Source organism: Dyella sp. 333MFSha, assembly GCF_900102405.1.
GTDB classification, from domain to species: domain Bacteria; phylum Pseudomonadota; class Gammaproteobacteria; order Xanthomonadales; family Rhodanobacteraceae; genus Luteibacter; species Luteibacter mycovicinus.
Map to the genome: position 1 here is coordinate 227059 of NZ_FNBR01000003.1, position 113687 is coordinate 340745.

Sequence of the window (113687 nt, forward strand, 5' to 3'; positions counted from 1 at the left end):
GACGAGGACACGGCGGTGGTGGGCAGCATGAACCTGGATAACCGCAGTTTCCGGCTGAACTTCGAAATTGCGGCGCTGAATGTCGACGAGGCGTTCGCGGGTGAGGTCGAAGCCATGCTGGAAGCGGATTTCGCGAAGTCCGACGAGGTCAACGCCAATGACTACCGGCGGCTGTCGTACCTGCGGCGGGTGGCCCTGCATGTCGCCCGGCTGTTCGATCCGGTGCTCTAACGGGCACGCATGCCACCGACGGCCCTGTGTCCCTTCGTCTGTAGGAGCGCGCCTTGCGCGCGACACCTTTTCGCGAGAGCCTTGAGAGACAACGCAAGAACATGTCGCGCGCTGGGCGCGCTCCTACATTGGTACCCGACGGGATTCAGTCCATGCTCCGCACCCTCGCCTTCCTCACCGCCATGACCGCCGTCGGCGCCTCCGCCGCGCCCGCGCAGTTCGTCGAGCGCAGCGTCGACGTCGCCGGCAAGACCTACCGCTATCAGGTCTTCGTCCCCGCCGACATCAAGCCCCACCCGGCCGTCGTGCTGTTCCTGCATGGCAGCGGCGAGCGCGGCAGCGACAACCAGAAGCAGATGTCGCAAGGCCTGCCGCCGTGGCTGAAACAGCACATGGATTTTCCGGCGGTGGTCGTGATGCCCCAGGCCCCGGACGATACTGCGTGGACCGACAAGGCCGATGCCGACATGGCGATGGCGGCGCTGGAAAAGAGCATCAGCGAGTTTCAGGGCGACCGTAAGCACCTCTACCTGACCGGCCTTTCGATGGGCGGCTTCGGCTCATGGCAGCTGGCGGTGGATCATCCCGGGACGTTCGCCGCGGCGGCAATCATCTGTGGCGGCGTCACGCCGCTGGAAGGCGAAGACCAGCGCCTTTACGTGCACGGCGTACCGGCGGGCACCGATCCGTCAGCGTGGGTCGCACAGAAGATCGGCAAGCTGCCGGTGTGGATTTTTCACGGTGGCGACGATAACGTCGTGCCGACCGAGCAGTCGCGCAAGATGAATGCGGCGCTGCTCGCGCGGAAGGCCGAGGTGAAGTACAGCGAATTCCCGGGGGTGAATCATGGCTCGTGGGAAAAGGCGTATGCGACGCCGGAGCTGTGGGACTGGATGTTTTCTCATGCGCGCTAGCTGAACTCGCGCGCACGGCCGGATTGAATCGCGCGCGGGGCGCGCTCCTACATCGACGGTCAGCTGTTGCTCATGCCGTGCATCAGCTGTTTGAAGCCGCCGGAGAAAATCGCCCAACCGAGGCAGACGCCGATCAGCGCCCCCATCAGTTCGAACGACACGCGCAGGCCGATGCTGTCGGGATCGTGCACCGCGGCCAGCTTCAGGCGGATCAGGGTCGGCGACTGGATGGGGACGAAGTTGAAGTAGAACAGGTCCCACAGGTCCTGCCCGGCGGCGAGCAACACCGACAGGGCGAACGCGACGCTCAGATCCTTGCCATGGCTCCAGCCGTTGCTCTTGCCGAACGCCCGGACCAGCGCATAGAGGATGAAGCCGACCAGCAGCGCGATACCGCCGGTTTCGAGGGCACCGATGATGCCGAAGCCGGTCCAGCTGCGATCGTAGGGCATGGAAGGAACTCGTGAGGGGTCAGGCCCTCATTATGCCCTTGCGTCGGCCGGTTTCCCGCGTGCGTTCCCATCGCGGCCAAAACGCAGATAAAGCGAGCCGGAGAGGATCACCGCCGCGATCGAGGCGAAACCCGCCAGCAGGAAGATGGCCGGGTAATCGTAGATGCCTGCGACCCAACCACCGACCGGACCGGTCAGGCCCAGGGCGACGTCGAGGAAGACGGAATACGCACCGAGCGCCGCGCCCCGGTTGTGCGTGCTGACGCGGCTGACCGCCTCCACGCCCAGCGCCGGGAACAGCAGGGCGAAGCCCGAGCCGGTCAATGCCGCACCGATCATGGCCGCGTGCGGGGTCACGCCCAGCCACAGCACCATCAGGCCCAGCGCCTCCACCGCCAGCGAGACCATCGCCACGCGGTAGCCGCCGAAGCGATCCACCGCATTGCCGAACACCAGGCGCACGCCGATGAAGCAGCTGCCGAAGACCGACAGCGACACTGCGGCGCCCTCCCAGCCCCGGCTGGCGTAGTAAAGCGCCACGAAGGTCGACAGCGAGCCGAAGCCGATCGACCCCAGCGCCAGACCAGCGCCATAAGGCATGACCCGCGAGAGCACGCTCCGGAAAGGCAGGCGCTCGCCGTGGCTGGGTGCCACCGCCGCCTTGGCCAGCGCGATGGGGAGAGCCACCAGACCGAGCGCGAAGGAGATGACGCCCAGCGCGATGAAGCCGTAGTCACGGGCCAGGACCACGCCAAGCGGCGCGCCCAGGGCGATCCCGCCGTAGGTAGCGATGCCGTTCCACGAGATCACGCGCGCGGTGTGCTCGCCGCCGATGCCGCCGATACCCCAGGTAATGGAACCCGTGCCGACCCAGCTTTCGGCGAACCCCAGGCCCAGACGACTGAGCAAGATCAGCACCAGCGACAGCGCGGGAATCTTCGGCACCAGCGCGGCCAGAGCGAGGAACAGGCCCGCGAGCGCAAGCACCACCAGACCGGCGAGCACCGTGCGCTTCGGCCCCATCGCATCCGCCATCCGTCCCGCATGCGGCCGGCTCAGCAGCGTCGCAAGGTACTGCGCGCTGACCGCCAGACCGGCGAGAACCGTGGAGTACCCCAGCGTCAGGTGTGCAAAACCCGGCAGCACGGCCAGCGGAATGCCGATGCAGAGGTAGCAGATGAAGGTGAAGACGACGGCGGAAAGAATCCGCGCCGTCACGGCGAAACGCCGCCCGCGTTGGGGAACCAGGGATGGGAGAGACATGATGGGCCGATTATAGCGCCTCGATGCTGCACTGCGGCACGGCGCCGGGTGAAGCGTTTTTCATGGTCACGCCCGCGGCCGGCGGTCGCCGGTCACAGGAGGACCGGCTGCCCGCTTTGCAGCGACTCACGCAACGCGACGGCGATCCGTGTCGCCTCTACCGCGTCGTCCATCGTCAGGTCGAACGGCGTGTCGTCGAGCACCGCATCGACGAAGTGCTTCGCCTGAGTCACGAACGCCGGCGCGAAACGCTCATAGAACGACGGGACCACGGTATTGCGCACGCCATTGGCATCCGCAATCTCCACCCGGTCCGCCCGCGGGTTACGCCCGACGCTGACCCGTCCGGCCGTCCCCGTCACGTCGGTGTGCGTGTCATGCCCATGGGCCTGCGTACGCGACGCATAGAACATGGCCATCCGGCCGCCTTCGAACTCGACGATGGCGATGCCGTTGTCCACGTCGCCGATGTCCTCCAGCGGCGGATACATCGCCACCGTACCGGTCGAATAGACCTTGGTCGCCTTCGGCCGGCCCAGCAGCCAGCGAGCCAGATCGACATCGTGCACGCTGCAATCCAGAAAGATGCCGCCGCTGGTCGGGGCGAACTTCAGGAAGGCGCCGCTTGGATCGGCGAGATCCGTCGTCTGCGAGTACACCAGGAACGGTCGACCGATGCCGCCGCCTTCGATGTGCATGAAGGCGTGGCGGTAGCTTTCGTCGAAGCGGCGGACGAAGCCGACCATCGCCCGCTTACCGGCCTTCGCCGCGTGGGCGGCGGCCCGGCGGCAGTCTTCCAGTTCAAGGGACAGCGGCTTCTCGCAGAACACGTGCTTGCCGGCGTCCAGCGCCTGCTCGATCTGCGTTGCGTGCAGCGAGGTGGGCGTGACGAGGAAGACGGCGTCCAGCGAAGGGTCGGCCAACATCTCCTCATACGAGGTGTGGATGGTCCCGACGCCCAGCGTGTCACGCGCCCACGCGCGCTCCGCCTCGACCGGGCTGCACACCGCCGCGAGCTCGGCGCGAGGCACGGCGCGCGCGAGGTTTTCTGCATAGCGCTGACCCAGGCGACCGAGGCCGGCCAGACCGATACGGAGGTTGGCCATCGTCAGATGCTCACCTCGACGACCTTGCCTTCGCGCCATGAGCGCGCGGCGGCTTCCGCCAGTTCCAGCGACTTGATGCCATCGGCAATGGTGGTACGAACGGGCGTGCCCGCGGCCAGCGCGTCGAAGAAGTGCGCAATCTCGGCGGCGTAGGCTTCGCGATAGCGCTCGAGGAAAAAGTGCTCCGGCAGGTCGTGCGCGATGCTGGTCGACGTATGCGAGACGACCTGGGTGGGCGCGACATTGCCCGCCTGCAACATGCCTTTGCTGCCGAGCACTTCGAAACGCTGATCGTAGCCGTACGCGGCGCGGCGCGACGTGTTGATCTGGCAGAGCTTGCCGCTCTTCGTCCGGATGGTGACGGCGGTGGTGTCGATATCGCCGGCTTCCTCGATCGCCGGGTCGGTCAGACAGCTGCCCATCGCGTGCACGCTCACGGCCTCGTCGGCCAGGATCCAGCGGAAGATGTCGAAATCGTGGATCAGCATGTCCTTGAAGATGCCACCGGAGCTCTTGATGTAGCTGACCGGCGGCGCGCCCGGATCGCGGCTGGTGACGATCAGCAGTTCCGGCGTACCCACTTCACCGGCATCGAGGCGCTTCTTCAGCGACGCAAACGTGGGATCGAAGCGGCGCTGGAACGCGATCATGCAGGTGACGCCCGCTTTCTCGACGGCGGCCTGGCACGAACGCGCACGCTCCACGTCGAGGTCCACCGGCTTCTCGCAGAAGATCGCCTTGCCCGCGGCGGCCGCGCGATGAATCAGGTCCGAGTGCGTGTCCGTGCTGGAGCCGATGACCACGGCACCGACCGCCGGATCGTTCAGCGCTTCGTCGACGCTGGCGACCTTCGCACCGTGCTTGTCGGCGAGTTCCTGAGCGGAGGGCGCGTGCACGTCGACCACATAGCGCAGGTGCGCTTCGGGATGGCGGGCGACGTTGCCCGCGTGGATCTTGCCGATGCGACCGGCACCGAAAACGGCAACTTCAATCATCGTATTCTCCTCGGGGAAGTGTTTCTTCGACAGTCAGTTCGAGCTTGTAGGCCAGCGCGACGAACAGCGCCTGACACAGACACATGGTGCTGGTGAGACCGCGGAAAGCAAATGCGCTGCCCTCCTTCACCTTCAGCAGGACATCCGAGTGACGCGCCAGCGGACCGAGATCGCTCTCGGTGATACCGAGCACGCCGGCCTTGTGCTGTTGCGCCACACGCATGGCGTAAAGGGTTTCCTTGCCGAACGGTGGAAAGCTGATCGCGATCAGTGCATCACCCTTTCCGATGCTGCGCAACTGCTCGCGGAACATGCCACCCAGCCCGTTGACCAGGTGCACGCGCTTCTGCGTGTGCTGAAGTGCGTAGGCAATGTATGTGGCGATCGCGAACGAGCGGCGCACGCCGATCACGTAGATATTCTCCGCGGCGGCAAGCATGTCCACCGCTTTCTGGAAACGCACCTCGTCGATTCCGGCGGCGAGTTCGTCGAGACCGGCGCGGCTGGCGTCGATGAAGCGCGAGGCGATCTCCGCCGCCGGCATGCTGCCGGTGCCGCCCTTGATGACGCTGCGGATGCGCTGCTTGTAGCTGCGCTGCGGCGCCGTCTGCGCGGTGAACGCGTTGCGGAACACCGCCTGCATCTCGGTGAAGCCCGAGTAGCCGAAGCGCTGGGCGAAACGGACTACCGCCGAGGCGTGCACGCCACAGCCTTCGGCGATCTCACCGACGCGCTGGACCATGATGGAACTGCGATGTTCCTCAAGGTAACGGGCGACACCCTGCAGCTGTCGCGGCAGGGCTTCGAATTCATCGGCGATGCGCTGCATGAGGGCATCGGCTTCGCTGCGTTTGGCCATCAGGCGCTCCACGGGGGACCGGCGGCATTCAACCACGATATGGAACAGATTTTCCATTTATTTTTTTGCTGCAATGCAAATTGCAACCGTGGAAAAGCAGGTCCATGCTCGGTCCGCTTTCGGCAAAAACAGCGGCCGCCCGGCCGTCGTCGCAGTTCGATATCCATCACCCGACCGCACGGCGGTCATCTGTGGAGGCCATATGCGTTCCAAACTGATCCACGCCTCGTTGGCGGCAGCTCTTGCCCTCGGTCTCGGCCTCGCCGCCCCCGCCTCCCAGGCGGCGCCCGGCGACCGGTATGTTCTCGTCACCCACGCCGCCGACTCGGATTCGTGGTGGAACACCATCAAGAACTCCATCAAGCAGGCGGGTGAGGATTTCGGCGTCGAGGTCGACTACCGCGGCTCGGGCAATGGCGATCTGGCCGAAATGGCCCGCCAGCTCGAGTCCGCCGCCGCCCGCAACTACAAGGGCGTCTCCTTCGATATCGCCAGCTTCGCCGTGCTGAAGGCACCGGCGGCCAAAGTCTCCGCGAAGGGCATTCCCATCGTCACGATCAACTCGGGCACCCCGGACGAGAGCAAGAAGCTGGGCGCCATCATGCACGTGGGCCAGGGCGAATACGACGCGGGCAAAGCCGCCGGCGAACGGGCCAAGGCCAAGGGCGTCACCAGCTTCGTCTGCGTCAACCATTACGCCACCAACAATGCCTCGTTCCAGCGTTGTCAGGGCTTTGCCGAGGCCATCGGCGTGAAGGACTGGCGCAAGACCTCGATGATCGACAGCGGCATGGACCCGACCGTGGTCGCCAGCAAGGTCAGTGCCTACCTGCGCAGCAACCCGAAGACCCAGGCGATCCTGGCCCTCGGCCCCAACGCGGCGGAGCCAACCATCAAGGTCGTCAACGACATGCACCTGGCCGGCAAGATCGACTTCGGCACGTTCGACCTGTCGCCCGCCATCATCAACGGCATCAAGTCCGGCACGATCCAGTACGCGATCGACCAGCAGCCCTACCTGCAGGGCTATATGGGCATCGCCGCGCTGGTGATCGCGCACGACCAGAACACGAAGGACCCGGCCAAGATCATCGAGGCGCTGAAGGCCAACCCGAAGTTCCAGGCCCGCCTGAAGCAGTACGACCTCAAGCCCGTCTACACCGCCACGGGCGTCAGTTCAGGTCCGGCCTTCGTCACGAAGGACAACGTGTCCACCGTCGAGAAGTACGCCGGCCAGTACCGCTGACCGTCGGGGAGTGAACCATGAGCGCCATCAATGAGAGCGTTTCCAACATGATCCAGGAAAACCGCGCGACAGCGCCGGAAGCACCGACCTCCACGGACGAACGCGTACGGCGGATCTCGCCGTGGCGCATCCTGCTCGACCGGCCCGAACTGGGCTCGATCGCGGGTACCGTGCTCGTCTTCGTCTTCTTCGGCATCTTCGCCGGCGGATCGGGCATGTTCGCGCTCGATGGCGTGATCAACTGGGCCCAGGTGGCGGGCTACCTCGGCATCCTGGCCGTAGGTGCCTGCCTGCTGATGATCGCCGGCGAATTCGATCTGTCGATGGGTTCGATGATCGGCTTCGCCGGCGTTCTCGTCGCCATCCCACCCATGTACATGGGCTGGCCACTGTGGGCGTCGGTACTGTTCGCCTTCGCCGGATGCATGGCGCTCGGCGCCCTCAACGGCTACCTCGTGGTCCGCACGAAGCTGCCGTCCTTCATCGTCACCCTGGCTTTCATGTTCATCCTTCGCGGCCTGACCCTGGTGCTGTCGACCGGCTTCGCCAACAGCACCATCGTCAGCGGCGTGGGCGACAAGTTCGCCGAAGACCCGGTCATCAACGCGCTGTTTTCGGGCACCACCCTGCACTGGTTGTTCACCGGTCTGGCCGGCATGAACCTCATCGAGAAGCTGCCCAGCGGCGACCCGGTCGTCGGCGGCATTCCCAAGGTGCTGGTGTGGTGGCTCGTCATGGGTGTCGCAGCGGGTTTCGTCCTGGCCCGCACGCGCTTCGGCAACTGGATCTACACCGTCGGAGGCGACTCCAACGCCGCCAAGAACGTCGGTGTGCCGGTGCGTCGCGTGAAGATCTCCCTGTTCGTGCTCACCGCGTTCTGCGCCTGCCTGTTCGGCGTGCTGCAGGTGGCCGACGTGGGCTCCGCCGCGGCCGATCGCGGCCTGCAGAAAGAGTTCGAAGCCATCATCGCGGTCGTCATCGGCGGCACCTTGCTCACCGGCGGCTTCGGCTCGGTGATCGGCGCCTGCTTCGGCGCGCTGATCTTCGGTGTCGTGCAGATCGGCATCTCGTATACCAACATCGATTCGGACTGGTACCGCGTGTTCCTTGGCGGCATGTTGCTGCTGGCGGTGCTGTTCAACCACTACATCCGCAGCCGCGCTGCGAGCACGAAGTGAGGAGCGCCACCATGGCCGACGATTACATTCTCGAACTCGACGACGTCAGCAAGTTCTTCGGTACCGTCATCGCGCTACAGGGCGTGACCCTTCGCCTGAAACGCGGCGAGGTGCATTGCCTGCTCGGCGATAACGGTGCCGGCAAGTCCACCCTGATCAAGACACTCGCCGGCGTGCACCAGCCCAGCAGTGGCGAATATCGCGTCGAAGGCAAGGCGGTGAGGTACAACTCGCCGCGCGAGGCGCTCGACGACGGCATCGCCACGGTCTACCAGGACCTGGCTCTCGTTCCGCTGATGAGTGTGGCACGCAATTTCTTCGCCGGACGTGAGCCGCGCAAGAAGATGTTCGGCGTGATTCCCGTCATCGACATGCAGTACGCCAACGAAACCGCACGCGACAAACTCGCGGAGATGGGCATCCGTGTACGCGACGCCGGCCAGCCGGTCGGCACGATGTCCGGCGGCGAACGGCAGTGTCTTGCCATCGCCCGCGCCATCCACTTCGGTGCGAAGGTACTTATCCTCGACGAGCCCACGGCGGCGCTGGGCGTCAAGCAGTCGTGCAACGTGCTCAAGCTCATCCACAAAGCCCGCGAGCGCGGCATCTCGGTGATCTTCATCACCCACAACGTGCACCATGCCTACCCCATCGCGGACAGCTTCACGCTGCTCAACCGCGGCCAGTCCATGGGCACCTTCGCCAAAACCGACGTAACGAAGGAAGCGGTGCTCGACATGATGGCCGGCGGTACCGAGATCCAGAGCCTGGTCGACGAACTGGAAGGCCGCGCGGCCTGAACACGGATAACCCCCATGCGTAGTCTCCTTCCCCGCTCCCCCTCCCGTCCCATCGACGTCGCCTGCCTCGGCCGGCTCGCGGTGGATCTTTACGCCCAGCAGATCGGCGCGCGCCTCGAAGACGTCACCAGCTTCGCCAAGTATCTGGGTGGGTCGTCGGCCAACGTCGCTTTCGGAACGGCCCGGCTCGGGCTGCGCTCGGCGATGCTAGCCCGTGTCGGCGACGATCACATGGGGCGCTTCCTCACCGAGACCCTGGAAGCCGAAGGCTGCGACATCAGCCAGGTGAAGACCGATCACGAGCGGCTTACCGCGCTGGCGATTCTCGGCATCAAGGATCGCGAGACGTTCCCGCTGCTGTTCTATCGCGAGAACTGCGCGGACATGGCGCTGACGCCCGACGATATCGACGAGTCGTTCATCGCGCGCTGCCGCGCGCTGGCCATCACCGGCACACACCTGTCGCAACCGGGCGTGCATGCCGCCGCCACCCGCGCGATCGAACTGGCGCACAAGCACGACGTGCGCACGGTGCTCGATATCGACTACCGGCCGGTCCTCTGGGGCCTGACAGGACGCGGCGAAGGCGAGCGCCGGTTCGTCGCCGCCGAGCATGTCACCGCTCATCTGCAGGCCAGCCTGCCCGGGTTCGACCTGATCGTCGGCACCGAGGAAGAGTTCCATATCGCCGGTGGCAGCGAGGACCTGCTCTCGGCACTCCGCGCGGTGCGCGGCATCAGCGCCGCGACGCTGGTCGTGAAGCGCGGTGCCGTCGGCTGCAGCGTCATCGAGGGGGTCATCCCTTCGGACATCGACGACGCGCCGACGTACAAGGGCTCGCGGGTGGAGGTCCTCAACGTGCTCGGCGCCGGCGATGCCTTCCTCTCCGGCTTCCTTACCGGGTGGCTGGATGGTGAATCCATCGAGCGCTCGTGCGCCTACGCCAACGCCTGCGGCGCCATCGTGGTGTCGCGCCACGCCTGCGCGCCGGCGATGCCCGGTCGCGCTGAACTCGATGCCTTCCTGTCGCGCGACGGTGGCATCCGTCGCCCGGACCTGGATGCCGAGCTCTCGCATCTGCATCGCACGGCCGTACCGCGCAAGGCGTGGAACGAGCTGTATGTATTCGCTTTCGACCATCGCACGCCCTTCTTCGAGCTGACGCGTGCCGCCGGCGGTGACGAAGCACGCCTGCCACGGCTGAAAGAGCTGCTGGTCGAGGCGGTGGCGGCGACCGAGCGCGCCGGACAGCTGCACGGACACATCGGCCTGCTCGCCGACGACCGCTACGGTCAGGATGCGTTGAACGCCGCGACCGGGCGTGGCTGGTGGATCGGCCGCCCCGTGGAAGTGCCGGGGTCCAACCCGCTGGAACTGGAGCGTGGCCGGTCCATCGGCAGTCAGCTGATCTCGTGGCCGGCGGAGCACGTCATCAAGTGTCTGGTCGCCTTCGATCCGGATGCCACGCCGATGGATCGCGTGGAGCAGGAAACGCAGATCCGCTCGCTCTACGACGCGGCGAAGATCAGTGGCCATGAGTTGCTCCTGGAAATCATTCCTCCGGGCTGCAAGGACCCTTCGCAGCGCGACGAGCTGGTGCTGCGCTCCATGAAGCGTATCTACAACCTCGGCATCCGTCCGGACTGGTGGAAGCTTTGCCCGCCGCAGCGGGGGGCGTGGGCGGCGATCGACGCCCTGATCGCCGAACGCGATCCGCACTGCCGCGGCGTCTTGCTGCTGGGCCTGAATGCGCCGGTGGAACAGCTGGCCGCCGGATTCGCCGACGCGCTGGGGAGTGTGACCTGCCGCGGCTTCGCCGTGGGGCGCACGCTGTTCAGTGAGCCGGCCAAAGCGTGGCTGTCCGGGACGATCGACGATGAGGCGCTGGTGAGCCAGGCGCGCGCGGCGTTCGAACGGATGATCGCGTTGTGGCGCGAGGGACGGCGGGTGCCGCAGGAGCGAGTCACTGAAGGTGCGGCGGCATGAACAGGCTGGAATCGTCAACCGGGCTGGCTCCCACCACCGCCGGTGCGACCGTGCGGCTCACGACGGCGCAGGCACTCGTACGGTATCTCGCGGCGTTGCACGGGCGCGATGCGGACAGCGATGAGTCGGCGCCGTTGTTCGGCGGCGTGTTCGCCATCTTCGGGCATGGCAACGTGGCGGGACTGGGCGAAGCGCTGTATGGCATCCGCGATGAACTGCCGACGTACCGTGCGCATAATGAGCAGGCCATGGCGCATGCCGCGATCGCGTATGCCAAAACGCATATGCGTCGACGCATGATGGCGGTGACGACATCGATCGGCCCGGGCGCGACCAATCTGGTGACCGCGGCGGCGCTGGCCCATGTGAATCGTCTGCCGGTGCTTCTGCTGCCGGGCGACATTTTCGTGTCGCGTGCGCCGGATCCCGTGCTTCAGCAGCTCGAGGACTTCTCCGACGGCACGGTGTCGGTCAACGATTGTTTTCGTCCCGTCTCCCGCTACTTCGATCGCATCATGCGTCCGGAGCAGCTGCTGACGGCCCTGCCCCGGGCTATCCGTGCGCTGACCGACGCCGCGCTGTGCGGCCCGGTGACGCTGGCGTTACCTCAGGACGTCCAGGCCGAGGCATATGACTGGCCGCTTGCCTTCTTCGAACCGCGCGAGATCGTGTTCCGCGCCCCGCAGCCGACCGACGATGAGCTGATGCACGCGCTGGACGCCATCGAGGCGGCCGAGCGCCCGGTCATCGTCGCTGGCGGCGGCGCGTTGTACGCGAAAGCCACGCCGGAACTGCTCGCCTTCGCCGATAAGCACGGTGTGCCCATCTGTGAAACGCAGGCGGGCAAGGGCGCCCTGCCCTGGAATCATCCCCTGCATCTCGGCCCCGCGGGCGTCTGCGGGTCCACCGCCGCGAATGCCCTGCTCCGCGAGGCGGACCTGATCATCGCCGTGGGTACGCGACTGCAGGACTTCACCACCGGCTCCAACGCCCTGTTCGCTCATGTGCCGATCCTCTCGGTCAACGTCAACACCTTCGACGCGCTCAAGGGCAACGGCCTGGAGGTGATCGGCGACGCGGCGCGCGTGCTCGACGACCTCAGCTTCGGCCTGGAGGACTGGGCCGCTCCCGAAGCGTGGACGCTGCGCGCCCGGGACGTCGCGCGTGAGTGGGTCGACATCGTTTCCCGCATCACCGATGCGCGCCAGCCACCGGAAGGCCGTCTGCCCTACGACGGCGAAGTGATCGGCGCGGTGCAGCGTTCGTCGCCGCTTTCCGCACGTAGCGACATCGTCGTCTGCGCCGCCGGGACGCTGCCCGCCGAGCTCGAGAAACTGTGGCGCACGGAGACGCCCGGCGGCTACCACATGGAATACGGGTTCTCGTGCATGGGCTACGAGATTGCCGGCGGTCTTGGCGTCAAGATGGCCAGGCCGGATCGCGAAGTCATCGTCATGGTCGGCGACGGCAGCTACCTGATGATGAACTCGGAGATCGCCACCTCGGTGATGCTGGACGCCAAGCTCATCATCGTGCTGCTGGACAATCGCGGCTACGGCTGCATCAACCGCCTGCAGCAGGCCACCGGCGGCGCGCCGTTCAACAACATGTTCGACAACTGCGTCCAGGGAAAGCACGGTGCACCGACGGTCGATTTCGCCGCCCACGCCCGCTCGCTGGGCGCCATCGCGGAACACGTCGCCGATATCGCCGGCCTCGAAGCCGCCATGGAGCGAGCCCGCGCCGCCGACCGCACCTACCTGATCAGCATCGACACCGACCACACGCGTACGACCGACGAGGGCGGCGTATGGTGGGACGTGGCGATCCCCGAAGTTTCCACGCGGGAGGCCGTGCGCGAGGCGCGCAGCGGCTACGAATCCGCCATCGTGGGCCGCAAGGCCAGGAACACGCCCGTATGAAGAACGATCCCATCCGTATCGGCATCAACCCGATTTCGTGGAGCAACGACGACCTTCCCTCGCTCGGCGGCGAGATCCCCTTGTCGACCGCTCTGACCGAAGGCAAGGCGATCGGTTACGAAGGCTTCGAGCTGGGCAATAAATTTCCCAGGGATCCCGTCGAGCTGCGTGACCTGATGGCCGGCTACGGACTCGACGTGGTGTCCGGCTGGTACTCCGGGCGTGTCGCCGAGCGCTCCGCGAAAGAAGAAATCGTTGCCGTCGAGAAGCATCTGCGCCTCCTGGCCGAGAACGGCTGCCAGGTCATGGTGTACGGTGAAGTCGCTCATGCCATCCAGGGTGAGCCGGTGCCCCTGTACAAGCGGCCGCGCTTCCGCACCGCCGACGACTGGAAGCGCTATGGCGAGAACATCACCGAGTTCGCGAAATTCACGCTGTCCCATGGCGTTCGTCTGGCCTATCACCATCACATGGGCGCCTATGTCGAATCCCCGGATGATGTCGACCAGCTGATGGCGCATACCGGCGATGAAGTCGGTCTGCTGTTCGACAGCGGGCACACGTATTTCGGCGGAGGCGATCCGGTGGCCGTACTCGACCGCCATATCTCCCGCATCTGCCACGTGCACTGCAAGGACGTGCGCCCCGGCGTGGTTCGCCTGGCGCGCAATCGTCACTGGACGTTCCTGGAGTCCGTGCTCAACGGCGCGTTCACCGTGCCGGGCGATGGCGTGATCGATTTCGCGGCCATCATCGATCGCCTGAAAACCCACGGTTACCGTGGCTGGCTGGTGGTCGAGGCGGAGCAGGATCCGACGGTGGCGCCCAGCTACCGTTACGCGAAGAAGGGTTACGACACGCTTCGCTCGTTGCTCGACCGCGAGATGGTCGGGGAGGTCGCATGAGTCTGCTCGTCAAGGCGATGCCCACCGGCGAAGCCATCGTCAAAGTCACGCCGGAAACCGCCCAGTGGCATCACGTGGGTTTCGAGGCGAGGCGTATCGAAGCGGGCTCGACCGTCGAGATCGCGCTGCCCGCCGACCGCGAGGGGTGTCTCGTGGTGCTCGTCGGGCGCGTCGATATCGCGGTGGCCGGCCACACGTGGGAAGACCTCGGTGGCCGCGACAGCGTCTTCGACGATCGCTCGCCGCATGCCGTGTATGCACCGCCGTCATCCGTGTACACGATCACCGCGCGGACCGATGCCGAGCTGGCACTCGCTTCCGCACCGGCCACCGGCAAGTTCGCCGCGCGCCTGATCGAGCCATCGTCGATGAAGCGTTCGGCGCGCGGTACGGGCGCGAACACCCGCTACGTCTGCGACATTCTTCCGGAAACCGAAGACGCCGAGTCGCTGCTCGTGGTCGAGGTGCTGACGCCCGCCGGTCACTCGTCGAGCTATCCGCCGCACAAGCACGACACGGACGCACTGCCTGAAGAAAGCGTGCTGGAGGAAACCTACTACCACCGTGTCGATCCGCCGCAAGGCTTCGCGTTTCAGCGCGTCTACACCGACGAGCGCGACATCGACGAGTCGATGGCCGTCGGCAACCACGATGTGGTGATGGTGCCGCGTGGCTACCACCCCGTGGTGATGCCGCACGGTTACCGCGGCTACTACCTCAACGTCATGGCCGGTCCGCGCCGTGAATGGCATTTCCGCAACGATCCCGCCCACGAATGGATGATCGCGCGCTGACCGCGCCGCCATCGGAGTAAACAGAGCATGTCCGCCCAGCCGTCCACCCAGTCCCTCCCCCGCATCGGCCACTTCATCGCCGGCAAGCCGTACAGTGGTTCGCCCGCGGGCACCGCCCCGGTGTACGACCCCGCGCGTGGCGTGCCCGCCGCCGAGGTCGAGCTCGCGTCCGTCGACGATATCGACGTCGCGGTGCGCGCGGCGCACGCCGCGTTCCCCGCCTGGTCGGAAACACCGCCACTCAAGCGCGCGCGCGTGATGTTCCGCTTCAAGGACCTGATCGAGCGCGACATGGATCGCCTGGCGCGCGTGATCGTCGCGGAGCACGGGAAGGTGCTGTCCGACGCGAAGGGCGAGATCGTGCGCGGCCTCGAGGTCGTCGAATACGCCTGCGGCATTCCCGAATTGCTCAAGGGCGAGTACACCGAGCAGATCGCCAACGGCATCGACGCCTGGACCATGCGCCAGGCACTGGGCGTCTGCGCGGGCATCACGCCGTTCAACTTCCCCGCGATGGTGCCCATGTGGATGTTCCCCATGGCCATCGCCTGCGGCAATACCTTCGTGCTGAAGCCCTCGGAGCGCGATCCGTCGCTCGGCGTCGAGCTGGCCAGGCTGCTCAAGGAGGCAGGACTCCCCGACGGCGTCTTCAATGTCGTCCATGGCGACAAGACCGCCGTGGACGCGTTGCTCGATCACCCGCTGGTTCGCGCGGTCAGCTTCGTCGGCTCGACGCCGATCGCCGAATACATCTACGCGCAAGGTTCGGCGAAGGGCAAGCGCGTGCAGGCTCTGGGCGGCGCCAAGAACCACATGATCGTCATGCCCGACGCGGATCTTGAAAAGACCGCCGACGCCTTGATGGGTGCCGGCTACGGCGCCGCCGGTGAGCGCTGCATGGCGATCTCGGTCGCCGTCGCTGTCGGCGAAGCGACCGCCGACGCACTGGTGGCAAAGCTCGCCCCCCGCGTGAAGGCCCTGCGCATCGGCAATGGTCTGGACGAGACCATCGAGATGGGACCTGTCGTGACCGGCGTGCATCGCGATCGCATCACCAGCTACATCGACGACGGCGAAGCGGCTGGTGCGGAGCTCGTGGTCGACGGACGTGGTTATCAGGTGGCGGGCTGCGAGCAGGGTTTCTTCGTCGGCGGCACGCTGTTCGACCGCGTGACGCCGGCCATGCGCATTTATAAGGAAGAAATTTTCGGGCCGGTGCTATGCGTGGTTCGCGTGCCGGATTTCGCCAGTGCGCTGAAACTGGTCGACGATCACGAATTCGGAAACGGAACGGCGATTTTCACACGGGATGGACAGGTGGCGCGCGAATTTGCCCATCGCGTTCAGGTCGGCATGATCGGAATTAATGTACCGATCCCCGTACCGATGGCTTTTCACAGCTTCGGGGGCTGGAAAAAGAGCCTCATGGGCGATCATCACGCGCATGGCCCCGAGTCGGTGCGGTTCTACACGAGGCAGAAAGCCGTTACACAGCGTTGGCTGAACCACGATGAAAGCGCGGGAGCCGAATTCGCGATGCCCACACATTAGTCTGACAAAAACATTATTATGCGGCGGTTGAATGCGCGGGGAGCATTGTGCATTGCAACCAAGATAATCAAAAGCCATAAACGTAAAAGCATAATTTTTTCAGGGAGAAGGGTACATGCTCAACAAACTCGCAAAGGGTCCCATCGCGGGCGTGCTTCTCGCATGCCTCGGTCTGGGCGCTACGGCGGCGCATGCCGACGACCTCTCGACCAGCAAATATCTGTTCGGCGACTGGAACGGTGAGCGCACGCGTCTCGAAGACGCCGGCGTCAAGTTCGACCTCGGGTACGGTGGCGAAGCCGCGCACAACTACTCCGGCGGCACCAAGAACATCACGCGCTATACCGACCAGTGGAAGCTGGGCGCTTCGTTCGATCTGCAGAAACTCTGGGGCTGGAACGGCGCCGCGTTCAACATCGTCGTTACCGACCGTAACGGTCGCAACATCGGTGCCGACGCCAACATCGGCAACAACCAGCTGATCCAGGAAGTCTACGGTCGTGGCCAGACCTGGCACCTGACGGTCTTCTCGCTGGTGCAGAAGTTCTTCGACGACCGCCTGACCTGGAAGATCGGCCGTCTGCCGGTCGGTGAAGACATCAACCAGTTCTCGTGCGACTTCCAGAACCTGACGTTCTGCGGCGCGCAGCCGGGTAACATCGTCGGCGATTACTGGGTCAACTGGCCGACCAGCCAGTGGGCGACGGTCATCAAGTTCGACACCACGAAGGAAACCTTCGTGCAGATCGCCGCGTATCAGGTCAACCCGAAATATGTCGACGACTCCTACGCGTCGCACAACGGTCTGAAGCCGAACTTCCCGAGCGGCACCACCGGCGCGCTGATTCCTCTGGAATTCGGCTGGAAGCCGTCGGTCAACGGCCTGCCGGGTTCGTACCGCGCCGGCGTCTGGTACAACACCTCCAAGGGTGACGACCTGTACCTCAACACCGATCATCAGCCGCTCGCCGAGTTCGGTGGCCGCGCGCTGCAGCACGACTCCCGCAAGGGCGCGTGGATCACCTTCCAGCAGCAGGTCAACGGCGAAGCCGGCGGCAAGGGCACCACGGTGTTCCTGAACATCGCTTCGGCCGACCACGCCACCTCGGCGACGAACAACCAGATCTCGCTCGGCATGGAGTACAAGGGCATCTTCGATCGCCCGAACGACTTCATCGGCGCGGCCATCGGTGGTTCGCACGCCAGCGGCTACGCTGCCAAGAACCAGCGTCTGATCAACTCGATCACCGGCTCCGACACCGTCGTCAACGACGGTTACGAGAAGGTTGCCGAAGTGTTCTACAGCTACTCGCCGATTCCCTCGATCGCACTGCGTCCCAACCTGCAGTACATCAAGGATCCGGGCGGCAGCAAGCAGAACGATGACGCGTTCATCCTCGGCCTGAAGATGTCGGTCGCGTTCTAAGCGATCTCATCGGTGGTTGATCGAAAAGGCCTGGGGAAACCCGGGCCTTTTCGTATCCGGGCTATCGCCAGCAGGGTCAGCTCCCGACGGAACGACCTCACCCATCGTTTTCCGCCGAAGCGGTCAGGTCGAAAGTGTCATCCCCTTCGTCGACCGCCAGCCGCATCACGATCGGCCGGCAGCACACCTGGCAATCCTCGATATACGTCTGGCTGCCGCCCGACGTATCGACGGCGATCTCAATGGTTTCCCCGCAATAGGGACAGGCAATATCGGTGAATTCGTACATATAGGGACCCTGTAGGAGCGCGCCTTGCGCGCGAACCGCTTTCGCGCCAACCTTGTAGATTCCGCTTTACGGTTATCGCGCGCAAGGCGCGCTCCTACAGGATCTGTGGTCATGATCGATCTGGTCGGCTTCGACGGCGACGACACGCTCTGGCGCAGCCAGGAGTTCTACGACGACGCACAGGCGGCCTTCGAAGGCATCCTCGGTCGTTACGTGGATCTGACGGCCGATGGCCTGCGCGCGTCGCTCCTGGCCACCGAGCGCGGCAACATCGCGCTGTTCGGCTACGGCGCCAAGGGCATGGCCCTCTCGATGATCGAGTCGGCTATCGAACTGACCGATGGCCGGATCGAGGCGCGGGATATCCACCGTATCGTGCGGCTGGCCAAGGACGTGCTGAGCCATCCTGTCGATCTGCTGCCGGGTATCCGTGAGGCCGTGGAGGCCGTGGCCGCCCACCATCGCGTGGTGCTGATCACCAAGGGCGACCTTTTCCACCAGGAGGCCAAGGTGGCCCGCTGCGGGCTGGCCGACATCTTCCACCGGATCGAGATCGTCTCGGAGAAGGACACGGCAACCTACGCGCGCCTGTTCCGGGAGTTCGGCCTCACGCCGGACCGCTTCGCCATGGTCGGCAACTCGCTGAAATCCGACATCGCCCCGGTGGTCGCACTGGGCGGCTGGGGCGTCTACATGCCGTATCACAGCACCTGGGCCCACGAGCTGGTGGCCGATTTCGCCATGGGCGACCGGGTGATCGAGGTCGCCGGCGCTGAAGCCATCCCCGCAGCCATTGCAACCATGCACACCCGCGCGCCGTAGGAGCGCGCCCCGCGCGCGAAAAGCCAACGAAGCGGTGACGTCGCACCCCTCATCGCCCACAGCATTCCCACATTCCACGCCAATTTCGCGCGATTGCCGCGAAGCTGCCCGATGAAACAAACGGGAGGCAGGCACGTGGATTCGAGGTTGAAGATGGGATGGCGGGTGGTCCGAACCACCATAAAGGGGTTCAGTGACGATGAGCTGATGACGCGGGCCGCCGCCCTCGCCTTCTACTCCGCGTTGTCCTTCGCGCCGCTGCTCGTGCTGTTGCTCTGGGTGGTCGCCTCACTGCGCCCCGAGTGGCAGGCGCAGCTGATCGACAGCCTGACCGGTCTGGTGGGCTCCCGCGCCTCGGATGCCGTGAAGCTCGTCATCGAGAACGCCAAGCAGAGGCCCAATGTCGGCAGCATGGCGGGGGTGATCGGCCTTGGCGTGACGCTTGTCGGCGCTTCGGCCGTATTTGCCCAGTTGCAGGGTGCGCTCAACCGGGTCTGGAGCCTGCAGCCGCGCCCCGGCAAAGCCTCGCATGCGATTCTGACGTGGTTGCGGGCCCGGCTGCACGCGCTCGGCCTGCTGCTGTCGCTCGCCTTCCTGCTGGTGATCTCATTCTCGGCCAGCGCGATGATCGCGGTCTTCGTCCGTGGCGGCACCACGGGGTGGCATGTGCTGGAGACGGCGATCTCGCTGGCCGTCTTCGTCGTCATCTTTGGCGCCATCTATAAGGTGCTGCCGGACGCGATCATCGAGTGGCGCGACGCGGTCATCGGCGCCAGCCTGACCGCCCTGCTTTTCGTCGTCGGCAAGTTCGCGATCGGTATCTACCTGGAGCGCAGCAATGTGGGCGGCCCGTACGGGCCCGCCGGCAGCGTCGTCGTGTTGCTGGTCTGGGTCTATTACTCGGCGCTGATCCTGTTGCTCGGGGCCGAACTGACCGAAGCGGTCGCGGAGGCCCGGGGCACGCCGATTAAACCGCGGCCATACGCAATGTCCACCAGAACGGCTCCGGAGGGCGGGATTGACCCCCCCATCACGAGGCCGGAGGTATCCCTGTCGCAGCCCCAGAGAGAGGACAGATCATGAAGACCCATTTACTCGCCGCCGCCCTGTTCGCCGTCGCTACCGGCGCCGTCGTTTCCGCCCCGCCGGCCGATGCCCAGACGCGCCGCAGCCAGCATCAGGTCTGCCGCGACGTCCAGACCAAGGAGATCCAGTCCAAGGATGACAATCGCCTGATCGGCACCGGCGTTGGCGCCGTGGCTGGCGGCCTGCTCGGCCATCAGGTCGGTGGCGGTAAGGGCAAGACCCTTGCGACCGTCGGTGGTGCTGTCGCCGGCGGCTACGTCGGCAATCAGGTTCAGAAGAACCACCAGAACAAGAACGCCCAGTACGAAACCCACCGCGAGTGCCATTGGGTCAACGACTGATCGTGTAAGCCAGACCCGCAAGGGCCGGTCTTATAGGGAGGGCGCCACCGAGCGCCCTCCCTGCTTTCCGGAGGCTCCATGCGCAACGCCGATCCTGCCCGCCGCCGCTTCCTGGGCGTCTTCGCCGCCACCGTCGCGGCATCCGCTTCCCTGCCCTTCCTCTTCCGCGCCACGCGCCCTGCGATGGCTGCCGACGCCCCGCCGTCCCCGGGTGGCACGGTGACGATCGACGAATTCGCCGCCGACAAGAAGCCGCTGGGAGCGAAGGTCGAGGCGCGCGTGGTGCTGACCGACGACCAGTGGAAAGCCAAGCTCAGCAGCAAGTCGTATTACATCACCCGGCACGAGGGTACCGAGCCGGCCTACACCGGTGAGAACTGGGACCGGCATGACAACGGCATCTACCGTTGCATCGGCTGCGACACGGCGCTCTACGACTCGGCGACGAAGTTCGAGTCGGGCACGGGCTGGCCGAGTTTCTGGCAGCCGATTTCGAAGCGGAACATCGTTCAGAAAACCGACCGCAGCCTGATCGAGGAGCGGATCGAAGTGAAGTGCGCGCGGTGCGATGCCCACATGGGCCACGTGTTCGACGATGGCCCGGACCCGACGGGGCTGCGGTACTGCATGAATGCCGGGGCGATGCGCTTCGCTGCCGTGACTGCCTGAGTGCGTACGTCGGGCATACCGGCTTTGCCGGGAGCCGGCCCGCTGGCGAATACAACGAAAAGGGCCGCCTTCCGGCGGCCCTCTTTTTAATCAGCCACCCCGAGGCGGCATCGGTGTCAGCTGGAATTCCTTCGGCGGCGTTTCCCCCTTGAGGTAACGCACGAAGTAATCCCAACGGCGACGTGTCATGTACGTCGTCGCGTCACCGTAACCATGATGCGCGTTCGGGATCATGACGAGGTCGAAATCCTTGTTCGCCTTGATCAACGCATCGACCACCAGCAGCGACTCGTACGGCGGGACGTTATCGTCGAACGTACCGTGCGCGATCATCAGGTGACCCTTCAGACCCGAGACCCACTTCTGGTTGGCCTGGTCGTCGTAGTTGCTCTTGCCGTCCTTGTCGGTGACCAGAAGACCCTGCCACTTCTCGGCCCAGTCGTCTTCGTAGTTGCGGTTGTCGTGATTGCCCGACTCCGAGATACCGACCTTGAACACGTCGCCATAGCGGAACATCGCGGTCGCCGTGGCGTTTCCGCCGCCGGAGTGACCCCAGATACCCACGCGGTCGCCGTCCAGCCACGAGTACTTCTGCACCAGCTGCTTTACCGCCAGCACCTGATCCGGCAGCGTGTTGTCGCCGATGTTCTGGAAATAAGCGTCATGGAAGGCCTTCGAGCGCCACGGCGTACCCATGCCATCGACGGCCACCACGACAAAGCCCAGTTCAGCCAGCGCCTGGTTGTCGCCGTGTGCGGGAGCGAAGCTGCGCGTGCGCACCGATCCGGTCTGCGGACCCGGGTAGATGTAGACGATCAGCGGATATTTCTTCGACGGATCGAACTTCGATGGCTTGAACATCTGGCCGTAGAGATCGGTCTTGCCGTCACGTGCCTTCACCGTGAACGCGGTGGGTGGCACCCAGCCGATCGCCTTGAGACGCGAGATGTCCGCGCGTGCCACTTCCTTCACCGTGGCACCCGTGTCGGCACGACGCACCACCGCTACCGGCGGCGTGTCGATCGTCGAATACGAGTCGAAGAAGTACGTGCCGTCCTTCGACAGCGAGACGCTGTGATCGGCGTTTTCCGGCGTCAGCAGAGTAAGGCCCTTGCCGTCGAAGCCCACCTTGTAGAACTGCTGGTAGTACGGATCGACGCCCTTCTCGCGGCCGACGCCACGGAACCAGATCGTCTTCGTTTTCGGATCGATGCGCAGCACTTCGGTGACGTTCCAGTCGCCCTTCGTGATCTGCGACTCGAGCTTGCCCGTCTTCAGGCTGTACATGTAGAGGTGACCCCAGTTGCTCCGCTCGGAGAACCAGATCACCTGGTCGGTCTCGGGCACGTACTGCCAGTTGGCCATGCCGTTGCCGCTTTCGTAATACGTCTTGGCCTTTTCCTCGAACACCGTGCGCACGTCGCCGGTCTCCGGGTTGGCGACACGGAACCACTCATGCGTGTGGTCGCGCGAGGTGGAGACAAACGCGATGCTCCTGCCGTCGGCGGACCAGCGCACGTCGTCCCACACGCCCGGGCTGCACGACACGTCGTCGCACAGGGTCGAGCGATGCTGATCGGCGGGCATTTTGAAACGGACGACCTTCTTCGTCGGCACGTCGATCACGACGCGCTCGATCATGGTCACGTCCTTGTCGCCCGGCAGCGGGTATTTCCAGGTATCGACCTTCGGATGTCCGACATTGGTGCTGACCAGGGTCATCTCACCGGTTTTGCGCTGGTCCTGCTGGAACGTGGCGATCTTCTTCGAGTCCGGCGACCAGACGAGGATCGCCTCGTCGGTGTGCTTCCAGCCGGCATTGTCGGTGGCGTAACCGAAGTCCTTGATCCCGTCGGTGGTCAGCTGGGTCTCGGCACCGCTGGCCAGATCGCGCGTCCACAGGTTCCAGTCGCGGATGAAGGCTTCGGACTTGCCGTCCGGCGACTTCAGGCCCGGCTCTTCGCCGTAGGCCTTGCCGTTGGCGTCTTTCCTGACCGCCGCCAGCTCGCATTTGCCGATGGCCTTGTCGCAGCTGTAGTTCTTGCCGCGCGAGGTAATGTCGAGGCCGTCGTCCGGGCGCACCGTGAAGGCGCTGACCGGGAGCTTGCCCGCATCGACCTTCTTGCCGGTGCTGGTGGTCAGCGCCGCCGCCACCTTGTCGCGATCGAACGCGCGTGAGGCCTGACCCGTGGCCGCATCCACCGTAATGAACTGATCGCCGTCCTTGTCGTGGTCGCGATACCAGAAGTGGCCGTCATCGATCCAGGTGACGCGCTGGACCGAGTGGTCCAACAGGGTTGCTGCGTTGCCGAGGAAGGAATCGGCGCGCTTGTAATCGTCCGTGGTAACGGTCTGAGCCGAGGCGGAAGCCCCGATCAGTCCGAGGAGGACGGCGCCGGAAAGCGCCGCGTTGCGTTTGGTCGACATGTGGGGTCCCCATGACAGCGACAACGGCGCAGGGCGCGCCGCGAACCGGACGAGGCTAGCCGCCGCCGGGGCGCCCGGCGTATGCCATAGGTCATGGGCCTGGGCCGCCGCGGGCCCTCAGTGGCCGCGGGGACCGGCCCGGAAGCGCCTGCCCTGCCGCTCCACCATGGCGAGGGCCACGCCGTCGGGCAGCAGTTTGAAAAGGGTCTTGATGACGCGATTGACCCAGCCATTCACGTAAACCGCCGTGCCCGAGTCAACGGCATCCAGCCCCTGGCGGGCCACGGTCGCCGCATCCATCCACAGATACGACGGTATTTTCGACACCAGCTCGCGGGAACCGGTGACGTCGTGGAACTCCGAATACGTGAAGCCGGGACAGACGGCCGTGGTGTGCACGCCGGTGCCCTTGCCCTCCAGCGCCAGCGACTGGGAGAACTTGATCATGTAGGCCTTGGAGGCCGCATAAAGGGTATGCCCCGCCGAACCGGGCACATGACCGGCCAATGAGGCGACATTCACGATGCGGCCATAGCCACGCGCTTTCATGCCCGGCAGGAGGCGCCAGGCAAGCTCCGTGGGTGCGGTCATCAGCACCTGGATAAACGCGGCATGCGCGGCCCAGGGCTGCTCTTCGAAATAGCCGGTGACGCCATAGCCCGCGTTGTTGATCAGCACATCGATCGTTAGGCCTTGCGCCTCGAGCGCGGCGACCAGTGCCTCGGGGCCGTCCGTCCGCGCGAGGTCGAGCGGCGCGACGATCGCCTCGACGCCGTAGCTGTCACGCAGCTCGGTAGCGAGTTTTTCCAGCCGGTCGGCACGACGCGCCGTCAGGACCAGATCGTGTCCGCGTTTCGCGAGTTCGCGGGCAAAGGCCTCACCGATGCCAGCGGAAGCGCCGGTGACCAGCGCGCGACGTTTGGATGCCATGGAAAGTATTTCCTTGATGCATTACAGCGCTGAAGTATGCGCCACGCTTAGATGAACGGAGCCCACGTGTGTTGATGCATGCGACGCGACTTTCACGACTCCGTGCACCCCCGGAACGCGAAGCTTGGGCTCCCGAAACGACTCGACCCGAGTCACCCCAAGGAGCCCACACGATGACCAGCACCGACCACGATATCAAGGTTCTCAACAACCTCATCGAAACCACCATCGATAGCGCCGAGGGCTACGGCGAAGCCGCGAAGGATGCCGAGAATACGCGCTACGCCGCGACCTTCCAGGCCCGCGCTTCCGAGCGCCGCCAGGTGACGCAGCGTCTGCAGCAGCAGGTCCGTTCGCTCGGCGGCACGCCGGAAGACGACGGCACCGTGCTGGCCAAGGCGCATCGCATGTTCGTTGAACTGCGCGCCAAGATGAGCTCGAAGGACGACACCGCGATCGTCGACGAAGTCGAGCGTGGCGAAGACCACATCAAGGCGAAGTACGAAGACGCCCTGAAGGACACCGAAATCACGGCGGGCACGCGTTCGCTGATCAACGAGGCTTATGTCTCGGTGAAGAGCGGCCATGACCAGATGCGCGATCTGAAGCACGCGCTGCACGGCACGAACTGATTTAGCTGAAACTTGAATGATGAAGGGCGGAGCTTTGGCTCCGCCCTTTTTTTTGGGAGCGAGGCCGTTGAGGCAGGGGCGCCGTCGGCTGCCCTGCTCTTCGCTAAGTCCTCCTTCGGCCTTCGCCTACGTGCGGAATCGCTCTGAGCACGACAGCCGACGGCACCCACCCACTCATGAGGTTTCGTGGATGCAAAGCACAAGCGCAAACCAGAGGACCTCGTGTAGCAGCGCAATGCATTGACGACTTCACAAGATTTGCAGGTGATGCCGCAGCGCCCACGCCGCAGTGCTCTGCTCTACCCGCTCTGCTCGGCCGGCAAATTACTGTCGCGCTGCGAGGGAGTCGTCGGCTGCCATTCTTGGAGCGCTTCCGCACGGAGGCGAAGGCCGGAGGAGGACCTAGCGACAAGAATGGCAGCCGACGGCTCCCTTGCCTCGGTCCCTTGCCTCGGTCCCTTGCCTCGGTCCCTTGCCTCGGTCCCTTGCCTCGGTCCCTTGCCTCGGAGCGGCGTTGCAGCCCCGAGGCCGAAGCCAACCGTTACTGCGAAGAACCGGCGTCGTCTTCGTTCATCAGCGCGTTGATCTGGCTCTTGTGCGCTTCGTAGAAAGCCACGTTCTTCTGGTTGACCTTCTTCTGGTCGACATACGCGGACATCTGCGGGTTGCTCTTGGCTTCGGAGGCGATGGCCGCATTGGTGACGGCGAGGTTCGCCAGCAGGAACTCACGCGGGGTGAAACCGTATTTCTTGATCAGCGGCGCGATCCGCGGATCCGCATTGGTCACCTGGGCGGCCAGATCGTCGAGCGAATGGATCTTCGAGAAATCCGTCTTCGCGTCCTTTGGCTTGATGCCCTGCGCCTTGGCTTCCTGCGAGACCTTGACGATGCGGTTGAACACGTCGTCGTTGAGGTCGTAGTTCTGGATGGCCTGCTTGTCGGCAGCCGGGATCTGTGAAGCCGGGTTGGCCGCGGGCGCCGGAGCGGCTTCCTGGGCGAACGTGGAAACGGGGACCACCGAGGCGGTCGCCAGCAGCGCGGCAAGGATATAGCGAGACTTCACGGGCAACTCCTTCAGGTACGGGTTCGTGCTGGACGGTAAAACAGCTTAAGGCGCCGGATGTTACGTATGCGTCGGCGGCGTTGCGTTTTCTTCAGGAATCTTCGGCGCGTTCCAGCCCATGACGTTGTAGAGGCTATAACGCCAGACCCCGACGTATTCGTGGATCGCAAAGTCGGCGAACGACAGATTTTCCGACGTCGGCAGCCAGTCGTAGCGGGCGGTCACGTAATCGCCACGGACCGGTTCGCCGTGAATGGCGAAATGGGAAAAATAGAGCATCGCCCGACGCAGGTGCACCGCCGACGAGACGAGCACCACCTTGTCCGCGCCGTAGGACACCAGCAGGGGCTTACTGAACTGGGCGTTCTGGAATGTGTTCATGCTCTGCGCTTCGAGCATGAGATCCGCACGCGGAACGCCGAGGCGATCCAGGCTGATCGCATAAACGTCGGCTTCCGCCTGTTTCAGGTGCATCGCATCGCCGCCGCTGACCTCGACCTTGCAGTCCGCACCCGTCGCCTTGCACGCGCGATACAACTCGGCGGCGCGCAGGATGCGTCCGTTGGCGTAGAGGCTCGGCTCGATCGCCCCTGCCCCGCTACGGACGGTCCCGGCACCGAGCAGGATGATGACGTTGCGCTGGCCCCACTGGGTGACATCGGGGGCATAACCGGACTGCAGGTTGCTCAACAGCATGCCGGTCAAAGGCCCGCAGCCGGCGAAGAACAGCCACACGATCGCCAGCAGCATGAAGACGCGGCCGCTAAGGCGCCGGCGAAAACGCATCAGCACGAGGGCGATGACGAGGAGGAGCAGGAAGAGGGTCAGGGTCATGGGGCCGAGCGTAGCAAAGGCCGGTAACAATTGTGACCGCAAGTACCTCGCGCGCGGGGCGCGCTCCTACGGCACGCCCAGAGCTTTTTCGAGACAGGTGACGAGGGTGTCGCCGACGAAGGGTTTGCCGAGGTAGCAGAAGGCGCCGGCGGCCATGACGCTGTCGCGTACGTGGTCGTCCTGAAAGCCGGATACGAAGACGATGGGGTAGGTCCTGCCCCGCTCCAGGAGACGACGCTGCAACACGGTGCCGTCGATGCCGGGCATGTGGACATCGGTCACGAGACAGTCGACCCCGTCGTCGCCGCCGGGCCGGAGAAAATCCTCCGCCGAGGCGAACCCACGCGCTTCGTGCCCCAGCGCGCGGACCAGACTCACGGTGGCGAGACGCACCGCGTCGTCGTCATCCACGATCGCGACGATCCTGTTTCCGGCCAAGCTGGAACCCTCCGGGGCGCTGAGTGACGCTGGCTACAGTGCGCCCGCGCGCAGCCAGTGGGAATCATACGGAGGTGTGTGCACCCAGCGCTTCGGACATCTTGACCAGTTCCGCCAGCGATCGTGCCGCCATCTTGCGCATCACGTTGCCGCGGTGAATCTTCACCGTAATCTCGGACAGACCCAGCAAGGCACCCACCTGCTTGTTCATCAGGCCCGTGGTCACGTGCCCCATGACCTCACGCTCGCGCGGCGTCAGCGACGCGTACGCCTGACGCAGCGTCTGCAGGGCATCGGCATCGCGCCGGCCGGCGGCGTCCCGCTTGATCGCGTTGGTCACGGCGTCCAGCATGTCCTGATCGCGGAACGGCTTGGCCAGGAAGTCGAGCGCGCCGGCTTTCATCGCACGCACCGACATCGGGATATCGCCGTAGCCGGTCATGAAGACGATCGGCAGCGGATTTTCCATCGCCAGCAGCTGGGTCTGGAAGTCCAGTCCGCTGACGCCGGGCAGACGCACGTCGAGCACCAGGCAGCCCGGCGCATCCGCGTTCTCGCGGGTCAGGAAATCGGCGGCGCTGCCGAACGCGGCGACGGTGAGGCCGACGGAACGGAACAGGGACGACAAGGCCTCGCGGATCGAGGCATCGTCGTCGACGATGCAGACGATAGGGGTCCGCGCGGCGTTGGCCACGGGCAAGCGGGTCATGCGCGAACCTCCTCGGCTACCGCGACGGGCAACGTGAAATGGAAAATCGCTCCCCCCTCGGAGCGGTTGGTCGCCCACAGGCGCCCGCCATGAGACTCGACGGTCGTGCGGCAAATGGCAAGCCCCATGCCCATGCCGCCACCGCGCGTGGTCACGAAGGCGTCGAACAGGTGGGGGGCGATGTGCTCGGGAATACCCGTGCCGGTGTCCTCGACCTCCACCAGCAGGCCCTCGGCGGACGCCCGCCCGCGGATCAGCAGGACGCGTGGCCGGTACACGGCGGACATGGCGCGGATGGCGTTGCCCATCAGGTTCACCACAACCTGCTGCAGCTGCACGCGATCGCCGCGCGGCATGGGCGCGTCGCGCGCGATGTCCACCTCGAGCACGATGTGGTGCTGGGTCAGTTCACCCTCGAGCAGCCGCGCGCTCTCATTAATCAGCGCGCCGAGATCGAAGTGCACGTGCTGTCGCGGTTCCTTGCTGGCCAGACTGCGGACGCGGTGCACCACTTCACCGGCGCGTCGTGCGTCATGCACCACGCGCTCGATGGCGTCGCAGGCTTCGGTGAGGTCGGGCTCGGGACGCCGCAGCCAGCGGAGGGCGGCTTCGCCGAGTGTGACGATGGCAGCGAGCGGCTGGTTCACCTCGTGGGCGATCGACGCACTCATCTCACCCAGCGCCGTCACTCGCGCGGCCTGCGCCAGCTCGGCCTGCATCGAGATCAGCGCCCGCTCCGCGCGCTTGCGGTCGCTGATATCCACGACGCTGACCAGGACACGGTCATAGCGCGATGTACCCAGCGGCATGCTCAGGGCAAAGAGCACCGTCAGGCGCTCGCCCTTGAGGTTGACCATGTGCGTTTCACCCTCGGCCAGGCCATTGCCCTCCAGGACGGTGAGCAGGACCTGGCCGAACGTGCGATCGGTGGCGGGCAGAAACCGGTCGAGCGGCCCGATCAGCTGGTCGCGGCTATGCGCACCCAGCATGCGCAGCGTCGCCTCGTTGATATCGGTGACGCGCACCAGACCGGCGGCTTCGCGGATGAATTCCGGATGGGCCTCCAGGTAGGAAGCCAGCTCGACGACGCCCTGCTCGCGCAGTTCCGCGAGACGCTCCACCACCAGCGTGTAATCCTCCTCCCAGAGCGAAAAGCGGGCGGTGTCGAAGATGCCCCGGTAGCGACGTTCACTGTCCACCAGCGCCGCATCCGCGGCCCGGCGTGCGGTCACGTCGGTGCCCGCCTCGAGGATCATGCGCGGCGCACCGCGCTCGTCGCGCAGCAGGGCGCAGCGCACGGAGACGATGACCACGCGGCCCTCGCGATGCTCCTGGATCAGTTCGCCCTCCCAGCGGCCGTCCCGGAACAGCGCGGCGTCGGCCTTGACTCGATCGCCGGCGAACGCGGTGGCCAGCAGTTCGCTCGCCCGGCGGCCCAGCGCCTCATTCGCGGTCCAGCCGTAGAGCTGTTCCGCGCCCGCGTTCCAGAGCACGATCACGTCGTCCATGTCGCGAACGAAGATGGAGTCGTGGGTCAGCTCGATCAGCCGCGCCTGTCCCGCGATCGTCACCATGCGTTCGCGGTTCCGCAGGGCCAGCACGGCCGTGGTCGCAATGGCGGCGAGGCTGACGGCGCAGCGCATGGCCGGTTCCAGCGTCGGCACCCCATGCACACGCAGGAAAGCCAGCGTGGTCAGCAGCATGCAGGCCACCGCCGAGCCGATGATGGCGCGACGACTGCCCGTGGCGGCCATGATCAGCACCACCACGAGGTAAACGACTGCGACGGCCCCCTGCAGCGAAGTGAAGCTGTCGACCAGGAAGACGCACAGGGCCAGCGCCGCACCCGCGACCACAAGCAGCGCGGCCGCGCCCCTGCGCGGGTGCGCGACGGTGGCGTAGGCACGACTGTGCAAAGGCCTGTTCAGGGACATGGGCTCGGGTTCTGGCGTGGCGACGTAGACAGATTCGGCCGCGATCGTGTCCGAACGGGGTCAGGACGTCTTGCACGCCGGTGATGGTTTTTGACCGTTACGGCACAACCGCTACAAGAAAGCGCACGGGTCGATCGGTTAACCCTTTGGTATGGGACCGTACGACCGAATGTAGAATTCTGTCGACCCCCACTTCGCGCCTAGGCTGTCAGGGTGGGCGAATGGCCCATGCCACGTTCGACATGGAGCCTACGATGCGATTTGAGACCGAAGCCTTCGCCGGGACCGCCAGCCTCCGCGCCGTCGATCCGTCCGTCGCCCACCTGCTCGAGCAGGCCCTGACCGCTGTCGAAACCGATCTGGCCACGACCCGTGCCTGCGTCGCCCAGGTGGCCGCCCTCCTGGAACGTGAGGAGAAGGCCCGCCCGGCCGCTCAGACCGTGCCGCCGGACCCGGTGGTTCGTCGCCGCGTCGGTGCGGGTCTCGCACCGTGGCAGGCAAGGCGCGTCTCCGCCCATGTGAACGACAACCTTGGCTTTCCGATCACCATCGATCAGCTCGCAGGCATCGCCGGTCTGTCGAGCAGTTATTTCTGTCGCGCCTTCAAGGACACCTTTGGCGATCCGCCGCATGCGTACATCATGCGTCGCCGCGTCGAACGGGCGCAGAGCCTGATGCTGCAGACCCGCGAGCCGCTCAGCCAGATCGCGCTGGCCTGCGGTCTCTCCGACCAGGCGCATCTGTGCAACCTGTTCCGCCGCCTGGTCGGGCAGAGCCCGAGCCACTGGCGGCGGTCGCGCTGGCAGGAAGCCTGACCCTCAGCCGAAGAGTTTTGCGGCCACTTCGGCGATGTGCTTGCCCTGGAAACGTGCGCCGGCCAGTTCGTTTTCGCTCGGCTGACGGGAACCGTCGCTTGCGGCGAGGGTCGTAGCACCGTAGGGACTGCCGCCGGTCACCTCGTCCAGCTTCAGCTGGCCCTGGAAACTGTAAGGAAGGCCCACGGGAATCATGCCCAGGTGCAACAGATTCGTAATGATCGAGAACAAGGTCGTTTCCTGACCGCCGTGCTGGGACGCCGTGGACGCGAACGCGCCGCCGACTTTGCCGTTGAGCGCGCCACGTGCCCAGAGCGGGCCGGTCTGGTCGAGGAACGCGGCCATCTGCGAGGTGATCCGGCCGTACCGGGTACCCGTGCCGATGATGATGGCGTCGTACGACTCGAGCTCATCCACGCGGGCGATGGGCGCGGGTTGGTCGAGCTTGAAATGGGCGTTGCGCGCCACGTCTTCGGGCACGGTTTCCGGCACGCGCTTGATGTCGACATGGGCACCGGCTTCACGGGCGCCTTCGGCCACGGCATTGGCCATTTTTTCGACATGACCGTACGTGGAGTAATAAAGAACGAGGACTTTCGCCACGGTGGATCTCCTCTTTTGAAAGCATCGGGAATGAAAAGGTAGGCACGCTGGCGTTTACGCCGCGTATCGGCGACGTCCCGCCAACGCATCGAGGTTAGTCGCATGTCGTACGCACGCATTGTCGATATCCGCTCCGCGCCGGGCCCCGCGCGCAAGTCCCACGCGTGGCAGGTGCTGCGTGAAGCGGCCCGGCTCGAGCCCGACGAAGATGCCCGCATCGCGTGGTATCGCGAGGATCCGATCGGTGTGCTGGGTCGGGAGACCGCCGAAGCATTGGTCGCTTCCGGAAGGTATGAGGAGGTGCTCGCGTTTCTGCGAGGTGTGCGGCGGGATCTCGGCTTTGAAGTACCGCACGGGTTCGGGGCGTTTTAGGAGGCTGGCGGAACCACCTCGCGGTAAAGTGGGCCCAACCAGGGACGCCGGACCACGACCGTGTCGATCGAAGAAGCGACCACCCCCAGCCGCCACGAGCCACTGACCGCCGAGCGCGCCTACGAGCTCTACTGGGCCGACCTGCTCGGCGACGCGCCCACCTTTTTCTGCGTGGGCCACGCCTGCACCGCCCAGCTGATCTGCGCCTGCCTCGACAAAGCCGAACAGAACCTGCGCATTCGCCCCTATTTCCGCTCACGTCGCATCGAAGATCACGCGGCGACCTGCGAAGTCGCCCACCCGGCGAACGAGACGAAAAAAGAAAAACGCCCCGACATCTTCGAGGCCGAACGCCCCGCCGATCATTTCCGCCGCCTCCCTGCCGTCACCGCCCCATACGCGGAAAGCGCCGCGACCCGTGCAGGAGCCAGCGCCGCCAGCGATGCTCCGGCGGGCGCCAGCCCCGCCGGCGATCCCGCGGCAGCGGGCGCGACGCCCCGTGGCCCACGCCCCGGCGTCACCCCCCGCCCCAGCCACTACTATCGCCTCTCCTCGCTCGTCCAGAAATTCCTCGAGCACCGTCGCGACAAAGACCTCGCCGAGGCCGAAGTGGAGATCGGTGGAGAGACCACCACCTACGAAGCGCTGTTCCGCAACGTCTTTCGCCAGAAAGCCGCCGATCTGACCGGAACCCGTGCGGTCTGGTGGGGCACGGCATCGCTGCGGGCCACCCGGGGAGGCGGGTACTACCTCCGCTTCTCGCGCCCCTTCCGGCACGACGACCAGGAACTGCGCCCGACCATCACGCTCACCGCGAAGGACATCGACGCCTATCCCGTGCGCAAGCTGCTCCGGGCGCGCCTCGACAAGCTGATCGCCGAAGCCGATGGCTATTGCGTGGTCTTCGTCTGGGCGAAGCCCTGGATGCCGAAGGATGCCGAAAAACCGTTCGTCCGCTTCTACGTCAATAATCTCGACCATATCGACGTGCGCGGCCCGGAGATTCTCGAGGAGCTGAAGAACACCTCACGGGTCGGTAACGGCTAAGATGCCGCATGGCCCGAAAACGACGCTTCCGCCTCCCCTTCGTGCGACACCCGCACGACGCATCGCATGAATTCGACGACGCCAGTTACGACGGCGGCGTGTCGGGCGGCGCGTACCTGCGACATGTGGTCGTGGTCGCCGCTCTGATAGGCATCGTCGCGGCGATCCTTCGCTGGGTGATGTGACGCGCGCTGCCCGTACGGGCGGCGGCGTCCCTTCGGTCACGAGAGGTAGATACGCCCCTCCGAGGGACGCAACGGACCTTGCCGGATATCGCCATGGGTCGACAGCACGGCGCGGCCGACGGGCTCGCCGACCGGAAGAACGGCTGGGACCTCCGTGAAGTTCAGGCACACCACGATGCGCTCGTCGCCATCGACTCGCTCATAAGCAAGAACCTGATCGCTGACACCGAGAATGCGGACACTGCCGATACTCAGTGCGCGTGAGGCGCGTCGCATCCACAGCAGCGATCGATACAGCGACCAGATCGACGAGGGATCGGCCGCCTCGGTTTCCACATTGCGGCTTGCGACGTCGTCGCCCAGTCGAAGCCATGGCGTGCCGTCGGTAAATCCGGCCCCGGGTGCCGGCGTCCAGCGCATCGGGGTTCGCTGCGGGTCCCGGCCAAGCCCCTTGTCCGGCTCATTGATCTCGAACGGATCACGGACTTCGGCGCGCGGAATGGCAACGTCACGCATGCCGATCTCGTCGCCGTAATAGAGCGTCGGCGTGCCGCGCAGCGTCAGAAGGAGCATCGCCGCGACACGCGCCTGCGCGTCGCCGACGCGCGAAGCGATCCGCGGTTTGTCGTGGTTGCCTAGCACCCAGTTCGGCCAGCCACCGGGAGGCAGCGCCGCTTCGTAGCGCTCCACCAGCGATCCGATGGTGCGCGCGTCCCACGCGGCGCCGATCAGCAGAAAATTGAAGGGCAGATTCGCGCCCTGCAACCGGTCGCCGTAGTAGGCGACGATACGTTCCAGCGGAAGGTACAACTCGCCGATCAGTACGCGGTCGGGAAACTCATCGACAACGGCGCGCATCGCCGCGACCACGTCCATCGTCTCGGGCAGGTCCGCGATATGGGTCGGCAGAAAACGGTTGGCTTCGGAATCGATACCGTCGCGGTAGGCCGGATTGAGCGGATTGTCGCGGAATTCGGCATCCTTCATCACGTGGTAAAGCACGTCGACCCGGAAGCCGTCGACACCACGCCGCAGCCAGAACCGCATCGACTCGAACATGGCCTCGCGCAGCGCGGGGTGTCGCCAGTTGAGATCGGGCTGCTTGTCGAGGAACAGATGCAGGTAGTACTGGCCCGTGCCTTCATCGAAGGTCCACGCACTGCCACCGAAGTTCGACAGCCAGTTGTTCGGTGGACCGCCATCGGGCGCGGGGTCGCGCCAGAGATACCAGTCACGGAACGCGCTGTCGCGCGAGCGCCGGCTTTCGCGGAACCAGGGATGCTCGTCCGAACTGTGATTGGGCACGAAGTCGAGGATGATCTTCAGGCCCAGCGCATGGGCGTCGGCGATGACCGCATCCATCCGTTCGATATCGCCGAACAGCGGATCCACGCCGCGGTAATCGCTCACGTCATAGCCAAAATCGGCCATGGGCGAGGGGTACATCGGCGAGATCCAGAGGGCATCGATACCGAGGTCGGCAAGATAAGGGAGTTTGCCGCGCAGACCGTCGAGATCGCCGATGCCGTCGCCGTTGGCATCGGCGAACGAGCGGGGGTAGACCTGGTAGATGACGCCGTTGCGCCACCATGAACGATCGGGCATGCGGTTTCCTCGGAGCTCGCCAACAGGGTGGACTCCCACCGGAGGCGGGAGCATCGCCAGCAGGCGGGCTGTCGGCGATGGCTGAGCCTCGCCAATCCGTTGTGTAGGAAACGCCTTCACACGTCCCCTCGTACGCTCTCGCGAACCTGAAGCCGCGAGTGCCGTCATGATCAACGACCTCTGGTACAAAAACGCTGTGATCTACTGCCTGTCCGTGGGCAGTTTCCAGGACTCCAACGGCGACGGCATCGGCGACTTTCAGGGTCTGAGCCGGCGCCTGGATTACCTGCAGGGGCTGGGCGTCACCGCCGTCTGGCTGATGCCCTTCCAGACCTCGCCGTTGCGCGACGGCGGTTACGACATCGCCGACTATTACAACGTGGATCCGCGCTACGGCACGCTGGGCGACTTCGTCGAATTCACCCATGCGGCGCGGCAACGCGGCATGCGCGTGCTGATCGATCTCGTGGTCAACCACACCTCGGACAAACACCCGTGGTTTCGCGAGGCCTGCCGCGATCCCTCGTCGAAGTACCGCGACTGGTATGTCTGGTCGAAGACGAAGCCGGCCACCGCGGATGAGGGCATGGTCTTCCCGGGTGTGCAGAAGAGCACCTGGACCTATGACAAGCGCGCGAAGGCGTGGTACTTCCACCGCTTCTACGATTTCCAGCCCGACCTCAACACCGCCAATCCGTATGTGCAGGCCGAGATCCTCAAGATCATGGGCTTCTGGACGCAGCTGGGTGTGTCGGGCTTCCGGATGGACGCGGTGCCCTTCGTCATCGCCACCAAAGGCGCCGACGTCAAGAAGCCGAAGGAGCAGTTCGACATGCTGCGTTCCTTCCGCGAACTGCTGCAGTGGCGGCAGGGCGACGCCATCATCCTTGCCGAAGCCAACGTGCTGCCCAAGGACGACCTGGAGTATTTCGGCGACGACGGCGACCGTCTGCAGATGATGTTCAACTTCCAGGTCAACCAGAATCTGTTTTACGCGCTGGCGGCGGCGGATGTGCGCCCCCTGGTCAAGGCGCTGGAAAAAACCAAACCGCGGCCGTCGACCGCGCAGTGGGCGCTGTTTCTGCGCAATCACGACGAGCTCGATCTGGGCCGGTTGACGAAGGCGCAGCAGGCGCGGGTCTTCGCCGAGTTCGGTCCCGACAAGGACATGCAGCTTTACGACCGCGGCATCCGCCGGCGCCTGGCGCCGATGTTGCGCAACGACCGTCGCCGGCTTGAGCTCGCTTACTCGCTGATGCTCACGCTGCCCGGCACGCCGGTCATCCGCTACGGCGACGAGATCGGCATGGGCGACGATCTTTCGTTGCCCGAGCGCGAGTGCGCGCGCACGCCGATGCAATGGTCGACGGAACGGTTTGCCGGGTTTACCGACGCGAAGCGTGCCGTCGGCAAGGTCATCAGCGACGGGCCCTTCGGCTACCCGCACGTCAATGTCGCCGAGCAGCGCCGTGACCCCGGCTCCCTGCTCAACTGGATGGAACGCGTCATCCGCATGCGCAAGGAGGTGCTGGAGGTGTCGTGGGGTGACTTCGAGGTCATGCCGCTGGATGACGACGCGATCCTGATGATCCGTTACACATGGCGGGGCAACAGCGTGATGTTCCTGCACAACCTGTCGGACGCGCCGTGCGAAGCGGTGTTCCCGCTGGACGATCGCCTGACCAACCTGCTGTCGGACGATCACAGCGAGCAGGACCCGAACGGCCGCCATCGCATCCTGCTCGAGCCATACGGTTACCGGTGGTTCCGCGAGGGCGGACTGGGCTACATCCTCAAGCGCAAGGAAGTCGACGGCGTCTGAAAATCACCGGCGCGCTTATGAAAAATGAAGGGCTACCTCTAATGGGGGTAGGGAGGCGGTCCTTGCGTGCGCAATCCTTGGGTGGCCATCCGATATTGAAGGGGATCGGCCATGTATCGCGCCGAATCTGTCACCGCCAGCTGTCGTCCACGTACCGCCACGATCATCGTGGATCCGGTGCGCCGTTCGGCTGCCCTCGAACATCGTGGCGCGTCGGCGGCACACGGACGCGTCGACGATCTGCGCAACCGCGACCAGCTGACCGAGATCCATATCGACGCCGTCGACGGGCAGGATGACGATCTGCTGCTCATCTACCGCCCCGCCCGCCCCGCCGATACCGAGAGCGGTGGAGCGATCCTGTTCCGCCGCCAGACCGATGGAGCGATACCCCACGGTCACCCGCCCGCGGTGAGCACGCTCGCGCAGGTACTGTTCGACGGGCTCCGTGCCGAGGCGCCGAACGCTCCTCTGCTGGCGCATGTCGCGCTGGCGTTGCGCGCCATTCTGCCCTGCGCCGGCCCGCGAGCCGAAGCCGGCGCCCCGCGCGGCGGCCTGGCCGGCTGGCAGGAACGACGCGCCACCGCCTTCATGGAAGAACGCCTCGACCAGTCGTTCCCGGTGTCCGCCGTCGCCGACGCCTGCGGGCTTTCGGTCAATCATTTTTCGCGCGCCTTCCGCCGGAGCCTGGGCAAGCCGCCCCATCGCTGGCTGCTGGACCGCCGGATCGACCGCGCGCGGGAGTTGCTCCGGGCGACCGCCATGTCGCTGGCCGACATCGCTCTGGCCTGTGGCTTCGCCGAGCAGAGCCACTTCACCCGGGTGTTCACCCGGACGGTAGGCATGCCACCGGGCGCGTGGCGCCGGAACGTCGACTGACTCCGCGCCGCCGCCGGACGGAATCGACAAACACATGCGGTTTCAGTCAATCCATGGCGTCATTCCATGAGTATCCTTGCGCCGGGCAGAAGGCAGGACACTTCATCATGACCGTGCGATCCATCCGCCCATGAGCGGCCGCAACGACACGCCCACCGCCGTGGATCTGGGGCGGCACCTGATGCTGGCCGGCTCCCGCCTTCGCGACGCCGTGGGCCGGCGCGCCCAGCGCGAGTTCGGCATCACGGCATTACAGAGCGACATGCTGCTGTTGATGGCCACGCGCGGCAGCATGATCTCCACCGAACTGGCGGGCGCCTGCGGGGTCAACGCCAGTACCGTCACCCATGCCGTGGACGCCTGCATCGAGCGCGGCCTGCTGCGGCGCGACCGCAACGAGGCCGACCGTCGGCTGGTCAACATCGTGCTGACCGTGGCGGGCAAGCGCATGGCGGAGCGGGTTCGTGCCCTGATCGCCGACCTCGCCCGCACGGCGCTGGAGGGCGTCGGTCATCCGGATCTGGCAGTCCTGGCCGAAAGCCTGGCTCAGGTGACCAAAAACCTGGAACGTCCGTCCTGAGTCGTCAGCGCCTGACGCCCGCCCAGACCAGGTGCAGGCCGAAGGCGGTGAAGATCGCGCCCGCACCGCCGTCGATCCAGCGGCCGGCCCGCACGTAGGCCCGGCGCATGGCTGGCATCGCGAAGATCGCCGCCACCAGCCCGAACCACAGCACGGTCTCGGCCGTCACCATCGCCCATAGGCCCCACCGCGCCGCGCCACTCATGCCATCGCCCACGAAGGCGGAGAAGATCGACGCGAAGTACACGGCCGCCTTGGGGTTGGCCAGATTGGTCGCCAGGCCGCGCATCAGGGCCCGCCCGGGGCTGGAGCCGCGGACATCGACCACGGGCACGGCGGCGTCGGGGGCCGCCTTCCACGACGCGCGCAGCATCTGCAGACCCATCCAGCACAGATAAGCGCCGCCGAGAATGGCGATTCCCCGTTCCAGCCACGCCAGCCGGTGCAGGAGCAGCTGCAGGCCGAGCAAGGCCAGAGCGGCCCATACCCCCACCCCGAGGGCGATGCCGATCACACCGGCAAAGGCCTCACGCCGCGAACGACTGGCGGCGAGCTGGGAGACGAAGAAAAAATCGGGCCCCGGCGTGATCAGGGCGACGATCTGCACGATCGCGATGGTGAGAAACAGATTCATGCCTCCGAGATTACCCGTCTTCACCCCAATTTCGCACTGTACCTTGCCCCACGAGACCACCTCCCGTAACCTCGCGTTTTTACAAGCGGTCACGGGGCTACCCCCGGCCTTCATAGGGGTAAGTCGCGATGCTGGGTCTGTTCGGCCACGTTTTGTTTGGCCTGTTCGGGTTGGCGGTGCTCATCGGCATCGCTTTCTGCTTTTCGAATAACAAGCGTGTGGTCGACTGGAAGCTGGTCGCCACCGGCGTCGCCCTGCAGATCGCCTTCGCCGCCATCGTGCTCAAGGTGCCGCTGGGTCGCGACGTGTTCGACGCGATCGCCACGGGCTTCGTGCATCTGCTGGATTACGTCGACGTCGGCTCGCGCTTCATCTTCGGCAGCCTGCTGGACAGCTCGAAGTTCGGCGTGATCTTCGCCGTCAAGGTGCTGCCCACCATCGTCTTCTTTGCCGCCCTCACCGGCATCCTGTACCACATCGGCGTGATGCAGCAGATCGTCAAGGGCATGGCCTGGGTGATCACCAAGGTGATGCGCGTGTCCGGCGCCGAGACCACCAGCGTCTGCGCCAGCGTCTTCATCGGCCAGACCGAAGCCCCGCTGACCATCAAGCCGTACATCGAGCGGATGACCCAGGCGGAGCTGATGACCGTCATGATCGGCGGCATGGCGCACATCGCCGGCTCCGTCATGGCCGCCTACGTGGCGATGCTCGGCGGCGACGATCCGGCGCAGCGCATGTTCTATGCGAAGCATCTGCTGACCGCCAGCGTAATGGCCGCCCCGGCCACCATGGTGCTGGCCAAGATCCTGGTCCCCGAGACCCAGGAGCCGCTCACCCGCGGCACGGTCAAGATCGACGTCGAGAAAACCACCGCGAACGTCATCGACGCGGCGGCCACCGGCGCGGGCGACGGCCTCAAGCTGGCCATGAACGTCGGCGCCATGCTGCTCGCCTTCATCGCCCTGATCGCCCTGGTCAACGGCCCGGTGCAGTGGCTCGGTACGGTCGGCGGCGACCACAGCCTCAACGCCTGGCTCACCGTTCACAGCGGCCACGAGATCAAGCTCAGCCTCGAGACCATCTTCGGCTGGGTGCTCTCCCCAGTCGCCTGGCTGATCGGCGTGCCCTGGCAGGACGCGACGCTGGTCGGCAGCTTCATCGGTCAGAAGGTGGTCATCAACGAATTCGTGGCCTATGCGGATCTGGCGAAGCACCTGCCGGACCTGCTGCCGGAGAGCCGCCTCATCGCGACGTACGCGCTCTGCGGTTTCGCGAACTTCTCGTCCATCGCCATCCAGATCGGCGGCATCGGTGGCCTCGCCCCGAACCGTCGCGGCGACCTCGCGCGTCTCGGCCTGCGCGCCGTGCTGGGTGGTTCCATCGCCACGTTCATGACGGCGACCATCGCCGGCGTGCTCGAGCGATTCTGAGGCGTGTCGTCGGTACGCTTGCTCGTTGTCGGCGGTTACAGCGAGGAAGAGCGCTGGCAGACGCCAGCCCTTCCCCGCGCTGGCGAGCCTGCCTATGCCGACAGCTTCGAGCGCAGGCCGGGCGGTAAGGCCTTTCACCAGGCGGTCGCCGCTTCGCAGGCCGGTGTGTCGACGGGACTGATCGCCGCCATTGGTGACGACGTCATCGATCCCTCAGGGCTTCCGCCGCTGGTCGATGCGCGCTGGCAGTCGACGACCGGTGTGCGCACCGGGCGTACGGCGCTCATTGTCGATGCGAAAGGCCAGACCTTGTCCGCGCTGTCGTCGGGCGCCAATGACCATCTGTCGATGGCCTTCGTCGCGGCGCAGAAGGATCTGTTCGAAGGCGCGAAGATCCTCCTGGCTTCGACCGAAGCCAATATCGACACCATTGCCGCGACGCTGGACCTCGCGGGCGAGCACCGGCTCATCCGTATTCTCGATCCGGGCCCGCTGCCGCCGGGTCTGTCGGTACGCGAGTTCGCCAGCACCGATATCCTTCTGCTGAGCCTGCATGAATTCGCGCGGTGCTGCGGACGGTTCCTGTCGATCGACATCACCGCGAGTGCGGTGACCGGCATGGACGACACGACGATCAACGCCCTCGCCCGGCGCCTTTGCGCGGGCACCGTGGTGGTGTCGCTGGACAAGAGCTGCCTGGTGTCGCACGGCAGCGATCGTTATGGCGATCAGGCGGATCTTTACCGCGTGCCGACCTGTGGCACCGGGGATGCGTTCAAGGGAACGCTGGCGGCACGGCTGGTGGATGCGCCGTGTTTTCGGGATGCGTTGATGGCCGCCTGCGCGGCCTGATTTCCCTGCGTTTGCTAGCGGCCGCTCGCTGCTTGTGAAGCCCATTAAGCCGCAATAGCACGCTCTCGGCATTCGGATCGAATCCGCAGGGCCTATCGTCACAGCCGCGATCACAAGTGCAGAAGCCAAATCCTGTTCCCTTATGCCAGGAAACAGTCTCGCTGACTTCTTCTTTCTCAATGTCGAGAAACCACTAGCACACGCAGCCGTGACGAAGCTGGTAATGCATGCAGGGAAGGCGACAGACACATCTACGCCGCCTGCGTGAGCCGTTCCGCGCAAAAAATCCGCACAGTGTTCCGGAGCCCGCCGTATCTGTCAGCGATCTTGGTTACGCTAGATTGTGGGACTAATTACTCTACAAAAGTGTGGGTGGTCCATTTCTGCGTCGGTACCAGAGCCGTTTCGCCCGAAAGAAGCCCCATATCCCTGCGAAGAAGATCAGTAACGCGGTCCCGAAGGTGACGACAGCTATCGCAGCTACGTTACCTAATGACCCCGAAGACTTTATCAGCCCCGAAAGCGCACACAGGCACGCCAAGGCAGCCAAGGCGATCAAAATCGATGAAGGGAATTTCCCCGTCCGCTTCGACCTGAAAAACTTGGCAGTCCCGAAGGAAATGGCATAAGCAATGAAGCTAAATAGGGAGCCGTTAATCAAGACCAAGAGCTCGCCGTACCTGATTGCGATGGTCTCGAGTGGAACATTCAGGACGCCGGCGACATTAACAATCGGAAACCCTGCCACGAGTCGAACCACATCGAACCAACTTGATCGACCATGAAAACATGATAGGCAGCTCATCTGCACACTCAGCACATAGATCTGGATGGTTACATGAAGTAAGCACAACAAAGCGAAGAACGAAGCCGCCCTTAAATAGATCAATCTTTTCACCATAAACGACTTGTACTCAATCTCTCGACAGGGACGACTTATCGCACAGCTCCCCGCCAAATGTGCACATCAGATGTTCGACTATTTGGTCAGAAGCTTGGGATTCGAATAGCGGCCGGGATACCACGCAGGATTCAGAGGCCTAGACAAGACCTCGCCATCTTTGAAATCGATACGATCCCGAATTCCGTTCGGCGTATCGATACCGAGCCAAGGACTCGATACGTCCAGGCCGCCCGCATGCAACGTTCCACGCACGAAGTCGGCGCAGTTATTCCATGCTCCGCTGTATGCGTCACCGATGTGGCGATCTGCCCACCTCTTCGCATCAAAGTCCTGAATAGCGTTAGCCGAGATAACAAATCCCTCTCGATATCGGGAGCCATTGGTCGTCAAGAAATCAGCCATGGTCGGGTAGTCTTGGCGAACATTCAGGGATACCCCGGCGCCGTCGACGCCATCCTTAGAATAATAAGTCCATCCCTTAGCGTCCGTACCAACGAGAGTGGCAGAGTGACCCGCGCTCCCGAAAAACGTGGGTACAGCGTCCCGATCAATTGCGACTGCAATATCGAGCCCATTGATGTCTGTTGCGCCAAACGGGTTGTTAGCTACATACCCATACGTCAAAATTCCGCCGCCCAATCCGATCGGATCACTCTGCACGTAACGACCGCTCGTAGGATCGTAGTCGCGCCAACCATTCTGGAAGAGACCCGTTACGGCGTCATAGCGCTGACCGGGAAAGCGCATATCGAAAACGTACTTCGCGCCGTCTTTATCAGGATCCTCATTGGGCGCATCGCTCCCGAAGGCCTCACCAAGAATGGACCAGGTCCAGACAGCCTTGTCCGTCGCGCGGTCGATCACGACCCGAGGCGTTCCCAGGTGATCGGTCTGGATATCCCGAATCGCACCTCCATCGAGCACGGCGACCGGAAGATTATCCAGCCATACGATCTGCCGAATGGCGCGACCGGAACCGTCGTAATCTCCTATCCAATGCCCTGCTTCGTCATGAAGTGACACAGTCATCTCGCCCGCCACATAACGACCGACCTGTTGACCGAACGGGTTATAGGCATAGTTCATTTCCGGTACGCCATTGACAAGCGCCTGGCTCATTCGCCCGGATGCGTCATAGATAAACTGTCGATCACCGATCTTTGTGGTATTTCCGACAGCGTCGTAGCTACGCGCAATCTTGTTCCCGGTGATGAGTCGGTGACTATCGGGCGCGTATACAAAGCTGCGATTCGTGAACGGAATGGTCCACCACTTAGTACGATTCCCCGTCTTTTCGTAGACGTACTGGTGCATGACGCCCTCTGGATGCTCGGGGGTAAGAAAGGCCCCACCGGCGGACGAGAGACGTAATGCGTCGTCCATCTCGATGTACACCACTGCGTTCCCCACGGTGACCTGGTCAACGTCGCCATTCGTGTAGTCGACTGCCACATCAATCCCGCCGGGCTTCGAATCGCGAGCCAGAGTCACTGCGCCGAGTCCGTTATACGTGCGAGTAAGCGTGCGCGACCCGGCTGTCCATGCGGTTAGCCTCCCAAGCGAATCGTGGCGCACAGTGCTGGCGACCGATTGCTGGACCGAATCGATACCGCGCGTGTCCACGCCGGTGACGTTTCCCGCCTTATCGCGAGCATAGGTAACCATTCGACCATCCGGGTAGATGATTGAAGCCAGACGCGACATGACTTCCCCGACGTGATGGCGAGGGCGCACGGTAGAGGCGGCGTGCCTCCGGGGGATATGGAAGGATTCTGAAAAATTCGAGTTTCTTTCGGATTTTGGGCGTGGCTCACATTCGCGCGCGCGTTCGGATTACATGGACGATGCGTGTCAGGCTAAATCTCGACACATGCGAGCTTGACTAAAAACGGTCGGTAGGCTTGTCCAGGAGGCTGGCACCGCCGGTGCGACTTGTGTTGCGCTCTTTTGCCAACAGGGTCGCCTTCTACCAGAGCAGGCTGAAGCAACCGAAAACGTGTCGGATACGAAACACAAAAAAACCCGCCGGTCTCGCGACCGGCGGGTCCGCCCCTCAGCTGAGGATCAACCGTTTTTCTTGAGCCACGCTTCCACGGCAGGGATGCGCTGCGTCAGGACCTGATTGCGGTAACGAACACTGGCGATCGCCGTGTCGGTGTCGCGGCGCGAGCTGGCGGCGATGCTCTTGTCCGCGAACGCCTTGATCCTGTCGGCCAAAGCGAGGTCGGACGAGCCAGCGGTCAGCATCGGGTAGAAACGCGTCGCCGACGTGGAATCGACGAACTTGTCCACGGCATCCTTGTGTGCCACGGCGAAGTCGAACGCGAGTTCCGGATGCCGACGCGAGACGCCGGAGATGAGTGCCGCGCTGTTGGTCTGACCGGCTTCGCCGGTGAGGGCGAGGTCGAGCGCGCGCTGCGCCAGCGCGTCGTCGACGGGGTCGGCCAGCAGGCCGTACAGGCGATCTTTGACCAGGGGGGATTTCTCCGCCTTCGCCTGTTCGTGCAGCTTGTCCCACGTCGCGGCGTCCGCGTTGGTCGCGACCACGGCAAGGATGGTCTTACGCAACTCGGGCGGGATCTCGTTCGTCTCGTAGCGACGGCGCGCCTCGGCGATCACCTTCGCATCGCCCAGGTTGCCCAGGCTGCCGATCAGGTGAGCGCGGAGGTTGGCGACGGGCGCCTCTTCACCGGCCTTCGCCTCCCAGCCCACCTGGGCCAGCTTGGGCGAGAGCCGCGCGCTGGCGAACTTGCGCAGGGCGGCGCGGCCCCTGGCGTTGTTCTTGAAGTAGCTGTCCAGCGAGGTGAAGTCGGTGGCGATGTCGTCCCAGAGGAAGGGCGAGGCATCCAGCGGCGTCGCCTTGATCAGGTCGAGCACGTCGGACGCCGGCTGGAGGCCAGCCATGCCGAGCGCCCACACATCGGAGGTGATGCCCAGCTGGTCGATGGGATCCAGCTTCGTAAACGCGTCCTTCAGGGCCGTGAACTGCGCCGGTGCATACAAGGTACGGAAGTAAGCGGTCTGACCCGCATTGACCAGCACCGGACCGCAGCCGGCGACCGTGACGGAGCCCGAGCCGTTCTCGAGCAAGGTCGTGGACGGTGCGCCGCCGACGGTCTTCGCGATCACAGGCACATGCCAGAGCAGCGGCTTCTTGTCGGGCCGGTCACGGGTGAACTCGCCCTGCGAGAGTTTGAGCGTGGTCGAACCCGCGGCGCACGATACGGACTCGACACGCACGAGCGGAATACCCGGCTGCAGCGTGAAGTCATGCGCGATCGTGCTGACCGGCTTGCCGGCCGCGGCGTCGATCTCTTTCCAGAGGTCATCCGACACCGTGTTCTGGTACGCATGTGCCTTGATATAGGACTGCACGCCCTTCTGCCACGTGTCGGCACCGACATAGGCTTCGAGCATGCGAATCACGGATTCGCCCTTGGAATACGTGATCGAATCGAAGGCCTGGCTGGCCTGTTCGACCGTGTCGATCTTCTGCACGACCGGATGCGTGGTGGCGATCGCATCGCGACCCATCGCCTGTTCGCGGATCGAAATGGCGTCGAGGCTCGTGTGCCACTCCGGGTGCAGACGCTCCGTGGTACGCGACGCCATCCACGACGCGAAGCCTTCGTTGAGCCACAGGTCGTCCCACCAGTTCATCGTGACGAGATCGCCGAACCACTGGTGAGCCATCTCGTGAGCGGCGGTGTTGAACACTTCTTCCTTGTCGGCCTGCGTGGAGATCGACGGGTCGAGCAGCAGCGCGTATTCGAACGTGTAGATCGCACCCCAGTTCTCCATCGCCCCGAAGAACTGGCTCTGGCCGGGCGACGCGATATTGTCGAGCTTCGGCAGCGGATACGGCACGCCGAAATACCCGTTGTATTCGTGCAGAACGGCCTTGGCCGAGTCGAGCGTGAACTGCGCCTGCGAGGTCAGGCCTTTCTGCGTGATCACACCGATCTCGACACCGTCGCTCATCGTGGTGGCGCGATCGAACTCGCCCACTCCGAAGAACAGCAGGTACGTCGACATTTTCGGCGTCTGCGCGAAGGTCACCGTCTTCAGGCCGTTGCCGACGTCTTTGCTCGTGGCGACCGGCATGTTGTTGACCGCCATGTCGACCGACGGCACCGTGGCCGTGAGCGTGAAGGTGGCCTTGTACGCCGGCTCATCCCACGAAGGAATGAAGCGACGGGCATCGGAGTTTTCGAACTGCGTGTAGAGCGCGCGCTTCTTGCCCGACGTCCGGGTGTCGTAATCGATCGCGAAGAGACCGTTGGGCTGCGTACCGATCTTTCCCGTGTAATCCATCGACAGCGTATAGCTGCCGGCCGGTACGGCGTGATCGAAGGTAAAGGTCGCGGTCTGCGCATCGGCATTGACGGCGACCTTCGGCGCGGCGAACGTCACCTTGCCCTTGACCGGCGCCAGGGTGACGTTGGCGAACGCCATGTCCACCGCGTTGAGCGTGATCGACGTGGTGGGCTCGAGCACGTCGACCGTGATGGCGACCTTGCCGTCGAAGGCGAGCTTGTCGGCATGCGGCACCACAGCCACATCGTAGTGCGACGGGCGCACGCTGCGGGGCAGCTGGGTGGTGGCGAGATGACTGGTGTCGGCGGCTGGGGCGGCCGCGACGACGGCGGAGAGACCGGCGAGCGCGAAGGCGATCGCGCTGACGAGGGGAGTGCGCATGCGGGGGAGACCCTGGATTCGGTCCGCCGATGGTGGGCGCGTGTCGGTGCGGGGAGAAGCGCCGGAAGTCATGGACGCGAAAAATAGACGCCCAGGCCTCTCACCCGACGCCGGTCACCAGAACTGCCACCACTGCCGTTTTTCCAGTTTACGCAGCGCCTTGAGGTGACCGCGGGCCGCCGCCTTGCGATACCACGCCCGGGCGATGGCCAGGTTGGCGGGCACGCCGTCGCCGTGCTCGTGAAGTACCCCGAGCTCGAACTGGGCATCCGCGTGGCCCGCGTTCGCCGCCGACCGGTACAACCGTACCATCTCGTCCGGATTGCGCTCGACGCCGCGCCCTCCCTCGACCATGCGGGCCAACGCGAACTGCGCGCTCGTGTGACCGCGCTCCGCCGCGAGCGTCAGCCAGCGCACCGCTTCCGTATCGTTGCGTGCCACACCGTCGCCCGCCGCCAGTCGCTGGCCGAGCAGGAACTGCGACGCCGCATCGTGGGAACCTGCGGACGCCAGGCGCGCGCCGCCCGTGTCCTGCGCGCTCGTACGGCGATCGTCGGAGGCGATCAGCTCATCGAGCAGACGCTTTGCCTCACCGTCGCCCTGCTCCGCCGCCTTACCCAGCCACAGACGCGCCTGTTCACGATCGCTGTCCAGATCGCTGGTCTCGAGGTAGATCTTGCCGAGCTCGAACTGCGCATTGGCGCTGCCCAGTTCGGCCGCACGGCGGTACTGGCGTGCACCCATGACCGGGTCGCGCGCCACGCCGATGCCGTCGCGGAGCATGTGGGCGACGCTGCACAGCGCATCCGCGTAGCCGACCGCGCCGGGCTGGCCGCGTTCGACCGCCTTGCTGTAGTACGTAAAGGCGAGTTCGGCGTCGCGCGGTACGCCGCGGCCAAAGTAATGGGACACGCCAAGATTCACACAGGCCTGGACATGGCCCTGGTCGGCGGCAAGCCCCCACCAGCGGAGGGATTCCGCCCGGTCGACGTTCACACCCTGCCCGCGCGCATACAGGGACCCCAGCGCGCACTGGGCGTCGGCGAAACCGGCCTCGGCCGCGCGGCGGTACCAGCCGGCCGCTTCGAACGGATCACGCGATACCCCCAGGCCGTCGGCGTAATGCGCGGCAAGCCGGCACTGGCTCTCCTGGTGCCCCTGCTCGGCGGCACGCCGGAACCAGTGCGCCGCGCGCTTCGCGTCCGGCGTCACATGCGCCGTTCCCTCAACGTAAGCGTTGGCCACACGAAATTGCGCCTGCGCATCGCCAAGCTGGGCGTCTTTTTCCATCCGGCCGAATCGCTGCAGCGCGTCCATCTCGGCGGCATAACGCCGGTCGCCGAGCAGCGAGCCACCTTTTGCTTCCGACATCCCGTTTCCCCTGCAAACGCCTGTCGATCGTGGGCGCATGATAGGGGAACGGAAGGTCCGGGGGTATCCGCGTTTTTGGCAGTTGCCTTATGGATTGCCCGCACCGCCGGAGGCACCCACGATCTGCCCGGTTTCGTAGCTCGCTTCGGACGATGCGAGCTGCACGTAGATGGGCGCGATTTCGGCAGGCTGGCCGGGACGACCCATGGGCGTATCCGCACCGAATTTCTTCAGATTCTCTTCGGTCTGGCCACCGGACACCTGCAGCGGCGTCCAGAACGGGCCCGGCGCGACGCCGTTCACACGGATGCCCTTCTTGATCAGCTGCTTCGCCAGCGCCTTCGTGAAAATCATGATTCCGCCCTTGGTGGTGGCGTAATCGAGCAGGTTGGCCGAAGGGCTGTACGCATTGACCGAGGTCGTATTGACGATGGCGGCACCCGGCGGCAGATGCGGCACGGCGGCCTTGGTGATCCAGAACAACGCGTAGAGATTGGTCTTCATCGTCCAGTCGAAATACTCGGTGGAGATGTCGAGGATGGAGTCGAAGCTGTGCTGGCGCCCCGCGTTATTCACCAGGATATCCAGGCCACCGAGGCCATCGACGGCTTTCTGCACGAGCTGCTGGCACCAGTTTTCATCACGGATGTCGCCGGGAAGGGCTACGCCTTTGCGTCCCGCCTTGCGGATCAGGTCGATGACTTCCTTCGCATCCGCCTCTTCATCCGGCAGGTAACTGATGGCGACGTCGGCGCCTTCACGAGCGTACGCGATCGCGACGGCACGGCCGATGCCGGAATCGCCGCCTGTGATCAGCGCCTTACGGCCGGCAAGCCGACCGCTGCCCTTATAGCTGGTTTCGCCGTGATCGGGCCGGGGATTCATTTTGCCGGCAAGGCCGGGCCACGGCTGATTCTGTGCCGCGAAGGGTGGTTTCGGAAAACCCTCGCGGGGGTCCACCAGCCCGCGCGTGCCACCCACCCCCGTAGCCGTCGCACCGACGGCGGCAAAGGTGGGGCCGGCAAAAGCGGCGGCGGCCGCACCGAGTGACGCGGTCTGGACGATGCGACGCCGTGACGCGGAAAAGTCGTCGGTCATGGAAGGTCTCCTGAAGAAAAGATGCTGAATAAGTCAGCATCCGCATCTCCGGTCGACGAACCGTCGTCGTCGCGCGAACGCGGGGCAACGAACCCCGCTTCAGCCAAGCATGTGTCGCACACGCTCGAGCAGGCCGTCGATCTCGAACGGCTTGGTGATCATGTCCATGCCGGGACCGAGAAAACCCGTGCGCTCGGCGGCGCTTTCCGCATAGCCCGTCATGAACAGCACCGGCAGCGTCGGCCGCCAAGCCCGGCCGACATCGGCGAGCTCCCGCCCGTCCATGCCGGGCATGCCGATGTCGGTCAGCAGAAGGTCGATATCGTCGTCTCCGCGGAGGATGCGCAGTGCCTCGCCCGTATCTTCCGTAGCGACACAGACGTAGCCGGCCTCGGTAAGGATCTCCAGGGCCATCATGCGCACCGACTCGGTGTCCTCGACGATCAGGACGCGCTCGCCGTTGCCGCCCGCCAGGGGACCGCGGTGCGGCGTCGGCGTGACGACCTCGCCCTCGCCGACCGGCAGGAGCAGGAACACGTCCGTGCCTTCCCCGACGACGCTGCTGATCCGCGCATGGCCGCCGGACTGGCGCGCGAAGCCGTAAATCATCGACAGCCCCAGGCCCGTACCCTGCCCCACCGGCTTGGTGGTGAAGAACGGTTCGAAGACCTTATCCAGGATGGACGGCTCGATACCCGACCCGTTGTCCGAGACCGTCAGCATCACGTAGTCGCCGCTGGGCAGCTCGGCGTCGCCGCTCACATGAGTGAGTCGCGTCGACACACGGACCGTGCCTCCGCCGGGCATGGCATCGCGCGCGTTGATCACCAGATTGATCACCGCGTTCTCGAGCTGGTTGGCATCCACGCTGGCGATCACCGGCGTGGATGAGAGGAACAGGTCCAGCGTCACGTGCTCACCGATGGTCCGGCGCAACATGTCTTCGAGCGACAGGATGCGCTCGTTGACGTCCGTGGAGCGCGTGTTGAGTGGCTGCTGACGCGCGAAGGCAAGCAGACGATGCGTCAGTGCGGCCGCACGACGGGCGGAGCCCAGTGCGGCGTCGGCGAATCGTTGCACGCCTTCCGGCTTGCCGGATTCGACCTGGCGGTTGATCAGGTCGATACCCGTGATGATGCTGGTCAGCAGATTGTTGAAGTCATGCGCGATGCCGCCGGTGAGCTTGCCCAGCGCGTCCATTTTCTGCGCCTGCACCAGCTGTGACTCGGTACGTTCGCGCTCGGCGATCTCCAGCGCCAGCTGCATCGTCGCGGTGTCGATCTGTTCGAGCTGCTCGCGCTCGCGCCGGCGCTGTTCGGTGACGTCGTCGACGAAGACCAGACCGGTGTCGTCGCGGTGCGGGGTCATCCGCCACTCGGTTTCGCGGATGCCCGTGCGGGATTTCATGCACAGCACGCCGCGCCAGCGATGCTTGTCGGCGACGTGCAGGCGCATCTGCGCCAGCAGCTCATCCTGGCCCACGTCGAAGCAGCCATCGAGCTGGTCCGTTCCGCCGGCCTCACCGACGAGGCGACGGAACGCCTCGTTGGACTCGACGACGGACAGGCTGGCATCCACGACGGCGATGGGCGCGGCGATGCTGGTGAATATCTCGCGGAAGCGGGCCTCGGACTCGCGCAGCGCCAGTTCGGTGTCGCGCACGCGTACGAGCGTGCGGATCGTCGCCAGCAGGACATCGGGGTCGACCGGATGCACGAGATACGCATCCGCGCCGTTTTCCAGGCCGGTGATCATGTCGCCCGTTTCGATCGACGCCGCGGACACGTGCACGACGGGAAGCAACAGCGTTTCGGGTGTATCGCGCAGCTTGCGCACGATATCGAAACCGCTCATGTCGGGCAGGTTCACGTCAAGCACGAGGCAGGCGATGTCGTTGCCCGCGATCATCGCGAGACCTTCGGTCCCCGTCCCTGCCTCGAGCACGGTGTAGCCGTGCCGTTCGACGGTGCGCCGCATCGCGTAGCGCGTGGCGGCGTTATCGTCGACGATCAGGATACGGTTATTGCGCGGCATCGATCGCCTCCGCCGGCAGCTTCAGCGGCAACACGACGTGGAACACGGAACCGACACCGGGCGTGCTCTCCAGACCGACTTCCCCGCCGAGCAGGTGGGCGAACTGACGACACAGCGACAGGCCGAGACCGGAGCCGCGAACGCGCTTCTGCAGCGGCGAGTCGATCTGGGTGAAGTCCTCGAACAGGATCCCTTGCAGGTCTTCGGGGATACCGATGCCGGTATCGCTGACGGCGAAGCGAACGAAGTTACCCTCTTCCATTTTCGCCGTGACGCGCACTTCCCCGCGCGGCGTGAACTTGAGTGCGTTGGAGACGAAATTGCGCAGAATCTGAGCCAGCTTCTTGTCGTCGGTATAGAGCTTCGGCATGCCCTCGGGCGCATCGAAGATGAGGTCGGCATCCGTCGCATCGACGATAGGACGGAACATGCCACGCAACGCGGTGAACAGGTCCATCAGTTCGAACCATGCCGGCGAGATGGTGATCCGGCCAGCCTCGATCTTGGCCAGGTCGAGCAGGTCGTCGACCATATCGCTGAGCTCGCGCGCCGCACCGCTGACGAAGCCCAGCTGCTTATGCTGTTCATCCGTGAGTGGGCCGTCGAGTTCGTCGTCCAGCAGACGCGTCATGCTCAGGATGGAACCGAGCGGTGTACGGAACTCGTGGCTCATGTACGACAGGAACCGGCTTTTCAGCTCCGAGGCCTGGCGCAACTGTTCGGCCTGGGAGTCGAGCTCCGCGTACAACGCGAGCACGCCCTGGTTGGTTTCTTCCAGCTCCGCCCGCAGCGCGTCGTTTTCGGCGCGCAGGCGTTCGATCTCTTCGTGATCGCTCATACCGTGGCATCCAGTCGTATCGCAAGGACGGTCGCATCATCGCGACCACGACAGAAATCCCGGTGAAGGAGCGCCGCGATCACCGCCGGGTGGCGAGTGCCGAGGCCGGGATAATCCTTCAGGGACCAGCGCGACTGCAGACCGTCGCTGTGCATGATCAACAGGCGGCCGGCCACGTCGGGGAAATCGAACGCCTGCGCCCGACGCGCCTGCACGCCCACGATGCCCGGATGCGACGCGAGCCCGCGCGAACCGTCCAGCGTATGCAGCCCGGCGGAAATATTGCCGATACCGGTGTAGCGAAGGCTTTCGCTCCTGCGGTCGAACCGCGCGACCGCTACCGCACCGCCACGGCCGCCGTGCATCGCCGTGTCCAGCAAGACCATCAGGCTCACGGGTTCCTCGAACGGCGTCGCTCGCCAGGCGTCGATGCACGCGCGCGCGGCCTCGTGCGCCGCGACGCCGTGGCCGAGCCCATCGACCATCACGATCTCCGCGGCGTCGGCATTCAGTGCCATGCCCCAGCCATCGCCGGAGACCGGCTCGCTGTGCAGGGCATGGTGACTCGCACCGAAGCGAATGTCCGCGCGGGTGAAGCCCTTGGGATACACGCGCGCCAGCACCACCGCCCCCCGTGCGTCCGCGTACATGTCCATGACATCGGCCTGACGTTTCACCGCGCCCAGGCCCTCGCCGCGTGTACCGCCCGTGGAAAAACCATCGGGCAGACAGTCGGCCAGATTGAAGCCGGGACCGCGGTCGACCGCCGTGACCTCGACACCCTGGGTACCGACCCCGGGGACGGTGGACACGTGAATCTCGCCACCACGGGCGTGCTTCAGCACGTTGGTGGCCAGTTCCGTGGCGATCAGGGCGACACGTCCCGCGTCAGTGGCATCGAAACCGGCCTGCGTGGCGATCTGTTGCGCGACACGCCTCGCCTGCCCGATCTGGCTGGTCTCCTCGACAGGTACGACGTCGGTCAGGCCACCATCGAAGGTCAGGTCCATTTGCAGATCATCACCCGGGTGCCAATGCCCGGCGTGCTCTCCACCGAAAAATCGTCGACCAGACGCTTCGCGCCCGTGAGGCCCAGACCCAGGCCACCGCCGGAGGTCCACCCATCGGTCATGGCCAGTTTGAGATCGGGAATGCCGGGACCTTCGTCGCGAAAGACCAGACGCAGGCCCTTGCGACGCTCTTCCTCCAGGATCTCCCAGTCCATGTCGCCGCCACCGCCGTAGATGACGCAGTTGCGAGCAAGCTCGCTGGCCGCGGTGATCAGCTTGGTCTGGTCGACAAGACGCAGGCCGCACTCGACCGCCAGCTTACGGGCGGTCTGTCGCGCCAGAACCACGTCCTGCTCGATGCGGACAGCCTGCGACCCGCTCTTGAGTACGCTCATTGGTTGTGCACGCGTTCGCGTAGCAGCTTCATGCCGCGCTCGACGTCCAGCGCCGTGCTGATCCCGGGAAGCGTGAGACCGAGTTCGACGAGGGTGATGGCGACCGCCGGCTGCATGCCGACGAGCACGGTTTCGGCATCCATGATCCTGGACAGGCCGGAGATCGTCCCGATCATGCGACCGATGAAGGAGTCGACGATATCCAGTCCGGAGATGTCGATCAGGACGCCACGCGCCGACGTGCTGCTGATCCGCTCGGACAGATCGTCCTGCAGCGTCAGCGCCAGCTGGTCATGCATGTCGACCTGGATGGTGACGAGCAGAAACTCGCCCATGCGCAGGATAGGGATACGGTCCATGGCGTCAGTCGGCCCTGGAGACCGTGATGCCCGAGCGCTTCAGCGCCAGCGCCAGCGCATCGGCGAGGTTGGCCTTGGTCACGATGCCCTGCAGGTCGAGGCCCAGGTGCACGATGGTCTGCGCGATCTGGGGACGCACGCCGCTGATGATGGCATCGGCGCCCATGAGACGGATCGCCGTGACCGTCTTGAGCAGGTGCTGCGCCACCAGCGTATCCACCGTGGGCACACCGGTAATGTCGATGATGGCGATTTCCGAGCCGGTCTCGACGATACGCTGGAGCAGCGATTCCATGACGACCTGCGTACGCTGCGAGTCCAGCGTGCCGATCATCGGCAGGGCCAGCACGCCTTCCCAGAGCTTCACCACCGGGGTCGAGAGTTCGAGCAGTTCTTCCTGCTGCCGGGCGATGACCTCTTCGCGGGACTTCTGGAAGGCACGGATCGTGTGCATGCCGAGCGAGTCGAGCAACTCCGAAATCGCCCAGAGCTGCTGTGCCAGCTCGACCGGGTCGGACGCATAAACGGTCTGCAGCAGGTCGAACAGGGGACGCTTCAGCGAGAAGATGAAGCTGGCCGTGGCCTGCGAGTCGAAACCCTGCTGGGCGCGGCTGCGCGAGAGTTTTTCGAGGAAGGCCCGCGTTTCGGACCACTCCTGATTGGCGATGCTCTCCTCGCCCGCGTTGGCACCCCCGACCAGCAGGCGGAGAAAGTCGCGGGTCTGGCCGTCGAACTCGACCTGGTTGATGCGGGAGTCCCGTGACGCGCCACTGGTCTCGAGGTTGGCCTGCCAGGTCGCCAGCAGCTGGGACTCATGCGTGCGAATGGCTTCTATGGTGCGCTGGCTGAGTGCGGTCATGGTGATCCCCCTTAAAAGTCATATGATGCGTGCCCGTCGGGCGCAATGGAATAGCACCCGGCGGAGGAGCCTCATTGACATCGGATTCACGTCGCAACCGGTATCTGCCTCGCTGTTAACTCCTTTGAAAGTACGCTCCCATGACCACTGACCCGAAGCTTGTCGTCCTGCTCGTCGAGGACGATGACGCCATCCGCGAACTCACCGCGATGATCCTCGAAGGGGATTACGAGGTGCACACCGCGCGCAACGGCGATGAAGCCGAGGCCTGGCTGCAGACGGGCAAGGCCAACCTGCTGTTCACCGACGTGCGCATGCCCGGCACGGTGTCGGGTCAGGAACTGGCCACGCGCCACAGCGACATGCCGATCCTGGTCACGTCCGGCGAGGCTAAAGAGCAGCACGAGTGGGTTCGCGAGCCCATGGGCTACCTCGCCAAGCCTTACGACCGCAAGAGCCTGCTCGCCGCCGTGCAGCGGCTGGCCGCCTGAGTCGCTGCCGTCGGTCAGCCGCGGTCGATCACCCGCGAAATCCTGCTGTCGCGGAAGCTGAATTCCGAGGTGCCCTGCATCTCGATGATGGTGCCCGCGCCCGGCCCGTCGGGGATGTCCTCGGCGATCTCGCCGTGGAAATCGATCGTCGCCACCACGACCTCGCCCTCGTCGCGTAGCTCGACCAGAGTCTGCGCCCGCGAGGCGAACAGCGCGGCGCCGACGCGGGCGAGCTTTTCGAAGTCGGCCTTGCCATCCGTCGCCACGGCCAGCTCGCCCGCCGCATGGTGCTCGAAGCGCACGTCATCAGTGAGGGTCACCAGCATCCCTTCGACATCGAAGCGGTTGTAAGCGTCGATATAGGCCTCGATCAGGGCCTGGTGATAATCGGCGGTCATGGCATGGCTCCCCGGGTAGCGTCAGGCGCGTGGCGTTCGCGCAGAAAGTCGATGAACACGCGCAGCTTGCGCGGCATGTGCATCCGACTGGGATAGTACACATGGAAGGCCTCGAACGTGGGCCAGTAGTCTTCCAGCACAGGGACCAGGCGGCCCGCGTCGAGGTCTTCCCGCACCAGCGGCTCGAAATGGCAGCCGATGCCGACGCCGGCCCGTGCGGCGCTGAGTAGCACATCGCCATCGTTGCTGATGAGGGCGGGTGTGGTCTCGACCTCGACGATACGGCCGTCCTGCTCGAAGTCCCAGAGCATGACGCTGCGTTCGTTCGCGAGGCGAATGGACACGCACCGATGATCGAGCAGGTCCGCGGGCGTGCGTGGCAGGCCGTGCCGCGCGACGTAGCCGGGCGAGGCGAAGGTCGCGATGCGCTGCGGACCGCCGATCGGTACCGCCACCATGTCCTTCGCGAGGCTCTCGCCGATACGAAAGCCCGCGTCGAACCCGCCGTCGATCAGGTCGAGGAAGGTGTTATCGCAATGCAGGTCGACGACCACCTCCGGGTAGGCGGCCGTGAAGGCGGCCAGATGCGGCAGGACAATGACATCCGCCACGACACGCGCGAGGTTGATACGCAACAGGCCGGCGGGCGATTCACGCGACTCGGTCACGGTGTCCATCGCGTGTGACAGGGCGTCCAGCCCGGGACGGGCATCGTCGAGGAAACGCTGACCGATCTGGGTGACGCCGACCCGACGCGTCGTACGGTCCAGCAGGCGCACGCCCAGGCGCCGCTCCAGATTCCGCATCGATTGCGACAAGGCCGACGGCGACACGCCCAGCTCGGCGGCCGCCCGGGTAAAGCTCGCGTGGTGAGCCACGCGCGCGAAGGCGGCGATGGCGGGCAGCAGGTCGGACGACATCGGGCACCCCCATTGTGAAGCCGGACTTCATAGCCTATGGCGAGCAACCCCATTTATCCAGCGGAATCGGGCGCCTATCGTTTCAGCCTCTTTCCCGTTGCTGGAGTGGACCATGAGCAAGCGACTGAACGACTACCTCACCCTCGGCCGCTCGGGCCTGCGTGTCAGCCCGGTCTCGCTGGGCACGATGACCTTCGGCGACGACTGGGGCTGGGGCGCCGCCGAAGCGGAATCGCGCCGCATGCTGGACATCTATATGGAGCGCGGCGGCAATTTCATCGACACCGCCAATTTCTACACGGGCGGTACGTCGGAGACCTTGCTCGGCAGGTTCCTCGCCGGCCGCCGCGACAACGCCGTGATCGCGACGAAGTATTCGCTCAACACCGAGCCCGGCCATCCGAACGCCGGCGGCAACCACCGCCGCAACATGGTCCGCGCGGTGGAAGCGAGCCTGCGCCGTCTCGATACCGACTACATCGACCTCTATTACCTGCATGTCTGGGACGGGCTGGCACCGATCGAGGAGATCATGCGCGGCTTCGACGACCTCGTCACCGCGGGAAAGATCGTTTACGCCGGCATTTCCGACACACCGGCGTGGCAGGTCGCGCGCATGCAGACGCTGGCCGATCTGCGCGGCTGGGCGCCTCTGGTGGCCCTGCAGATCGAGCACAGTCTGATCGAGCGCACCGTCGAACACGATCTCCTGCCGATGGCGCAGGAGCTGGGTCTCGGCGTGCTCGCCTGGTCGCCGCTGGGCATGGGCATGCTGACCGGCAAGTACACGCGCGAAGACATCGAGAAGCATAAGGGCGCGGACGTGTGGAGCGGCACGCGCTCCGCCGTCGTGTCGGGAATGGGCGGGTTGAGCGAGCGCAACTTCGACATTGTGGATGTACTTAAGCAGGTCGCCGAGGAGGTCGGGCATTCGCCTGCGCAGACGGCGATAGCATGGCTACTGGCGAAGCAGATGCCGACGGTGATTCCGATTCTGGGTGCGCGTACCGCGGCACAGTTCGAAGAGAACCTCGTGGCACTGGGGGTGACGTTTACGGATGAGCAACTGCGCCGACTGGATGAGGCGAGTGCGATCACGCCGATTTTTCCGCATTCGTTCTTGCCGCGGGTGATGCCTCAGGTGTTGGGTGGGGCGAGTGTGGTGAGGCCGCGCTGACCCCACGTCGTCGGGACAGACTGAGAATCCTTGCCGGATAGGGGCCACCCCCGTATGTTCACCGCTTCCGTCCCGACCGAGCATGCCGATGTCCCTTTCGCCGGAGCAGCCCCCCGAGCAGCACCTCAGGCGCAGCCTGTCCAATCGCCACCTGCAGCTGATCGCCATCGGCGGCGCCATCGGTACCGGCCTGTTCATGGGCTCGGGCAAGACGATCAGTCTTGCCGGGCCCTCCATCCTCTTCGTCTACCTGATCATCGGCGTGATGCTGTTCTTCGTCATGCGGGCGATGGGCGAGCTGCTGCTGTCCAACCTCGAGTACAAGTCGTTCATCGATTTTTCGACCGACCTGCTCGGGCCATGGGCCGGATTTTATTGCGGATGGACGTACTGGTTCTGCTGGATCATCACCGCCATCGCCGATGTGATCGCGATCTCCTCGTATGCCCAGTTCTGGTTCCCGGGACTGGCACCGTGGATACCGGCGGTACTCTGTGTGGCGCTCCTGCTGGTGCTGAACCTGACGACGGTCAAACTGTTCGGCGAGATGGAATTCTGGTTCGCGCTGATCAAGATCATCGCCATCTGCGCACTGATCGTCACCGGCTTCGGCATGGTGGCCTGGGCGTTCAGGTCGCCCGATGGCCACGTCGCCTCCCTGTCCAATCTGTGGAGTGACGGCGGCTTCTTCCCGATGGGCATCGGTGGCTTCTTTGCCGGGTTCCAGATCGCGGTGTTCGCCTTCGTCGGTATCGAACTGGTCGGCACGACGGCCGCCGAGACGGCCGATCCGGAGCGCAACCTGCCCAAGGCGATCAACTCGATCCCCGTGCGCATCATCCTGTTCTACGTGCTCGCCCTCGTGGTGATCATGTCGGTGACGCCGTGGCGCCAGGTGGTGCCGGGCAAGAGCCCGTTCGTCGAACTGTTCCTGCTGGCCGGCATCCCCGCCGCGGCCAGCCTGATCAACTTCGTGGTGCTGACCTCGGCCACCTCGTCCGCCAACAGCGGCATCTTCTCGACCAGCCGCATGTTGTTCGGTCTGGCCGAAGAGAACCACGCTCCGTCGGCCTTCGCAAAGTTGTCCAGGGCCGCGGTGCCTTCGCGCGGCCTGCTCTTCTCGTGCATCTGCCTGCTGGGCGGCGCGATGCTGGTTGCCGTGGTGCCCAACCTCGTGACCGCATTTACGCTGGTGACGACCCTGGCGGCGATTCTCTTCATGTTCGTGTGGTCGCTGATTCTGGCGGCGTATATCGCGTACCGGCGCAAGCGCCCGGAGCTCCACGCGGTGTCGTCGTACAAGATGCCGGGCGGCGTGTTCATGTGCTGGGTGTGTCTGGCGTTTTTCGCCTTCGTGCTGGTGTTGCTCGCCCTGGAAAGCGATACGCGTCAGGCGCTGATCGCGAGCCCGGTGTGGTTTGCGATTCTGGCGATCGGCTATGCCTTGCGCCGCCGCAAGGCGTGAAACGCTGACAGGCTCAGCTCCCACCGGTGAGCTGGCGGTTGCAAGCCACACCGGAACGTCCCTTAGCTCATGTCGGTTGCGATCGAAATCCGCCAGTAAAGGAAAGCCGCCAGGCGCCGATACACCGAATATGTGACATGCGTCACACTTGGTGGTGCCACTCAAAATTGCACTTACGGGTGCGTGAGACGGCGATCACAGGGATGCTCTGCCCGTCGTCGAGGCAGGGCTTCGGGGGGACGCGCGCGCGCGCGCGGTCGCTAATCAGCAGGGGTTCGTGCCACATGGTTATCCGTTTTCGCCCGGCGGCACGCACGTCGGTATACGGTGCGCGCGTGCCGCGCCGTCGTACCCTGACGCTCTGCATTCTTGCCGCCTGCGCTGTGACGCCGGCCATCGCCTTTGCCGGCCAGGACAACGGTGGCTCCCGCCAGAACTACGCCGGTGCCGGCGGATCGGGATCCGGCTCACCGGGCGGCGGTGGTGTCGGCGGAGCCGGCGGCTATTACCAGCTCAACTTCTTCAGTTACGGCTCGAACGGCAACGGCAGCGCGGGCAACGCGGGCTGGGCGGGCAGCGGCCCTGGCGGCGCCGGTGGCGCCGGGGGGAACGCCTCGATCACCACGTCGGGCCCAAGTACCTTCGCCGCGGCGACGTTTACCGGCGGCAACGGTGCCAACTCGACCAATGGCGCGGCGGGCGGTGGAGGCGGCGGCGTCTCGGTCTATTTCACGACGGCGGGCAACACGGTTCCCGTAGGCACGACGCTTCGGGGCGGTAGCGGCGGCAACGGTGGCGATGACGGCGGCGGTGGTGCGGGCGGCGGCGGTGGCGGCGGCTCCGGCGCGTCGCTGGCGAACGGCGCGACGCTCACGAATGCCGGCCTGATCGTCGGCGGTAACGGTGGCGCCAGCGGCGCAGCGACCGACCCCACCCGGCAAGGCGCCGGCGGCGGTGGCGGAGGTGCGGGCGTGTGGCTGGCGCCTGCCACCACCTTTACCAATCAGGGGACGGTCACCGGAGGTAACGGTGGTGTGGCACGTGACACCGGTGGCGCGGGCGGCGGCGGTGCAGGCATCGTCTCCGACAACGGCGGCGCCTCCATCGTCAACGCCGGCACCGTCATCGGCGGGCTGAGCGGCACGGGCGCACGGGCTCATGCCCTCGACCTCTACGGCGGCAACAACCTCCTCACCCTTTCGACCGGCACGTCGCTGACGGGGGACGTTTATGCCTATGGCGCATCCAACGAGTTACGCCTGGGTGGCAATGGCTCGACAGCCAGTAACGTCTCCGGCTTCGACGTCGTTTCCGCGACCGCCAACGCGAGCTGGGCGCTCAACGGTGCGTTTCTGCGGGGTGGCAGCACGCGTTTCGAGATCGCCAGCGGCGCGACGGCAACACTGGCCGGTGCCGTCACCGGCGGCGGCGACGTCATCAAGAACGGCGCGGGCACGCTGACCCTGTCTGGCAGCAATACGTATACCGGCACCACCACGCTCAATGCAGGCGTGCTGGCGCTGACACAGTCCAATAACGCGCGTGCGCCGTACATCGTCAACGGCGGCACGCTGCAACTGGGAAGCGGCACGTACAACATCGGCAACCTGTCCGGTACCGGCGGTTCGATCGTGGGAACGGGCGTGTTCAACGTTCAGGAGTCCACTGCCGCCACGTACGCGGGCGATGTCGGCGTGGCCTCCTTCCAAAAGACCGGCGCCGCGACGCTGACGCTCACGGGTAACGTGACCTCGGCCCAACTCGCCATCGGCGCCGGCACGCTGCAGCTCACCAACAACGCGAACACGCGCGTCGTCGGGGGGAACATCGCCAATCAGGGCACCCTGGCGATCCTCGGCACGGCGGCGACGACGATCAGCGGCAACCTGTCCGGCACCGGTAACCTGACCATCGGCGGCACGGGCCTTGTCGCGCTCGGTGGCAACAACAGCTACACCGGCGGCACGACGGTCGCCAACGGATCGTCCGTACGCGCCACCAGCAACGCGGCCTTCGGCAGCGGCACGCTGGCTCTGGCAGGTAACAACGCGCTGACCCTCACCACCAACGGCATGTCCATCGCCAACGCCATCACGCTCGGCGGCGCCACCAGTCTCGACGTTCCCACGGGTCAGTCCGCCACGCTGTCGGGCGCTATCACCGGCGCAGGCGGCATCGTCAAGAGTGGTGACAGCACGCTGACGCTCAGCGGCAACACTTCCTATACGGGCGGCACGTCGCTCTCCGGCGGCGTCCTGGCCCTGACCCAGTCAAACAGCGCACGAGCGGCATACAACATCACCGGCGGCACACTGCAGCTGGGTGGCGCGACGTACAACCTCGGCAACCTGACGGGTACGGGTGGCAGCATCACGGGGACGGGACTGCTCAGCGTGCAGCAATCCTCCGATGCGACGTACGCCGGCAATGTCGCCATCGGCACGCTCTCGAAAACCGGCAGCGCGTGGCTCACGCTGAGCGGCGCGCTGAACGCCGATCACATCGTGATCGATGCCGGCGCGCTTCAGCTGTTCGCCACCAGCGGCACACGCATCATCGCCGCCGATGTCGTCAACCGGGGCGTTTTCAGCGTGGTCGGTTCGGCTGACCAGACCCTGGCTGGCAATCTGTCGGGCAACGGCAGTCTCGCCTTCGGCGGCAGTGGCCTGCTCACCATCGCGGGAAACAACAGCTACAGCGGCTCGACCTTCATCGATACGGGTACCCGCGTACGTGCCACCAGCAGCACCGCCTTCGGCTCGGGCCTGGTGGCGGGCGCCCAGTTCGCCCTCGACTTCGGCGCCGACGACCTCTCCGTCGCCAATGACTTCAGCCTTGGCAGCGGCGTGACGTTCAACGTCGACGCCGGCCGCAGTGGAACACTCACGGGCACGATCTCCGATATCTCCGGGCTGACCAAAACGGGCACCGGCAAGCTCATCATCGACGGGCACACGACCAACACCGTTACGACCACCGTGGCGCAGGGCACGCTGACCGTCGGCTCCGTCGCCGGGTCGGTCGCGTACCTGCATGGCGATGCACTCGTGCAGAGCGGCGGCACGCTGGCCGGTCATGGACGCGTGGATGGCGATGTGACCATCGCGTCCGGCGGCGGCATCAGCCCCGGCAACAGCGTGGGCACGCTCAGCGTCGGTGGCGATCTGACGATGCAGTCCGGTAGCAGCCTGAGCTATGAACTCGGTTCGCCTGGCGCGGATTTTCTCCACACGGGCATCGGCGATCGCGTAAGCGTCGGTGGTGACGCGTCCTTCGACGATGTGACGCTCCATCTCGTCACGTCGTCCGGCTTCGGCGCCGGTGTCTACCGGCTGTTCGACGTAGGTGGCGTGGCCACCTTCACCAACGGCGGCATTCAGCTGGGCTCGACGCCGGCCGGGGCCCGCCTGACCCTGCGCTATCTTGCCGCCGATCACGCGATCGACCTGCTCAGCACGCAGGGCACCACCCTCTCCTTCTGGAATGCGGACGGTCGCGCCTCCGCCACGACGATGGGCGGTGGAGACGGAACGTGGTCGCTCACCTCAGTGAACTTCACCGACGCGACCGGCAGCGTCACCGCGCCCATGTCGCCGCAGCCCGGCTTCGCCGTCTTCGGCGGAACGGCGGGCACCGTGACACTGGACGCGAGCGCAGGCGACATCGCGGTGACGGGACTGCAGATAATGAGCGACGGCTATCGTCTGACCGGCGCGCCGCTCGTCCTGGCGGGTGACGCCAGCGGCCTGGCCAATGTGCGGGTGGGCGACGGTTCGGCGGCAGGCGCAAACGTCACCGCGACCATCGACAGCGTCGTCCAGGGCACGCACGGACTCACGAAGACCGACGCCGGCACGCTGGTGCTCACGGCTGACAACACGTGGAGCGGCGGCGTTGCCGTCAACGGCGGCCGGTTGTCCATCGCACGCGATGCCAGCCTCGGCGATGCATCGAATGCGGTGACGCTGGACGGTGGCGTGGTGCGCAACACCGGAGCTTTCACCAGCGATCGCCACGTATCCGTGGGAAGCGGCGGAGGCGGCATCGAGACTGCGAGCGATTTAGAGCTCACACAGGGCATCACCGGCAGCGGTGTGTTGCACAAACTCGGTGCGGGCACCTTGCTTCTCACGGGAACCAACAGCTACAGCGGCGGCACGTCGGTTGACGCCGGCACACTGATCGTCGGCGACGGTGCTCACGCGGGCTCGCTCATCGGCTCGGTGGCCGACAACGCGACGCTGGTCTTCGACCGTGCCGACGATGTCACCTTCGATGGCGCGCTGTCGGGCACGGGTCAATTGATCAAGCGCGGTGTGGGTAGTTTCGCCATCGGCGATGGCTCGGCTTTCACAGGCGCAACGCAGGTCGATGCCGGAACGCTCGACCTGCGCGGTACGCTTGGCGGGAGCGTGACGCTTGGGAACGCCGCGGCACTGACGGGTCAGGGCGCCATCGGTGCACTCGTCGCTTCGAACGGCAGCAGCCTCAGCGTCGCTGGCGATGGCACGACCGGCAGCTTACGCATTACGGGGAACGTCACGCTGGCGGCAGCCTCGCGCTATATCGTGACGGCGACACCTGCCGGTGCAAGCGACCTGATCGCCGCCAGCGGAACCGCCACCCTGCAAGGCGGGCTCGTCGATGCACGCTTCAGCGGCACGACGGTGAAGCCGTCGACGCGCTATACCATCCTGACCGCAGCGGGCGGCGTGACTGGCACCTTCGAAAGCGTGACCGTCGACAAGCCCTTCCTCACGCCACGGCTGGCTTACGGTGCGCAAGCCGTCTATCTCGAACTGGATCGCAACGATATCGCTTTCGCGACGCTGGCGACGAATCGGAACGCACGATCGACCGCCACGGCGATTCAGTCGCAGGGCATCGGCGGCGCGCTCTGCGATACGCTGGCGGTCCTCGACCATGCCGACGTGATGCCTGCGCTCGACAGTCTTACCGGCGCCGTCTACGCCTCGTCGCGCAGCGCGCGCACGGACGACGCGCGCCAGGTGCGCGACACCGTGCAGCGACACCTCGACGCCTCGAATGATGACGCGCTTCCCGGCAGCGCCGCATGGACGGCCACCTGGGGACACTGGGGTAACGCGGGCGGCAGCAGCGCGATCGGGTTCGAACGCGCGCGATCGAACGGCGGCGGCCTGCTGGCCGGTCTCGACCGTGACCTTGATGGCGTACGCGTCGGCGCGCTTGGCGGTGCCGACGACCTGAGCACGCGCAGTGGCAACGACAGCGTCAACGCGAAGAGCCGCGTCGCGGGCCTTTATGCCGCCGCCACCGTCGATGCGTGGCAGCTCAGTGCAGGCGCGACGTATGCATGGCAGCGTATGGATGCGCATCGTGGACTCGACGTTCCGGGCCTCGCCACGCATCACGCCTCGGCGCGCTACGACGGCAACCTTGCGCAGGGATGGCTCGATGCCGGTTATCGCATCGCCGTGTCAGCCGCTTCGCTCACACCGTTTGCGAATGTCGCGCGTATCCGCACGCAGCAGGATGGGTTCACCGAGCAACAGGCCGATGCGGCGCTTGTGATACGTGGCACGCGTGAAAACGCCACGGTCGTCACCGCCGGCCTGCGTAGCAGCATGTCGATCGGGGATGGTATCGACGCGCACGCAAAGCTCGGTTACCAGCGCGCCTATGGCGATCTCACGCCGATCGATCGTCAGCGGTTCCTCGATGGCGGCGACACGTTCATCATCCAGGGCGCCCCGCTCGCGAGAAACGCCGGTATCGCCGACCTCGGCCTGACCTTCGCCATCGGTCGTCATACGACGGTGGGCGCGAGCTACCAGGGTCGCTTCGGCGGTGGAGGGAAGGATCAGGGCGCGAGGCTGGACGTCGCGGTGCGCTGGTAAGCGGGCTGCGTAATGCCGAACGCGCAACGCAAAGGCGTTATCTCGACCGCCTTTCCTCACCATAGCCCACCGGGAGTTGTCGGCCAGCGGAACGCGTCGTCATGGGTGCGGCATCGAACGTCGTCCACGATGCGTCCGCGTGGCCGTCGTCCAGCCAGCGTAGCGCCTGCTCGATCGTTTCCTTCAGGTGCCCCGGGCCCGGTGGGTCCCCCGCACACATAAGCTGATGATCGCCACAAGCTATGTAGCGGATGGCCATACCGCGTCCACTGGCGAGAAGTGTCGCGACGCCCTGCCGGAATGCGTCAGGCGACCAACTCGTGTCGCGACCGCCCTGAACCAACAACAGGTGCACCGCGGCGGGAAGACGGCGAATCAGGTCCACACCGGAGATCTGCGCCGAACTCGACCATCGGGACATGGGCTGACCCTGCCAGAGCACGGGCGACTGGGGGTGCTTCTGTGCGAAATCGAGCTTGCTTCGGTACTCGCGAACGCTTGCCACGCCTTTTTCGTCCACTCGATCCGAGAACGCCTGATCCACGCGCTGCCTGAGCTGGTCAGCCACCTGCGAGGTCCCGAAGCCCGAGATCAGGACCAGATGCGTCGTGGCGGTATCCCCTGCCGCCAGCGCCGCTGCCATGAGAGCGCCATCGGACGTGCCGACGATCATCACGGGCCGCCCGGCGACCCGACCGTCAGTGATGTCATGCAAGGCTCGGCCGTATGCGGCCATGACATCCTCGAATCGGTTGGCCGCAAGGAAGGCCGCCGGGCAACCTTCGCTGAGGCCGTGCTCAGGCGCGGCGAACTGCCGTGGAATGCCCGGCGGCTCCACCACGTAGACATCGACATCGCGCAAGCGAGGCAGCGCGAACATCTCCAGTCCGGCATGCGCCTTGCCATCCCTACCCAGGGCCAGAGCACCGTCACAGCCGGAACCGGGAACGAAGATCACGATGGGCTTCTGTCCGGGCTCACCGTCGCCATACCGGTAGTAGCGACTGCGCACCACCTTGCCGTCGACCAGTTCCGTGCCGGTCACCGGCAGCGTGGCGGGGATACCCGTCGGACGGAACGTCTGACGAGCTTCGTCCGCGTGAGCCGGCCTATGCGTGGCAAGGCCTACCGCGAGCACGGCCATGGCAGTCAGAATGACGTAGCGTTTCATGGGCTATCCCTGAATTTTTTTTTTAGCCGGATGGACTCGACTCAGTGCGGATCCGGCGCGGGCACTGGCACCATCGACGACAGCAGGAACGCGCCGCGCTTGACCTCGATGTAGGCGGAGGCGACCGGCTCGAGCTGGCCGGCCTTGAGCCGCCACGCGGAGACGATCCAGTCGTCGTTGACGCGCCAGCCGACGTGACCGTGGTCGATATAGCCGAGCAGTGTTTCTCCACGGAAGGTCAGCGGAAACAACGTGCCTTCGGCGCTGTAGTCCGCCATCGAACCGGCCGTGTAACCGGTGCCGAAGTCCGGCAGGCTCGGCCGCGTCTGGCTCTTCTTTGCTGCCATCCCGTCGTCAGCGGTCGCCGCCGCGTACGCCGCGGCATGAGCCGCCTTGTCGGCGCCCTGGGGCAGCCGCGCCAGCGTGTCGGCAAGCGGACTGCGGTCGAAGCGGTTGGCGACGGTCATCGCGGTCGCCGCAAAGTCGTCACACGGTGACTGCTTCGGTGCGCAGGCGCTGCCCTTCATCGAAAGCGTGTGGTCGAAGCGCGCGACCAGCAGCGCATCCTTACCGAAGGCCTTTCCTTCCCAACGGGCGGCCTGCACCCTCAGCTCATCGGCCCCGCCATAGCCCACGACCACCGCCGCGTAATCGCCGGCAATCTTCACTAGCTCGTGCGACGACATGCAATCGGCACCCCAGGCGTCCGGCGCCTCGACGGCGATAGCCTTTTTGCCTTCAATGCGGAACGGCGTTTCCGACCAGCAGTTCGCCGTCCCCTGCAACGAATACACGGAACTCACGGGCGATCCCGCGAGGACGCGGTACTGCGCGTCGCCGCTTCCTTCCGTGAGCGCGTCCGCGACGGTCTTGTCCGCCTCGTAGGGAAAGTCGGACGGCTTGCTCATGTCGCTGCTTTTCGCGACCACCAGCGGCACGCCCTTGGCCGCCAGCCCGTGAAGCACGTCGTATTGGCTGCCCGAGAGCTTCGGCAGTGCGGCGGCGATCACGTCCAGTGGTTTAGGAACGGGTGCGTCCAGACCCTTCAGGAAGTCGATACGGTCGCGATACCGGGCCACGTCACCGGACAACGTCTTGCCTGGCTCGTCGCGTATCTGGCTGCTGATTGCTTCATCGCGACTGGCCAGCCAGTGACGCTGATCGAGCTTGAGCGCGTCGGCTTTGTCGGGGTGGCCGGCCAGGGCGGTCTTGAACGCGTCGCCGAGCTCGCCGTCGAGCGCCGAGACGCCGGGCGATGCGCAGATCGCTTTTTCGATCGGGGTGGAGGCCTTCGCGCAGTCGAAGCCTGCGGCGTAGCTGAGCGCGGGCGCGAGTACCGCGGCGCCGATGAAGATCGATCTCATGGCATGTCGCAAAACGATGTCCTTGCTTCGTCGAGTACGCAGATACTACTTACGAGAGAAAACGATTACCTACTTAGGCAATGCGATGTAGGCATTCGCCTACAGGAATCCACAGAATAACGCGCTATATTCCACAGCATCCAGCGACGTACCAAGGGGGCGCGACGCTCGATCAGGGGGAATACCATGGCAGTCCTGCACGGCGCCCATGGGCGCGACTTTCGGTCGATCATCGCGGATCGCTGGCGATGAGGTTCACCAAGCCTGTGCGTTTTCGGCATGACGACGCACTCACCCGTGTATCGCGGAGTGAGTTCGAGCGACTCGTCGCCACCTACTATCGGGAACGAGGCTACATCGTCGAGCATGCCGGCCCGGATCCCGCGGGTCACAGTGACGACGTCGGCATCGGCAGCAACCTCACGCTGACGCGTGGCGACGAAATCACCGTCGTTCAATGCAAGCACTGGGTCGCACAGCAGGTGCCGCACCATGACGTGCACCAGTTGATGGGCGTCATGCATGCCGCCGGGGCCACCCGCGCCATCGTGGTCACCTCGGGTGAATTCACCCGCCCCGCCATCGAGGCGGCGTCGCGGTTTCCGCACGTCGCGCTGATTGACGGGGTGGGCATACGCGCCATGCTCGGCAAGGTCTCCGAGCCGCCGCTCCCCGTACTGTCCGCCAACGACACCGCACCCTGGGCCGACGTGGACGACCGAACACCAGGTCGCGCGCCGGTCTTCGCCGCCGTGGGTGCTGTGATCGTGATGGCTCTGATGCTGTGCGTGATGTACGGCGTGTACATCCACGAGATCCAGCGGGCACAGATGCAGGCCATGCAGCAATCGGCAAGCCAGCCTCACGCCGGGACGGCGGAGCGCGTCGCACAGGCTCCCGCCCCGGTCGTACCCGACGTTCCGTAAGTCGCAACGGCCCGGGCGCACGCCGAAACGTGGCCCGGGCCTTTCATCAGAACACCCAGTTGAGTGCCAGGCGAGCCGACTGGTCCTTCGCCTCGCTGGCGAACTGGCCATTCCACGAGGCATCGATGGTGACCGTCGGCGTCGCGAGGAAACGGACACCGAAGACGCCCACGCCCGCATTCTTCCCGACCGGCGTGCCCATCACTTCGAACGCGTTGCCGCCTTCGAGGAAGCGCTGCTTGCTGTTGGTGTCGGTGTGGCCGGCCGCATGCTGCCAGCCCACGCTGCCAAAGATGCCGAAGCGGCCGTCTTCGCCGAAGTCCTTACGCCCGCGTACGCCGAGGGTGCCGTAGGTCAGGTCGCTCTTGTTGCCCATCACGTGCAACGCCGCGTCCGAACCGCGCTCGTCGGATGAGTTGGTGCGAAGCTGCTGCTGGGCGATGTTGACGAACGGCGCCAGCGCACCGCTGTCCCAACGGAACTCGTACGAGCCTTCGACGAAACCCTGCAGCGAGTGCGCCTTGGTGGTGCCGCTCAGGCGACCGGCCAGCGAATCCACGTCGACCGTGCGATGCGTGTCGATGTCGTAACGCGAATAGATTCCGCCGGCCTGAATCATCACGTCGCCGAAGTCGGCGCCGCCATAGATCGCCGCCGTCAGCGTATTGCCGCTGGCGGAATCGTCGCGCGCATCCGCGGAGATACGACCGCTGCCGAGCGCCACACCGATACGCGAGCGATCCGCGATGCCCTTGTCCGCACCGACGAAGAATCCGCTGCCGCTGGCATCCAGCTTCGACGCATTGCCGTCTTCGTCATGGTGGCCGCGATGGCCCCATGCCGACGCCCACGTCGCGAACGAGTCTTCCGTTTCATCGGCGAACTGAGTCAGCAGGTGCTGGTTGATCGCTTCGCGCTTGTAACGGTCGTCGTCCGCGATGGCACCCTGCAGGTTGGCGTGAATTTCACCCGACAATTGGTCGTAGGCACGACGTGCCGAAGCGGCGTCGAGCTTCACCACCGTGTCGAACACCGGCTGGTCTTCGCCGATCGATTCGATCGCCGCTGCCGTCGCCTTCTGATTGCGGGTAGCACCGATGTCGGCAAACAGGATGTCGTTGCGGGTCAGCGTGAGGTTCACCGCGTTGGCGGTGTAGGCCAGCTGGGGCGTCAGGAACGCGAGATTGCTCGACACATTGCTGAATGTGCCACTGACGCCGTTGGCGGCGGTCAGGATCGTGTAGGTGGCGGTCGGGCTCCACTTGCCTCCGGCACTCGCAAGGCTGACGACCGAGCCCCCTTGCAGCGTCGCCTTGCCGCCGACGCTGACCATGTCGCTATGCCCGGTATTGTCGAGGTCCAGCGAGTACTGCGTGCCGGCGGCGACGGTGAGGTCGCCCGCGGTGGCGAGCTTGCCGATGCCCGCACCGCCCGGCGACAGGATCGATCCGCTCTGCAACGTGACGTTGCCCGCGGTACCGTTACCGGTGAACGTCGTGCCGCTGGCGAAAGTGAGCGAGCCGCCGAGCGAGCCGTCGACCTGGAGGCTGCCCGAGCTCACCGTGGTCGAACCAGCGAATGCCGAGCTGTCACCGGTGAGCTGCAGATTGCCTGCGCCGAGCTTGCTGACGGTACCCGCGCCGCTGAGCACACCGCCGAAGCTCGTGTTGTCGGCGCGCTGGAAAACCAGCGCACCGTTGTTCACGACATTACCCGCCAGACTGCCGCTGGTCGCACCGTTACCGATCTGCAGCGTACCGGCGTCGATATTGACGGCGCCCAGCGAGACCGCGTTCGCAAGCAACAGCGTGCCCGTGCCGGTCTTGTGCACGATGTCGAGCGAGGTGTCGCTACCCGCCGCGGACGACACCGCGCCGGTCAGCGTCGCGATGCCCGCGCCGGTGTCGAGCGTGGTCTCGCCGCCGACGACCACCGAATTGGCCAGCGTCGTGCCGGGCGCGTACAGCGCGACGCGACTACCGCCATTGAGCACCAGCGTACCGGTGCCGATGGCGCCGTTCGCGGCGAGGTGCAGAGTGCCGTTGACCACGGTGTCGCCGGTGTAGCTGTTGGCATGATCGAGCAGCAACGTGCCCGGGCCCTGCACGGTGAGCGTACCCGCGCCAGTGATGCCGCCGTGCCAGTTGAAGACGTTGCCCGCATCGGCGACCGCCAGCGTGCCGCCCGTGCCGGAGGCGAGGGTCAGCGCCCGGTCGGTCGTGGTGAAGGACGTGCCGGTAATACCCAGCGTGCCGCCCTGAAGCGTCACACCATTGGCGGCATCGCCCAGGTTGTTATCGGCGGAGACGGCAAGCGTGCCACCCGAAACCACGGTGTTACCCGTATACGTATTGGCCGCGGTCAGCACGAGCGTACCCGCGTCGGCCTTCTCCAGGCCCTGGTTGCCCGTCAGCACGCTCGACACCGTCGCCGTGTACGGCGCACTGCTGGCCGTACCGTCGCCGACTCGGATGATCGGCGTCGTGCCATCGGTGGTCAGCAGCTGTACCGAGTCACCGGTCAGCGTGTAGCCGTCGGTAAGGAACTGCATGCCCGTCGCCTGGAGCTGGCCTGGCGTACCGTCGACCGTGACCGTGCCCGCGGCGCCACCGAAGATGGCAAAGCCCGGCTGCGGCGACATCTGACCGTTCGGCTGCGTGCCGGTGGCGTCGGTCCAGTTCGGCGCGGTGGTCGACCAGACGCCGGTGCCGCCGCCCATCTGCGTAGCGGAGGCGAGGCCGTTGGCGTTCCAGAAGCTCAGGTTCGAGGTCGAGTTATCGATCAGGTTCACCTGTCCGAAGCTGGTCAGATACTGCAGCGTCAGCGGGTGGCCCGCCGGCGTCGTGCCGAGCACCAGACCGCCGTTACTCGTGCTGAGCGTGCCACCGGTGCTGAAAAGATTGTAGACGCCGTTGGTCATGCCGCCGGCATCGACGACGTTGAGCGTGGCACCGTTGAGAGCGAGGTTGCCCGACACGACCACCTGGTCGCCCGAGCCCAGCCCACCAAACTCAGCCTGCAGCGTGCTGCCCTGCTCGAGGGTGAGATTGCCGTCGACCGTCAGCGTTCCTACGGAATTGCCCGGCGACAACGTACCGCCCGAGAGGACGTCGACGTTCGTCGCGATGGTGCCGTGGCCACCGAGCGTGCCACCGCCGTTGACCGTGACGCCGGCACCCGCGCCGTTCGTGCCGCCAAGCACCGCCGTGCTGTTCGCCGCGCTGCCGACGATCAGGCTGCCGGCGCTGACCGTGGTGTTCCCCGTGAAGCCGCTGCCGTCGCCATCGAACAACAGCTTGCCCGCGCCGTTCTTCACCAGCGCACCGGCGCCGCTGAGATCGCCCGTAAAGCTGACGTCATTGGAACGGTTGAACGACAGCGTGCCGTTGTCCACCACGTTGCCGGTAAGCGCACCGGTAGTCCCGCCACCACCGACGGCGAGTTCCGTCCCGGACTGGAGCGTGACATTGCCGGTCGACGTGAGCGTACCGGTGAGCACCGAGCGGCCGGCCGACGACAAGGCGAGGGACTGCACGTTGACCGTGCCGGTGATGTTGAGTGGCGTGGCGCCCGCGAGCGTCACGTTCTGCGCCGTGAGGTTGCCGAGCGTGGAGATGGCGTTATTGGTGCTCGCCAGAACGAAATTGCCGGTGGTGCTGCCCGTCAGGGTCCCGACCACTACGCCGCCCGCGGTCTGCGTGACACTGTCGCCGGCGAGCGTCAGCGTGCCCGTCGCCTGCAGATCGTCCTGCAGTGTGATGGCGGTGCCGGTCAGCGTGACATTGCCCGTGGCGCTGACCGGACCCACGGATAACGCGCTGTTCGAAGCAATGGCGATATTGCGACCCGTCGCGGTCAGCAGTCCGGCAAAGCGGTTGCCCGCGTTGGTCATCGTGATGTCATGACCGAGCGCGGTGAAGACACTGCTGCCACCGAGCGTGACCACGCCGCTGGCGGTGATCGTGCCACCGGCGGTGACGCTGAGGGCGTCGGTGCCGGCGGTCACGCCATTGAAGCCGATGTTCGAGCCGCTGGAAAACAGCGTGGCGCCGTCCAGCGTCACGCCACCGAGGTAGGTCTGCGCGCCGGTCGTCTGCACGGTGCCCGCGGTATGGGTACCGCCGGTGTGGCTCAGCGCCAGCGAGCCGGTAAGGTTGACGTTGTCCAGCGTCAGGCTGCCCACGCCCGTGCTACGGACGGTGCCCGTGCCGGTAAGGTCGCCACCGAGGTCGATCGAGCCGCCGTTGGTCGCGTTGAAGACGACGTCGGCCGTGCCGCCGTCGAGCGTGACGCCATTCAGTGAGACGGCGGCATCCGCGACGATCGAGGCGCTCGCGTTACTGGCAAGCTCGATGGCGCCTTGAATCACGGTACCCGCGTGCAGCCCCAGCACATTGCCGGCGCCGTTGAAGAGCACCGCCGATGCATGGCCGCCGCTGACCGCGCCACCCGCGAGGGTGCCGTAGTTCTCGACGTCGGCGCTGTCCTGGGTCACGATCGCGTTGCCCGCCGCACCGTTGCCGGTCGCCGCGCCACCGGCGATCGTGCCGTTGTTGGTGACGTGCAATCCCGAGGCCAGCGCACGGATACCGGCGCCGGACGCGCCGCTGCCGCCCGACGCCGAATTGCCCCCACCGGCGGCGCCGCCCACGCCGCCTGTGATCGTGGCTCCGTTGGCATTGGTGACCTTACCCGCCGTACCCGTGATGAGTACGCCGTCGCCACCACCGCCGCCACCGCCACCGACCGAGACGCCGGCCGTGCCGCCCGCGCCACCCGCGCCGCCGGCACCGCCTGTGATCGACTGCCCTGCGGACAGATTGAGAACGAAGCCGCTGGCGACGCCCGACACCAGGCCGGCCCCACCGCCACCGCCGCCGGCCCCACCGGCGATCAGATCCTGCCCGCCACCATGGCCGCCCGCGCCGCCCGTGATGGAGGTAGCGGAAACGTTGTAGCTCGTCGCCGTCGTATAGACACCCGCGCCACCACCGCCGCCGCCACCCGGGGCATGGCCCGTGCTGCCATCCCCGCCGCGTCCGCCGACGATCACCGTGCCCGGTGCGCCTACCGCACCGCCCGCGCCACCCGCGCCTGTCGCCCCCTCGGCGTCGTCCATGCCGGACGCGCCCGAGCCACCCGCGCCGTTGTTTGCGGATGCGCCGTCGATCACGCTCGCGTCGTAGGACGAATCGATATGCGTCGCCTGCCCGCCCGTCCCGTTACCCGCGCCGCCCGCGCCCGAGAGGACGCTTCCGGCCGCCGCGGAGTTGCCGGAGCCGCCAGGCGCCCCGGTCTGCGCGAAGACCACGGCAGACGATAAGCAAAGGCCGGCTGCCAGCAAGGCGCTGAACAGACGCGTCATCCGCGGCGGCGCGGCATTCGTGCCGTCCGCTGCGGCGCCCTCGCTCGACGCGAGTTCCGAAGCGACCTGGACAACGCGCAGGGCTCTGTTCCATACGAGACGGTAAGTACGATTCATTCGATGTTCCCCTGGAAATATCGTGGCTGGCCTGGGCAGCACAACCGATGATTGTCGATCTTTGGAAACAGACACATGCGTCCGCCATCCATGCGGTGGCCTCCCTGATGTGCCTGTCAGAAACTGTGACGTAGTTCGCGAAGTGCGCTCACACGGGCACGCGCCAGCGGTCCACGTGGGTCGCAAACAGATGCGCCTCGCACGGGGAAACGTCGCGATTCATGGATATGAGCTTTGGCGCGTGTGGAGCTTGCAGCCTGCGCCGCGCAACGGCGGCGGGGATCCCTGACCTTCAACAACTGACTGCTCCGTCCGGTGGCGCAAATGAGGTAGCCCATGGTTTTGGGCGGAAGAGAGGCTACCGGGAAGCGGTGCGGAATGTAAATAAGGAGTTGACGTCGTCGGTGTCGGAGAACCCGCATGCCGGGGCCGCGTCCGCGCAGCGGCATAGGACTAGTCTGAAAATGCGTAAAGACAGCCCCAAACGGTTTCTTGCCAACGCACAATGGGCGGTCGTCAGCTGACGATATCCCCACGCAAAACCATGAGAGGAACTCATATGAAGATCGCTGGAGCTTTCGCCGTCGCAGCCCTGACCGTCGCCGCCATGGCCGGATGCAGCGCACTCGACCACAAAACGGGCACCCAGATCAGCCAGGAGACCCTGAACTCCTTCACCAAAGGCAAGACCCGCCGAGAAGATGTCATCGCCGCCATCGGCCAGCCGCCAAAGAAGTCCGAGGTGATGGGCAAGGAAGTCTGGAACTATACGTTCACACGTATCGCCGCCATGCCGTTCCAGCCTAACGAGCACGAAGACGCCGTCTTCGAATTCGACAAGAAGGGCATTCTTCTCAATGCCTACAAGACGAGCGGAAGCGCGGGACAGAGCGGTAACGCGCTGCTGGATGCCGCGGGCATGTAAGTCGTTCGCTGTCCGGTGCGCCGCGGTTCGCCGGGCAGCGATCAAAGCCGGTCAAAGCTTCCTGCGGCGATCACTCGTGCCCGCGCGAAATCCTTGCACGATGAATCCCGTTGATTTCCGCTACCGCACGATTTCCTTCGTGTACGTGCATCAGAAGGATCTCACTGCTTTTCGTAAAGCGGTGACCGATCCGCACCCGATAGGACCTGGCGGCCCAGCTGAAAAAGCCCGTATGAAACGAGGCTTCGTCCAGGTCGCGCCACTTCACTCCACTGACGCCGCGGTTCCAGGGAAGGATGCCGCTGCGCACCCAGATGCCGTCGTCGTTGACGAAGAGGCGTACCTCTCTTGCCTCCATGACCGAGTACACGAACCAGGCCAACGCCAGCACCGCAAGGATCGACCGATACAGCACGGGGAGGAACCAGGCGATGACGAGCGCGGCAGCGAGGGTCACGACGGGACGAACATAGGCTACCCAGGACAGGCGGAACGCGGTGGCCGGGACACCGGTGTCGAAGCGTTCGATGTTGTCCATAACGAGGGTCCTGAGTGCGGGCAGGGAGAAACTTTAGCAGCAGGGCCTGCGCCGATCACTACGGATGTCAGGTATCGAAGCGCTCGCGCAGGCGGGCTATCGCTTCGATATTTGCCTTGGCGATATCGTGGAATCCCTCACTGATTTCCGCATGCTGACTAACACGCGTCCAATAGATCACAGCCCAGCGTGCAGCGCACAGCCAGTACGTCATATCCCCCGGACTCGGCACAGCGGGCTGGAAGACGCGGGGTGGTATGGCGCCATTTGAAGCAGGCCGATATAGCATAGGCAACATGTCGTAACTCGGTGTCACCACCATTGGCACCGTGTCATCGAGGAAGAACGAGAGGTTACCGAAGTGCATGTCGGTGTTGCCAATCAGCCGGCCGAACCACCAGCGCTGACGAACCTGCGCCAGCGATGCGTCGTCGATCCACCCAGCTTCATGCATGCGCCTGGCAGCAGTGGCCCAGTCGTCGCGGTTGCCGTCGTGCGCATCGCCCCACGCCGCCAGACTGACGCAGCCTCGCCGCCCGTAGGCGCCTATGCGATCGAAGCGGGTCGCTTCAAGGCAAAGGCGGCCTTGCGACCAGATCAATTCGGTAGGCGCACTGGCGTTGCCTTGCTCGGCCAGGAGCTGGCCAGCCAGGTGCTCGCAGATCAGGAGATCAGCCCAGCGCTGTGCCGTAGCACCGGCTTCCACCGGCTCGGTGAACTTGACAATGACGTGGCGGGTGGCACCTTCCGCGTCGATCACCGTGGCCGTGAACTTGGGCTGCCCGCCTGCCGCCGATGATCCGACGGCTTCACCGGCGATGGCTACATTAGCCATGTCACCGTAACGAGACCATCGAGTCTCCTCGGCAACGACGTCGAACTCACTTTGCAATGCACGCTCGAGCGCAGCCTCGCCCAGAATGAAATTTCCCGGACCATCCTCGCCGTGACGGAGTAACGCCGTCAGTACCGCGTCGTTGTCCCAGAGCAGCACATCGGCGGGCAGTCCCAATTCGCGCGACCAGCGCTGCGCGAACTGGCGGCCAATAAATCCTTGTGGCCGCTGGTCGTCGAGGAACCAGGGCACACCGGGAAACAGCCCATCGACGAACTCGTCGCGCAACCACACCGGAGTGGCCCCTGTCAGAAGACATTCGCCGCCGTGCAGCGCCGCAAGTAGGCCAAACTCGTGAGGTCGACCTTGCGCATCGACTCGGAAAAGCGGCCACTCGTAACCGAGACCCCGGACATCGCGCCGTGCTGCATAACGCGTACGCCTGGCTCGACCAAAACGCGTCACCTCCGCCCCACTGGTGTCGAGCAACCGGGAAATCGTCGGCTGGCTGACGCCGAGTGCCTCGCGCAGATCTCTCGCGCTAAGTGGCCCGCGCCGACGAAGCACGTTGATCAAGGTCTCGGTCATGGGCGCAGGCTTTGCCATCGCTGAATAGATACTTGAATAGATACTTTTTGTCAAAATCTCTATAAATCAATTAACTATATACTGCATGCGTCCATATGTTGAATAGATTCTCAGAGGCCTGATGGCTGAACCTGGGCGAGTATCGTCGTCGGCCTTTCCCCCACAAGCCATTCGACAAACCGGTTGACCGAGCCACCTTCGTCAGACTCCCGCCCGACGATCGCGACATACCCCGTCCGCACCACCCGGATATCCGCCAGCGGCGTCATCAGCCGTCCGTTGGCGACATCCATCTCCAGCATCGGCAAGGGCCCGATGCCGATACCCAGACCATCCTCGATGGCCTGGCGGGTCACAAAGAAATGATCGAAGCGCTGGCGCGGAAGTCCTGCGAGGTGATGTACACCGGCGGCCTCGAGCCAGTCACGCCAGTCGCCCGGTCGTGTCTCCGTGGCGAACAGCGTGTGGCCCTGGATATCGGACGGTTTCAGCACGGGTTGGCGGGCAAACAAGGCGGGACTCATGATCAGCGTATCGACGTCATCCAGCACGGGGAAGACGCGATGCTGAGGCAACAGGCGATCGCGCCCAGGCCCACGCCGAATCGTCACATCGACGCCGCCGCGCAGTTCCTCGAAGAGCGTCGATACCGTGGTGACAACGATTTCAGTGTCCGGATGCCCGGCGTGAAAGCGACCGAGCCGGGGGATCAGCCAGCGCATCGCGAAACTGGTCGGCGCGCTGACGCGCACGATGCGCCGCGCGCCTGGCTGTCCGCACGCCGCGGCCGCCACCACCAGGCGATCGAACGACAGGCCGATCTCGGCGGCAAACAGCCTCGCGGCCGGCGTCGCCACCATGCGGCGACCGTCCTTGACGAAGAGCTTCTGGCCCAGCCACGTTTCCAGCACCGCGATCTGCCGGCTGACGGCACCGTGAGTCACACCGAGTTCCGCCGCCGCGTCGGCGTAACTGTCCGTCTGGGCGGCGACTTCGAAGACCCTCAGAGCATGGAGAGGTGGCAGGTTGCGCATGGCTATCCGTGATTTATGCTCACGCATAAGGTGAGTCATGGTTGTCTTGTTGATTATTCCTCGCTTATCTAGCATAGCCGCATGGCAGCCTCGACCGACCTCCCCGTCACCTTCGACGGCGAACGCACGCCCCAAGCGCCCCGTTCGCGCAACCTGCTGGCCGCGTGCTTTACCCACGCACTGCATGACGGCTATACCGACGGCCTCTATGCCTTTCTTCCCGTGTGGCAGGCGCAGTTCGGTCTGTCCTATGCGGCGCTGGCCCTGGTGCGCGCGCTCTATTACGGCACCATGGGCGGCTTGCAGATTCCCGCCGATCGCGCCCTGCGTGGCGTATCGGCCCGATCCGCACTGATACTTGCGACCGTCATCGCGGCCATGGGATTTCTGATCATGGCGCTGCCGCTCGGCTTCGCGGGACTCTGCGTCGGCCTCGTCGTGGCGGGCGTGGGTTCGAGCATCCAGCATCCACGCGGTTCGATGCTCGTCACCGACAGCTACGGCGACGCATCGCGACGACCGCTGGGGATGTACAACTTTTCCGGCGACCTCGGTAAGGCCATCGTGCCGGCGCTTGTCGCGGTGACGTTGTCCGTGCTCGCCTGGCGCCCCGTGCTGGGATTGATGGCGCTGCTTGGCATCGTTGTTGCGCTGGGACTGAGGTCCTGGGCGCCGAAGACTCCCGTGATCGCACGTGCCAAGGTAAAGACGCAACGTGGTCACGGCCGTGGCGGCTTCGGCATCCTGACGACCATCGGTGCGCTGGATACGGCGACCCGCATGGGCTATCTGCTGTTCCTTCCGTTTCTGATTCATGCCAAGGGCGGCAACTCCCCGACCGTGGGCGTTGCGCTTGCTCTGCTCTTTATCGGTGGCGCGCTGGGCAAGGCGACCTGCGGATGGCTGGGTGAGCGACTGGGTGTGGTCGGGAGCGTCATCGTGACCGAGGTCGCCACCGCCGCGCTGATGGCCGCGACGCTGCTCACACCGCTGACACCGACGATCATCGTGCTGCCATTGCTCGGTGTCGTGCTCAATGGCACATCATCGGTGCTTTACGGGACGGTGCCGGAGCTCTCCGACGGTGACACCGGTCGCGCGTTCGCGGTCTTTTACACGAGCGTGGTCGTTTCGGGCGGCGCCGCGCCCATCCTGTACGGCGCCATTGCCGATCACAGCAATCAGACGACCGGCATCCTCGCCTCGGCCGCGACCGCCGCCCTGATTGCGCCGCTGGTGATGTTGCTGAAACCTCATCTGCGCGCCACCGCTTCCACGACATAAAGGTTTCGACCATGACTGACGATTCGCAGGCACCGCTCATCCTGATCACCGGCGGCAGCCGGGGCATCGGCGCGGCCACGGCACGACTGGCCGCCGCCCAGGGCTACGATGTGGCGATCACCTTCGTCTCCGACGAGTCCGCGGCACTCGCCGTCGTTAGCGATGTCGAAGCGGCCGGACGTCGCGCGCTGGCCGTCCGCGCGGACAGCGCCGATCCCGGGCAGATCGACGGGCTCTTCGCCGCGATCGACCGCGAATTCGGTCGCATCGACGTGCTGGTTAACAATGCAGGCGTTCTCGCGCAGCAATCCCGTCTGGAGGACCTGAGCTTCGAGCGGATGCAGCGCATTTTCGCGGTCAACGCGATCGGCCCGATTCTCTGCGCGCAACACGCCATACGACGGATGTCGCATCGCCACGGCGGCCGGGGCGGTTCCGTCATCAACGTGTCGTCCGCATCCGCACGACTGGGCAGCCCGAACGAGTATGTCGACTACGCGGCGTCCAAGGGTGCGCTCGAGACCTTCACCACTGGCTTCGCCAGGGAAGTCGCCGCCGAGGGCATCCGTGTCAACTGCGTGCGCCCCGGACACATTTACACGGACATGCACGCCAGCGGTGGCGAGCCGGGACGAGTGGACCGCGTCAAGGAATCCATACCCATGAAGCGCGGCGGTCAGCCCGACGAGGTGGCACGGGCGATCCTGTGGCTTGCAGGTGCCGAGGCCTCATTCGTCACCGGCACCTTTCTGGACGTGACCGGGGGCAAGTGAGTCCCGGCCCGCGACACCATGTCCCGGCGTACCGGGCCGAATCGGCATACATGATCATCGCCCACCGCGTCGCCGCCTGAGTACCATCGACCCGGAACGCCCGGACCGTGCGCGAAACCTTCGACACCCGGACGTCAGGGGAAGACATGGAGTTGAACACATCAGGCGCCGGCCCATGAGCCGCCGCTGGAAACCCGTCCGCTCGCGCTGGACCGACCCGCTCACCCAGGTGCCCTGGGATGACTTCGAGCGACGCGTCGCCGAGTATTACCGTGGGCAGGGCTACCGGGTGGATCATTCCGGCACGGGCGTCGGTCACGCCATGGCCGATGGCGGTATCGACCTCAAGCTGTACCGCGATGGCGAATACATCGTCGTGCAGTGCAAGCACTGGAACACGGGACAGGTGCCGCATAACGCGGTGCATGAACTGATCGGCGTGATGCACACGGAGGGCGCACAGCGCGCCATCCTGATCTCCTCCGGCGAGTTCACCGATCACGCCATGCGGTCAGCGGCGAAGTTCATGCCGATCCAGCTGATCGGCGGTGCGGAGATACGAAGCATGCTCGGGCCGATCCCCGAGGTGGACATGCCGCCGCTGGATGACAGGCCGAGCTGGGTGGCGGCAAGTCGTACACGACCGCGGGTATCCGCGTCGACGTCCGGCACGCCGATCATCGCGGTTCTCGCCGTCGTCGCGGTCCTGCTTATCAGCTACCTGTCCATCCCGCGCGTCCTGGACAACATGGGTAAGTCCATCATCCAGTCCACCTCACAAGGTGTCGCCAATGCACGCGCCAACGCCGCCGCGCCGACACGTCATTTTGCGACTCGACCCAGCGACTACTACTCGTCCAGACTCGCCACGCCACCGGCGGTGTCGCACCAAAGCTACGCGACCATGACCCGGCCGACCGCCGCACCCCGTCCGCCGATCACGAGACCCGACGGCACGCCGGTGTCCACCGGGTCGACGCCGACTTCCGACGCCGACATCGCGACCTGGCAAGCCGAGAACGCAAAAGCGATGAAGATCCTGGAGAAGACGACTCCCGAACTCGGCACCCAGTGACCTGAAAGCGAATCGGAGCGACCACCAAACGGCGGCGCCGGCAAAGTTCTGAGACGCCATGCCGCCGTTGTGACCAGGGCCCCGAGGTATTGCAAACCCACCGACCGGGGCATACAGTGAACCACATGGTTCACTATCAAGCCCGCCTCGACGCCACCTTCGCCGCCCTCTCCGACGTCACCCGACGCGGCGTGCTGGAGCAGCTTGGCCGTTCGGACGCCTCGGTCAGCGACCTCGCCCAACGTTTCCACATGACCCTTACCGGCATGGGCAAGCACGTCAGCATTCTGGAAGACGCGGGGCTCGTGACCACGGAGAAGGTCGGGCGCGTGCGCACCTGCAGGCTGGGGATACGTCAGCTGGAAGAAGAAGCCGCCTGGATCGAGCGGCACCGCGAACTCTGGAGCGCGCGCTTCGACGCGCTGGATGAAATCGTCGACCACCTTAAACGCGAGGAGAAAGCCAATGGCAAGCGAAGGTAGTTCAGCCGCAATCAAGCGCACCGCCGTGGAACGCAAAGGCGACCGCGAGCTCGTTGTGACGCGCACGTTCGATGCGCCGGTGCACCTCGTGTTCGAGGCGTGGCGCAACCCCGAGCTGTTCAAACGCTGGTGGATTCCGAAATCCGCCGGCATGTCGCTGGTCTCGGGCGACATGGACATCCGCACCGGCGGCACGTATCGCCTTGTGTTCAAACATCCGGCCTTCGATCAGCCGATGGCGTTCTTCGGTACCTACAAGGAAGTGACTGAGAACACGCGGCTCGTATGGACGAACGAAGAAAGCGACCAGGGCGCGCTGACCACCGTGACGTTCGAAGAAAAGGACGGCAAGACGCTGGTCACCCTGCACGAACTGTATCCGACGGAAGCGGCGCGCGACGAGGCGATCGCTGGCTCGGCGGAAGGCTTGCCGGAACAGTTTGCGCAGCTGGACGAGTTGCTCGCAGCGAGAGCGTGATCCGCCAGAGCATGCGTTTTCAGTGGGTGATACCGATCGTCCGCATCCAGGCTTCGGCCAGTGCGGGCCATCCATTGATCGGCAGATTCGTCGACCGCAGGCCAAACGCGTGCCCGCCCTGTGCATACAGATGCATTTCCGCGGGCACGTGCTCCCTGGCCAGCGCGGCGTAGTAAACCAGCGACTGATGCACCCCGTCCGTGTAATCGTCTTCCGCCTGGACAAGAAATGACGGCGGCACGTGGGCGGTGATCGGGAGATTGGGATTGGCTTTGTCGTCGTCGGTGGCGAGATGCCCCGGGTAGATCAGCATGGCGAAATCCGGCCGGGCACTTTCCTTATCGGCAGCATCCACCGGCGCGTATAGTTTGCGGTCGAAAACCGTGCTGATTTCCGCCACCAGAAAGCCACCCGCCGAAAAGCCCAGCACGCCGATCTTGTGCGCGTCGACCTTCCACTCCGCCGCATGGGAGCGCACCAGTCGCATGGTCCTTTGCGCATCCTGCAACGACGGCGTCGACAGCGCGCGGTTGTGCGGGCGGCAATCGCAAGCCGCCACATAGGGCAAACTTGGCACGCGATACTTCACCAGCACGCACGTGATACCCCGGGACGTCAGCCAGTCGCATGCTTCGGTGCCCTCGAGATCCATGGCCAGAATCTCGAAGCCACCCCCCGGAAATACGACGACCGCAGCACCCGTATTCTCGCCTTTCGGTGTGTAGACCGTCATGGTGGGCTGCGACACGTTGCTGACGGTTACCATCGTTTTTCCGCCGAACGGCTTCGTGCTCGTCCTGACATATTCCGGACCGGGCATAGGCGTCGCCGCGGGCGGTACTTCCGGCCACAACGGTATTTGCGTGTGTCCGGCGGTGGGCTGCCAGACATCGGTGCTGGCGTTTACGTTTGCGGCAAACGCGATAAGAAACAGGGTGATAATCCGGATGTTCACGACGTCCCCTCTCGTTTTTTCCGATTCTGGGCGCCGCCTCGGGTGAATGCCTGTCGGCTTTCTGGCTTTTACGAGGCGACAGGCGTGCTAGCGGATGGACGTGCTTACCGGGGGAGGTCCACTTGCGTCAGCCACGCCACCGTCCGCTCAACGTCTTTCACCGAATGCCAGCCGTGCAACGCCACGCGCAGGTAGCCCTCGCGTGTACTCGTACCGATCTTCTGCTTCGCCGCTGCCGCGAGAAGCCGCTCGGCGCGATCGTCCTCGACACGAAACGACAAGGTCGGTCCGAGTCTGTCGGCTTCCAGCAAACCCTGAAGACGCGCGACGTCGTGTGACCACTCCTCGTACGGAAGCAGTCGTTCCAGTAACAGCCGTTGCAACGCCATGACGTGCGCCTGGATAACGGGCGCCCCGCCACTGTCGAGCAACAGCTGCACGGAATGACCGAGCGCGCCACACGAAAGAATCGACGGGCTACCCGCCTCCAACCGGCGCCCGTCACTCGCCCAGAGGTCGCCCGCATCCGCCTGCGTGCCCGACTGTGAGAACGCCGCGGGCGCGGACAGCCATGTACCGAGAGGCACCAACCGCTGGCGAAACGTCGACCGGGTCCACATCACGCCCTGCCCCTGCGTACCGAGCAGGCCCTTGTGACCGCCACTGACGAAGGCATCCACATGCGTAAGCGATGGGACCATCGTGCCAGCACCCTGGATACCGTCGACCACGAGATGCACGCCACGAGCGGCACAGCCCTGCCCCAGACGATCCAGATCGAGCCGTGTGCCGTCCTGAAAGCGGATCCATGACACCGACATCAGTCGCGTATGCGGTGTGATCTGATCGAGCAGGCGTTGCTCGGGCTCGATGCCGGGCATGGGTGGTGCGGGTTTGGCGGCCAGCTGGTCTGGCCACAGCTCCACCTCGCGGCAGACGACGCCGCGAGCTGATAGCGCCAGCCAGGGAAGGCGATTGCTCGAGAACTCCCCGGCGGGGATAAGCACCTCGTCACCCGATTGCCACGGGTACCCCAGCGAGATCGCTTCCAGCCCGGCCGACGTGCAGGCGACGAGGCTGATGTCGGCTTCGTCGACGGCGAAGAACGCCGCGCTCGCGTGACGCAAGCGCGCCTGGACGTCGAGGAAGTCTTCCTGCCAGCGTAAGTTCCAGGGCTCGAGTTCGGTTTCCAACAGCGCACGTACACCCTCCGCCGCGACGCGAGGGATGGGGCCATCCTTGCAATGCGCCAGCCAGAGGACGTCGGCTGGGAGTTGCAGGGCATCCCGAGGGATCGGCGGGATGCCTGGCGCGGGGGACATGGCGGAATCCTTGCTGGCTCGGGACGGGGAATGTTACCTCGCCGTGGCCGCGTGCGCTGCGTTCGCTACTGAAGCGTTTGTATGCGGCGGACGCAGTTTCGATTCCTGTCGCCGGTCGTCGGCGACTGAATCAGGACGGCCAGTTTGAGATCACCCTTGAAGTAGTTGAAGGAAATCAACTCCCCGATTTCTCCCACTCGTTTTTGCTCATCGAAACCAGCCTGATGCAGGGTGCTCCTCAGTCGATCAAAGTTGAAGCACACAGGGGACAGGTCGGCAGATCCGCCAAGGTTGACAAACTCGAAGCTGAATCCATTCCGGCTGGGCGGATCTCGAAAATAAAAGTCGATGAAGTACTGCCACCCTCCTGGGCCGGCTGCGCTCCGGTATCCGGAAACCGTGCCCTCACGCTGAAAGCTCACGGCAAGCTTCTTCTCGAGGCTTTCAGCGGATGCATCTGACAGCCGACCAAGGCCCGCGACAAACGACAGAAAGCGTTCGGCAGCACGGATTGAGGTGGGCTCGGAGGCAGCCTTCGCAGGTGCTGCCATGGCCGCACTCGTTATTAACGCGGCCAGCCAAAAGCTGGCCATGAAGGATATCGCCGCGGCTCTCATGAACGTCATCCAGTTGTCTCTCTGGCGTAGTGCATCAGATGCTTCAGCGGATCATTGAGACGGATGCCAAAGGGAATCCCCACACAGAAGTACACACCTTTTCTTCCGACTACCGAACCGGGGACGATGCCGCCGCACCCTGAGCCTGGCTCTCGGTCTGCTGCCGGTCCATGGCTCGCTGCTGACTCTGCTGCTGCGCCTGCTCATGCCCCTGGAATTGCTGCATGGCTTCGGGCCAACGCGCGCCGCTTTGCTCCATCGTTGTGCTTGCCTCGGACGTAGGTACGCATGTGCGTAGATCGAACAAGTGATCGCTTCTTCCGACCGGAGTCTGCACAGCCCACATGGCATCCCCGGTAGTCGAGAGCGCAATCTGATCGACACGATGCATGCCGTCAGCTCGCGCCTGAACAGTAAGCGACGATGCGATGTTATCGGTATGCTGGTCAGGCACCCGACCGAGGCTCGCATCGAGGTTTGCCACATGCTGCCGGACACTTCGGAAGAAATCGTGATCAGGATGGCTAACGTCATCTAAGCGGCAGATCGCCGCCGCGCCCTGAGACGTTACCGACTGTTCATGCAGGTGCGACCTTGTTTGAGACTGCTCCTCCAGTCGGTGCATCGTGAGTGCGCCCACGGACCCTGTAGGAGGCAAGCCCACGGATGACTGAAAGGCGCTGACTGCAGCCCGAGTAGAGGGGCCAAAGTCCCCATCCGCGACAAGAGGTTCGCCCTTCGACGTCAGGATTCCGGCGTCACGAAGTTTCTCTTGGACCGCTACTATCCGCTCCCGAGACGACCCATGATGGACCGGAGAAGCCGAATTCCAGTCGGCTGTAGTTTGAGCGACCGTGCCCACAGAGCCCGTCTCTGCGAGTCGTACGAGTGCACTTTCCTCAGCACGAATTCTGGTTTCGACACCCTGCCTTACCGTCGGCGCCGAACTCGCAAAGTCCTGATTTACGTGCACGAGCTTCGACTGCTGCACTGCACGCACGATGTCAGCGTCACTCAATGTCGACAGGTCCGCCCCAGCTCCATACGCTTCATTGATCCCCCGCTCGATACGAGACGGTGTATTCGCTCGATATTGGACAGACATGCTCCACACCATGTCCTGAACAGCCGGCCCTCGAGCCGATATGTCAATCCCTCGAGCCGCCAGTGAACTTGTCACCGGGTCCACGTGCGTCCTCTTGATGAACTGCTGCTGCTCGGCGCCGAAGTCCGCGTGATCCTCCGCCACCTTTTTCCAAGCGTTATTGAAGGCTTCGCTTCCTGGCTGCAACCCATGAAAATCGGATGCATAGCTCGACTGGTTCACGAACTCCTGAGCTGTTCCCGCCTTGCTCGAAAGCTGATAGATCCCGTATGACGCGCCGCCATGGTCACCAACACCCAGGGAAACCGTGCCTGCGGAGCCCTGGCTCTCAAACAAGGCCGAGGTATCGCCTAGCTTCCAGTGATTCCTATCCATAAAACTGCTCCTTGCATGTATGACACTTACTTATGTATTCGATGTTGAAGCTTCGTCGCCTGCTTTTCCGTCTCGGTAACTTCGCAGTCAGCCGACGCCACCTGATCCGCTGTCCCAGCCTCATCGGGAAGTGCGCAGCGCTTGGCTTTGAAAACAAGCCACTTCCTTTCTTCGTCTCTCAACGCTGCCTTCTCAGTAGCGGGCAGACTGGACATTAGCGCTCGGTAATTTTCGTTGAGCCGCTTATCCTGAAAAACGAATTCATCGTGCGCGCATTGGAGAACAGCGGCCGTGGTCGTACCGCCGCCACCGACGCAGTCTAAATAGGCCGGCCTCAAAAAAGACATTTGCGACGAAGAGTCCGTTGCCGACACAAGCTCAGGGACCAACACCACTACGGCGATCGCCGTAAGAAAGCCGATGGAAAGCCATGTACCCCTGGCGTTTTCTAACGGGGCGACCAAGCGCGGCACAGGGTCCAAAGAGCTAACTCGCATGTTCATAACCGATCCCTAGCGCTCGAGTCGACAGGCGGTCAGTGTATGCACGGACCGGCTGGCAATCAATGAAACGCAAGATCAGGCGACAAGAAGCGGGATCACATTTTACGGCCACCTTGCTCTCAGCTACCGTCCGCTAACGCGCCCCCCGCGCTTGCCTGCTCCCAACACATCCGCACATGCGCCTGCGCCGCACACTGCACCCCCATATTCGTCAGCGCGCCAATGGCCTCGAGCCCCAGCGCCATGCGCCGGCAATCCACCGAATCCGCCTCATGAATCAGATCGGCCAATAGCCCTGTAAGCCCGCGCGCGAACTGGAGCCACTCGGTCGCTTCATTCAACAGCGCATGCGCCGTTGCTTCCGGATCCGCGTGATAGCACAGCGTACCTTCTGTCTGATGTTCCTTCGATACGGACATCGCAGTCTCCTTGCTGGCCGCCTCTTGCGTTTCCAGGTGCGGCACGCCAGGCACAACCGGGCGTGCCGCGGATCAAACGGATTCGCGGGTTCATCGGCTGCCTGTGACCAGGCGCCGGGGCGGCGTGATTGATGAAGTGTGTGGCGGCGTCAGCGCGCTTTGCGGTTCAACGGCTGGGGCCGCGGTTCTTCAACCGTGTCTGCGAGGTCGGCAGACGTCCCGGTGGCCGGTGAGTTTGTCGCCGGGGGGATCCGGCGGGCGAGCGAGTACCGTATGATCGGGGGTAGCCATTTCAACTGTCCTTCAGTTGGTTTGGTCAGCGGCCCTCTGGTGTTGGTAGCACCCTTGGGCCGCGCTTCTCACCGCTTTAAGCGATGGTTGCCTGCGAGGCTTCGACAGCGACGACGCAGGCAACGGGGTGAAACTAGCAAATCAACTTGCGGTTGTCTGTAGGCGCAACCGATCTTGTGGTCGTTAATTGCCGAACACGCTTACGTCGTGCAACAGGGCGGGCCTTTTATCGGTATGTCCCACGGTCGACGATGCGACCTTTCCGTTGCTTGCTATCACGTCCGTGACCGTACGCCCGGTGAGGAAGTTCGTCGAATAGCGGGTTTCGGCCTGGGAGTCCGTCTCGAAGGACTCCTCATCACTGCCCACGAGTGTCCAGGCACCTTTGTAGAACTTGTAGTGCAGCTTGACCCCAGCGTGGCAGGTGGCTGAACAGGACACGCTGTACTGGAGAGTCAATACACCACGGTCCTCGATGGTCAGATCCTCGACGCCGGCACGGTACGTGTCCGACGCCCTGGACTGCTCCGTAAGGACGAACGTTCCGTCGGCCCGTTGCAGCAGAATGAAGAGCTGCGCCTGATTCACCGACGAGGCATCCCACTGGACGACACCCGCCCAGTCGTCGCGCCCGTCACCATCGAGGTCACCTGTCGCTTTGATGATCCAGCCAATGGGCTTACCGAAGAGCTTCGTCAGGAAGGCTTCGGGGCTGGCGACGACGGTCCCCGGGGGAGGCACGACAGGCGGATAGTCAGGATCGTCGCGCTGCGCCGATGCATAGCCGCTGCCGAGCAGCGTGGCCATCGTCAGTGCTAGTGCCCATCGTTTTCCGTACGCCATGTTCCCCTCCCCTTGATGGGCGGCAAGTATGCCGCCTGGGTAAGGGACCTGCCTATGGGCTGAACAATCGCCCGCGGCTTGAGAAAAAATCGAACACCATGCGGTACATTTCGGCGGCACATCAAAGGAGTGACTTACATGGCATCGGGAACGACACCCCAGGCGCGCTCGCGGCTAACCCTGTTCATCCTTGCAGCGACCCTGCCCTTCGCTGCCGCGGCGGAAGCCCCGCCCAAACGCGTCGATATTCCGGCCATCGGCACCCGGGCGCTCCATGCGCTCGGAAGCCTTAATGCCTCCGCCGACCTGTCGTCACCGAGATTCCTCAAAGCGCTCAAGCTGCCCTTCAAACACACCGGCGAAGGCGACATCAACGTGACACCCGGTGCCGACGACGGCTGGACGCTCGCGATCCAGCGCTTCTCCGCCAGGCCGCCGGTAAAGGCAGGCTTTCAGCTGGGCTTGTACGAGGAATCGCCCTTTGCAATGCTGGCGCACCCCTGCCTCTTCACCATAGACACAGCAAAGAAGGTGCTCAGCTCACACGGCTATACGGTCGACGAAGAGCTCTACTCGAACACGAAGCCGCGCGGGTGGAGCTTCACCAAGCATGACATCGTGCTTCGGGTCGAAGAACACGACCTCATCCAGGGCGGCTGCGTGCGCCTGGTCTCCACCGTTGACTGACAGGAAGGAACCTCCCCGTGACGAACCATCGTTCGCTGATCGCGCTCATGACGGGCGCACTGCTTCTCTCCGCGCCAGCCTGGGCCAGTGTTCATTTGCCACCGACCCCGGTGCCGCCCGAGGTCATGGAAAGCTTCGCTGCGTGCAAGGCCAGGCTCGACGCCATGAAGGATGACCTGAAAGCCTGGTCGAGTACGCCCATCGAGAAGAACGGCAACGTGTGGGGAAAACAGACCAGCCCGACGACGGGCGTGGAGATACTTTCCGCCCGGCGCGCACGTTTTGTCGACTACCGTGTGATGACCAACTACGACGTCACCGACCCGAGCCAGGTGCCTGCGCAATCGACCACCAATGAGACGACGTACACGTGCGATGGTCGGGTGCTTAGTGGTGTTACGGAGAACTGGGCGGGGATGGAGGTGTTTATGACCTTGGATGACGTGCCGAAGAAGTGACGGAAGCGCCGTCAGCTGACGGCGCGCCAGGTGCCACGTGACAGCTATCGATCCGCCTTCTTCGGAACCAGAACCGTGTTGGTTCCGCTGGGAGTGCCTCGTTCCGCCACACGCGGATCCAGGCGAGAGATCGTCGTATGCTCGTGAGACTGGTGAATGACGTTCAAGCGCTGGTCCATTGGCTCAAAGTCCAGCGTCAGGTAAGGCCTTTCGCACAGCGCGTTGCTGTAATTCCGCATGATGTTGCCTGCACGTATCGACAACCCGTCTCGCCAATACCCGCCGCCCACGTCCGCATGAGTGCCGGGAAGCATGAGATGCAGGAAGCGACCGTCCTCCGACAAGCCGGGCGGGAGAATCTGATCCGACCGGAATGCGATCCGCCGCTCATGCACCGCCGTAAGTTGAAGTCCTGAGACGACACTGGGTGGTAGCCGCCTATCGAAAAGCATCGGCACCCCGGTCGCGACGGGGTCGAAAAGTCCGACCGTCTGAATCGTTTGCCCGGGCTCAGTGATGTATCGCTCATAGCGAACCGAGCCCCGAGCGGAACGCACTTCGCTGTCGAGGTATGGGATTCCTCGTTCGTGGAGCAACCGGGCGAATACGGCGGCCTGGCTGGCACCGCGGCTGAAGCCGATGCTGTGCACACGGATAGCGGCGTCAGGATCATCGCGCCTCCAGCGATTGGCTGTCACGATCAGGTCATCGTATGCCCGGTGAATGCCCTGCTCGAAGATTTTCTTCCGGTAGCGATCAGTGAACGGTGCGAACCACCCTTCCGGCACCCCAGGGCCGGTGACGTAGACGCCTCGCACCTCGTCGTTGCCAAGCTGGACCCGTGCTCTGATGTCATCGGATATTTTGCACACGTTCTGCGGGCGATCGACGACCGACGTTTTCTCTCGCTGGGTCACATCGAACATGACGACGAAGAGTCTTTCGTGAGGATGGCCGGCCCTGACGAGGATGGGTACGTCGAAGTGGCTCAGGGCTCCGATGGCGACGGCATAGGGATCCAGCTGTGCATCCGTAAGACAGGTATGTCCAACGCCATCATCGCCGATGCCATCGGCGGCAATCCGAACCTTTGTCGAGACAATGGCCTTACGATCAGTCATGGTGAGTCCATGCCAGCATCAGGTCGTCACGGAAATGACTGTTTGCATTGCCAGGCTCCTGCGCGACTTCCGTTACGACGAGTGCGCGCATGAAGACATTGATCGTCCGGTCGTTAACTTCAACAAGAATGTCCGGACTCACGGGATGTACGGACTTTGCGTCCAGCCAGGCTTCCTTTACGTCCTCCCGGGCCACATTGTGGAGAACGAGGCGGCGCCTGAATATCTTGTCCAGATCGAGCGTTGCCGCATGCCAGTCACCGCTCAGTGACTTCCATTTGATTTCAACATCGGACGGGAATGTCCTGCCGTTGGCGGGAGGGACACTGTGATGTCCTGTCCAGCGCTGACGCCATGCTCCAAAAGGCGGCTCACCTGAGATGTCGTCGTAAGGTTCACCGCGCTGGTCAAGCTTCTGGGTGCCAAACTGCCGACGGTCGTAGACGATGCTGCATGCCAGCGTGTTGAAGCAGATTGCGTCAAAGCTGTGGGAGTGGAAGCGGAGCGGCCAGGGATCCCTTCCGTAGAGGGGGCCGGCTAATGAGGGGTCTGGTGTGTGTGAGGGCATTCCCGGTCCTTTTCTTCTGATCGTCCTCTCTGCTATCCGCCGCTGAATTGCTCCTGGCAACGACTACGGGGCCAGGAGAATCAGGCAAAACGTCAGAGGGCTGCCGCGCTTCACGCGCACCCCCTTCCGGCAGCGTGAGTTGCCGATCGATGGGGCATCCTAACGTGGACCATGACCAACTGATCAGCCCGCGCTACGTTATGCGAGTCCCTCAAGGCAGGAGCTTCCAGACCGGGGTCCCATCGCGCTGCACGTCGAGACTTCGTCTCCGTACGTCCTTCAGCGTTCGCTCGACCACGATATAGTTTCCAGGAGTGACGTACAGAATGGACGACTCCGATGCCTTAAAGGTAACGAGGCGATCTTCCGGGACACCACCGCGCGCGTCATCCCGCGTCGCTTCCACAAGACATGGCCGCTTACCGTGGCATGCACTCGGGACCGATACGGGCTTCCGCATCCCGCCAAGAGACAACCAGGTCGAAGCGTGACCGCGCCGGTCGCTCGTACGCCAGGTTACCGTCGCGTCGACTCGCTCCGGGTGTAATGTCCAGGCCTGCCCTGCCGACGAGAGCCACAGGGACGGCACGGCCGCTGGCTTCGGTCCCCGGCATCCACCAAGGCCATCGATCTGATCGATCGACACGACGGCGCCACCCGTTGACGCCATAAGCTTCTCGGCCATCCAGCCCTCGTTCTTCCAGATGTGCGAGTAGCCTGCGATGACGAGCAACCGCCCTTTGGGGTGCAAATTCAGCCATGCCTGAAGATGATCTGCCTGTTGGGCTTCCCGTCGTTGGTGATCGACGTCTTCGCTTTCATAGGCGACGAGGCCGAAGCCCAGGGACTTCGCGTTCTCGACCATCCTCGCGTACACGGGCTCGCGGAGGTAGAAGCCTGCCTTGATGTCGTCGGGGAGGGCGCTGCGTCCTGCGCCGGCGGGTGCATTGATCAATGAATCGGCGTTCGCCGGGTTGAGAGCCTCCAGCGCGAGGTCCGTGAAGCCTGCTTTGCGCAAGGTGGGAAGCAGCTCGATGATCGCCGCTCGCGTCTGGACCATCGAGTGGGATTCGTTGATCAGCAGCACGCGTGACCTGGCGGCTACCGTGAGTATCGCCGCATCCAAAGGTGTCTGCGCGTACGGACCCGACGGGCACAGCGGCGGCACCTTGGCGGGGAACGTGTCGGCGTAGTGCCGACTCGCATCATCGTAGCGCCCGTACATGGCGTCGATCATGGACAGGAGCTGGCCGGCGCCCTTCCGAGCCGCAGGTGTCAGCCGGTCGTAGGCGTCGTGAAGCGCGACATAAGAGGCGAAGTCGTCACCCTTGCCCTGGAAGATGTCTTGCGCGTGAGCAACGAAGTGCGGGAAATCATTCGGCTCGGCGCCCGTCGAGACACCGGGAAGGAGGCCGAGCAGCGGGACGATCAAAGCAATACGTAGCAGGCGCGATGTGCGTTCAAGCACCGTTAGTCTCCGTGAACCCCTGACCGCCTATCCTGCATACATCGGCGGGTCTGGATCAAGAGCCTTTACTTCCCTGAGGAGGGATCGCTCCAGTCCGCCGCCTTCTTCGCGGCCGCCTCTACCCTGGCGTAGTAGGCAAGCGCGGTCTTCTGGACGACGTCCGGCAGCGTCTTGAAGCTGTCGCCCGGCGTACGGGTGATCTCGTCGCTCGCCTGGTTCGGCAGGCTGCCCCGGATGGCGTACTTCTTGTCCTTGTAGACCATGATCAGCTTTACGACGGTGGCGTCGAGGCCATCGCAAGCCGTCCAGTAGGGGACCGTGACCAGGGCGTTCCCGTCGCCGGCATCGATGACGTCGACCAGGGGCGTCAGCAACCGCAAGCCGCAGAGCTCACTGCCGTTGTTGTCCTTGATCTCCCATCGGGTGAAGCCAGCGTCGACGATTGCCGCGACGTAGCGGCAAAATATGGAGTAACGGGTGTCCCTGCAACTTTAGTGTTCAAGAACGGCCGACTAGTAGCAAAAGAAATAGGGGTCCGATCCTCGGAAAGGATCCGCAAGCTAATTCAGGGCGAACCCGAATGAGGCAGACGGGGAACCTCGATTTACCTGGGTCGCCTGGGTCGATGGCGCATTTACCGTTGAATCACGATCAGTGCGCCCTCGTCGGGCCAGATTCCGGTTGCCTCGTAAAAATGAGCCAGAGCAATGGCGGTCCGATCTCGAGTCCGGAATCACTGTGAGCCTTTCGCCAAATCGCTAGCACAGGCATTTAATGATGCGGCCCTCGGCGGTGCGATCAAACACGAAATCAATCGACCAGACCTCGTTCGCAGCCGCCTGCCGAATTAGTGGCTGTCTTTCGGCCGGCACGACTTTCTTTCGCTTGCGCCGCCCCACATGGAGTCTGGCGTCCTAATACAAGCGCGCCGTGCGCTTGTAATTCACCGGGTGCCCGGCCTGGCGAAGCTTCAGATGGATCATGCCCACGCCATAGCGTTTATGCCGATGAGCCAGCGCGCAGATCGCCTCACGGAGTTCGACGCTACGGTCGGGGCGCGGCTCATAGCGGTAGGCGCTTGCGCTCATGTCAGCATCGACGCTCGCTCACTTCCCTGCCGACCAGACAGCGCACCGGCTCACGCCGGTCCGGTGCGCTCACCATTTTGTTCGCAGGGCGTCTTTAATGACCTCATTTCAGAAGCTGCTCGGCCAGCGGCTTCTTCACCCGAGCCGCCCACGCGCTGAAGGTCGCTTCGGCTAGCTAAGCAGAAGATGGCGAGCCCGCATCGAAGATAAAATCTTCACCAATGCCGCCGGCGCTTTCTTCTTGTAGCAAAAATCTGATGACTCGCTTTGCCAAGCCCGAAGGCCAGTGCGCCCAGTGACAATCGGACGATCATTTCTCGCGATGGTCTCGAGCACGTGGTAATAGGCCGCGTACTGCCGTTTTGTATATGGCGGATCTGCGTATATGACATCTACAGCTGCCATTTTCACGGCTTCCCCCGCGTCCATTGACCAGACCTGATGACCATCGCGACACCCGTCCACAAAGCTCGCAGGCTTGAGCACGACCAATTGGAGAGCCTTTGGTTTCCATTCTTTCAAGTAGCTCCCGTAGGTGCCTGCAATGTTGGCGACAGAGCTGGCCGCTCGGAGCAGGTCACTGAGAAGCAGCGCATATTCCCCAAGGGTGAGTCGACCTCTCAAAACCTCGATTGACGCACGAATTGCATCGATTCGCTGTGCGTTAGCCTCAGTAAAATACATTCGGGCGACGCCTGCGACTTCACTGGAAGCGGGCGAATACGTTTCGTAAACAAAGCCGCGAAGAGGCTGCAACGAATTTAGATAATCCAGGATCGCGTGATACCGCTCTCCATGAACCCGCTCGGATTCAAGCCCAAAAAGTCCCTCGAATCGAGGCAGCGAGTGATTTAGAAGCGCGGCCGAGGTCAACGTAAAGCAAGTCGATAAATGATCGTTGGCTGTAACCTTATGACCCAATTGCTTGAAAGCTGCGGATACGGCTCCGGTGCCGGCAAAAAGATCCATAACCTGAAGCGGCCTCGACACACCAAGCTCGCGCAAGGGCTGGGTAACAAAGTCTATAACGTTACGTTTATTTCCAATGTAGTCACTCACCAGCGACACTTCTGCTGCTGAGGATGATGCGCGTATCTTAGAAGTCATTATTTATTACTGGCAACACGTGCGATGTGGGTGCATGAATTAAAGGCACCTGTTATGAGCCGGCCGCCGTCGAAAGAAAAGCAGGAAATGTGGGAGGCACCCCCTCAACCGCACTTCGAATACCCACAATTCAAACAAGTCTGGCACCCATCCATCAGCACCAGCGCCTGCGTATTGCACTTGGCACAAAGGGTCGCGCCAGCCGGGAACCCGGAAGCATTGGTGTGTGAGGCGGCCTGGCTTTCGCCAGCAGGGCTGGCTCCTACAGAAGCAGCGGCAGCCGAGGTGGCCGATGCGGCGGCAGCGGCCGGCTTCGCATTGGCGTTCTCATAAGCCGCACGCTTCTCGGCAATGAGCTTGCGCGTCGCATCGCTCATTTCCGGATCGTGGATCAGCCCGATCGACTTCATGTGCGTTTCGATCACGCCGCCGATTTCGGCCACGATGCTGGGCATGTACACGCCGCCGGCCTTGAAGTAGCCGCCGCGGGGGTCGAAGACGGCTTTGAGCTCTTCGACGATGAACGTCACGTCGCCACCCTTGCGGAAGACGGCGGACAAGATTCGGGTGAGCGCCACGATCCACTGGAAGTGGTCCATGTTCTTCGAGTTGATGAAGAGCTCGAAGGGGCGGCGCTGTTCGTGCTGGGTACCGGCGTTCAGGACGATGTCGTTGACCGTCACGTACAGCGCGTGCTCGAAGAGCGGCGACTTGATCTTGTACGTGCTGCCGACCAGGGTTTCCGGACGCTCGAGGCTCTCGTGCATCTGGATGACTTCGGCGACCGGCGCAACCTCTTTGACGGGTGCGACGACGGGGGCCGGAGCGGCCTTGTCTTCGGGCTTGACGACGTTGTAGCCCTTGATCTTCTTGTCGATCTTGATCGCCATGATCTTCTTCTCTTCTTGTGCTGGTTATCCGGCCCGGCGCGTACGCCGGGCCGGATGGGTACTACTTACTTACGACGGCCACGAACGGCGGACTTGCGTGCCGACGTACGACCGGTCTTGCTGGCAGTGGACCTCTTGACGGCCGTAGCCGCTTTCTTGCCAACCGCCTTGCGAGCGGTCGTCTTGCCGGCGGCCTTGGCGGCCGTCTTCTTCGTTGCGGGGCGGCCGGCGTTCCGGCGAACCACCTGGGCGGCGGCCTTCTTGATGGCCTTGCGGGCGCCCGATGCGACCTTGACGACGCGAAGGCCAGCCTTCTTTGCGGTCTTACGACCGGCAGCTACCTTCTTCGCGACGCGACCAGCGGCCTTCTTCGCGGTCTTGCGACCGGCAGCGACCGTCTTGGCGACGCGTCCCTTCTTGGCGGCAGCCGACTTGGCCGGACGACCTGGCTTCTTCGCCGTGGCCGACTTGGCCGGACGACCCGGCTTCTTCGCCGCAGCCGACTTGGCCGGACGACCCGGCTTCTTCGCCGCGACCGACTTGGCCGGACGACCGACCTTCTTCGCGACAGCCTTCTTGGCCGATGCCTTCTTGGCGGCGACCTTCTTCACGGCAGCCTTCTTGGCGGCGGTCTTCTTGGCCGGAGCCTTCTTGACCGCGGCCTTCTTGGCGGCAACCTTCTTCACGGCGGCCTTCTTGGCGGCGGTCTTCTTGGCCGGAGCCTTTTTGACCGCGGCCTTCTTGGCAGCGACCTTCTTCACGGCAGCCTTCTTCGTGGCCTTCTTCGAAGCAGCCTTCTTGGTGGCCTTCTTCGCAGCCATCGGGGCAGCCTTCGCAGGAGCCTTACGGGTGGCCTTCTTCGCCGCCTTCTTGGCCGGGGCCGGAGCCTCGACTTCGACCGGAGCAGCTTCGACGACCGCAGCCTTCGGCTTGCGGACGGCCGGCTTGCGCGGCTTTTTCACAGCGGCGACCGGCGCCGGCTCATCAGCCACCGGGGTGACTTCTTCGTCGTGCTGGACAGCCGTGTCGCTCGACGGCGTCGGCGCAGTGGCTTCGATCACCTTCTTCGCGACGGGCTTGCGCTTCACGACCTTCTTGGCGACAACCGGTGCAGCAGGCGCAACGTCAGCGGCGACTTCCGTCTCCGCTGCCGGCGTGCTGTCGGTATCGATGGTATCGACCGAGGGCAGCTCACCCTCGACGATCTGGTTTTCACTCGACATACGTATTCCCTCTCCGCGGGGTCAGAACTTACCGTAATAGCCTTCCTTCAAAGCATCGAAAAGGTTCGCGGCGGTGTGCATTTCACCGTCGTATTCAACCTCGTCGTTACCCTTCAGTTCGACAACGCTACCGTCTTCCAATTCGAAGCGATAGAGGGTGTTCTCAAGGTCAGTCTCCTTGACCAGTACGCCCTGGAACGCGGCGGGGTTGAACCGGAAGGTCGTGCAACCCTTCAAACCCTGCTTATATGCGTAGAAATAGATGTCTTTGAAGTCTTCGTACGGGTAGTCCGTCGGGACATTCGCGGTTTTGGAAATGGACGAGTCGATCCACTTCTGCGAGGCCGCCTGGATGTCGACATGCTCTTTCGGGCTGATGTCGTCGGCGGCGACGAAGTAATCCGGGAGGCGGGCCTTCGGGTCGTCGGAGTACGGCATGGCGTCCCCGTTGATGAGGGCGCGATAGGCCAGCAGCTCGTAGCTGTAGACCTCGACCTTTTCCTTCGACTTCTTGCCTTCGCGGATCACGTTACGCGAGTAATGGTGCGCGAAGCTGGGCTCGATGCCGTTGGAGGCATTGTTGGCCAGGCTCAGCGAAATGGTGCCGGTGGGCGCGATCGACGAGTGGTGGGTGAAGCGCGCGCCGGTCTCGGCGAGGGCGTCGACCAGCTCGGGGGCGACCGAGGCCACGCGCTGCATGTAGCGCGAATACTTCGCGTGCAGGGCGCTGCCCTTGATGGTCTGACCGACTTTCCAGCCGTCCTTCGCCATCTCCGGGCGCTTGCGCAGCATCTCGGCGGTGACCTCGTACTCCTGCGCGAGGATCGGGGCCGGGCCCTTTTCCTTCGCCAGTTCCAAGGCGACTTCCCAGCCGGCAATGGCCATTTCACGCGACACTTCGTCGGTGAATGCCACCGCGTCGGCGGCGCCGTAGCGCATCTTCAGCATGGTCAGCGTCGAGCCGAGGCCGAGGAAGCCCATGCCGTGGCGACGCTTGGAGAGGATCTCTTTCTGCTGCTGCGGCAGCGGCAGGCCGTTGATCTCGACCACGTTGTCGAGCATGCGGGTGAAGACGCGGACCACCTCGCGGTACTCCTCCCAGTCGAACTTCGCCTTCGGGCCGAACGGATCGCGCACGAAGGTGGTGAGGTTGACCGAGCCGAGCAGGCACGAGCCGTACGGCGGCAGCGGCTGCTCGCCGCAGGGGTTGGTGGCACGGATGTGCTCGCACCACCAGTTGTTGTTCATCTCGTTGACGCGGTCGATCAGGATGAAACCCGGCTCGGCGTAGTCGTACGTCGAGACCATGATCATGTCCCACAGGTGCCGCGCGCGGATGTGGCCGTAGATCTTGCAGGCGACCAGGCCATCCTCACGGGTGACGTAGTTGTCCTTGGTCGGCCACTCGCGCCAGACCACCCTGGAGGCGTCGGAGAGGTCGATCTCGTGCTGCTCCTTGATGTGTACCGGGAACACGGTCGGCCAGTCCTGGTCGTTTTCCACCGCGTCCATGAAGCCGTCGGTGATCAGCAGCGACAGGTTGAACTGACGCAGGCGTCCGTCTTCGCGCTTGGCGCGAATGAACTCCTTGGCATCCGGGTGGCTGATATCGAACGTGCCCATCTGCGCGCCGCGGCGGCCGCCGGCCGACGAGACGGTGAAGCACATCTTGTCGTAGATATCCATGAAGGACAGTGGGCCCGACGTGTGGGCGCCAGCGCCGGACACGTAGGCGCCACGCGGGCGCAGCGTCGAGAATTCGTAGCCGATACCGCAGCCGGCCTTCAGCGTGAGGCCGGCTTCGTGCACCTTCTCGAGGATGTCATCCATCGAGTCGTGGATGGTGCCCGAGACGGTGCAGTTGATCGTGGAGGTGGCCGGCTTGTGCGCGAGGGCGCCGGCGTTGGACGTGATGCGACCGGCGGGAATGGCACCGCGGCGCAGGGCCCAGAGGAAGCGCTCGTACCAGTGGGCGCGCAGCTCGTCGGTGGCTTCCACGTCGGAGAGTGCGCGGGCGACGCGCTGGTAGGTGCCGTCGACGGAGTCGTCGACGGGAACGCCCGACTTGGCCTTAAGACGGTACTTCTTGTCCCAGATGTCGTACGAGGCGGGCTGAAGCGGAATGGCCGCGGTCTCAAGCCCCATGGCTTGTGCACGTGAAGTGCTCATGTATGTGTCGTCCTCGTGTCTCGGCTTCTGTAGGCCGTGTTATTGGGCTGTTGTCGGCCCCACCGTCGCTACCCCTCCCCCCGGAGTTGCAGCGACCATCCTTGCCACCCTCGCCCGGCGGCAAAAATGCCTTGGAGGACGAAGGTTTGTAGCTTGAACCTGATGATCCGCAACACCAGCACTTGGTAAATAGCGAACAGAGGAACACAAGATGTTGTGGTTGCGACCGGTGGGAACCTTAACCCCGGAGGGGGGCGATGTAAAGTGTCATCGGCGCGCGTCTCACCGTTTGAAACCCGGCGACACGAATGTGGTCGAAAGCGGCGATCCACGTGCGCGGAGCACACAGCCAAGGAGTTCGTTCATGCCCGTATCCACACCCCGGCGCTCGCCGATTCTGTCCCTCGGCGCCGCCCTGGCGATGGCCCTCGCCTCGCCCGCGTTCGCCTCCCTGCCACCGGCCGTCAACGGCGAGCCGCTGCCCTCGCTGGCACCGATGCTCGCGAAGGTGACGCCAGCCGTGGTCAACATCTCGACGAAAACCCGCGTGCGGGCACGCGACCCGTATTTTGACGACCCGCTGTTTCGCCAGCTGTTCGGCAACCAGGGCGTGCCGCGCGAACGCGTGGAGCAGAGCCTGGGTTCGGGCGTGGTGATCGACGCGGCGAAGGGCTACGTACTGACGAACAACCATGTCGTCGGGGGCGCGGACGATATCACCGTGACGCTGCAGGACGGCCGAGACTTCAAGGGAAAACTGATCGGCAGCGACCCGGATACCGACGTGGCGCTGCTTCAGATCACTGCCGACAAATTGCAGGCGCTGCCGATCGCTGACTCTTCTCAATTGAGAGTGGGCGATTTCGTCGTCGCCGTCGGCGATCCGTTCGGGCTCGGTCAGACGGCGACGTCGGGCATGGTCTCCGCGCTGGGACGTTCGGGCCTGGGCAAGGGCTTCCAGAACTTCATCCAGACGGATGCCTCGATCAATCCCGGCAATTCGGGCGGCGCGCTGGTGAATCTGCGCGGCGAGCTGGTCGGCATCAACTCGATGATCTTTACGCCGTCGGGCGGCAACGTCGGCATCGGCTTCGCCATTCCGACGGACCTGGCGACAGGCGTGATGAAGCAGCTGCTCGCGTATGGGAAGGTCCGTCGCGGAAACCTCGGCGTGGAGGTGCAGGACCTCACCCCGCGTATCGCCGCCGCGCTGGGGGTGAAGGACACCACCGGCGCGGTGGTCACGCAGGTGAATGCGGGATCGCCTGCCGATGGCGCGGGGCTGCAATCGGGTGATGTGCTGACGGCGATCAATGGAAAGCCCGTGCGGAGTTCTCAGGACGTGCGGAATGCGGAGGGTTTGTTGCCGCTGGGCGCGAAGGTGACGTTGTCGGTGAAGCGGGAGGGGGCCTCCAGGGACATCGAGGCGACCATCACCGCGCCGCGACTGGGGACGCTGGATGGCGGCAAGGTGGACCGGCGGCTGAGCGGGGTGACCTTGAGCGACCTCACGGCGGAGCAGAAGGCCGGCGGGCTGTTCGGTGTGGCCCTGACCGGAGTGAAGCCCGGCTCGGCGGCCGATCGCGCCGGACTGAAGGACGGCGACATCGTCGTCGGCATCGGCCAGCGGAAGATCGTCTCGGTGAAGGGGCTGCCGGTAGGGGTGCCGATTCCGGGACAGCTGATGCTGACGCTCGTGAGGGACAACGCCATCTACTACGCCGTCCTGTAGGAGCGCGCCCCGCGCGCGACCCGGTTTCACGAGGAATTTCAACGCCCCGCCTTAAAAGATGTCGCGCGCGGGGCGCGCTCCTACAGGTGTGGCTGCCCCGACAGCCTACGTTCCGTTTCCCCTCGGCAGGATGCTGAATGACGCCAATGGTGCGCGCGGGCCCGCCTTAGCCCACAATGGCGCCCCATTGCCCAACCCCGCTTCCGTCCCGAGGTTCTTGCCGTCCATGTCTCTTCGTCTTGCGCGACTGTTCACCGCCACGCTGATCGGCCTCAGTGCCTCCGCCACCGTATTCGCCGCCGGCACCCAGTTGGTGTGGCGTGGTGACATCACCACCGCCCGCGGCGTGGTTACCGATGTCGCCAAGGCCTGGGAGAAATCCGGCAAAGGCAAGATCGAGCTCCAGCCGTTCAACACCGCCTCCGGTATCGACGCCGTCGCCAAGGGCACGGCGGACATCGCCGGCTCGGCACGCCCGGGTATCGGCGGCGCCGAGCAATCGCTGACCTTTACGCCGGTCGCGTGGGACGCGCTGGTCATGGTCACCTACCCGTCCAACCCGGTGAGCAACATCACGCTCATGCAGTTGCACGAGATCTACATGGGCAAGATCACCAACTGGAAGGAGCTCGGCGGCGCTGACCAGCCGATCAACCTCTACGCGGTGGCGAGCCCCGGCGACGGCGTGGAATACAGCCTGCGCAAGCTGCTGTTCGGTCGTGGCAACCAGCCGGTCGCCGCCCCGCGCCTGTACGTCAACGTCGCCAAGCTCGAAGAGGGTGTGACCCTCGACAAGCAGGGCCTGGGCGCCACGACCCTCGCGGGTGCCTCCTCGAATAAGAAGGTAAAGATCCTCTCGATCGACGGCGTGACGCCCTCGATGTCGACGGTCGGCAGCGGCGCGTATCCGCTCTACACCGAGCTGTATCTGGTGTCGAACGAGACCAGCCCGAAGGCGGCCGACGTCAAGGAATTCATCAGCTTCGTCACCTCCAGCGCCGGTAGCTCGCTGCTCCGCTCGCACAGCCTCGTGCCGTATGCCGATGGCGCTTCGCTGGCCTCCAACGACGCCGCCCGTCGCGCGAAGATCGCTTCCACCGTCGGCACGCGTGCCAACGTGGGTCAGGCGATGACTACGCCGACCGTGGCTGCTGCCGCTACCCCGGCCGCCCAGGTCGCCAAGGAAACCGCGGTCGCCAAGGCCCAGGTCGCTGGCAAGGGCGCCAAGGTCGCGAAAGAAGCCAAGGGCTCCGTCGCCTCCACCACGGCCGAGCCGTCGCAGTTCGCACGCGTCGTCGCCAGCGTCAGCACCTCGGCACACGTCGGCTTCGCGGGCGTCCGTTCGGAAGCCGTCACGGTCTCCGACAACGCCAAGGTCGGCGGTAAGTTCGCCAAGGTCACGGCCGACGCCGTCACGGTGAAGGGCAAGCAGGTCGCCAAGCCGGCGGCTCCGGTCGATGCGACGGAGAAGTCGACGAAGGTGGAAACGCCGAAGGTCGCCGACGCGGCGCCGGCGGCCAAGCCGGCCGCTTCCAAGTCGGCCGCGAAGGAAGTCGCCAAGGCTGAGAAGAAGCCTGCCGCCGCGTCGCGCACCTACAAGGTGTCGGCTGGCGACACGCTCTACTCGATCGCCAAGAAGAACGCCGTCGACGTGAACCAGCTTCGCGCGATGAACGGCCTGAAGGACAACAACGTCCATCCGGGTCAGGTGCTGAAGGTCGGCGCCCGCTAAGCCGTGCCGGTCCGCGCCGTATCCCTCGACCTCGACGACACCCTGTGGCCGGTCATGCCGGCCCTGATCGAAGCCGAGCACTGCGTGGACCGATGGCTGAAAGAGCATCATCCCGAAGTCGCAAGCGCATGGCCCATCGAGGCCATGCGTGAGCTCCGCGAGCAGGTCGCCCGCGACCACACGCATCTCTCGCACGATTTCAGCGAACAGCGTCGGCTGACCATCCGCCACGCCTTCGCCGCCTGCGGCATCGACGACGCACCGGTCGACGAACTCTGGCGCATCTACTTCGCGGCGCGCAACAACGTCGAGCTGTATCCCGACAGCCTTCCCGCACTCAACCGCATCGTCGAGCGCGTGCCGATCGTCGCGATTTCCAACGGCAACGCGGATCTGGAGGTCATCGGCCTCCACCATCTCTTCCACACGCGCCTCAATGCCGCGGGCGTCGGTGTCGCCAAGCCTGACAAGCGTATTTTCCTTGCCGCCGCTGACGCCCTGGGCGTTGCGCCTGAAGACGTTCTTCACGTTGGTGACGATCCGTTACTCGACGTGATCGGTGCGCGCGATGCCGGCATGCGTACGGTATGGCTCAATCGCCACGGCGAAACGTGGTCGCATGTGCCCGCGCCGGACCTGGAATTCGCTGACATGATGTCGCTTGCCGACTGGATAGAAGCGTCGACGGTCGCTGACAGCTAGAATAGCGGCAACATCTCCGTCGCTGGGCTCGGGAGGCCTGATGCCATCGCTGATCGAAACCAGGTCCGGTAAGCGCCGCGCCATACCTGTCGAGATGGTCGATGCTTCCAGCATCCCGACCCTCGAAGCCCGGCTGACCGCCGCCGATCGCCAGTGGATGGTCTCGACGAATTTCCGCCCCAACCCCGGCGCGGTGCTGTTGCTGCCCGACACCCATGGCGTGATCGAGCGGGTACTGGTGGGTGTGGATCCGTCGGAACCGATCATGGCGCTGGGCGCTCTGCCCTACCGCTTGCCGGAAGGCACCTACGAGATCGCCAAGGAAAGTATTCCCGCCGATCCCGATCTGGTCGCACTCGGCTGGGCGCTGGGCGCCTACCGTTTCGACCGGTATCGCTCACGCGGTCGCGCACCGGCGCAGCTGCTGGTGGACTCGGCAACGCTGCGCTCGCTGCAGCCGATCATCGACGCGACCTATCAGGTGCGTGATCTGGTCAACACGCCGACGGAAGACATGGGCCCCGAGCATCTCGCCGAGGCCATCCGCGCCCACGCGACGACGCACAAGGCCAAGGTGCGCGAGTGGGTCGGCGATGAACTGCTCACCGCCAACTTCCCCACGATCCACGCCGTGGGTCGCGCGAGCCATCGTGCGCCGCGTCTGATCGAGCTGACATGGGGCAAGAATTCGAATCCCAAGCTGGTCATCATCGGCAAGGGCGTGTGCTTCGATACCGGCGGCCTCGACATCAAACCGTCCGACGGCATGCGCTGGATGAAGAAGGACATGGGCGGCGCGGCACACGCGATCGCGCTGGCCGGCCTCATCATGCAGGCGAAGCTGCCGGTGCGTCTGACGCTGCTGGTGCCCGCCGTCGAGAACGCGATCAGCGGCAACGCCATGCGTCCGGGCGAAGTCATTCGCACCCGCGCCGGCATGACGGTGGAAGTGGATAACACCGACGCCGAAGGCCGCCTGGTGCTGTGCGACGCCATCGCCTTCGCGGTCGAGCAGGCACCGGACCTGATCGTCGACTTCGCGACCCTCACAGGCGCCGCGCGCGTCGCACTCGGTCCCGAAGTGCCCGCACTGTTCACCAATCGCGATCAGCTCGCCGATCACGTCATCGGTGCCGCGGAAGTCTCCGCCGATCCGCTGTGGCGCCTCCCGTTGTGGCGTCCATACCGGCGCATGCTGGACTCGTACATCGCCGACTTCGCCAACTCCGGCGCATCGCGTCATGCCGGCGCGATTACCGCGGCGCTGTATCTCGAGCGCTTCGTGCCCGAAAATCAGAACTGGATGCACCTGGACACTTACTCATGGAACGACGGCGACACGCCGGCACATCCGCGCGGCGGCGAAGCGCAGGGGCTTCGCGCGTTCTACCGGTTCCTGTCCGAGCGTTACGCCTGATCGCTGCTGTCGTCCGATGCCGCTGAGGCGGCCTCGGATGACGCAGCGTCACTCCTGACCTTCTTCCACGCGACGACCGCGCGCAGATTCCGCTCCAGCTCCGCGATCGTCAGCGGGAAATAATCCTCATCGCGGTCGCCGACCTGCCAGCTCTTCATGCGCTTCTCGGTCGCGGCGACACCCATCGCGTTGAGCGCCTTGCGCACGTCCGCCGGATCAAGATCCGTCGACTGAAGGATCAGTTGCCACAGCCAGTTCATGCGCTGCGGGTCCACACCGCGCGTCATCTGCGGCCGCGTGTATTCGCGCGTCGGCGGATCGAAATCGGACATGAGGAACACCCCGTCTAAAACTCAGGCGGTGAGTATGCCATCGCTCCGAAAAGGGTTGTGCCCACGGCAGCCTACCGAGCGCACCGAAACTCTCCTACGCGAACTTGATCTCGCGCTGCACCGGCCGGATCACATAGCCCACCGGCATCCAGCCCGAGTTCCCGGGTGCCAGCGAAACCGTCTCGAACAACACCGCGCGGGCGAAATGCGCGACGAAAATGACGTTGAGATAGTCGCCCGCAGGAAGACCGACCGGGTCCCGCACGCGTGTCACCTCGAACCACTCCCGGCCCACAAGCAAGCCACGATCGAGGCGGATCTTGCGCATATAGCGCACCCACTCCGCGCGCGGCACGATCCTCTGCATCATCGCGCCCGCCTCGAGCCACATCGCATCCGGCCGGCGGTTGTCGGACAGCTGCACCCAGTGCGTCGCGCAGGACACCGCGTTATCCAGTGAATTGGGCTGCGGGCCGAGGCGCGGTTCATGCGCAACGACGAGCATCGCCCCGAGCGGGTTCATACCCGTCAGGCCGCTCGCGGGGGTCTTGCGCAAGCTCGCTGTCGCCAGAGGCATCTGCTCGTCTCCATCATGCCGTGACGTACAGCTTCGAACGGAGGCGAGGCCCTGCCTAGTCGGCCGGATGGGCTAAGCGCTTGGTGAGAGCCGGGCGACTATCTGCGACCGAACGCCAGCACCTCGGACGTGTAAGTCTCCACCACGAGACTGAACGGCTGATTCCCCTCGGTGAACAGTACCGCCTGGTGCCTCAGCACCTCGTGCGGGATCGCCAGAGCCCCCTTATGCGCCACGGGCAATGGCGCATCCATCTCCCAGCCCTTGGGCAGCGGCGTCCACAGCAGGTCGGCGCTGATCGTCTGGCGACGGAAATGCAGCGCCTGGACGACCTTGCCGAACGGCTGGTCGGTGCTGTCGAGGATCTGGTTCATCTCCGGGGTGAGGCGCGACGGCACGTACCAGTTATCGGCCTCGGACAGCACGTGATCGCCGCAGGCCAGCTGCACCCGGCGATAACGCACCGGCTCATCCGGACCGATACCCAGCGTCTGCCGCGCCTCGTCAGGGAGGACCTTGTCCTGCCCCTTCACCCGACGGGCGAGAATCTTCGCCTCACCGGCCAGCGCATGATCGCCGCACCAGCGCTCGAGCGTGAGCGTGGCGCTGGGATGGCTGAGCAGGTCGGCATTGAGGGTTTCCAGCAGCGCCAGCGCCTGCGTCCGCGAGGCGACGTCGTCGGTGAAGGGCTCACGGGCCTGCGCCGGAACGGCGGCGGCCATGATGGCGATGCTTCCTGCCGCGATGAAAGTGCGTGTGCTGCTCATGCGTTCAATCGATCCGTGAAGTGAGTGCTGCCAGGTCGTTGCGTGGTTGCGGCGCGCATTTTTACGACGCCCTGGCGGTTATCGGCAAGGGCCCCGCAAAAATTAGAGGCCCTTGGCTGCCTGCGCCACCGCGCGGAACAACGCGCGGCCCTTGTTCATGGTCTCTTCCCACTCGGCGGCCGGATCGGAGTCATAGACCACACCGCCGCCCGCCTGCACGTGCAGGCGGCCATCCTGGATCACGGCGGTGCGGATGGCGATCGCCGTGTCGGCGTCGCCCCACCAGCCGAGCCAGCCGATGGCGCCCGCGTAGATGTTGCGCTTGAACGGTTCCAGCTCCTGGATGATCTCCAGGGCGCGGACCTTCGGCGCCCCGCTGACGGTACCGGCCGGGAAGGTCGCCTTGATGACATCCATGTAGGAAAGATCGCCACGGATGTCGCCTTCTACCTGGGAGACGATGTGCATCACGTGCGAGTAGCGCTCGACCACGAAGGACTCGGCCAGCTCCACCGTACCCGTCTGGCTGACGCGGCCGACATCGTTGCGGCCGAGGTCGATCAGCATGAGGTGCTCGGCGCGCTCCTTCGGATCGGCCAGCAGCTCGGTCTCGAGGGCGATGTCCTCGGCCTCGTCCTTGCCGCGACGGCGCGTGCCCGCGATGGGGCGCAGTACCACGCGGCCGTTCTTCAGGCGGACGAGAATTTCCGGCGACGAGCCGACGATCTGCGTCGGACCGATGTCGATGAAGAACATGTACGGCGACGGATTGGTCGCGCGCAGCGCGCGGTAGACATCCACCGGACGCGCGTTGAAACCGACGCTCATGCGCTGCGAAGGCACGACCTGGAAGATATCGCCGGCAAGGATGTATTCCTGTGCCTTGCGCACCATCGCCTCGTATTCTTCGCGGGTGAAGCTCGACTTGAAATCCGACTCATCCAGCGCGGCGGGCTGCAGCAGCTGCGGGTACGAAACGCCGCCCTGACGCAGGCGGAAGGCCAGCTGATCCAGGCGGCGCGAGGCTTCCGCGTAGGCCTGTGGACGCGAGGGGTCGGCATGTACGATGAGGTACAGACGACCCTTGAGGTTGTCGAACACCGCAATTTCGTCCGCGAGCATCAGCAGGACGTCGGGCGTACCGAGCTCGTCCTTCTTGTCCCATTGGGCGAGGCGCTCTTCGATGTAGCCGATCGTCTCGAAACCGAAGTACCCGACCAGCCCACCGGTGAAATCGGGCAGACCCGGAAGCTGCGGCACCTCGTACTGCTTGCGCAGCAGCTCGATCTCACCCAGCGGATCCTCGAGGTGGCGACGCTCGATGACCTCGCCGCTCTCCTCGACTTCCAGCTCATGGCCGCGCAGGCGGTACACCCGCCGCGCCGGCAAGCCGATCATCGAGTGGCGTCCCCAGGTCGCCCCACCCTCGACCGACTCGAAGAGGAAGGTGTACGGGCCATCGGCCAGCTTGAGATACACCGACAGCGGCGTGTCGAGGTCGGAAAAGACCTCGCGCACCAGCGGAATACGGGTGTAGCCCTGCGCGGCGTAGGCGTCGAATTGTTCGCGGGAGATCATGGGTCTCGGGGGTGACCTTGGAGTGACCCCCGATTGTAGGCCCAGGCCCTGGGGTTGGGACAGGCGGTTCCACGCGGAAGCCGCCCTTTTTGCTACCTGGACCCGAACTTCGTCCAAAAGCCAGGCTCTGGAGTGCGCCACGAGTGCCTGGCGTATGTCGTTGAGTACGCCGCATGCGACGCAGCATCCATTCAATCACCCACAACGGAAAGCAGACCCTCGAGCGTATTGGCTCGCTCCGCGTATCGATAAATTTCGTTGATCGACGCGTCGATGTTTGCGGTCTTCTCCTCGCTCCGCACGTCCAGCTCCGTGTCGACGGACCTGGCGTTGAATTCGATCCAGGCCCGTTCGGCGGCGCGCAGATGATCCTTGCCCTGGCTATCGAGCTTGCTCATCAGAGCCGAATAGGCCTTGTTGAGGCGCGCGTCCTGGACCTTCTTTTCGGCGGTTGAACAGTTGCCCAGCCCAACGATGTCGCCGCCAGCCCGGTCTGTGCAGGCGAAGAAGCTCTCGGAGACACCTTTCGGAGCTCCCCGTCTCACCCCTTGGTCCGCGTCCCCGGCCAGTGCGCCGACGGACTGCGTCAACCACGCCATACCGATGACAACCGCACAGATCGACTTCATCCTTTTCCTCCTTTCTTCCAAACGATCGACGCTGGCCGATGGCTCTGAAGGACTCTCCTTACGGCAACCCGTAGCTCCGGCCGAAGTCCGTCAAGGCCGGGCCCGCCGGACTGTCGAATCAGCCCAGTCGCTGCCTGGGCAATCCCTTCAAATGCAGTGTAAACGCCACCCCGCCCTCGAGGTTCCGCGCGCTGGCACTCCCCTGATGGCGCTCGGCGACCAGCCGCACGACGTAGAGGCCGAGGCCGAGATGTGGCGCGTCACCAGGCGTCGCCTTGTCGCGCAGACTGACCAGCGAATCGAACAGACGCCCCTGCATCGCCGCGGGCAGCGGCGGCCCTTCGTTGGACAGCTCGATGTCCGCGCCCTCGACGGTCGGCGTCAGGGCGATGCGCAACCATCCGCCGGGTGGCGTAAACGACAACGCGTTGTCGAACAGCTTGTCGAGCGCCTGCGCGATCAGCTCGGGCGAGCAATGCATCGGGACCGGCGTGGGAGGCAGTTCGGCGTCGAGGCGGCGATCGCCTGCCAGTGTGCGGTAGCCCTCGGCGCAGCCGCGCACGATGTCGGCGAGGTCGACGTCCTCGGCTTCCGCCGATGCGATGGCGCGCTCCATACGACTCGCTTCGCTCATCGCTCGCACCAGCTGGCCGAGGCGTGCCACGCCGTCACGCGCACGGGCCAGATAAGGCGCGGCTTCCGGCGGCAGTCCTGCGTGATCGAGATTATCCAGCGACGATTTGACGATGGCCAGCGGGGTGTTGAGTTCGTGCGAGAGCTTGGATGCCAGCGTCCGCAGGTAATCGGTGTAGCCGCCCACCACTTCGAAGAGCCGCTCGAAGCTGCGCGCGAGGTCACCTAGTTCGTCGGTGGCATCGGTCAGAGGGAATGGGCCATGCAGACGACCATCGTTGGCCTGCGCACGCTCGGCGGCGTTGCGCAGACGACGCAGGCGAATGGTCAGTCGCGTCGCGAACAACAGCAGCACGCCGCCAGCGACCAGCAGCACGGCGAAGCTCGTCAGCAGCAGACCGAACAGCGCGCGGTTCGCCAGCAGCGGCACCGCGCGACTGGGTTGTTCGAGCAGCACCACGCCGTGGCACTTGCCTTGCATCTGGATCGGCATGGCGGCGGCGAGTACGACACTCCCACGCGCCTCACCCGCGCGCCACGCGGTGGCGGTTTTGCCTTGCATGGCTTCGCGCACTTCCGGCAGGTCGATACGTGGAGCGTCTTCGGCCCACGCGCTGTCACTATCCAGACGGGTCGCCAGCAGCGAGCGATAGACCAGCGAAGCGAACCAACCCGGACGATCGCCCGCGGGCAGGTCCGGTAGCGCGAGCTTGCCGCTCTGTGCGACAAGCCACGCGTCGGGCGAGAGAATACGTACGCGAACACCATCCGGCGCCAGACGCGCCACTTCCTGCGACAGCGGCGCGGAGAAATCGATCAGCGGCCGGTTGTCGGCAGTCAGTGGATCGGGATCACCGTCCGCGGCGACATGAACGCCGAGGCCGAAGCGATCGAGGCGCAGGCCGCGAGGCAGCCGGAACTCCGCGCGGAAACCGCTGCCGTCTTCCTGCCACTGCGCGTTGATGCGATCGGGCAACACGCCCGCATCGGCATCCAGTGCGATGGCCGTCGTCGCGCCGGGCGCGGCGCTGGCCATCAGGTAGCGCTGGCTATCGTCGCCGCTGGCGATGGAGACGATGAGGTGATCGGCGTTGAGCGCGAGGCGGTCGGCCGCGTCGGCGCGACGGCGATGTGTCGCGCGCACGTCGATGTAGAAATAGACCCAGTGGTCGTCCTCGGCCAGCATCACTCTGGAGTTTTTGCCGAAAGGCTGCGCCCAGGGGCTGAGCGAGGCCCAGTCGTCGGCATAACCGTCGATGGTGATCGGCACGTTGGCGCGCTGGAGGAACCAGGCCGGCCCCGCCGGCGGCAACGGCGCATCGACCACGACGAGGCTGCGGGCCATGGCTCGCGCGCTGGCCACGAGTGCCTGGGCCTGGCCTTCGCGGAGCAGTGTCTCCATCTGACGCACGTAGAGCCACCCGGCGACCGGAAGGGCCAGGGTGCAGAGGGCGACGAGGAGGAGTTTCTGGCGGAGGCTCACGGCGTCCAGCGATATCCGACCCCGTGCACCGTTTCGATCGCATCGAACTCGGGCGCCAGCGCGATGAACTTCTTGCGGATGCGCTTGATATGCGAGGTGATCGTCGCATCGTCCACGACGAGCTCCGCTTCACGCATGAGCTGATCGCGATTCTTCACGTGACCCGGGAACCGCACCAGCGTATGCACCATCCAGAACTCGGTCACCGTGAGCGGAATCTCGATGCCGTTCCACAGGACGCGCATGCGCTCGGACTCGAGCTTCAGCGGACCGTGTTCGATCACGGTTTCGCTCGCGGCGGGGGCCTTGAGCGATTCGATGCGGCGGAACAACGCCGCGATGCGGGCGGCCAGCTGGTGCAGGCTCGTGTCTTTGGAGAGATAGTCGTCGGCGCCCAGACGCAGGCCGGAGATGACGTCGAAGTCGGAGTCACGTGCGGTCAGGAAGATAATCGGCAGCGTGGCCGATTTGGCGCGGAGCTCGCGGCAGAGATCGAAACCGCCTTCCGGCTCGTCGCCCAGGCCGATGTCGATGATGACCAGTTCCGGCAGACGCATGGCGAAGGCCGTCGACGCATCGCGGCGTGAGCCGTAGCCGCGGGCCTCGTAACCGAAGCGGTTGAGGGCTTCGACGTAGTTGGCGCGGATGAGGGGTTCGTCTTCGACGATGGCGATGCTGCGGGCCATGGGCATTCCGTGTGGAGGATCGGCGTGCGCAGGGTGCTATGGGGGACCGGCGGGCGCAAGGCCTGCGCCGCGATTGCCCGCGTTTCGCCCTATACATCGCCGCGAACCGCCGTGCACGAAGTCTTTGCCTTCGCTTTGCCATAAACCATCCGCGGATTGCCCCTTATGGGACGCCTCGCCCGCCGCGTGCGGCATTCAACTAGGCATGACGGCGCGCCGACCGGCGCCGAGGAGAACCGACGATGACCAAACCCGACGCTGACAACACCGAACTCGAACGCGACTTCGAGCCCCTGCGCGTCACCCTGGCGCTGGGCGCTCTGCTGCTCGGCGTCTTGTTCGGCCTGCACTGACCCTTTCCCCCGACGCTCCTGCCGGAGCTTCCTTCACTCCCCCATCCGGCACCGGACGGGGGAGCTTTTTCATGGCCTCAGTCAGCCTTCGGCGACGCCTTCGTCACGACGTTGCCCAGCGGCACCATTTCGGCATCGCCGACAGTGACCGTCCCGTTGAGGCCCCGGAAGAAGTCATCGCCTGATTTTCCGATCAGACGTTGAATTGTGAAACCCGTGGATCCGCTACCCACGCTGGAAGCGCGCGCGCCACCCGGACCATTGAACGAACCTACCGAATCGCCATTCGGAGGGGCAATGCCATCGATGAAGACGGAACCGCCGAACATCAAGGCGGCTTGCAGATTACGCATCTCGGCCAGATAGATCCGGTGCGCGCGCGTCCCCGCGGTCCTGTCACCGTACTTTTCGCGCATGTCGACCCAGTAGGCGTCCGCCTGGGCTTTTTCCGCAGGCGACAGCTGCAGGTAGGCTTTGGCGAACGCCGGCTCGAAGCGTGGATCGTGGCGTTCCGATGCGAGTGCCAGCCAGGCCACACCCAACGGACGATTGATCGGGCCATCGTCGCCATTGAAGTACATCAGCCCGAGCACGTACTGCGCCGGCTTGCTCGCCCAGTAAGCGGCATCGCGAAGACGCTCGCGGGCCCGGGCATCGTGGTTCTTACCGAAGTCGCGAGCGGCGGCGCAGAAGTAGTACTCGCCGGGCAGGATGCGCTCGATGCCGCCAGGGCAGTACGCGTTGACCTTGCGCAACAGGGCCCGGGGATCCGCAGGCTGAGCGGTATTCGCCATCGCCGAAGCACCGACCGATGCGGTCGCCATGAGAACGAAAGAAAGAGTCCGAAAGATTTTCATGCACCTGCCTCCCCGGCAGCTATGAAAGTTAGTCCGTTAAACGCACCTTGACCCGTGACGTGCACGGGTGTCCCCAAGCGTCAGTCGTCCTTGCGAGACGCGACCTGACTGATCGGCACCAGCTCGGCGTCACCCACGAAGACGTGGCTATCGTAACCGTAGAAGTACATGGCCTTCTGCGATTGCAGCATGCGGCCCAGCGTAAACCCACTCTGCAACGGCAGGTCGTTCGCCATCGCGTCGTTATAGGGAACCGTCACACCGTCGACAAAAATGCTTCCGCCGAAGTTGACGGCCCACGCGATCTGGGCGTATTCGCGGTCGAAGCGTTTTTCGGCACGCGGGGCGGCCACCGGATCGCCGTAAGTCTTCTTCAGGTCCTGCCAATAGGCGTTGGCCTGCGCAAGCTCTTCCGGCGACACCTCTTTGTAAGCCGAGATGAAGGCCGGTTCGTAGGCGGGATCGTGCCGCTCGGCGGCGAGCGCCAGCCAGGCAAGACCCAGCGGACGATTCTTTTCCGCCCGGTCGCCATTGAAATACATGATGCCGAGCGCGTATTGCGCCGGCTTGCTTGCCCACTGTGCCGCGTTTTTCAGGCTTTCGCGTGCGAGGCCGGGATGGCCGGACCAGTAATTGCGGGCGGCGGAACAGAAATAGTAATCGCCGGGAAGAAAGCGCTCGAGACCGCCGGGGCACGGCAGCAGCGACTTGGCGACGATGTCTTTCTGATCGGGGAGCGGCTGGGGTCGCTCGGCGCCAAAAGCGGCGGGAGCGACGAGCATCGCGGTGAGGGCTAATACGGACAACGACTTCATGTGCGCATCCTCCAGTAGGCTCTCACCCCGAGAACTGGAGATTACAATACTACGCAGTTCGCTATTGTCTCGTGAAAACTTGTTTAGCCGCCGATCGCCGCATGCATCCGACGGATCACATCGGCGTAATCCGGCGCATTGAAGATCGCCGAGCCGGCGACGAACGTGTCGGCACCCGCCGCCGCGATCTGGCCGATGTTGTCGGCATTGACGCCGCCATCCACTTCCAGACGGATGTTGCGGCCGCTGGCGTCGATGCGCTCACGCACATGACGGATCTTGTCCAGGGCGCCAGGGATAAATTTCTGACCGCCGAAGCCGGGATTCACCGACATGATCAGGATCATGTCGATCTTGTCGATCACGTAGTCGAGCCAGTTCAGCGGTGTGGCCGGATTGAACACGAGGCCGGCCTCACAGCCCTCGCCCTGGATCAGCTGGATGGTGCGATCCACATGCTCGCTGGCCTCCGGATGGAAGCTGATGCTGCGTGCGCCGGCCTTGGCGAAGTCCGGGACGATGCGATCCACCGGCTTGACCATCAGGTGCACGTCGATGTGCTCGGTGATGCCGTAATCGCGCAGCGCCTTCAACACCATCGGCCCGATCGTGAGGTTGGGCACATAGTGGTTGTCCATCACGTCGAAGTGCACCCATTGCGCGCCGGCATCGAGCACCTTGCGGGTGTCCTCACCCAGGCGGGCG

Annotated in this window: 101 protein-coding genes and 1 pseudogene (2 of these 102 only partly in view); 43 read left to right on the forward strand and 59 right to left on the reverse strand. The window is 64.6% G+C overall.

Features of this window, described 5'->3' with window-relative positions; genetic code table 11:
* A protein-coding gene (gene cls, locus BLT40_RS14400) for a cardiolipin synthase (RefSeq protein WP_090354288.1) crosses the window boundary here: on the forward strand, positions 1-231 show its 3' end. 1191 nt of this gene lie to the left of the window's left edge; the window shows 231 of its 1422 coding nt (coding positions 1192-1422); the start codon falls outside the window, past its left edge; it ends in the stop codon at positions 229-231.
* A gap of 152 nt (positions 232-383) precedes the next feature.
* Complete coding sequence (locus tag BLT40_RS14405) at positions 384-1145, forward strand: carboxylesterase family protein (RefSeq protein WP_090354291.1); 762 nt, start codon at positions 384-386, stop codon at positions 1143-1145.
* A gap of 59 nt (positions 1146-1204) precedes the next feature.
* Here the strand turns inward: BLT40_RS14405 and BLT40_RS14410 are convergent, their stop codons facing one another.
* The 5 genes from BLT40_RS14410 to BLT40_RS14430 form a co-directional block, all read right to left on the reverse strand.
* Positions 1205-1597, reverse strand: coding sequence for a hypothetical protein (locus tag BLT40_RS14410; RefSeq protein WP_090354294.1), 393 nt, complete (start codon positions 1595-1597; stop codon positions 1205-1207).
* Between the two features lie 30 nt (positions 1598-1627).
* Complete coding sequence (locus BLT40_RS14415) at positions 1628-2860, reverse strand: MFS transporter (protein ID WP_090354298.1); 1233 nt, start codon at positions 2858-2860, stop codon at positions 1628-1630.
* Positions 2861-2952: 92 nt separating this feature from the next.
* A complete protein-coding gene (locus BLT40_RS14420) occupies positions 2953-3966 on the reverse strand; it encodes a Gfo/Idh/MocA family oxidoreductase (RefSeq protein ID WP_079521730.1) in 1014 nt (337 codons plus the stop codon).
* Positions 3967-3968: 2 nt separating this feature from the next.
* Positions 3969-4961 (reverse strand): inositol 2-dehydrogenase, encoded by a 993-nt coding sequence (gene iolG / locus BLT40_RS14425; protein WP_090354300.1) that lies wholly within the window; start codon positions 4959-4961, stop codon positions 3969-3971.
* Positions 4954-5820 carry a MurR/RpiR family transcriptional regulator gene (locus BLT40_RS14430; protein WP_036118388.1) on the reverse strand — a complete coding sequence of 289 codons (867 nt, stop codon included), beginning with the start codon at positions 5818-5820 and terminating at the stop codon, positions 4954-4956. Before BLT40_RS14430 ends, iolG begins: the two co-directional genes overlap by 8 nt.
* A gap of 202 nt (positions 5821-6022) precedes the next feature.
* On the opposite strand from BLT40_RS14430, the gene BLT40_RS14435 reads away from it, so the two are divergent.
* The 9 genes from BLT40_RS14435 to BLT40_RS14475 all read left to right on the forward strand — a co-directional run bounded on the left by BLT40_RS14435 (position 6023) and on the right by BLT40_RS14475 (position 17628).
* Complete coding sequence (locus BLT40_RS14435) at positions 6023-7066, forward strand: sugar ABC transporter substrate-binding protein (protein WP_090354303.1); 1044 nt, start codon at positions 6023-6025, stop codon at positions 7064-7066.
* 17 nt (positions 7067-7083) lie between these two features.
* Positions 7084-8244, forward strand: a complete 1161-nt coding sequence (locus BLT40_RS14440) for an ABC transporter permease (RefSeq protein ID WP_043692286.1) — start codon at positions 7084-7086, stop codon at positions 8242-8244.
* An 11-nt stretch (positions 8245-8255) separates the two neighbouring features.
* Positions 8256-9044 carry an ATP-binding cassette domain-containing protein gene (locus BLT40_RS14445; RefSeq protein WP_036115970.1) on the forward strand — a complete coding sequence of 263 codons (789 nt, stop codon included), beginning with the start codon at positions 8256-8258 and terminating at the stop codon, positions 9042-9044.
* Positions 9045-9059: 15 nt separating this feature from the next.
* Positions 9060-11030, forward strand: a complete 1971-nt coding sequence (gene iolC, locus BLT40_RS14450; RefSeq protein ID WP_090354306.1) for a bifunctional 5-dehydro-2-deoxygluconokinase/5-dehydro-2-deoxyphosphogluconate aldolase — start codon at positions 9060-9062, stop codon at positions 11028-11030.
* Positions 11027-12952: a 3D-(3,5/4)-trihydroxycyclohexane-1,2-dione acylhydrolase (decyclizing) gene (iolD, locus tag BLT40_RS14455; RefSeq protein ID WP_036115975.1), complete on the forward strand. Its 1926-nt coding sequence runs from the start codon at positions 11027-11029 to the stop codon at positions 12950-12952. The genes iolC and iolD overlap by 4 nt, the downstream gene beginning before the upstream one ends.
* Positions 12949-13857 carry a myo-inosose-2 dehydratase gene (gene iolE, locus BLT40_RS14460; protein ID WP_090354309.1) on the forward strand — a complete coding sequence of 303 codons (909 nt, stop codon included), beginning with the start codon at positions 12949-12951 and terminating at the stop codon, positions 13855-13857. Before iolD ends, iolE begins: the two co-directional genes overlap by 4 nt.
* The gene (iolB, locus tag BLT40_RS14465) at positions 13854-14651 is read left to right on the forward strand and encodes a 5-deoxy-glucuronate isomerase (RefSeq protein WP_090354312.1); all 798 of its coding nucleotides are present in this window, start codon (positions 13854-13856) and stop codon (positions 14649-14651) included. The genes iolE and iolB overlap by 4 nt, the downstream gene beginning before the upstream one ends.
* A gap of 27 nt (positions 14652-14678) precedes the next feature.
* The gene (locus BLT40_RS14470) at positions 14679-16202 is read left to right on the forward strand and encodes a CoA-acylating methylmalonate-semialdehyde dehydrogenase (protein WP_043692269.1); all 1524 of its coding nucleotides are present in this window, start codon (positions 14679-14681) and stop codon (positions 16200-16202) included.
* 115 nt (positions 16203-16317) lie between these two features.
* Positions 16318-17628 carry a carbohydrate porin gene (locus BLT40_RS14475; RefSeq protein WP_079521736.1) on the forward strand — a complete coding sequence of 437 codons (1311 nt, stop codon included), beginning with the start codon at positions 16318-16320 and terminating at the stop codon, positions 17626-17628.
* Between the two features lie 97 nt (positions 17629-17725).
* Here BLT40_RS14475 and BLT40_RS14480 read toward each other — a convergent pair whose 3' ends face one another.
* Positions 17726-17917, reverse strand: a complete 192-nt coding sequence (locus BLT40_RS14480; protein ID WP_090354315.1) for a CPXCG motif-containing cysteine-rich protein — start codon at positions 17915-17917, stop codon at positions 17726-17728.
* Positions 17918-18028: 111 nt separating this feature from the next.
* On the opposite strand from BLT40_RS14480, the gene BLT40_RS14485 reads away from it, so the two are divergent.
* From BLT40_RS14485 to msrB, 4 genes are all read left to right on the forward strand, one after another.
* On the forward strand, positions 18029-18739 hold the full coding sequence (locus BLT40_RS14485) for an HAD family hydrolase (protein ID WP_090354317.1): 711 nt from the start codon (positions 18029-18031) through the stop codon (positions 18737-18739).
* 135 nt (positions 18740-18874) lie between these two features.
* A complete protein-coding gene (locus BLT40_RS14490) occupies positions 18875-19822 on the forward strand; it encodes a YihY/virulence factor BrkB family protein (RefSeq protein ID WP_255364023.1) in 948 nt (315 codons plus the stop codon).
* Positions 19819-20166, forward strand: coding sequence for a glycine zipper 2TM domain-containing protein (locus BLT40_RS14495; protein WP_079521739.1), 348 nt, complete (start codon positions 19819-19821; stop codon positions 20164-20166). The genes BLT40_RS14490 and BLT40_RS14495 overlap by 4 nt, the downstream gene beginning before the upstream one ends.
* 78 nt (positions 20167-20244) lie before the next feature.
* Positions 20245-20835 (forward strand): peptide-methionine (R)-S-oxide reductase MsrB, encoded by a 591-nt coding sequence (gene msrB, locus BLT40_RS14500; protein WP_090354328.1) that lies wholly within the window; start codon positions 20245-20247, stop codon positions 20833-20835.
* 90 nt (positions 20836-20925) lie between these two features.
* Here the strand turns inward: msrB and BLT40_RS14505 are convergent, their stop codons facing one another.
* Both BLT40_RS14505 and BLT40_RS14510 read right to left on the reverse strand, forming a co-directional pair.
* A complete protein-coding gene (locus BLT40_RS14505) occupies positions 20926-23262 on the reverse strand; it encodes a S9 family peptidase (protein WP_090354331.1) in 2337 nt (778 codons plus the stop codon).
* A gap of 117 nt (positions 23263-23379) precedes the next feature.
* Positions 23380-24192: an SDR family NAD(P)-dependent oxidoreductase gene (locus BLT40_RS14510; protein WP_090354333.1), complete on the reverse strand. Its 813-nt coding sequence runs from the start codon at positions 24190-24192 to the stop codon at positions 23380-23382.
* Between the two features lie 173 nt (positions 24193-24365).
* Between BLT40_RS14510 and BLT40_RS14515 the strand changes: the two genes are divergently transcribed.
* On the forward strand, positions 24366-24824 hold the full coding sequence (locus BLT40_RS14515; RefSeq protein WP_036115995.1) for a PA2169 family four-helix-bundle protein: 459 nt from the start codon (positions 24366-24368) through the stop codon (positions 24822-24824).
* Between the two features lie 541 nt (positions 24825-25365).
* Here the strand turns inward: BLT40_RS14515 and BLT40_RS14520 are convergent.
* The 5 genes from BLT40_RS14520 to BLT40_RS14540 all read right to left on the reverse strand — a co-directional run bounded on the left by BLT40_RS14520 (position 25366) and on the right by BLT40_RS14540 (position 29802).
* The gene (locus tag BLT40_RS14520; RefSeq protein ID WP_036115997.1) at positions 25366-25887 is read right to left on the reverse strand and encodes a hypothetical protein; all 522 of its coding nucleotides are present in this window, start codon (positions 25885-25887) and stop codon (positions 25366-25368) included.
* Positions 25888-25947: 60 nt separating this feature from the next.
* Positions 25948-26721: a YdcF family protein gene (locus BLT40_RS14525; protein ID WP_090354335.1), complete on the reverse strand. Its 774-nt coding sequence runs from the start codon at positions 26719-26721 to the stop codon at positions 25948-25950.
* Positions 26722-26787: 66 nt separating this feature from the next.
* Positions 26788-27159 (reverse strand): response regulator transcription factor, encoded by a 372-nt coding sequence (locus tag BLT40_RS14530; protein WP_036116002.1) that lies wholly within the window; start codon positions 27157-27159, stop codon positions 26788-26790.
* 64 nt (positions 27160-27223) lie between these two features.
* Positions 27224-27868 (reverse strand): response regulator transcription factor, encoded by a 645-nt coding sequence (locus tag BLT40_RS14535; protein ID WP_090354338.1) that lies wholly within the window; start codon positions 27866-27868, stop codon positions 27224-27226.
* Positions 27865-29802 (reverse strand): PAS domain-containing sensor histidine kinase, encoded by a 1938-nt coding sequence (locus BLT40_RS14540; RefSeq protein WP_090354340.1) that lies wholly within the window; start codon positions 29800-29802, stop codon positions 27865-27867. Before BLT40_RS14540 ends, BLT40_RS14535 begins: the two co-directional genes overlap by 4 nt.
* 254 nt (positions 29803-30056) lie before the next feature.
* Between BLT40_RS14540 and BLT40_RS14545 the strand changes: the two genes are divergently transcribed.
* The gene (locus tag BLT40_RS14545; protein WP_176167815.1) at positions 30057-30617 is read left to right on the forward strand and encodes a helix-turn-helix transcriptional regulator; all 561 of its coding nucleotides are present in this window, start codon (positions 30057-30059) and stop codon (positions 30615-30617) included.
* 3 nt (positions 30618-30620) lie between these two features.
* On the opposite strand, the gene wrbA is transcribed toward BLT40_RS14545, so the two are convergent.
* Positions 30621-31220, reverse strand: coding sequence for an NAD(P)H:quinone oxidoreductase (gene wrbA, locus BLT40_RS14550; protein ID WP_090354346.1), 600 nt, complete (start codon positions 31218-31220; stop codon positions 30621-30623).
* Between the two features lie 102 nt (positions 31221-31322).
* Between wrbA and BLT40_RS14555 the strand changes: the two genes are divergently transcribed.
* Genes BLT40_RS14555 through BLT40_RS20330 form a run of 3 tightly spaced genes read left to right on the forward strand, consistent with a single transcriptional unit; the run spans position 31323 to position 32824 of the window.
* Positions 31323-31592, forward strand: a complete 270-nt coding sequence (locus BLT40_RS14555) for a hypothetical protein (protein WP_090354348.1) — start codon at positions 31323-31325, stop codon at positions 31590-31592.
* Between the two features lie 60 nt (positions 31593-31652).
* The gene (locus BLT40_RS14560; protein WP_090354351.1) at positions 31653-32639 is read left to right on the forward strand and encodes a hypothetical protein; all 987 of its coding nucleotides are present in this window, start codon (positions 31653-31655) and stop codon (positions 32637-32639) included.
* A gap of 8 nt (positions 32640-32647) precedes the next feature.
* Complete coding sequence (locus BLT40_RS20330) at positions 32648-32824, forward strand: hypothetical protein (protein ID WP_176809187.1); 177 nt, start codon at positions 32648-32650, stop codon at positions 32822-32824.
* A gap of 36 nt (positions 32825-32860) precedes the next feature.
* Here the strand turns inward: BLT40_RS20330 and BLT40_RS14565 are convergent, their stop codons facing one another.
* Positions 32861-34429, reverse strand: coding sequence for an alpha-amylase family glycosyl hydrolase (locus BLT40_RS14565; protein ID WP_090354355.1), 1569 nt, complete (start codon positions 34427-34429; stop codon positions 32861-32863).
* 166 nt (positions 34430-34595) lie between these two features.
* Here BLT40_RS14565 and BLT40_RS14570 point away from each other — a divergent pair, with 166 nt between their 5' ends.
* The 3 genes from BLT40_RS14570 (at position 34596) to BLT40_RS14580 (ending at position 37710) form a co-directional block, all read left to right on the forward strand.
* Positions 34596-36251: an alpha-amylase family protein gene (locus BLT40_RS14570; protein ID WP_090354358.1), complete on the forward strand. Its 1656-nt coding sequence runs from the start codon at positions 34596-34598 to the stop codon at positions 36249-36251.
* Between the two features lie 111 nt (positions 36252-36362).
* A complete protein-coding gene (locus tag BLT40_RS14575) occupies positions 36363-37130 on the forward strand; it encodes a helix-turn-helix transcriptional regulator (protein ID WP_090354361.1) in 768 nt (255 codons plus the stop codon).
* Between the two features lie 130 nt (positions 37131-37260).
* The gene (locus BLT40_RS14580) at positions 37261-37710 is read left to right on the forward strand and encodes a MarR family winged helix-turn-helix transcriptional regulator (protein WP_079521755.1); all 450 of its coding nucleotides are present in this window, start codon (positions 37261-37263) and stop codon (positions 37708-37710) included.
* Between the two features lie 4 nt (positions 37711-37714).
* Here the strand turns inward: BLT40_RS14580 and BLT40_RS14585 are convergent, their stop codons facing one another.
* On the reverse strand, positions 37715-38344 hold the full coding sequence (locus BLT40_RS14585) for a LysE family transporter (RefSeq protein ID WP_090354364.1): 630 nt from the start codon (positions 38342-38344) through the stop codon (positions 37715-37717).
* 128 nt (positions 38345-38472) lie between these two features.
* On the opposite strand from BLT40_RS14585, the gene BLT40_RS14590 reads away from it, so the two are divergent.
* Both BLT40_RS14590 and BLT40_RS14595 read left to right on the forward strand, forming a co-directional pair.
* Positions 38473-39777 carry a NupC/NupG family nucleoside CNT transporter gene (locus BLT40_RS14590; RefSeq protein WP_090354367.1) on the forward strand — a complete coding sequence of 435 codons (1305 nt, stop codon included), beginning with the start codon at positions 38473-38475 and terminating at the stop codon, positions 39775-39777.
* Between the two features lie 3 nt (positions 39778-39780).
* Positions 39781-40629, forward strand: coding sequence for a PfkB family carbohydrate kinase (locus BLT40_RS14595; RefSeq protein WP_090354370.1), 849 nt, complete (start codon positions 39781-39783; stop codon positions 40627-40629).
* Positions 40630-41608: 979 nt separating this feature from the next.
* On the opposite strand, the gene BLT40_RS14605 is transcribed toward BLT40_RS14595, so the two are convergent.
* From BLT40_RS14605 to BLT40_RS14650, 10 genes are all read right to left on the reverse strand, one after another.
* Complete coding sequence (locus BLT40_RS14605; protein WP_090354377.1) at positions 41609-43237, reverse strand: RHS repeat-associated core domain-containing protein; 1629 nt, start codon at positions 43235-43237, stop codon at positions 41609-41611.
* 360 nt (positions 43238-43597) lie between these two features.
* Complete coding sequence (locus BLT40_RS14610) at positions 43598-46231, reverse strand: M1 family metallopeptidase (protein ID WP_090354380.1); 2634 nt, start codon at positions 46229-46231, stop codon at positions 43598-43600.
* Positions 46232-46345: 114 nt separating this feature from the next.
* Positions 46346-47602: a tetratricopeptide repeat protein gene (locus BLT40_RS14615; protein ID WP_176809188.1), complete on the reverse strand. Its 1257-nt coding sequence runs from the start codon at positions 47600-47602 to the stop codon at positions 46346-46348.
* An 87-nt stretch (positions 47603-47689) separates the two neighbouring features.
* Entirely contained in the window at positions 47690-48700 is a 1011-nt protein-coding gene (locus tag BLT40_RS14620; RefSeq protein WP_090354385.1) for an SDR family oxidoreductase, read from the reverse strand.
* Between the two features lie 99 nt (positions 48701-48799).
* Complete coding sequence (locus tag BLT40_RS14625; protein WP_090354388.1) at positions 48800-50734, reverse strand: response regulator; 1935 nt, start codon at positions 50732-50734, stop codon at positions 48800-48802.
* Entirely contained in the window at positions 50721-51572 is an 852-nt protein-coding gene (locus BLT40_RS14630; protein WP_079521764.1) for an ATP-binding protein, read from the reverse strand. The genes BLT40_RS14625 and BLT40_RS14630 overlap by 14 nt, the downstream gene beginning before the upstream one ends.
* Positions 51569-52582: an ATP-binding protein gene (locus tag BLT40_RS14635; protein WP_218124567.1), complete on the reverse strand. Its 1014-nt coding sequence runs from the start codon at positions 52580-52582 to the stop codon at positions 51569-51571. The genes BLT40_RS14630 and BLT40_RS14635 overlap by 4 nt, the downstream gene beginning before the upstream one ends.
* On the reverse strand, positions 52573-52977 hold the full coding sequence (locus tag BLT40_RS14640) for an anti-sigma regulatory factor (protein ID WP_079521766.1): 405 nt from the start codon (positions 52975-52977) through the stop codon (positions 52573-52575). The genes BLT40_RS14635 and BLT40_RS14640 overlap by 10 nt, the downstream gene beginning before the upstream one ends.
* Positions 52974-53336: an STAS domain-containing protein gene (locus tag BLT40_RS14645; protein WP_079521767.1), complete on the reverse strand. Its 363-nt coding sequence runs from the start codon at positions 53334-53336 to the stop codon at positions 52974-52976. The genes BLT40_RS14640 and BLT40_RS14645 overlap by 4 nt, the downstream gene beginning before the upstream one ends.
* Positions 53337-53340: 4 nt before the next feature.
* Positions 53341-54195: an STAS domain-containing protein gene (locus tag BLT40_RS14650; protein WP_090354391.1), complete on the reverse strand. Its 855-nt coding sequence runs from the start codon at positions 54193-54195 to the stop codon at positions 53341-53343.
* Positions 54196-54335: 140 nt separating this feature from the next.
* On the opposite strand from BLT40_RS14650, the gene BLT40_RS14655 reads away from it, so the two are divergent.
* Positions 54336-54686: a response regulator gene (locus tag BLT40_RS14655; RefSeq protein ID WP_079521769.1), complete on the forward strand. Its 351-nt coding sequence runs from the start codon at positions 54336-54338 to the stop codon at positions 54684-54686.
* A 14-nt stretch (positions 54687-54700) separates the two neighbouring features.
* On the opposite strand, the gene BLT40_RS14660 is transcribed toward BLT40_RS14655, so the two are convergent.
* Entirely contained in the window at positions 54701-55084 is a 384-nt protein-coding gene (locus BLT40_RS14660; RefSeq protein WP_090354394.1) for a nuclear transport factor 2 family protein, read from the reverse strand.
* Positions 55081-56004 carry a LysR family transcriptional regulator gene (locus BLT40_RS14665; RefSeq protein ID WP_090354396.1) on the reverse strand — a complete coding sequence of 308 codons (924 nt, stop codon included), beginning with the start codon at positions 56002-56004 and terminating at the stop codon, positions 55081-55083. The genes BLT40_RS14660 and BLT40_RS14665 overlap by 4 nt, the downstream gene beginning before the upstream one ends.
* Before the next feature lie 112 nt (positions 56005-56116).
* On the opposite strand from BLT40_RS14665, the gene BLT40_RS14670 reads away from it, so the two are divergent.
* The 3 genes from BLT40_RS14670 to BLT40_RS14680 all read left to right on the forward strand — a co-directional run bounded on the left by BLT40_RS14670 (position 56117) and on the right by BLT40_RS14680 (position 64525).
* Positions 56117-57181 (forward strand): aldo/keto reductase, encoded by a 1065-nt coding sequence (locus BLT40_RS14670; RefSeq protein ID WP_090354398.1) that lies wholly within the window; start codon positions 56117-56119, stop codon positions 57179-57181.
* Positions 57182-57269: 88 nt separating this feature from the next.
* Complete coding sequence (gene cycA / locus BLT40_RS14675; RefSeq protein WP_255364024.1) at positions 57270-58646, forward strand: D-serine/D-alanine/glycine transporter; 1377 nt, start codon at positions 57270-57272, stop codon at positions 58644-58646.
* A 284-nt stretch (positions 58647-58930) separates the two neighbouring features.
* On the forward strand, positions 58931-64525 hold the full coding sequence (locus tag BLT40_RS14680; RefSeq protein ID WP_090354404.1) for an autotransporter-associated beta strand repeat-containing protein: 5595 nt from the start codon (positions 58931-58933) through the stop codon (positions 64523-64525).
* A 37-nt stretch (positions 64526-64562) separates the two neighbouring features.
* Here the strand turns inward: BLT40_RS14680 and BLT40_RS14685 are convergent, their stop codons facing one another.
* Positions 64563-65696 carry a hypothetical protein gene (locus tag BLT40_RS14685; protein WP_090354406.1) on the reverse strand — a complete coding sequence of 378 codons (1134 nt, stop codon included), beginning with the start codon at positions 65694-65696 and terminating at the stop codon, positions 64563-64565.
* A gap of 41 nt (positions 65697-65737) precedes the next feature.
* On the reverse strand, positions 65738-67060 hold the full coding sequence (locus BLT40_RS14690; RefSeq protein ID WP_090354409.1) for a lysozyme inhibitor LprI family protein: 1323 nt from the start codon (positions 67058-67060) through the stop codon (positions 65738-65740).
* Between the two features lie 248 nt (positions 67061-67308).
* Between BLT40_RS14690 and BLT40_RS14695 the strand changes: the two genes are divergently transcribed.
* Positions 67309-67986, forward strand: coding sequence for a restriction endonuclease (locus tag BLT40_RS14695; protein WP_176167817.1), 678 nt, complete (start codon positions 67309-67311; stop codon positions 67984-67986).
* A 46-nt stretch (positions 67987-68032) separates the two neighbouring features.
* Here BLT40_RS14695 and BLT40_RS20335 read toward each other — a convergent pair whose 3' ends face one another.
* The gene (locus tag BLT40_RS20335; RefSeq protein ID WP_090354415.1) at positions 68033-73468 is read right to left on the reverse strand and encodes an autotransporter-associated beta strand repeat-containing protein; all 5436 of its coding nucleotides are present in this window, start codon (positions 73466-73468) and stop codon (positions 68033-68035) included.
* 559 nt (positions 73469-74027) lie between these two features.
* On the opposite strand from BLT40_RS20335, the gene bamE reads away from it, so the two are divergent.
* Positions 74028-74393 carry an outer membrane protein assembly factor BamE gene (gene bamE, locus BLT40_RS14705; RefSeq protein WP_036116065.1) on the forward strand — a complete coding sequence of 122 codons (366 nt, stop codon included), beginning with the start codon at positions 74028-74030 and terminating at the stop codon, positions 74391-74393.
* 70 nt (positions 74394-74463) lie between these two features.
* On the opposite strand, the gene BLT40_RS14710 is transcribed toward bamE, so the two are convergent.
* The 3 genes from BLT40_RS14710 to BLT40_RS14720 form a co-directional block, all read right to left on the reverse strand.
* A complete protein-coding gene (locus tag BLT40_RS14710) occupies positions 74464-74931 on the reverse strand; it encodes a hypothetical protein (RefSeq protein ID WP_043692204.1) in 468 nt (155 codons plus the stop codon).
* A gap of 67 nt (positions 74932-74998) precedes the next feature.
* Positions 74999-76354, reverse strand: a complete 1356-nt coding sequence (yjjJ, locus tag BLT40_RS14715) for a type II toxin-antitoxin system HipA family toxin YjjJ (protein WP_255364025.1) — start codon at positions 76352-76354, stop codon at positions 74999-75001.
* A gap of 110 nt (positions 76355-76464) precedes the next feature.
* Positions 76465-77388, reverse strand: coding sequence for a LysR substrate-binding domain-containing protein (locus BLT40_RS14720; protein ID WP_090354424.1), 924 nt, complete (start codon positions 77386-77388; stop codon positions 76465-76467).
* Between the two features lie 81 nt (positions 77389-77469).
* Here BLT40_RS14720 and BLT40_RS14725 point away from each other — a divergent pair, with 81 nt between their 5' ends.
* From BLT40_RS14725 to BLT40_RS14745, 5 genes are all read left to right on the forward strand, one after another.
* Positions 77470-78672, forward strand: a complete 1203-nt coding sequence (locus tag BLT40_RS14725; protein ID WP_090354427.1) for an MFS transporter — start codon at positions 77470-77472, stop codon at positions 78670-78672.
* A gap of 11 nt (positions 78673-78683) precedes the next feature.
* Positions 78684-79445 carry a glucose 1-dehydrogenase gene (locus BLT40_RS14730; RefSeq protein WP_090354430.1) on the forward strand — a complete coding sequence of 254 codons (762 nt, stop codon included), beginning with the start codon at positions 78684-78686 and terminating at the stop codon, positions 79443-79445.
* Between the two features lie 175 nt (positions 79446-79620).
* Positions 79621-80520 carry a restriction endonuclease gene (locus BLT40_RS14735; protein ID WP_090354433.1) on the forward strand — a complete coding sequence of 300 codons (900 nt, stop codon included), beginning with the start codon at positions 79621-79623 and terminating at the stop codon, positions 80518-80520.
* 125 nt (positions 80521-80645) lie between these two features.
* A complete protein-coding gene (locus BLT40_RS14740) occupies positions 80646-81002 on the forward strand; it encodes an ArsR/SmtB family transcription factor (protein ID WP_043697230.1) in 357 nt (118 codons plus the stop codon).
* Complete coding sequence (locus tag BLT40_RS14745; RefSeq protein WP_176809189.1) at positions 80947-81480, forward strand: SRPBCC family protein; 534 nt, start codon at positions 80947-80949, stop codon at positions 81478-81480. Before BLT40_RS14740 ends, BLT40_RS14745 begins: the two co-directional genes overlap by 56 nt.
* A gap of 19 nt (positions 81481-81499) precedes the next feature.
* Here BLT40_RS14745 and BLT40_RS14750 read toward each other — a convergent pair whose 3' ends face one another.
* The 3 genes from BLT40_RS14750 to BLT40_RS14760 form a co-directional block, all read right to left on the reverse strand.
* Entirely contained in the window at positions 81500-82435 is a 936-nt protein-coding gene (locus BLT40_RS14750; RefSeq protein WP_255364026.1) for an alpha/beta hydrolase, read from the reverse strand.
* Positions 82436-82539: 104 nt separating this feature from the next.
* Entirely contained in the window at positions 82540-83757 is a 1218-nt protein-coding gene (locus BLT40_RS14755; protein ID WP_090354438.1) for an aminotransferase class V-fold PLP-dependent enzyme, read from the reverse strand.
* 65 nt (positions 83758-83822) lie between these two features.
* A complete protein-coding gene (locus BLT40_RS14760; RefSeq protein ID WP_143025894.1) occupies positions 83823-84308 on the reverse strand; it encodes a hypothetical protein in 486 nt (161 codons plus the stop codon).
* Between BLT40_RS14760 and BLT40_RS20655 the strand changes: the two genes are divergently transcribed.
* Positions 84307-84432: a hypothetical protein gene (locus tag BLT40_RS20655; RefSeq protein ID WP_255364027.1), complete on the forward strand. Its 126-nt coding sequence runs from the start codon at positions 84307-84309 to the stop codon at positions 84430-84432. The genes BLT40_RS14760 and BLT40_RS20655 overlap by 2 nt on opposite strands.
* Positions 84433-84483: 51 nt before the next feature.
* Here the strand turns inward: BLT40_RS20655 and BLT40_RS14765 are convergent, their stop codons facing one another.
* The 3 genes from BLT40_RS14765 to BLT40_RS14780 all read right to left on the reverse strand — a co-directional run bounded on the left by BLT40_RS14765 (position 84484) and on the right by BLT40_RS14780 (position 87910).
* A complete protein-coding gene (locus BLT40_RS14765) occupies positions 84484-85854 on the reverse strand; it encodes a peptidoglycan-binding domain-containing protein (protein WP_090354443.1) in 1371 nt (456 codons plus the stop codon).
* A gap of 622 nt (positions 85855-86476) precedes the next feature.
* Complete coding sequence (locus tag BLT40_RS14775) at positions 86477-86776, reverse strand: hypothetical protein (RefSeq protein WP_090354449.1); 300 nt, start codon at positions 86774-86776, stop codon at positions 86477-86479.
* A 474-nt stretch (positions 86777-87250) separates the two neighbouring features.
* A complete protein-coding gene (locus BLT40_RS14780) occupies positions 87251-87910 on the reverse strand; it encodes a hypothetical protein (RefSeq protein ID WP_143025895.1) in 660 nt (219 codons plus the stop codon).
* A gap of 138 nt (positions 87911-88048) precedes the next feature.
* Between BLT40_RS14780 and BLT40_RS14785 the strand changes: the two genes are divergently transcribed.
* Both BLT40_RS14785 and BLT40_RS14790 read left to right on the forward strand, forming a co-directional pair.
* Positions 88049-88597, forward strand: coding sequence for a hypothetical protein (locus BLT40_RS14785; protein ID WP_090354457.1), 549 nt, complete (start codon positions 88049-88051; stop codon positions 88595-88597).
* 17 nt (positions 88598-88614) lie between these two features.
* A complete protein-coding gene (locus BLT40_RS14790) occupies positions 88615-89055 on the forward strand; it encodes a hypothetical protein (protein ID WP_090354460.1) in 441 nt (146 codons plus the stop codon).
* 44 nt (positions 89056-89099) lie between these two features.
* Here the strand turns inward: BLT40_RS14790 and BLT40_RS14795 are convergent, their stop codons facing one another.
* The 9 genes and pseudogenes from BLT40_RS14795 to BLT40_RS14835 form a co-directional block, all read right to left on the reverse strand.
* On the reverse strand, positions 89100-90176 hold the full coding sequence (locus BLT40_RS14795; protein WP_090354462.1) for a phospholipase effector Tle1 domain-containing protein: 1077 nt from the start codon (positions 90174-90176) through the stop codon (positions 89100-89102).
* A complete protein-coding gene (locus tag BLT40_RS20115; protein ID WP_143025896.1) occupies positions 90169-90744 on the reverse strand; it encodes a hypothetical protein in 576 nt (191 codons plus the stop codon). The genes BLT40_RS14795 and BLT40_RS20115 overlap by 8 nt, the downstream gene beginning before the upstream one ends.
* Before the next feature lie 211 nt (positions 90745-90955).
* On the reverse strand, positions 90956-92212 hold the full coding sequence (locus BLT40_RS14805; protein WP_090354468.1) for a hypothetical protein: 1257 nt from the start codon (positions 92210-92212) through the stop codon (positions 90956-90958).
* 65 nt (positions 92213-92277) lie between these two features.
* Positions 92278-92592: a hypothetical protein gene (locus BLT40_RS14810; protein WP_143025897.1), complete on the reverse strand. Its 315-nt coding sequence runs from the start codon at positions 92590-92592 to the stop codon at positions 92278-92280.
* 387 nt (positions 92593-92979) lie between these two features.
* Positions 92980-93408, reverse strand: a pseudogene (locus tag BLT40_RS14815) (IS3 family transposase); the annotation flags it as partial.
* A gap of 63 nt (positions 93409-93471) precedes the next feature.
* A complete protein-coding gene (locus BLT40_RS14820) occupies positions 93472-94359 on the reverse strand; it encodes a DNA adenine methylase (protein WP_176809190.1) in 888 nt (295 codons plus the stop codon).
* 152 nt (positions 94360-94511) lie between these two features.
* Positions 94512-95297, reverse strand: a complete 786-nt coding sequence (locus BLT40_RS14825) for a TSCPD domain-containing protein (RefSeq protein WP_090354477.1) — start codon at positions 95295-95297, stop codon at positions 94512-94514.
* A gap of 65 nt (positions 95298-95362) precedes the next feature.
* Positions 95363-96520, reverse strand: coding sequence for a hypothetical protein (locus tag BLT40_RS20660; protein WP_255364028.1), 1158 nt, complete (start codon positions 96518-96520; stop codon positions 95363-95365).
* 21 nt (positions 96521-96541) lie between these two features.
* The gene (locus tag BLT40_RS14835; RefSeq protein ID WP_090354480.1) at positions 96542-98689 is read right to left on the reverse strand and encodes an adenosylcobalamin-dependent ribonucleoside-diphosphate reductase; all 2148 of its coding nucleotides are present in this window, start codon (positions 98687-98689) and stop codon (positions 96542-96544) included.
* A 364-nt stretch (positions 98690-99053) separates the two neighbouring features.
* Here BLT40_RS14835 and BLT40_RS14840 point away from each other — a divergent pair, with 364 nt between their 5' ends.
* The 4 genes from BLT40_RS14840 (at position 99054) to BLT40_RS14855 (ending at position 104272) form a co-directional block, all read left to right on the forward strand.
* On the forward strand, positions 99054-100421 hold the full coding sequence (locus BLT40_RS14840; protein WP_090354483.1) for a Do family serine endopeptidase: 1368 nt from the start codon (positions 99054-99056) through the stop codon (positions 100419-100421).
* A gap of 226 nt (positions 100422-100647) precedes the next feature.
* Positions 100648-102153 (forward strand): LysM peptidoglycan-binding domain-containing protein, encoded by a 1506-nt coding sequence (locus BLT40_RS14845; RefSeq protein WP_090354485.1) that lies wholly within the window; start codon positions 100648-100650, stop codon positions 102151-102153.
* A 3-nt stretch (positions 102154-102156) separates the two neighbouring features.
* Entirely contained in the window at positions 102157-102855 is a 699-nt protein-coding gene (locus BLT40_RS14850; RefSeq protein ID WP_090354488.1) for an HAD family hydrolase, read from the forward strand.
* Between the two features lie 40 nt (positions 102856-102895).
* Positions 102896-104272: a leucyl aminopeptidase family protein gene (locus BLT40_RS14855; protein WP_090354491.1), complete on the forward strand. Its 1377-nt coding sequence runs from the start codon at positions 102896-102898 to the stop codon at positions 104270-104272.
* Here the strand turns inward: BLT40_RS14855 and BLT40_RS14860 are convergent.
* The 10 genes from BLT40_RS14860 to rpe form a co-directional block, all read right to left on the reverse strand.
* Positions 104263-104604: a hypothetical protein gene (locus BLT40_RS14860; protein ID WP_090354496.1), complete on the reverse strand. Its 342-nt coding sequence runs from the start codon at positions 104602-104604 to the stop codon at positions 104263-104265. The two genes, BLT40_RS14855 and BLT40_RS14860, sit on opposite strands and share 10 nt — an antisense overlap.
* Positions 104605-104698: 94 nt before the next feature.
* Positions 104699-105181, reverse strand: a complete 483-nt coding sequence (locus BLT40_RS14865; protein ID WP_090354499.1) for a DUF4019 domain-containing protein — start codon at positions 105179-105181, stop codon at positions 104699-104701.
* Positions 105182-105279: 98 nt separating this feature from the next.
* A complete protein-coding gene (locus BLT40_RS14870) occupies positions 105280-105948 on the reverse strand; it encodes a hypothetical protein (protein ID WP_090354502.1) in 669 nt (222 codons plus the stop codon).
* A 102-nt stretch (positions 105949-106050) separates the two neighbouring features.
* Positions 106051-107526, reverse strand: a complete 1476-nt coding sequence (gene trpE, locus BLT40_RS14875) for an anthranilate synthase component I (RefSeq protein ID WP_036116106.1) — start codon at positions 107524-107526, stop codon at positions 106051-106053.
* Positions 107527-107717: 191 nt separating this feature from the next.
* Positions 107718-108155 (reverse strand): lysozyme inhibitor LprI family protein, encoded by a 438-nt coding sequence (locus tag BLT40_RS14880; protein ID WP_090354506.1) that lies wholly within the window; start codon positions 108153-108155, stop codon positions 107718-107720.
* Between the two features lie 118 nt (positions 108156-108273).
* Complete coding sequence (locus BLT40_RS14885; RefSeq protein WP_090354508.1) at positions 108274-110271, reverse strand: ATP-binding protein; 1998 nt, start codon at positions 110269-110271, stop codon at positions 108274-108276.
* Complete coding sequence (gene pdsR, locus BLT40_RS14890) at positions 110268-110957, reverse strand: proteobacterial dedicated sortase system response regulator (RefSeq protein WP_036116108.1); 690 nt, start codon at positions 110955-110957, stop codon at positions 110268-110270. Before pdsR ends, BLT40_RS14885 begins: the two co-directional genes overlap by 4 nt.
* Before the next feature lie 430 nt (positions 110958-111387).
* Positions 111388-112167, reverse strand: a complete 780-nt coding sequence (locus BLT40_RS14895) for an SEL1-like repeat protein (RefSeq protein ID WP_143025898.1) — start codon at positions 112165-112167, stop codon at positions 111388-111390.
* An 80-nt stretch (positions 112168-112247) separates the two neighbouring features.
* Positions 112248-112982, reverse strand: a complete 735-nt coding sequence (locus tag BLT40_RS14900) for a hypothetical protein (protein ID WP_051944014.1) — start codon at positions 112980-112982, stop codon at positions 112248-112250.
* Between the two features lie 83 nt (positions 112983-113065).
* Positions 113066-113687: the 3' portion of a ribulose-phosphate 3-epimerase gene (rpe, locus tag BLT40_RS14905; RefSeq protein ID WP_036116110.1), read on the reverse strand. Its footprint extends 50 nt past the window's final position; 622 of the gene's 672 nt are visible here — the last part of the coding sequence; its start codon lies beyond the right edge, outside the window; the stop codon is at positions 113066-113068.

Excerpts from the sequence above, each read along its gene's own strand:
- BLT40_RS14405 (WP_090354291.1), top strand. The coding sequence starts at position 384 with ATGCTCCGCACCCTCGCCTTCCTCACCGCCATGACCGCCGTCGGCGCC.
- BLT40_RS14410 (WP_090354294.1), bottom strand. The coding sequence starts at position 1,597 with ATGCCCTACGATCGCAGCTGGACCGGCTTCGGCATCATCGGTGCCCTC.
- BLT40_RS14415 (WP_090354298.1), bottom strand. The coding sequence starts at position 2,860 with ATGTCTCTCCCATCCCTGGTTCCCCAACGCGGGCGGCGTTTCGCCGTG.
- BLT40_RS14420 (WP_079521730.1), bottom strand. The coding sequence starts at position 3,966 with ATGGCCAACCTCCGTATCGGTCTGGCCGGCCTCGGTCGCCTGGGTCAG.
- iolG (WP_090354300.1), bottom strand. The coding sequence starts at position 4,961 with ATGATTGAAGTTGCCGTTTTCGGTGCCGGTCGCATCGGCAAGATCCAC.
- BLT40_RS14430 (WP_036118388.1), bottom strand. The coding sequence starts at position 5,820 with ATGGCCAAACGCAGCGAAGCCGATGCCCTCATGCAGCGCATCGCCGAT.
- BLT40_RS14435 (WP_090354303.1), top strand. The coding sequence starts at position 6,023 with ATGCGTTCCAAACTGATCCACGCCTCGTTGGCGGCAGCTCTTGCCCTC.
- BLT40_RS14440 (WP_043692286.1), top strand. The coding sequence starts at position 7,084 with ATGAGCGCCATCAATGAGAGCGTTTCCAACATGATCCAGGAAAACCGC.
- BLT40_RS14445 (WP_036115970.1), top strand. The coding sequence starts at position 8,256 with ATGGCCGACGATTACATTCTCGAACTCGACGACGTCAGCAAGTTCTTC.
- iolC (WP_090354306.1), top strand. The coding sequence starts at position 9,060 with ATGCGTAGTCTCCTTCCCCGCTCCCCCTCCCGTCCCATCGACGTCGCC.
- iolD (WP_036115975.1), top strand. The coding sequence starts at position 11,027 with ATGAACAGGCTGGAATCGTCAACCGGGCTGGCTCCCACCACCGCCGGT.
- iolE (WP_090354309.1), top strand. The coding sequence starts at position 12,949 with ATGAAGAACGATCCCATCCGTATCGGCATCAACCCGATTTCGTGGAGC.
- iolB (WP_090354312.1), top strand. The coding sequence starts at position 13,854 with ATGAGTCTGCTCGTCAAGGCGATGCCCACCGGCGAAGCCATCGTCAAA.
- BLT40_RS14470 (WP_043692269.1), top strand. The coding sequence starts at position 14,679 with ATGTCCGCCCAGCCGTCCACCCAGTCCCTCCCCCGCATCGGCCACTTC.
- BLT40_RS14475 (WP_079521736.1), top strand. The coding sequence starts at position 16,318 with ATGCTCAACAAACTCGCAAAGGGTCCCATCGCGGGCGTGCTTCTCGCA.
- BLT40_RS14480 (WP_090354315.1), bottom strand. The coding sequence starts at position 17,917 with ATGTACGAATTCACCGATATTGCCTGTCCCTATTGCGGGGAAACCATT.
- BLT40_RS14485 (WP_090354317.1), top strand. The coding sequence starts at position 18,029 with ATGATCGATCTGGTCGGCTTCGACGGCGACGACACGCTCTGGCGCAGC.
- BLT40_RS14495 (WP_079521739.1), top strand. The coding sequence starts at position 19,819 with ATGAAGACCCATTTACTCGCCGCCGCCCTGTTCGCCGTCGCTACCGGC.
- msrB (WP_090354328.1), top strand. The coding sequence starts at position 20,245 with ATGCGCAACGCCGATCCTGCCCGCCGCCGCTTCCTGGGCGTCTTCGCC.
- BLT40_RS14505 (WP_090354331.1), bottom strand. The coding sequence starts at position 23,262 with ATGTCGACCAAACGCAACGCGGCGCTTTCCGGCGCCGTCCTCCTCGGA.
- BLT40_RS14510 (WP_090354333.1), bottom strand. The coding sequence starts at position 24,192 with ATGGCATCCAAACGTCGCGCGCTGGTCACCGGCGCTTCCGCTGGCATC.
- BLT40_RS14515 (WP_036115995.1), top strand. The coding sequence starts at position 24,366 with ATGACCAGCACCGACCACGATATCAAGGTTCTCAACAACCTCATCGAA.
- BLT40_RS14525 (WP_090354335.1), bottom strand. The coding sequence starts at position 26,721 with ATGACCCTGACCCTCTTCCTGCTCCTCCTCGTCATCGCCCTCGTGCTG.
- BLT40_RS14535 (WP_090354338.1), bottom strand. The coding sequence starts at position 27,868 with ATGACCCGCTTGCCCGTGGCCAACGCCGCGCGGACCCCTATCGTCTGC.
- BLT40_RS14540 (WP_090354340.1), bottom strand. The coding sequence starts at position 29,802 with ATGTCCCTGAACAGGCCTTTGCACAGTCGTGCCTACGCCACCGTCGCG.
- BLT40_RS14545 (WP_176167815.1), top strand. The coding sequence starts at position 30,057 with ATGCGATTTGAGACCGAAGCCTTCGCCGGGACCGCCAGCCTCCGCGCC.
- BLT40_RS14555 (WP_090354348.1), top strand. The coding sequence starts at position 31,323 with ATGTCGTACGCACGCATTGTCGATATCCGCTCCGCGCCGGGCCCCGCG.
- BLT40_RS20330 (WP_176809187.1), top strand. The coding sequence starts at position 32,648 with ATGGCCCGAAAACGACGCTTCCGCCTCCCCTTCGTGCGACACCCGCAC.
- BLT40_RS14565 (WP_090354355.1), bottom strand. The coding sequence starts at position 34,429 with ATGCCCGATCGTTCATGGTGGCGCAACGGCGTCATCTACCAGGTCTAC.
- BLT40_RS14570 (WP_090354358.1), top strand. The coding sequence starts at position 34,596 with ATGATCAACGACCTCTGGTACAAAAACGCTGTGATCTACTGCCTGTCC.
- BLT40_RS14575 (WP_090354361.1), top strand. The coding sequence starts at position 36,363 with ATGTATCGCGCCGAATCTGTCACCGCCAGCTGTCGTCCACGTACCGCC.
- BLT40_RS14580 (WP_079521755.1), top strand. The coding sequence starts at position 37,261 with ATGAGCGGCCGCAACGACACGCCCACCGCCGTGGATCTGGGGCGGCAC.
- BLT40_RS14585 (WP_090354364.1), bottom strand. The coding sequence starts at position 38,344 with ATGAATCTGTTTCTCACCATCGCGATCGTGCAGATCGTCGCCCTGATC.
- BLT40_RS14590 (WP_090354367.1), top strand. The coding sequence starts at position 38,473 with ATGCTGGGTCTGTTCGGCCACGTTTTGTTTGGCCTGTTCGGGTTGGCG.
- BLT40_RS14605 (WP_090354377.1), bottom strand. The coding sequence starts at position 43,237 with ATGTCGCGTCTGGCTTCAATCATCTACCCGGATGGTCGAATGGTTACC.
- BLT40_RS14610 (WP_090354380.1), bottom strand. The coding sequence starts at position 46,231 with ATGCGCACTCCCCTCGTCAGCGCGATCGCCTTCGCGCTCGCCGGTCTC.
- BLT40_RS14615 (WP_176809188.1), bottom strand. The coding sequence starts at position 47,602 with ATGTCGGAAGCAAAAGGTGGCTCGCTGCTCGGCGACCGGCGTTATGCC.
- BLT40_RS14620 (WP_090354385.1), bottom strand. The coding sequence starts at position 48,700 with ATGACCGACGACTTTTCCGCGTCACGGCGTCGCATCGTCCAGACCGCG.
- BLT40_RS14625 (WP_090354388.1), bottom strand. The coding sequence starts at position 50,734 with ATGCCGCGCAATAACCGTATCCTGATCGTCGACGATAACGCCGCCACG.
- BLT40_RS14630 (WP_079521764.1), bottom strand. The coding sequence starts at position 51,572 with ATGAGCGATCACGAAGAGATCGAACGCCTGCGCGCCGAAAACGACGCG.
- BLT40_RS14635 (WP_218124567.1), bottom strand. The coding sequence starts at position 52,582 with ATGGACCTGACCTTCGATGGTGGCCTGACCGACGTCGTACCTGTCGAG.
- BLT40_RS14640 (WP_079521766.1), bottom strand. The coding sequence starts at position 52,977 with ATGAGCGTACTCAAGAGCGGGTCGCAGGCTGTCCGCATCGAGCAGGAC.
- BLT40_RS14645 (WP_079521767.1), bottom strand. The coding sequence starts at position 53,336 with ATGGACCGTATCCCTATCCTGCGCATGGGCGAGTTTCTGCTCGTCACC.
- BLT40_RS14650 (WP_090354391.1), bottom strand. The coding sequence starts at position 54,195 with ATGACCGCACTCAGCCAGCGCACCATAGAAGCCATTCGCACGCATGAG.
- BLT40_RS14655 (WP_079521769.1), top strand. The coding sequence starts at position 54,336 with ATGACCACTGACCCGAAGCTTGTCGTCCTGCTCGTCGAGGACGATGAC.
- BLT40_RS14660 (WP_090354394.1), bottom strand. The coding sequence starts at position 55,084 with ATGACCGCCGATTATCACCAGGCCCTGATCGAGGCCTATATCGACGCT.
- BLT40_RS14665 (WP_090354396.1), bottom strand. The coding sequence starts at position 56,004 with ATGTCGTCCGACCTGCTGCCCGCCATCGCCGCCTTCGCGCGCGTGGCT.
- BLT40_RS14670 (WP_090354398.1), top strand. The coding sequence starts at position 56,117 with ATGAGCAAGCGACTGAACGACTACCTCACCCTCGGCCGCTCGGGCCTG.
- cycA (WP_255364024.1), top strand. The coding sequence starts at position 57,270 with ATGTCCCTTTCGCCGGAGCAGCCCCCCGAGCAGCACCTCAGGCGCAGC.
- BLT40_RS14680 (WP_090354404.1), top strand. The coding sequence starts at position 58,931 with ATGGTTATCCGTTTTCGCCCGGCGGCACGCACGTCGGTATACGGTGCG.
- BLT40_RS14685 (WP_090354406.1), bottom strand. The coding sequence starts at position 65,696 with ATGAAACGCTACGTCATTCTGACTGCCATGGCCGTGCTCGCGGTAGGC.
- BLT40_RS14690 (WP_090354409.1), bottom strand. The coding sequence starts at position 67,060 with ATGAGATCGATCTTCATCGGCGCCGCGGTACTCGCGCCCGCGCTCAGC.
- BLT40_RS14695 (WP_176167817.1), top strand. The coding sequence starts at position 67,309 with ATGAGGTTCACCAAGCCTGTGCGTTTTCGGCATGACGACGCACTCACC.
- BLT40_RS20335 (WP_090354415.1), bottom strand. The coding sequence starts at position 73,468 with ATGAATCGTACTTACCGTCTCGTATGGAACAGAGCCCTGCGCGTTGTC.
- bamE (WP_036116065.1), top strand. The coding sequence starts at position 74,028 with ATGAAGATCGCTGGAGCTTTCGCCGTCGCAGCCCTGACCGTCGCCGCC.
- BLT40_RS14710 (WP_043692204.1), bottom strand. The coding sequence starts at position 74,931 with ATGGACAACATCGAACGCTTCGACACCGGTGTCCCGGCCACCGCGTTC.
- yjjJ (WP_255364025.1), bottom strand. The coding sequence starts at position 76,354 with ATGACCGAGACCTTGATCAACGTGCTTCGTCGGCGCGGGCCACTTAGC.
- BLT40_RS14720 (WP_090354424.1), bottom strand. The coding sequence starts at position 77,388 with ATGCGCAACCTGCCACCTCTCCATGCTCTGAGGGTCTTCGAAGTCGCC.
- BLT40_RS14725 (WP_090354427.1), top strand. The coding sequence starts at position 77,470 with ATGGCAGCCTCGACCGACCTCCCCGTCACCTTCGACGGCGAACGCACG.
- BLT40_RS14730 (WP_090354430.1), top strand. The coding sequence starts at position 78,684 with ATGACTGACGATTCGCAGGCACCGCTCATCCTGATCACCGGCGGCAGC.
- BLT40_RS14735 (WP_090354433.1), top strand. The coding sequence starts at position 79,621 with ATGAGCCGCCGCTGGAAACCCGTCCGCTCGCGCTGGACCGACCCGCTC.
- BLT40_RS14740 (WP_043697230.1), top strand. The coding sequence starts at position 80,646 with ATGGTTCACTATCAAGCCCGCCTCGACGCCACCTTCGCCGCCCTCTCC.
- BLT40_RS14745 (WP_176809189.1), top strand. The coding sequence starts at position 80,947 with ATGAAATCGTCGACCACCTTAAACGCGAGGAGAAAGCCAATGGCAAGC.
- BLT40_RS14755 (WP_090354438.1), bottom strand. The coding sequence starts at position 83,757 with ATGTCCCCCGCGCCAGGCATCCCGCCGATCCCTCGGGATGCCCTGCAA.
- BLT40_RS20655 (WP_255364027.1), top strand. The coding sequence starts at position 84,307 with ATGGCCGCACTCGTTATTAACGCGGCCAGCCAAAAGCTGGCCATGAAG.
- BLT40_RS14760 (WP_143025894.1), bottom strand. The coding sequence starts at position 84,308 with ATGGCAGCACCTGCGAAGGCTGCCTCCGAGCCCACCTCAATCCGTGCT.
- BLT40_RS14765 (WP_090354443.1), bottom strand. The coding sequence starts at position 85,854 with ATGGATAGGAATCACTGGAAGCTAGGCGATACCTCGGCCTTGTTTGAG.
- BLT40_RS14775 (WP_090354449.1), bottom strand. The coding sequence starts at position 86,776 with ATGTCCGTATCGAAGGAACATCAGACAGAAGGTACGCTGTGCTATCAC.
- BLT40_RS14780 (WP_143025895.1), bottom strand. The coding sequence starts at position 87,910 with ATGGCGTACGGAAAACGATGGGCACTAGCACTGACGATGGCCACGCTG.
- BLT40_RS14785 (WP_090354457.1), top strand. The coding sequence starts at position 88,049 with ATGGCATCGGGAACGACACCCCAGGCGCGCTCGCGGCTAACCCTGTTC.
- BLT40_RS14795 (WP_090354462.1), bottom strand. The coding sequence starts at position 90,176 with ATGACTGATCGTAAGGCCATTGTCTCGACAAAGGTTCGGATTGCCGCC.
- BLT40_RS20115 (WP_143025896.1), bottom strand. The coding sequence starts at position 90,744 with ATGCCCTCACACACACCAGACCCCTCATTAGCCGGCCCCCTCTACGGA.
- BLT40_RS14825 (WP_090354477.1), bottom strand. The coding sequence starts at position 95,297 with ATGGCGATCAAGATCGACAAGAAGATCAAGGGCTACAACGTCGTCAAG.
- BLT40_RS20660 (WP_255364028.1), bottom strand. The coding sequence starts at position 96,520 with ATGTCGAGTGAAAACCAGATCGTCGAGGGTGAGCTGCCCTCGGTCGAT.
- BLT40_RS14835 (WP_090354480.1), bottom strand. The coding sequence starts at position 98,689 with ATGAGCACTTCACGTGCACAAGCCATGGGGCTTGAGACCGCGGCCATT.
- BLT40_RS14840 (WP_090354483.1), top strand. The coding sequence starts at position 99,054 with ATGCCCGTATCCACACCCCGGCGCTCGCCGATTCTGTCCCTCGGCGCC.
- BLT40_RS14845 (WP_090354485.1), top strand. The coding sequence starts at position 100,648 with ATGTCTCTTCGTCTTGCGCGACTGTTCACCGCCACGCTGATCGGCCTC.
- BLT40_RS14855 (WP_090354491.1), top strand. The coding sequence starts at position 102,896 with ATGCCATCGCTGATCGAAACCAGGTCCGGTAAGCGCCGCGCCATACCT.
- BLT40_RS14860 (WP_090354496.1), bottom strand. The coding sequence starts at position 104,604 with ATGTCCGATTTCGATCCGCCGACGCGCGAATACACGCGGCCGCAGATG.
- BLT40_RS14865 (WP_090354499.1), bottom strand. The coding sequence starts at position 105,181 with ATGCCTCTGGCGACAGCGAGCTTGCGCAAGACCCCCGCGAGCGGCCTG.
- BLT40_RS14870 (WP_090354502.1), bottom strand. The coding sequence starts at position 105,948 with ATGAGCAGCACACGCACTTTCATCGCGGCAGGAAGCATCGCCATCATG.
- trpE (WP_036116106.1), bottom strand. The coding sequence starts at position 107,526 with ATGATCTCCCGCGAACAATTCGACGCCTACGCCGCGCAGGGCTACACC.
- BLT40_RS14880 (WP_090354506.1), bottom strand. The coding sequence starts at position 108,155 with ATGAAGTCGATCTGTGCGGTTGTCATCGGTATGGCGTGGTTGACGCAG.
- pdsR (WP_036116108.1), bottom strand. The coding sequence starts at position 110,957 with ATGGCCCGCAGCATCGCCATCGTCGAAGACGAACCCCTCATCCGCGCC.
- BLT40_RS14895 (WP_143025898.1), bottom strand. The coding sequence starts at position 112,167 with ATGAAAATCTTTCGGACTCTTTCTTTCGTTCTCATGGCGACCGCATCG.
- BLT40_RS14900 (WP_051944014.1), bottom strand. The coding sequence starts at position 112,982 with ATGAAGTCGTTGTCCGTATTAGCCCTCACCGCGATGCTCGTCGCTCCC.